Origin of the sequence: Pseudomonas sp. 008, from assembly GCF_016861935.1 — a bacterium.
GTDB lineage: Bacteria > Pseudomonadota > Gammaproteobacteria > Pseudomonadales > Pseudomonadaceae > Aquipseudomonas.
In genome coordinates this window covers 1-115343 of the sequence record NZ_BOMA01000001.1, presented here as the reverse complement: position 1 = coordinate 115343, position 115343 = coordinate 1, and the positions used below count along the sequence as shown (strand labels likewise).

99 protein-coding genes and 3 pseudogenes (1 of these 102 running past the window's edge) are annotated in these 115343 nt (G+C 59.7%); 62 read left to right on the top strand and 40 right to left on the bottom strand.

Going from position 1 to position 115343, the window contains the following annotated elements; genetic code table 11:
- The 4 genes from JUI81_RS00500 to JUI81_RS00485 all read right to left on the bottom strand — a co-directional run.
- A protein-coding gene (locus tag JUI81_RS00500) for a circularly permuted type 2 ATP-grasp protein (protein ID WP_111453329.1) crosses the window boundary here: on the bottom strand, positions 1-1227 show its 5' portion. It extends 183 nt beyond the left edge of the window; only the first 1227 of its 1410 coding nucleotides appear in the window; its start codon is at positions 1225-1227; the stop codon falls past the left edge of the window.
- Between the two features lie 775 nt (positions 1228-2002).
- Complete coding sequence (dctA, locus tag JUI81_RS00495) at positions 2003-3322, bottom strand: C4-dicarboxylate transporter DctA (protein WP_019649710.1); 1320 nt, start codon at positions 3320-3322, stop codon at positions 2003-2005.
- A 483-nt stretch (positions 3323-3805) separates the two neighbouring features.
- Positions 3806-4102 carry a hypothetical protein gene (locus JUI81_RS00490; RefSeq protein WP_204123357.1) on the bottom strand — a complete coding sequence of 99 codons (297 nt, stop codon included), beginning with the start codon at positions 4100-4102 and terminating at the stop codon, positions 3806-3808.
- A 36-nt stretch (positions 4103-4138) separates the two neighbouring features.
- On the bottom strand, positions 4139-5044 hold the full coding sequence (locus JUI81_RS00485) for a LysR family transcriptional regulator (protein ID WP_019649709.1): 906 nt from the start codon (positions 5042-5044) through the stop codon (positions 4139-4141).
- Between the two features lie 116 nt (positions 5045-5160).
- Between JUI81_RS00485 and JUI81_RS00480 the strand changes: the two genes are divergently transcribed.
- Positions 5161-6003, top strand: coding sequence for a type 1 glutamine amidotransferase domain-containing protein (locus JUI81_RS00480; protein ID WP_204123356.1), 843 nt, complete (start codon positions 5161-5163; stop codon positions 6001-6003).
- A 55-nt stretch (positions 6004-6058) separates the two neighbouring features.
- Here JUI81_RS00480 and JUI81_RS00475 read toward each other — a convergent pair whose 3' ends face one another.
- Both JUI81_RS00475 and JUI81_RS00470 read right to left on the bottom strand, forming a co-directional pair.
- A complete protein-coding gene (locus tag JUI81_RS00475; RefSeq protein ID WP_204123355.1) occupies positions 6059-6256 on the bottom strand; it encodes a YbdD/YjiX family protein in 198 nt (65 codons plus the stop codon).
- A gap of 14 nt (positions 6257-6270) precedes the next feature.
- Complete coding sequence (locus JUI81_RS00470; RefSeq protein WP_204123354.1) at positions 6271-8328, bottom strand: carbon starvation CstA family protein; 2058 nt, start codon at positions 8326-8328, stop codon at positions 6271-6273.
- Positions 8329-8570: 242 nt separating this feature from the next.
- On the opposite strand from JUI81_RS00470, the gene JUI81_RS00465 reads away from it, so the two are divergent.
- Both JUI81_RS00465 and JUI81_RS00460 read left to right on the top strand, forming a co-directional pair.
- On the top strand, positions 8571-9932 hold the full coding sequence (locus JUI81_RS00465; RefSeq protein ID WP_018925860.1) for a cache domain-containing protein: 1362 nt from the start codon (positions 8571-8573) through the stop codon (positions 9930-9932).
- A gap of 33 nt (positions 9933-9965) precedes the next feature.
- Entirely contained in the window at positions 9966-10598 is a 633-nt protein-coding gene (locus tag JUI81_RS00460) for a response regulator transcription factor (protein WP_018925859.1), read from the top strand.
- 6 nt (positions 10599-10604) lie between these two features.
- Here the strand turns inward: JUI81_RS00460 and JUI81_RS00455 are convergent, their stop codons facing one another.
- A complete protein-coding gene (locus JUI81_RS00455; protein ID WP_019578884.1) occupies positions 10605-11126 on the bottom strand; it encodes a transporter suffix domain-containing protein in 522 nt (173 codons plus the stop codon).
- A 206-nt stretch (positions 11127-11332) separates the two neighbouring features.
- Between JUI81_RS00455 and JUI81_RS00450 the strand changes: the two genes are divergently transcribed.
- From JUI81_RS00450 to JUI81_RS00440, 3 genes are read left to right on the top strand one after another with little or no spacing between them, the layout of a single operon-like run.
- On the top strand, positions 11333-12871 hold the full coding sequence (locus JUI81_RS00450) for an efflux transporter outer membrane subunit (RefSeq protein ID WP_019578883.1): 1539 nt from the start codon (positions 11333-11335) through the stop codon (positions 12869-12871).
- Positions 12864-14003 (top strand): HlyD family secretion protein, encoded by a 1140-nt coding sequence (locus JUI81_RS00445; RefSeq protein WP_019578882.1) that lies wholly within the window; start codon positions 12864-12866, stop codon positions 14001-14003. Before JUI81_RS00450 ends, JUI81_RS00445 begins: the two co-directional genes overlap by 8 nt.
- Positions 13993-15024, top strand: coding sequence for a DUF2955 domain-containing protein (locus JUI81_RS00440; protein ID WP_204123353.1), 1032 nt, complete (start codon positions 13993-13995; stop codon positions 15022-15024). Before JUI81_RS00445 ends, JUI81_RS00440 begins: the two co-directional genes overlap by 11 nt.
- On the opposite strand, the gene JUI81_RS00435 is transcribed toward JUI81_RS00440, so the two are convergent.
- Both JUI81_RS00435 and JUI81_RS00430 read right to left on the bottom strand, forming a co-directional pair.
- A complete protein-coding gene (locus tag JUI81_RS00435) occupies positions 15009-15461 on the bottom strand; it encodes a YMGG-like glycine zipper-containing protein (RefSeq protein WP_026331641.1) in 453 nt (150 codons plus the stop codon). The genes JUI81_RS00440 and JUI81_RS00435 overlap by 16 nt on opposite strands.
- Positions 15458-16384 carry a helix-turn-helix domain-containing protein gene (locus JUI81_RS00430; protein WP_019578879.1) on the bottom strand — a complete coding sequence of 309 codons (927 nt, stop codon included), beginning with the start codon at positions 16382-16384 and terminating at the stop codon, positions 15458-15460. Before JUI81_RS00430 ends, JUI81_RS00435 begins: the two co-directional genes overlap by 4 nt.
- A gap of 162 nt (positions 16385-16546) precedes the next feature.
- On the opposite strand from JUI81_RS00430, the gene JUI81_RS00425 reads away from it, so the two are divergent.
- The 22 genes from JUI81_RS00425 (at position 16547) to JUI81_RS00320 (ending at position 43352) form a co-directional block, all read left to right on the top strand.
- Complete coding sequence (locus JUI81_RS00425) at positions 16547-17905, top strand: glutamine synthetase family protein (RefSeq protein WP_019649699.1); 1359 nt, start codon at positions 16547-16549, stop codon at positions 17903-17905.
- Between the two features lie 225 nt (positions 17906-18130).
- Positions 18131-19219: a polyamine ABC transporter substrate-binding protein gene (locus JUI81_RS00420; RefSeq protein ID WP_019578877.1), complete on the top strand. Its 1089-nt coding sequence runs from the start codon at positions 18131-18133 to the stop codon at positions 19217-19219.
- Positions 19216-20517 carry an FAD-binding oxidoreductase gene (locus JUI81_RS00415; RefSeq protein WP_204123352.1) on the top strand — a complete coding sequence of 434 codons (1302 nt, stop codon included), beginning with the start codon at positions 19216-19218 and terminating at the stop codon, positions 20515-20517. Before JUI81_RS00420 ends, JUI81_RS00415 begins: the two co-directional genes overlap by 4 nt.
- A gap of 233 nt (positions 20518-20750) precedes the next feature.
- Positions 20751-21347 (top strand): paraquat-inducible protein A, encoded by a 597-nt coding sequence (locus JUI81_RS00410; protein WP_204123351.1) that lies wholly within the window; start codon positions 20751-20753, stop codon positions 21345-21347.
- Complete coding sequence (locus JUI81_RS00405; protein ID WP_026331640.1) at positions 21344-22012, top strand: paraquat-inducible protein A; 669 nt, start codon at positions 21344-21346, stop codon at positions 22010-22012. Before JUI81_RS00410 ends, JUI81_RS00405 begins: the two co-directional genes overlap by 4 nt.
- On the top strand, positions 21993-23648 hold the full coding sequence (locus tag JUI81_RS00400) for an intermembrane transport protein PqiB (RefSeq protein ID WP_019578873.1): 1656 nt from the start codon (positions 21993-21995) through the stop codon (positions 23646-23648). Before JUI81_RS00405 ends, JUI81_RS00400 begins: the two co-directional genes overlap by 20 nt.
- Before the next feature lie 16 nt (positions 23649-23664).
- Complete coding sequence (locus JUI81_RS00395) at positions 23665-24219, top strand: membrane integrity-associated transporter subunit PqiC (RefSeq protein WP_019578872.1); 555 nt, start codon at positions 23665-23667, stop codon at positions 24217-24219.
- Positions 24220-24506: 287 nt separating this feature from the next.
- Complete coding sequence (locus JUI81_RS00390; RefSeq protein WP_028940612.1) at positions 24507-25187, top strand: histidine phosphatase family protein; 681 nt, start codon at positions 24507-24509, stop codon at positions 25185-25187.
- Between the two features lie 187 nt (positions 25188-25374).
- Positions 25375-27096 carry a lipid IV(A) 4-amino-4-deoxy-L-arabinosyltransferase gene (gene arnT / locus JUI81_RS00385; protein ID WP_204123350.1) on the top strand — a complete coding sequence of 574 codons (1722 nt, stop codon included), beginning with the start codon at positions 25375-25377 and terminating at the stop codon, positions 27094-27096.
- Between the two features lie 27 nt (positions 27097-27123).
- On the top strand, positions 27124-28653 hold the full coding sequence (locus tag JUI81_RS00380; protein WP_204123349.1) for a glycosyltransferase family 39 protein: 1530 nt from the start codon (positions 27124-27126) through the stop codon (positions 28651-28653).
- Positions 28654-28854: 201 nt separating this feature from the next.
- Positions 28855-29871, top strand: coding sequence for an iron ABC transporter substrate-binding protein (locus tag JUI81_RS00375; RefSeq protein ID WP_204123348.1), 1017 nt, complete (start codon positions 28855-28857; stop codon positions 29869-29871).
- Entirely contained in the window at positions 29872-31473 is a 1602-nt protein-coding gene (locus JUI81_RS00370; RefSeq protein ID WP_204123347.1) for an iron ABC transporter permease, read from the top strand.
- Positions 31470-32540, top strand: a complete 1071-nt coding sequence (locus JUI81_RS00365) for an ABC transporter ATP-binding protein (protein ID WP_204123346.1) — start codon at positions 31470-31472, stop codon at positions 32538-32540. Before JUI81_RS00370 ends, JUI81_RS00365 begins: the two co-directional genes overlap by 4 nt.
- A 413-nt stretch (positions 32541-32953) precedes the next feature.
- Complete coding sequence (gene arnB, locus JUI81_RS00360; RefSeq protein ID WP_018925835.1) at positions 32954-34102, top strand: UDP-4-amino-4-deoxy-L-arabinose aminotransferase; 1149 nt, start codon at positions 32954-32956, stop codon at positions 34100-34102.
- Positions 34099-35118, top strand: a complete 1020-nt coding sequence (arnC, locus tag JUI81_RS00355) for an undecaprenyl-phosphate 4-deoxy-4-formamido-L-arabinose transferase (protein WP_096480234.1) — start codon at positions 34099-34101, stop codon at positions 35116-35118. Before arnB ends, arnC begins: the two co-directional genes overlap by 4 nt.
- Entirely contained in the window at positions 35115-37109 is a 1995-nt protein-coding gene (arnA, locus tag JUI81_RS00350; RefSeq protein ID WP_204123345.1) for a bifunctional UDP-4-amino-4-deoxy-L-arabinose formyltransferase/UDP-glucuronic acid oxidase ArnA, read from the top strand. The genes arnC and arnA overlap by 4 nt, the downstream gene beginning before the upstream one ends.
- Positions 37109-37993, top strand: a complete 885-nt coding sequence (gene arnD / locus JUI81_RS00345; protein WP_019578863.1) for a 4-deoxy-4-formamido-L-arabinose-phosphoundecaprenol deformylase — start codon at positions 37109-37111, stop codon at positions 37991-37993. The genes arnA and arnD overlap by 1 nt, the downstream gene beginning before the upstream one ends.
- On the top strand, positions 37990-39645 hold the full coding sequence (arnT, locus tag JUI81_RS00340; protein WP_096480236.1) for a lipid IV(A) 4-amino-4-deoxy-L-arabinosyltransferase: 1656 nt from the start codon (positions 37990-37992) through the stop codon (positions 39643-39645). The genes arnD and arnT (JUI81_RS00340) overlap by 4 nt, the downstream gene beginning before the upstream one ends.
- The gene (gene arnE / locus JUI81_RS00335) at positions 39642-39986 is read left to right on the top strand and encodes a 4-amino-4-deoxy-L-arabinose-phosphoundecaprenol flippase subunit ArnE (RefSeq protein WP_018925830.1); all 345 of its coding nucleotides are present in this window, start codon (positions 39642-39644) and stop codon (positions 39984-39986) included. Before arnT (JUI81_RS00340) ends, arnE begins: the two co-directional genes overlap by 4 nt.
- Positions 39983-40396: a 4-amino-4-deoxy-L-arabinose-phosphoundecaprenol flippase subunit ArnF gene (gene arnF / locus JUI81_RS00330; protein ID WP_019578860.1), complete on the top strand. Its 414-nt coding sequence runs from the start codon at positions 39983-39985 to the stop codon at positions 40394-40396. The genes arnE and arnF overlap by 4 nt, the downstream gene beginning before the upstream one ends.
- Positions 40393-41757, top strand: coding sequence for a UDP-glucose/GDP-mannose dehydrogenase family protein (locus JUI81_RS00325; RefSeq protein ID WP_204123344.1), 1365 nt, complete (start codon positions 40393-40395; stop codon positions 41755-41757). Before arnF ends, JUI81_RS00325 begins: the two co-directional genes overlap by 4 nt.
- 56 nt (positions 41758-41813) lie before the next feature.
- The gene (locus JUI81_RS00320) at positions 41814-43352 is read left to right on the top strand and encodes a glycosyltransferase family 39 protein (RefSeq protein ID WP_019578858.1); all 1539 of its coding nucleotides are present in this window, start codon (positions 41814-41816) and stop codon (positions 43350-43352) included.
- A 142-nt stretch (positions 43353-43494) separates the two neighbouring features.
- Here the strand turns inward: JUI81_RS00320 and JUI81_RS00315 are convergent, their stop codons facing one another.
- Positions 43495-44460 (bottom strand): LysR family transcriptional regulator, encoded by a 966-nt coding sequence (locus JUI81_RS00315; RefSeq protein WP_019578857.1) that lies wholly within the window; start codon positions 44458-44460, stop codon positions 43495-43497.
- A gap of 296 nt (positions 44461-44756) precedes the next feature.
- Here JUI81_RS00315 and argH point away from each other — a divergent pair, with 296 nt between their 5' ends.
- The 11 genes from argH to JUI81_RS00260 all read left to right on the top strand — a co-directional run bounded on the left by argH (position 44757) and on the right by JUI81_RS00260 (position 56852).
- Complete coding sequence (argH, locus tag JUI81_RS00310; RefSeq protein ID WP_096480237.1) at positions 44757-46184, top strand: argininosuccinate lyase; 1428 nt, start codon at positions 44757-44759, stop codon at positions 46182-46184.
- Between the two features lie 145 nt (positions 46185-46329).
- A complete protein-coding gene (locus JUI81_RS00305; protein WP_007934200.1) occupies positions 46330-47208 on the top strand; it encodes an amino acid ABC transporter permease in 879 nt (292 codons plus the stop codon).
- A gap of 10 nt (positions 47209-47218) precedes the next feature.
- Positions 47219-47983: an amino acid ABC transporter ATP-binding protein gene (locus tag JUI81_RS00300; RefSeq protein WP_018929141.1), complete on the top strand. Its 765-nt coding sequence runs from the start codon at positions 47219-47221 to the stop codon at positions 47981-47983.
- 39 nt (positions 47984-48022) lie between these two features.
- On the top strand, positions 48023-48847 hold the full coding sequence (locus JUI81_RS00295) for an ABC transporter substrate-binding protein (protein WP_204123343.1): 825 nt from the start codon (positions 48023-48025) through the stop codon (positions 48845-48847).
- Positions 48848-49050: 203 nt separating this feature from the next.
- Entirely contained in the window at positions 49051-49899 is an 849-nt protein-coding gene (locus JUI81_RS00290) for a polysaccharide deacetylase (protein ID WP_028940621.1), read from the top strand.
- On the top strand, positions 49892-50779 hold the full coding sequence (locus JUI81_RS00285) for a polysaccharide deacetylase (protein WP_019578853.1): 888 nt from the start codon (positions 49892-49894) through the stop codon (positions 50777-50779). Before JUI81_RS00290 ends, JUI81_RS00285 begins: the two co-directional genes overlap by 8 nt.
- A gap of 17 nt (positions 50780-50796) precedes the next feature.
- Entirely contained in the window at positions 50797-52155 is a 1359-nt protein-coding gene (locus JUI81_RS00280) for an MmgE/PrpD family protein (RefSeq protein WP_204123342.1), read from the top strand.
- 55 nt (positions 52156-52210) lie between these two features.
- On the top strand, positions 52211-53389 hold the full coding sequence (locus JUI81_RS00275; protein ID WP_018929136.1) for an MFS transporter: 1179 nt from the start codon (positions 52211-52213) through the stop codon (positions 53387-53389).
- A gap of 160 nt (positions 53390-53549) precedes the next feature.
- Positions 53550-54245 (top strand): HPP family protein, encoded by a 696-nt coding sequence (locus JUI81_RS00270; RefSeq protein WP_026331637.1) that lies wholly within the window; start codon positions 53550-53552, stop codon positions 54243-54245.
- A gap of 345 nt (positions 54246-54590) precedes the next feature.
- Positions 54591-55697, top strand: coding sequence for an enoyl-CoA hydratase/isomerase family protein (locus JUI81_RS00265; RefSeq protein WP_204123341.1), 1107 nt, complete (start codon positions 54591-54593; stop codon positions 55695-55697).
- A gap of 3 nt (positions 55698-55700) precedes the next feature.
- A complete protein-coding gene (locus JUI81_RS00260; RefSeq protein ID WP_204123340.1) occupies positions 55701-56852 on the top strand; it encodes an acyl-CoA dehydrogenase family protein in 1152 nt (383 codons plus the stop codon).
- A 106-nt stretch (positions 56853-56958) separates the two neighbouring features.
- Here JUI81_RS00260 and JUI81_RS00255 read toward each other — a convergent pair whose 3' ends face one another.
- The 6 genes from JUI81_RS00255 to JUI81_RS00230 form a co-directional block, all read right to left on the bottom strand.
- Positions 56959-57732, bottom strand: a complete 774-nt coding sequence (locus tag JUI81_RS00255; protein ID WP_204123821.1) for an enoyl-CoA hydratase — start codon at positions 57730-57732, stop codon at positions 56959-56961.
- A gap of 30 nt (positions 57733-57762) precedes the next feature.
- Positions 57763-58890, bottom strand: coding sequence for an acyl-CoA dehydrogenase (locus JUI81_RS00250; RefSeq protein ID WP_204123339.1), 1128 nt, complete (start codon positions 58888-58890; stop codon positions 57763-57765).
- A 172-nt stretch (positions 58891-59062) separates the two neighbouring features.
- Positions 59063-60256, bottom strand: a complete 1194-nt coding sequence (locus JUI81_RS00245) for an acetyl-CoA C-acyltransferase (protein WP_018929130.1) — start codon at positions 60254-60256, stop codon at positions 59063-59065.
- 12 nt (positions 60257-60268) lie between these two features.
- Positions 60269-61030 carry an SDR family NAD(P)-dependent oxidoreductase gene (locus tag JUI81_RS00240; protein WP_019578846.1) on the bottom strand — a complete coding sequence of 254 codons (762 nt, stop codon included), beginning with the start codon at positions 61028-61030 and terminating at the stop codon, positions 60269-60271.
- Positions 61031-61046: 16 nt separating this feature from the next.
- A complete protein-coding gene (locus JUI81_RS00235) occupies positions 61047-62711 on the bottom strand; it encodes an AMP-binding protein (RefSeq protein ID WP_204123338.1) in 1665 nt (554 codons plus the stop codon).
- Between the two features lie 168 nt (positions 62712-62879).
- Positions 62880-63896, bottom strand: a complete 1017-nt coding sequence (locus tag JUI81_RS00230; protein WP_204123337.1) for an AraC family transcriptional regulator — start codon at positions 63894-63896, stop codon at positions 62880-62882.
- Between the two features lie 153 nt (positions 63897-64049).
- Here JUI81_RS00230 and JUI81_RS00225 point away from each other — a divergent pair, with 153 nt between their 5' ends.
- The 7 genes from JUI81_RS00225 to efeO (JUI81_RS00195) all read left to right on the top strand — a co-directional run bounded on the left by JUI81_RS00225 (position 64050) and on the right by efeO (JUI81_RS00195) (position 72802).
- Positions 64050-65753, top strand: coding sequence for a molecular chaperone HscC (locus JUI81_RS00225; RefSeq protein WP_019578843.1), 1704 nt, complete (start codon positions 64050-64052; stop codon positions 65751-65753).
- Entirely contained in the window at positions 65750-67459 is a 1710-nt protein-coding gene (locus JUI81_RS00220) for a J domain-containing protein (RefSeq protein ID WP_204123336.1), read from the top strand. The genes JUI81_RS00225 and JUI81_RS00220 overlap by 4 nt, the downstream gene beginning before the upstream one ends.
- Positions 67456-68463 carry a DUF3829 domain-containing protein gene (locus JUI81_RS00215; protein ID WP_157755471.1) on the top strand — a complete coding sequence of 336 codons (1008 nt, stop codon included), beginning with the start codon at positions 67456-67458 and terminating at the stop codon, positions 68461-68463. The genes JUI81_RS00220 and JUI81_RS00215 overlap by 4 nt, the downstream gene beginning before the upstream one ends.
- A gap of 117 nt (positions 68464-68580) precedes the next feature.
- A complete protein-coding gene (gene efeU / locus JUI81_RS00210; RefSeq protein WP_019578840.1) occupies positions 68581-69426 on the top strand; it encodes an iron uptake transporter permease EfeU in 846 nt (281 codons plus the stop codon).
- 8 nt (positions 69427-69434) lie between these two features.
- The gene (efeO, locus tag JUI81_RS00205; protein WP_204123335.1) at positions 69435-70634 is read left to right on the top strand and encodes an iron uptake system protein EfeO; all 1200 of its coding nucleotides are present in this window, start codon (positions 69435-69437) and stop codon (positions 70632-70634) included.
- Between the two features lie 18 nt (positions 70635-70652).
- Positions 70653-71951 carry an iron uptake transporter deferrochelatase/peroxidase subunit gene (efeB, locus tag JUI81_RS00200; RefSeq protein WP_204123334.1) on the top strand — a complete coding sequence of 433 codons (1299 nt, stop codon included), beginning with the start codon at positions 70653-70655 and terminating at the stop codon, positions 71949-71951.
- Positions 71952-71977: 26 nt separating this feature from the next.
- A complete protein-coding gene (gene efeO / locus JUI81_RS00195; RefSeq protein ID WP_019578837.1) occupies positions 71978-72802 on the top strand; it encodes an iron uptake system protein EfeO in 825 nt (274 codons plus the stop codon).
- A gap of 89 nt (positions 72803-72891) precedes the next feature.
- Here the strand turns inward: efeO (JUI81_RS00195) and pssA are convergent, their stop codons facing one another.
- Positions 72892-74235 (bottom strand): CDP-diacylglycerol--serine O-phosphatidyltransferase, encoded by a 1344-nt coding sequence (pssA, locus tag JUI81_RS00190; RefSeq protein WP_204123333.1) that lies wholly within the window; start codon positions 74233-74235, stop codon positions 72892-72894.
- Between the two features lie 228 nt (positions 74236-74463).
- Between pssA and JUI81_RS00185 the strand changes: the two genes are divergently transcribed.
- From JUI81_RS00185 to JUI81_RS00175, 3 genes are all read left to right on the top strand, one after another.
- Entirely contained in the window at positions 74464-75027 is a 564-nt protein-coding gene (locus tag JUI81_RS00185; RefSeq protein ID WP_019578835.1) for a TetR/AcrR family transcriptional regulator, read from the top strand.
- A 56-nt stretch (positions 75028-75083) separates the two neighbouring features.
- Positions 75084-75560: a nuclear transport factor 2 family protein gene (locus JUI81_RS00180; protein ID WP_018929120.1), complete on the top strand. Its 477-nt coding sequence runs from the start codon at positions 75084-75086 to the stop codon at positions 75558-75560.
- A 133-nt stretch (positions 75561-75693) separates the two neighbouring features.
- A complete protein-coding gene (locus tag JUI81_RS00175) occupies positions 75694-76473 on the top strand; it encodes a TSUP family transporter (RefSeq protein ID WP_019578834.1) in 780 nt (259 codons plus the stop codon).
- Here JUI81_RS00175 and nudC read toward each other — a convergent pair.
- The 3 genes from nudC to JUI81_RS00160 all read right to left on the bottom strand — a co-directional run bounded on the left by nudC (position 76441) and on the right by JUI81_RS00160 (position 79080).
- A complete protein-coding gene (gene nudC, locus JUI81_RS00170; protein ID WP_018929118.1) occupies positions 76441-77271 on the bottom strand; it encodes an NAD(+) diphosphatase in 831 nt (276 codons plus the stop codon). The genes JUI81_RS00175 and nudC overlap by 33 nt on opposite strands.
- A 6-nt stretch (positions 77272-77277) precedes the next feature.
- On the bottom strand, positions 77278-78090 hold the full coding sequence (locus JUI81_RS00165) for a crotonase/enoyl-CoA hydratase family protein (protein ID WP_018929117.1): 813 nt from the start codon (positions 78088-78090) through the stop codon (positions 77278-77280).
- Between the two features lie 216 nt (positions 78091-78306).
- A complete protein-coding gene (locus JUI81_RS00160) occupies positions 78307-79080 on the bottom strand; it encodes a class I SAM-dependent methyltransferase (protein WP_204123332.1) in 774 nt (257 codons plus the stop codon).
- Between the two features lie 298 nt (positions 79081-79378).
- Here JUI81_RS00160 and pncA point away from each other — a divergent pair, with 298 nt between their 5' ends.
- A complete protein-coding gene (gene pncA / locus JUI81_RS00155) occupies positions 79379-80008 on the top strand; it encodes a bifunctional nicotinamidase/pyrazinamidase (RefSeq protein ID WP_204123331.1) in 630 nt (209 codons plus the stop codon).
- Between the two features lie 104 nt (positions 80009-80112).
- Here the strand turns inward: pncA and JUI81_RS00150 are convergent, their stop codons facing one another.
- Both JUI81_RS00150 and JUI81_RS00145 read right to left on the bottom strand, forming a co-directional pair.
- Positions 80113-81414: an ATP-binding protein gene (locus tag JUI81_RS00150; protein ID WP_028940639.1), complete on the bottom strand. Its 1302-nt coding sequence runs from the start codon at positions 81412-81414 to the stop codon at positions 80113-80115.
- Between the two features lie 3 nt (positions 81415-81417).
- The gene (locus tag JUI81_RS00145) at positions 81418-82119 is read right to left on the bottom strand and encodes a response regulator transcription factor (protein ID WP_007939075.1); all 702 of its coding nucleotides are present in this window, start codon (positions 82117-82119) and stop codon (positions 81418-81420) included.
- Between the two features lie 251 nt (positions 82120-82370).
- On the opposite strand from JUI81_RS00145, the gene JUI81_RS00140 reads away from it, so the two are divergent.
- The 6 genes and pseudogenes from JUI81_RS00140 (at position 82371) to JUI81_RS00120 (ending at position 89357) form a co-directional block, all read left to right on the top strand.
- Entirely contained in the window at positions 82371-83528 is a 1158-nt protein-coding gene (locus JUI81_RS00140; RefSeq protein WP_019578831.1) for an efflux RND transporter periplasmic adaptor subunit, read from the top strand.
- Positions 83529-83542: 14 nt separating this feature from the next.
- Positions 83543-86641 (top strand): efflux RND transporter permease subunit, encoded by a 3099-nt coding sequence (locus JUI81_RS00135; RefSeq protein WP_204123330.1) that lies wholly within the window; start codon positions 83543-83545, stop codon positions 86639-86641.
- A 143-nt stretch (positions 86642-86784) separates the two neighbouring features.
- Positions 86785-87702, top strand: coding sequence for a hypothetical protein (locus tag JUI81_RS00130; RefSeq protein ID WP_204123329.1), 918 nt, complete (start codon positions 86785-86787; stop codon positions 87700-87702).
- 95 nt (positions 87703-87797) lie between these two features.
- Positions 87798-88439 carry a DUF1345 domain-containing protein gene (locus JUI81_RS00125; RefSeq protein ID WP_204123328.1) on the top strand — a complete coding sequence of 214 codons (642 nt, stop codon included), beginning with the start codon at positions 87798-87800 and terminating at the stop codon, positions 88437-88439.
- Positions 88440-88515: 76 nt separating this feature from the next.
- Positions 88516-88608: pseudogene (locus JUI81_RS32075) on the top strand (AraC family transcriptional regulator); the annotation flags it as partial.
- Positions 88609-88850: 242 nt separating this feature from the next.
- Positions 88851-89357 carry a hypothetical protein gene (locus JUI81_RS00120; protein ID WP_204123327.1) on the top strand — a complete coding sequence of 169 codons (507 nt, stop codon included), beginning with the start codon at positions 88851-88853 and terminating at the stop codon, positions 89355-89357.
- Between the two features lie 72 nt (positions 89358-89429).
- Here JUI81_RS00120 and JUI81_RS00115 read toward each other — a convergent pair whose 3' ends face one another.
- The 3 genes from JUI81_RS00115 to JUI81_RS00105 form a co-directional block, all read right to left on the bottom strand.
- Positions 89430-91679 (bottom strand): autotransporter outer membrane beta-barrel domain-containing protein, encoded by a 2250-nt coding sequence (locus JUI81_RS00115; protein WP_204123326.1) that lies wholly within the window; start codon positions 91677-91679, stop codon positions 89430-89432.
- A 235-nt stretch (positions 91680-91914) separates the two neighbouring features.
- Positions 91915-93915 carry a hypothetical protein gene (locus JUI81_RS00110; protein ID WP_204123325.1) on the bottom strand — a complete coding sequence of 667 codons (2001 nt, stop codon included), beginning with the start codon at positions 93913-93915 and terminating at the stop codon, positions 91915-91917.
- Between the two features lie 93 nt (positions 93916-94008).
- Positions 94009-94806: a hypothetical protein gene (locus JUI81_RS00105; RefSeq protein WP_204123324.1), complete on the bottom strand. Its 798-nt coding sequence runs from the start codon at positions 94804-94806 to the stop codon at positions 94009-94011.
- 235 nt (positions 94807-95041) lie between these two features.
- Between JUI81_RS00105 and JUI81_RS00100 the strand changes: the two genes are divergently transcribed.
- From JUI81_RS00100 to JUI81_RS00080, 5 genes are all read left to right on the top strand, one after another.
- Complete coding sequence (locus JUI81_RS00100; protein ID WP_275406292.1) at positions 95042-96067, top strand: LacI family DNA-binding transcriptional regulator; 1026 nt, start codon at positions 95042-95044, stop codon at positions 96065-96067.
- A gap of 83 nt (positions 96068-96150) precedes the next feature.
- Complete coding sequence (locus JUI81_RS00095; protein ID WP_204123323.1) at positions 96151-96933, top strand: sugar phosphate isomerase/epimerase; 783 nt, start codon at positions 96151-96153, stop codon at positions 96931-96933.
- Entirely contained in the window at positions 96926-97966 is a 1041-nt protein-coding gene (locus JUI81_RS00090) for a sugar kinase (RefSeq protein WP_204123322.1), read from the top strand. The genes JUI81_RS00095 and JUI81_RS00090 overlap by 8 nt, the downstream gene beginning before the upstream one ends.
- 52 nt (positions 97967-98018) lie before the next feature.
- The gene (locus JUI81_RS00085) at positions 98019-99317 is read left to right on the top strand and encodes an MFS transporter (RefSeq protein WP_204123321.1); all 1299 of its coding nucleotides are present in this window, start codon (positions 98019-98021) and stop codon (positions 99315-99317) included.
- A gap of 12 nt (positions 99318-99329) precedes the next feature.
- Positions 99330-100331 carry a D-glycerate dehydrogenase gene (locus JUI81_RS00080; RefSeq protein WP_204123320.1) on the top strand — a complete coding sequence of 334 codons (1002 nt, stop codon included), beginning with the start codon at positions 99330-99332 and terminating at the stop codon, positions 100329-100331.
- A gap of 31 nt (positions 100332-100362) precedes the next feature.
- On the opposite strand, the pseudogene JUI81_RS31690 reads toward JUI81_RS00080, so the two are convergent.
- The 15 genes and pseudogenes from JUI81_RS31690 to JUI81_RS00010 all read right to left on the bottom strand — a co-directional run.
- Positions 100363-100530 (bottom strand): annotated as a pseudogene (locus tag JUI81_RS31690) (methionine adenosyltransferase); the annotation flags it as partial.
- Positions 100463-100765 carry a methionine adenosyltransferase gene (locus JUI81_RS00075; RefSeq protein WP_019578818.1) on the bottom strand — a complete coding sequence of 101 codons (303 nt, stop codon included), beginning with the start codon at positions 100763-100765 and terminating at the stop codon, positions 100463-100465. The pseudogene JUI81_RS31690 and the gene JUI81_RS00075, both read right to left, overlap by 68 nt.
- Before the next feature lie 108 nt (positions 100766-100873).
- On the bottom strand, positions 100874-101758 hold the full coding sequence (locus JUI81_RS00070; protein ID WP_019578817.1) for a ribose-phosphate pyrophosphokinase: 885 nt from the start codon (positions 101756-101758) through the stop codon (positions 100874-100876).
- The gene (locus JUI81_RS00065) at positions 101755-103272 is read right to left on the bottom strand and encodes a thymidine phosphorylase family protein (RefSeq protein ID WP_204123319.1); all 1518 of its coding nucleotides are present in this window, start codon (positions 103270-103272) and stop codon (positions 101755-101757) included. Before JUI81_RS00065 ends, JUI81_RS00070 begins: the two co-directional genes overlap by 4 nt.
- Positions 103273-103402: 130 nt before the next feature.
- Positions 103403-103732: a DUF2933 domain-containing protein gene (locus JUI81_RS00060; RefSeq protein ID WP_204123318.1), complete on the bottom strand. Its 330-nt coding sequence runs from the start codon at positions 103730-103732 to the stop codon at positions 103403-103405.
- A complete protein-coding gene (locus JUI81_RS00055) occupies positions 103729-103947 on the bottom strand; it encodes a hypothetical protein (RefSeq protein WP_019578814.1) in 219 nt (72 codons plus the stop codon). Before JUI81_RS00055 ends, JUI81_RS00060 begins: the two co-directional genes overlap by 4 nt.
- Positions 103944-106127, bottom strand: a complete 2184-nt coding sequence (locus JUI81_RS00050) for a heavy metal translocating P-type ATPase (protein ID WP_204123317.1) — start codon at positions 106125-106127, stop codon at positions 103944-103946. Before JUI81_RS00050 ends, JUI81_RS00055 begins: the two co-directional genes overlap by 4 nt.
- A gap of 25 nt (positions 106128-106152) precedes the next feature.
- Positions 106153-106422, bottom strand: coding sequence for a DUF5676 family membrane protein (locus JUI81_RS00045; protein WP_204123316.1), 270 nt, complete (start codon positions 106420-106422; stop codon positions 106153-106155).
- A gap of 2 nt (positions 106423-106424) precedes the next feature.
- On the bottom strand, positions 106425-107105 hold the full coding sequence (locus tag JUI81_RS00040; RefSeq protein ID WP_204123315.1) for an isoprenylcysteine carboxylmethyltransferase family protein: 681 nt from the start codon (positions 107103-107105) through the stop codon (positions 106425-106427).
- Positions 107106-107202: 97 nt separating this feature from the next.
- Positions 107203-107601: a hypothetical protein gene (locus JUI81_RS00035; protein WP_096480256.1), complete on the bottom strand. Its 399-nt coding sequence runs from the start codon at positions 107599-107601 to the stop codon at positions 107203-107205.
- Positions 107602-107705: 104 nt separating this feature from the next.
- Positions 107706-108104, bottom strand: coding sequence for a hypothetical protein (locus JUI81_RS00030; RefSeq protein WP_019578809.1), 399 nt, complete (start codon positions 108102-108104; stop codon positions 107706-107708).
- 96 nt (positions 108105-108200) lie between these two features.
- The gene (locus tag JUI81_RS00025; RefSeq protein WP_028940652.1) at positions 108201-109388 is read right to left on the bottom strand and encodes a pyridoxal phosphate-dependent aminotransferase; all 1188 of its coding nucleotides are present in this window, start codon (positions 109386-109388) and stop codon (positions 108201-108203) included.
- A 40-nt stretch (positions 109389-109428) separates the two neighbouring features.
- On the bottom strand, positions 109429-111054 hold the full coding sequence (locus JUI81_RS00020) for a methyl-accepting chemotaxis protein (protein WP_204123314.1): 1626 nt from the start codon (positions 111052-111054) through the stop codon (positions 109429-109431).
- 222 nt (positions 111055-111276) lie between these two features.
- A complete protein-coding gene (locus tag JUI81_RS00015) occupies positions 111277-112425 on the bottom strand; it encodes a glycerate kinase (RefSeq protein WP_204123313.1) in 1149 nt (382 codons plus the stop codon).
- A gap of 267 nt (positions 112426-112692) precedes the next feature.
- Positions 112693-113820 carry a sugar diacid recognition domain-containing protein gene (locus tag JUI81_RS00010; RefSeq protein ID WP_096480259.1) on the bottom strand — a complete coding sequence of 376 codons (1128 nt, stop codon included), beginning with the start codon at positions 113818-113820 and terminating at the stop codon, positions 112693-112695.
- Between the two features lie 169 nt (positions 113821-113989).
- Here JUI81_RS00010 and JUI81_RS00005 point away from each other — a divergent pair.
- Positions 113990-115301: pseudogene (locus JUI81_RS00005) on the top strand (MFS transporter).
- The last annotated feature ends 42 nt before the right edge of the window (positions 115302-115343 follow it).

Sequence of the window (115343 nt, the reverse complement as noted above, 5' to 3'; positions counted from 1 at the left end):
GCACGTTGACAGGCACAGGGTTGGTTGGGCGATATAAGCTTCGGGGCGTGCCTTGAGGCGCGCGCGGAAGTCTTCGATTTCCGCCGCCGTGGCCGCCGGGCCGACCAGCATGCCGTAGCCACCGGAACCCTGGGTTTCCTTGACCACCAGCTCAGGCAGATTCGCCAACACATGGGACAACTCTTCCGGTTTGCGGCATTGCCAGGTAGGCACGTTTTTGAGGATCGGTTCCTCGGCAAGGTAGAAGCGGATCATGTCGCCGACGTAGGGATAGATCGACTTGTCATCGGCCACGCCGGTGCCAACGGCGTTCGCCAGCACCACGTTGCCTGAGCGGTAAGCGGCAATCAGGCCGGGCACGCCAAGCATGGAGTCCGGGTTGAACGACAGAGGATCGAGATACGCATCGTCGAGACGGCGGTAAATGACGTCCACCTGTCTGGGGCCTGCGGTGGTGCGCATATAGACGTGATCGTCGCGGACAAACAGATCGGCGCCTTCAACCAGCTCCACGCCCATTTCACGGGCCAGGAACGCATGCTCGAAGTAAGCGCTGTTGAAGCGGCCCGGGGTCAGCACCACGGTCGTGGGATTGTCCAGCGGACTGGAGCTCCTCAGGGTGTCCAGCAGCAGGTTCGGGTAGTGATCGATGGGCGCCACACGCTGGGCGGCGAAGAGTTCGGGGAACAAACGCATCATCATCTTGCGGTCTTCAAGCATGTAGCTGACGCCGCTGGGAGTGCGCAGATTGTCTTCCAGTACGTAGTAGCTGCCATCGCCGTCGCGGACCAGATCGACCCCGGCGATGTGGGCGTAGATGCCCCGGTGCAGATTCAGGCCCTGCATGGCGACCTGATAACCCTCGTTGGCCAACACCTGTTCGGCCGGAATGATGCCCTCCTTGAGAATACGTTGCCCGTGGTAGATGTCGTCCAGGAACATGTTCAATGCCTGGACCCGCTGAATGCAGCCCTTCTCGACCATTTGCCATTCGCTGGCCTTGATGCTGCGCGGAATGATGTCGAACGGAATCAACCGTTCGGTGCCCTGCTCGTCCCCGTATAAGGTGAAGGTGATGCCGGCTCGGTGGAACAACAGGTCGGCTTCGCGACGACGTTGATCCAGTAACTCCAGAGGTGTGTCCGCCAACCAACGTGCGAACTCCTGGTAATGTGGGCGGCAGCCACCACTCGCATCATACATTTCGTTAAAAAAAGCTCGGGACATACCCTACTCCTTGCCGCGATACAGACGGCATTTTCTTATAACTTCGCTATTTCAATAAAATCAGGCCTTACGTTGTTTTAGTGAGTACTGTTTCTGTTGAGCACCTCAGTGTGCGTCGTTAACTTCCTGTCTCATTTGGAAACAAATTCCGCATGAATTCGGCAATCTCTTGACGCGTCCCGACGCCAGAGATTTGGCCTTTCCGGTTTGATTTCTGGCGCCCCATTTATAACGTTCCCCCATTATTTTTTTCGTTGAAAAACCACACTAGCGGTGGTTTGAAAGTACTTTTGCAAGGGCTGTGCCCAACTATTGTTACGATCGATAAAAACCGGAAAAACCCTCCAGCAAGCCTGAATTGCGACACATCATTTCATTTTTGAGACGAAAATCGATAAGACTACTGAACCGATTTTTCCACTTGTAACTTGCACAACTCTGGATCGGACGAAAATGGTGCATTTGGCAACTGATTTGAGTTTTATGCCCTACAAGCGGGAAATTCCTACTCACTGTTTTTATTCTCCGTGTAATACAAGGCGTCCAGCGCGGCGCGTCGATTAATGCCGATGCACTATTAATTCTCATGGAAATGCACCAAGCGGTGACACCGGCAGCGAAAGTGCCAAGTAGTGATGCAAAAATTTAATGCTGGAGAGGACGGCCTGACAGCGAGCCTTACCATCCGTACTACGCCAAAATCATGTTCCACGCCCACTGAAGGTCATTGAGCAACGACAGCGGCTACGGGCGCGTAGCCGCTTCCATCAGGCACTTATGACACTTCGAATGCCTGCCGATTGTTTAGCACGCGCTGAGCCTGTTCGTGATCCAGATCACCGACCTTGGCCGCGACCACGACAGTGGCAACACAATTACCAATCAGGTTACCCGCCGCGCGTGCCATGCCGATGAACCAGTCGATGGACAGCACCAGCACCAGGCCGATCACCGGAATGCTTGGCACCGCACTCAGGGTCGCAGCCAGAATCACGATGGCCGAGCCGGGTACGCCGTGGGCCCCCTTGGAGGTCACCAGCGACACCCCTAACACCAGCAGCAAGTCACCGATCGACAGCGGCGTGTTGGTAGCTTGTGCGATAAACACGACCGCCAGGGTCAGGTAGATCGAGAAGGCATCGAGGTTGAACGAATAGCCGGTCGGCACCACCAGCCCCACCACTGACTTTTTCACGCCCAGCACTTCCAGCTTGCGCATGATCTGCGGCAGCACCGAATCCGAGGACGCTGTAGCCAACACGATGGTCAGCTCCTCGCGCAGGTAGGCAATGAACTTGAACACGTTGATCCCGGCATAGCGCAACACAGCGCCAAGGATCACGAACACGAAGATCAGGATCGATACGTAGAACAGTGCGACCAAGGAGATCAGTTGCTTCATAGAACCTACACCGTACTTGCCAACGGTGTAGGCCACTGCCCCCAGCACACCCAAGGGTGCCAGGCGCACGATCAGGCCCATGGCCTTGAACAGCACCTTGGAGATGTCATCGATGAACGAGGTCACTCGCTCCGCACTTTTGCCGCCCACCAAGGCCAGGCTGGAGCCGAACAACAAGGCAAAGAACAGCACCTGCAACACATCGTTTCGCGCCAATGCATCAATTGAGGTGGTGGGAATGATGTTCAGGATGAACGAGCCGATACCACTGCCCTGAAGCTTGTGGGCATTCTCCGAATAGCTGCTTATCGCACCGGCATCCAGTGTCGTAGTGTCGATGTTCATGCCGTGCCCCGGCCCAAAGATGAACGCCAGCACAAGTCCGAGCGCCAGGGCGATGGTGGTCATGATCTCAAAGTAGATCAGTGCCACGCCCCCTACCCGCCCTACGCTTTTCAAGTCCCCCGTACCGGCGATGCCATGCACCACGACACAGAAAACGATAGGGCCAACGATCATGGCAATCAGCTTGAGAAAGCCGTCACTCAGCACCTTCAGCTTCACTGCGAAATCCGGCACCAGAACACCGAGCACGATGCCCAGCACCAAGGTACACAGCACCTGTGCAAAGAGAGATTTGTACCAGGCCTTGGCTGGTTTGGCTGCGCTCACGGCAACTGAATCGTGGTTCATGATGCTTCTCCGTCAAGAATCAAACGAGTCCCTGACTGCTCGACAGCAGTGTCGATCAGCGGACTGCCCCTTTCTTCAACGACTTCGATCGGCTGCTACCCAAGCGAATGCCAGGTTGGCCGAACACTGCGCAATCATTGAAGAATGCATCTGGACAGAGCACTCCCCATGCCACTTCCCTTGAAAAATCATGAATTTATTATTTACCGATAGCAAAACAAGGTCTTACAGGTCTGACCAGAAAGAAAGCTGTTCGGAACGTCAGTTTTATGCGGACTCGCAATCGTGCACAGGTGAATGCTCACGCATCAAGACAGCGCAATCTCGTCTCGCCGCCGAGGGAAGGTGCACGAACACTCTGAAAAGGGAGAATGGAAATCATGGCCAGGGCTCTGGCAAAGAAAGATGGCAGATGGGGGAGCTCCCCATCCATCATCGAGACTCAATCAGGATAAAGCTTGCAGCCGAGTGTCCCGGCTGCTGTCAGCAACAGCCCTTGCTGATCGTCGGCCGACGTACCTGACCGTACACAGCCAGACAATGGACCTGGCTGACCCAATGGCTGGGCACAAGTGTCCAGGCTTGAGGGTCGTCACCGGCTACATCCGTTGGCTGAATCACCTCGCCCTCTGTCAGCGAGCGATAATGTGACGATGGTGTTGGCTGCGCGCCTGTCGACGGGCCGTGGGCGACATTCGAAGGTTGTTGCGTAGAGCGTTTCAAATCCATGCCGTTGAACTCCTGAGGGGGGGTGACGTTCAAGCGCAAAGCAAAACGCACGCCAGAGCCTCCCGGAAGCGCGGGAGTGTCAACGCGTCAGGCCAAGGTGTTGTCCAGAATGAACTCAATCAACGCCCTGGATGCCGCTGATAATTGTCGGTGAGGCGGGTAAATAATCGAGAAGGGTCGACTGCGGCCACTCAGCTCCGGAAGTATTTCCACCAGTTGCCCCCGCTGCACTCTGTCCCGGACGATGAAGTCATAAGTCTGGCAGATGCCCAGGCCGCTTTCGGCCAGCGAAACGATGCCGAGGACATCATCCAGAACCTGCACATTGGCTTGCGGTAGCCATTCGATATTTTTCCCGTCAAGGCAGAACAACCACGGCCCGATCTTGCCGCTGCTGGGCATGATGAACGGCAAGCAGACGTGCTCGCCTAACCTCTCAAGCGTCGTAGGAATGCCGGCGCGAGCCAGGTACTGGGGAGACGCGACCATGCATAGTCGAGCATCTTCCAGTTTGCGGCCCACCAGACCACTGTCCGGCAACTGCCCCAGGCGAATCGCCAGATCGTAACCTTCGGCGACCAGGTCGACATTGCGGTTGGTAATGCTCAACTCCACTCGCACAGCCGGGTATTGCCGGGCAAACGCACTGAGCAGCGGCGGCAAACGATGATGCCCGTAAGTCGTCGGCACGCTCATCCGAACGCGCCCGCTCAACTCGCCTTCCTGGCCGCGAATGTTGCGCTCCACCTCTTCAATCTGGGCAAACGCCAAACGAGTCTGTTCCAGGTACAGCTTACCGGCGTCGGTCAGGCTGAGCCTGCGGGTGGTGCGTCGCAACAATTGCACGCCAAGACGCGACTCAAGTCTGGTCAACGCACGGCTGAGCACCGAAGGCGTAGTCGCCAGGGCGACGGCAGCAGCACTGACAGTGCCCTGCTCCACCACACGAATAAAGGCTTCCACATCGCCGAGATGGTCGAATTTACGGGGCATTATTGCCTCTCAGGTCCAAATGAATTCCATTGACGGTAGTTTATCGCCATATCACACATCAATAGAGTACCCAGGCAGGGGCGGCAACCGTTCGCCCGATTATTTCTGGACGCGACATGAAAACACTGACCCGTATTGCATTGGCCACAGCCCTCGCCAGCACCAGCCTGGCGGCCAGCGCTGGCAACGTACTTGTGGTGCTTTCCGATTCGGCGAAACTTGATTTGAAGGACGGCAAAGTCTTTGCGACCGGCTTCTACCTGAACGAGCTTTTGCAACCGGTGAAGATGCTGCTCGACGCTGGCCATCACGTCACCTTTGCGACCCCGAACGGCAACGCGCCGTCGGTGGACAAGACGTCCATCGACAAAATGTACTTCAACAACGATGAGACAGCGCTTCAGACCTATAAGGACTTGCTCGATCAACTGAAACTGACCCTGCCGGAACAATCACCGGTCATCAGCCTTTCCCGGGTAGAACAGATCGGTTACGCGCATTTCGACGCGGTCTACATTCCCGGTGGCCATGCACCGATGCAGGATCTGCTTCATAGCCGTCCGCTGGGTCGCTTGCTGGCGGATTTCCATGGACAAGGCAAGACCACCGCACTCGTCTGCCATGGCCCGATCGCCCTGCTGTCGACCTTGCCTGACGCCGAAAACTTCACCCGCCAACTCCAGACCGCGAAGCCGGTGAAGGGTCGCGCCGACTGGATTTATGCGGGCTACAAGATGACCGTTATCAGCAACAAGGAAGAGGAAGAAGCCAAAGGGCTGCTTAATGGTGGCGCCATGAAGTTCTACCCGCAAACCGCGCTGGAAAAAGCCGGTGGGGTGTACCGCAGCAATGCTTCGAACTGGACGCCTAATGTGGTCATCGATCGCGAGTTGATCACGGGCCAGAACCCAGCCTCGGCCATCGAGGTCGGCAAGGCATTGCTCGCTCGACTGAAATAACACAGGCCCTGTGGGAGTTCGCTCCCACAGGGCCTGGGTCAACCTGGCTGTCAGGTCAGCAACACTTCGGCCCTGCCTTGCCGCCGTAACGAGCTTCCTGACGCTCCCGAAAGAACGCCTCGTAGCTCATCACCGGCTTGTCCGGGTGTTCGGTTTGCATATGCTCGACGTAGTTGTCGTAGTCGGGCATGCCGACCATCAGGCGCGCGGCCTGACCGAGGTATTTGCCCAGGCGACTCAGGTCATTGAACATGCTGCCCTCCTCGATCAAGCATCTGGCAGCGCATGGAATGGCGCTTCTTTATCCGTACGTTCTTTGGTGCCCCAGGCGGCAATGCCGACTTTAAGCGCAAAGAACAGGATGCTGAACACCACGAGCAGGAACAACACTGTCAGCGTCGCGTTGGTGTAGGCGTTGTAGATCACGTGCTGCATCTGCTCGATGCTCTTGGCCGGAGCCAACACCTGACCGTTGGCCAGGGCATCACTGTACTTCTTCGCCAGCGACAGGAAGCCGACCGCCGGGTTGGCGTCGAACAGCTTGATGAAGCCTGCAGTGGTGGTGCAGATCAGCAGCCATACCGCTGGCAGCATGGTCACCCACACATAGCGTTGGCGTTTCATTTTGATCAGCACAACGGTTGCCAGCATCAGCGCGATACCGGCCAGCATCTGGTTGGAGATACCGAACAGTGGCCACAAGGTGTTGATCCCGCCCAACGGGTCGATCACGCCTTGGTACAGCAGGTAACCCCACATCGCCACGCAACCGGCGGTGGCGATCAGGTTGGCGGTCCAGGATTCGGTGCGTTTCAGCGCCGGTACGAAGGAGCCGAGCAAGTCCTGCAGCATGAAACGTCCGGCACGGGTACCGGCATCGACCGCAGTGAGGATGAACAGCGCTTCAAACAGGATCGCGAAGTGGTACCAGAACGCCATGGTGTTTTCACCCGGCAGCACGTGATGCAGGATCTGTGCGATACCGACCGCCAGAGTCGGCGCACCGCCGGCACGGGCCAGGACGGTGGTTTCACCGATGTCCTTGGCCACCGCTTGCAACGCTTCCGGCGTGATGGCAAAGCCCCAGCTGCTGACTGTCTGCGCAACCGAAACAGCATCGGCGCCGACCAGAGCTGCCGGGCTGTTCATGGCGAAGTACACGCCCGGCTCGATCACCGAAGCGGCCACCATCGCCATGATCGCCACGAAGGATTCCATCAGCATGCCGCCGTAACCGATGTAACGGGCATGGCCTTCGCTGGCGAGCAGCTTCGGCGTGGTGCCGGAAGCAATCAGTGCGTGGAAACCCGAGACCGCGCCACAAGCGATGGTGATGAACAGGAACGGGAACAGCCCACCCTTCCACACCGGCCCGGTGCCGTCGATGAACTGGGTCAATGCCGGCATTTTCAGCTCGGGCATGGTGATCAGAATACCGATCGCCAGTGCGACGATGGTGCCGATTTTGAGGAAGGTCGACAGGTAGTCACGTGGCGCCAGAATCAACCACACCGGCAACACCGCCGCCACGAAGCCGTAGCCGATCAGCATCCAGGTAATTTGCAGTCCGGTGAAGGTAAAGGCCTTGGCCCACACCGGGTCAGCGGCAATCTGCCCGCCCAGCCAGATAGAACCCAGCAGCAACGCCACGCCGATCACCGAGATTTCACCGATACGACCCGGGCGGATGTAGCGCATGTAGACGCCCATGAACATCGCGATCGGGATGGTCGCCATCACCGTGAAGATGCCCCACGGGCTTTCGGCCAGGGCCTTGACCACGATCAGCGCCAGCACCGCGAGGATGATGATCATGATCAGGAAGCAGCCGAACAGCGCGATGGTCCCGGGAATGCGGCCCATTTCTTCACGGACCATGTCACCCAGTGAGCGACCGTTGCGGCGGGTGGACATGAACAGGACCATGAAGTCCTGAACCGCACCGGCCAACACCACGCCGGCAATCAGCCACAGCGTACCGGGCAGGTAGCCCATCTGCGCCGCCAACACCGGACCGACCAGCGGCCCCGCGCCGGCAATGGCTGCGAAGTGGTGACCGAAGAGTACGTGTTTATTGGTCGGCACATAGTCCAGACCATCGTTGTTGAGTACGGCGGGAGTGGCTCGATTGGGGTCGAGTTGCATCACCTTGGTGGCGATGAACAGGCTGTAGTAGCGGTATGCGACAAGATAGATAGCGACGGCTGCGACTACGATCCAGAGGGCGTTGATGGCTTCGCCGCGGCGCAGGGCCACGACACTTAGCGCAAACGCTCCCAAGACAGCCACGGCAAACCAGGCGAGGTGTTTAGCCAGACGGGGCATAGCGTGTCTCCTGCCGACAGTCTGTGACTGCGGCGGTAATTATTATAATTGTGTCCGCTTTGCGGAGCGGGCCCAATATCCCCCCATGCTGTCGACAAATAAATCCGCGTTACTACGTACGTGGCGTCTACGTAGTTCTACGTAGACGGTTTGTCATTCTGTCCAGCACCGCTACTGGAGGCGCGTATCTTTGGCATATGATGCCGGGCCTTCGCCCTCCCTCGGTCTGGCCAGGAGTAGAGATGCAGCTCAAACACAAAATCGTCGCGCTCGGGATTCTGCCGCTAGTGTTGGCGATCGCGGTCATCTGCGCGCTGGTGATTTCCCTGAACCGCCAACTGGGCGATCAACAGGCGCAACTGATCGAAGACAGCATTCTGGCCAGCAAGCGCGCAGAGCTGAAAAACTACGTTGAAATGGCGCAAAGCCTGATCGCGCCGCTGTACGACAACGGCCGTGGTGACGAACACGCACAGCAACAAGTGCTGGAAGAACTGCGCAAGCTCAGCTTTGGCATCAACGGCTACTTCTTCGTCTACGACCGCGAGGGCCGCAGCCTGATGCACGCACGCCAGTCAGAGCTGGTGGGCCAATACCTGTGGGACATGAAAGACCCTCACGGCCTGCCGGTAATACAGGCGTTGCTCAAAAGCGCGGCATCCGGCGAAGGTTTTCAACGTTACGCCTGGAACAAACCCTCTTCCGGCCAAGTGACCGACAAACTCGCCTACGTGGTGATGCTCGATCGTTGGGGCTGGATGCTCGGCACCGGCATCTACCTTGAAGACGTTGAACGCGCCACCCAGCAAGCGCGTGCCGAAGTGGCTCAGGGCATCCGCACAACCATGCTGGCGATTGCCGCGGTGGCGCTCGTGGCGGTGCTGTTTGTGTTCGCCAGCGGCATGACGCTGAATGTCAGCGAGCATCGCCTGGCCGACAAAAAACTGCAGCGCCTCACCCAACGCATCGTCAGCTTGCAGGAGGAAGAGCGTTCGCGGGTTTCCCGAGAGCTGCACGACGGCATCAGCCAACTGCTGGTCTCTATCAAGTTTCAATTCGAACTGGCCAGCCATGTGCTGGAGAACGGCCAAGACAAGGGTTTGAGCATTTTAAGAGACGCCACCGAGCGCCTGGGGGAAGCGATCGGCGAGGTTCGCAGCCTCTCCCACGACCTGCGCTCATCATTGCTCGACACCCTCGGCCTGCCGGCGGCAATCGGTCAACTCGCCGCCGAGTTCGAGCAACGCAGCGGTCTTGTTGTAACCTTCAACGATAACGAATTCGACTGTCACCTGGCCGACGGCGCCGCTGCCTCGCTGTTTCGCATTGTGCAAGAAGGCCTGACCAACATCGAACGCCACGCCCAGGCAAAACACGTCATCATTACCCTGCACGGCTGCGAAAAGTCCGTACGGTTGACGGTGATCGATGACGGCATAGGTTTCAATGTCGCCCAGGTCGAACGTCGCCAGGCCGGCATTGGCCTGCGTAATATCCGCGAGCGAGTCGAGCATTTTGGCGGTCGATTCGACCTGACCTCGATGCCGGGAAGAAGTGAGCTGGACGTGCTGCTGCCGATGAAGCCACCCGGTACAGAACGCTGACTCCACCCATAACAATTAGAGTGAATGCCTGCGATGAACCTGCCCTACCCGATCCGCGTCGCCCTGGTCGACGATCACTCCCTGGTCCGCGATGGAATCAAATCGCTGCTGGCGGTCATGGCGCCGCTGGAAGTGGTGGGCGAAGCCGAGAATGGCGCCGATGCCATCGAGATGGTCGGGCGCTGCCAGCCGGATCTGTTGCTGGTCGACATCAGCCTGAAGGACATCAACGGGCTCGAGCTGACTCGGCTGTTGCGCAGCCAGTACCCGTCGCTCAAGGTGCTGGTGCTGAGCATGTACGACAACTACGAATACGTCAGTGAATCGGTTCGCTCGGGGGCCAGCGGCTATGTGCTGAAGAACGCGCCTTCACGGGAAATCATTGCGGCCATCGAAGCCATTGTCAGTGGCGGGACGTTCTACAGTGCCGAAATCGCGCAACGGCTCATCGCCGATAAAAGTACCGACAACGAACTCACACCACGCGAGAGCCAGGTGCTGTACAAAATGGCTCAGGGGTTGAACAACAAGGAAATGGCTCGCGAGCTGGACATTAGCGTCCGCACGGTGGAAACCCATCGCCTGAGCATCCGCCGCAAACTCAACATCGACAAACCCGCCGCCCTCGTAAAATACGCGATCGATCACGGGATCATCTCTCGTTAGAAGCACTCACACCGTACTCACGTTGACCACACGCGCCGTGCGGATAAACAAAGCACGCACCTTGTCCCAGAAATTTCCCCCCAGTACGAAAAAGCTGCCGACCAACATGGCATCGCCCAGCGCCTGGACCTGCCAGAGGTTCGGTCTCAGCCCCGGCCACAGCGTGTCCACGTAAGGTTCGAGAAATGATGAAATCAGTGGCAGGCAAAACATCACCAGGCCAATTCGATGGCGAGCCGGGCCTACTTCCAGTTCAGTCGGTGCGAGCGTGGAAACGTAGCCAAACACGCTGCGCTTGAGTTGCTGAAAACCAGACTTGCCCATGACGGCGATGGCGAGGATCAGCAGAATCTTGTTGCTGATAAACAAAATGCCTGTCAGTGCCGCGATCTTTGGGCCGGGCACATCCGCAGCGGCGGCGAGCGGCACCAACAGCCAGGCGAGCACTGTCAAACTGAGAATCCCGATGCCTGCTTTGAAACGCCAACCGGTGGAGCTGGGGGCAATCTCGTCCTGGGGACTGGTCATGGTCTTCGTACCCTTCTTTTTCACCCGAATGAATAACTTTCAAAAGCGTAGCAGTTGCTCGATGCCCTGTTTGTCAAACATGACTTTGTGTTTGCCTTGGCTGTACTAACCTAATCAAAACCGGTTCAAGCCCGCCCAACAGCCAGGGCATTCAACATTGGGGACGCTCGGATGAGGTTTTCCCGTGACCAACTTACAGTGCTGCGATGCTGACGCGCCCAGGTACGCTGCTTCTACTGGGAGCCCTCGCTCTTGGCGGCTGCGTGCGTCTTGGACCGGATTTCCAGGCCCCGGGCGAGGCCTGGACAAAACTCTGGAGCAGCCCTGCGCTTGAACAGGCCAGCCAACGACGCGCCTATCCCGATGTGCGCCAGTGGTGGCAAGTGTTCGCCGACCCGGTCCTCGACGGGCTGATTGCCGAAGCGGATGCGCACAATTCCAACCTGAAAATTGCCGGCCTTCGCGTCATGGAAGCCCGTGCCCGGTTGGGGATTGCCCAAAGCGGACGCTATCCGCAACTGCAACAAGCCAGTGCCGAGAGCCTGTACTTCAACCGCCGGCAATCCGGCGGCAGCAACCCGCAAGACAGCCATTTCTGGCAACACAGCGTGGGCTTTGATGTCGGTTGGGAGCTGGATTTCTGGGGGCGCTTCAGTCGAGCCATCGAATCATCCGATGCCAGTTACTTCGCGGCTCAAGCCAACTATGAAGACGTACTGGTACTGCTGCGCGCTCAAGTGGCCGACACTTACTTCTCATTGCGCACCACCGAAGCGCGTTTACGCGTCGCCCGGGAAAACGCCGAACAGCAAAAACGCAATTTCGAGATCACCGAGAAACTGTTCAACAGCGGCCAGAGCGCCGAGCTCGATTTGCAACAAGCCAAGACCCAGTACCTCGGCACCTTGAGCAGCATTCCCGAGCTTGAAGGGCAAGTGCTGCGCACACGCAACGCATTGGCCGTGCTGATCGGACAACCGCCCAGCGCCCTGCCCCAACTGCTGGAAAACCAGGGGCTGATTCCGCTGGTAGACCGTGCCGTGCTGCAAGACGTACCCGCCAGCCTGCTGTTGCGTCGACCGGACGTACGCGCCGCCGAACTCAACGTCGCCGCCCAATCGGCACTGATCGGTGTGGCAGAAACCGACTTCTATCCATCGCTGACCTTGCTCGGCAGCATTGTCTGGTCGACCGACACACTGAAGGGCACCTCCAACAGCCTGGACCTGATCGGCGGCCCCAGTTTGCGCTGGAACCTGTTTGATCACGGTCAGATCAGCAACAACGTGCGGGTGCAGGATGCGCGGTTGCAGCAGCTGATCGAGGTTTATCGCGACAAAGTCCGCGAGGCTGCACGCGAAGCCGATGATGCCGCCAGCGGCCTGAGCAAATCACTGGAACGCGAGCGCATCCTGAGCGAAGCGCAGGTCGCCGCCAAGCGCTCGCTGAGCCTGGCCAACAGCCAATACCGCGAAGGCTACTCGGACTTCCAGCGGGTGCTGGATGCCCAACGCGCATTGCTCGAACAACAGGACAATTACCTGGTCAGCCGCAGCAATGCCGTGAGCAACCTGATCGCCCTGTACAAAGCCCTCGGCGGTGGCTGGTACAGCGCCCTGCCAACCGTCGACCCAGGCACTCGCCAACAAATGGAACACCGCACCGACTGGGGCAACCTGCTGAATGAACCGGCCCCTTCGCCAGCCCCCTCTTCCACGTCAGACAAGGTCAAAGCCGATGAGTGAACCCTCACCGCCCGCCACTGAAGCGCCCTCTTCCAAGGCGCCCGAACCGGCTGCCGATCCGGCAAAAAAAGGCATCAAATGGGTGCTGCTGCTGATCGTCCTGAGCCTGGCCTGGTATCTGTTGGCTGACCGTTTCACGCCATATACGCAACAGGCTCGGGTCGGTGCCTTTGTGATTCCGGTGGCGGCTGAAGTGGCCGGTCAGGTTATCCGCGTGAATGTGCGCAACAACCAGGACGTCAAGGCAGGCGATGTGCTGTTCGAGGTCGATCAGCAGCCCTATCAAATAGCCGCCGACCGTGCACGCGCGGATCTTGAGTCTACCCGCCGGCAGATCGGTGCCAGCACTGCCGGCATCGCCTCCGCGCAAGCCTCGTTGCGGGCGGCCCAGGCCAATGAACTCAAGGCCCGGCAGGATAACGAACGCCTTGAAAGCCTGTACCGCCAAGACCGCGGAACCATTTCCGTGCGCCTGCTGGAAGCCTCTCGGGCCAGCCGTGAACAGGCCGTCAGCCAGGTCGCCGCGGCCCGTGCCGAAGTCCAGCGAGCACGGGAACAGGAAGGCGGCAGCGAGGAAGACAACGCGCTGTTACGCAGCGCCGCCACGGCGTTGTCAAAAGCTGAACTCGACATGGCCAACACCCAAGTCCGCGCGCGCTCGGCGGGTTTGATAACTGACCTGCGCACCGACGTCGGGCAATTCGCTGCGGTAGGCACGCCGGTCATGACCTTGATTGCCATTCACGATGTGTGGATCAGTGCGGACATGACCGAGAACAACCTGGGGCGGGTCAAGCCTGGAACTCCGGTGGCGATCGTGCTGGACGCGCTGCCGGGCGAAGTCTTCGAGGGGCGAGTGCGCAGCGTCGGCTACGGCGTCAGCGTGGGGCAGACGCCGGCGCCGGGCACCTTGCCCAGTGTGCAAAACAGTCGCGACTGGTTGCGTCCGGCCCAACGCTTCCCGGTGATCATCGAATTTTCTGACGAGGCGATGCAGGTGCTACGTGACAGTCGCGCCATTCGTGCCGGCGGCCAGGCCGAAGTCATGGCCTTTCCTGCGCAGAATAATCCGCTGAATCCCTTGGGACGCCTGTTTTTCTGGCTGATGAGTTGGTTGTCTTATGCCTACTGATCGCCCGCCCAGATTCCAACGGGCGCCGCGTCTGGCCGTCGGCACGGCGCTGTGCCTGGCCATCAGCTTCGGCCTGGCGCTGCCGATTCCGTTTATTGCGCCGGTGCTTTGCGTGTTGCTGTTGGCCACGCTTAACAAACCCCTGCCATTCAAGGCCGGCGTGATGCTGGCAGTGGTTGCGATGCTGACCACCGGCATCGGGCTGTTACTGATCCCGGTCCTGCGTTATTACCCCCTCAGCGGTGTGCTGCTGATCGGTGTCAGTCTGTTCCTGGCCTTTGGTTTCGGGCTGCGCGGTGGCAACGCCCTGGTCGTGACCTTTCTGATCATTGGCCTGACGATGATTTCCTCGGCCGGCGTTGCCGAGTTCGATCTGGCGATGATGGTCATCGGTGCCCTGGTCAAGGCCTTGCTCCTCGCCGTCATCGTCGTCGCGATCAGTCACTGGCTGTTTCCCGACCCGGCCAATGCGCCCTCCCCACCCGCCGCCAGCACTCTGCCGGCGCAGGAAGTGGCGAGGATTGCGCTGCGTGCCACCCTGATCGTGATGCCGGCGTTCTTGTTGGCGCTGATCGACCCGACCAGTTATCTGCCGATCATTTTGAAAGCGGTCAGTCTGGGCCAGCAGAGTTCAACGGTAACGACGCGCAACGCCAGTCGCGAACTGCTCGGCTCGACCTTGATGGGCGGGCTGTTGGCCATTGTGTTCTGGTGCGCGCTCAGCCTGTTCGTGCACTTGTGGATGTTCTTTCTGTGGATGCTGCTGTTCGGCTTGCTGTTGGCGCGCAAGCTCTATGCCCTGAGTCCGACTCGACAAACCCCGGGGTTCTGGCTCAACAGCCTGGTCACGTTGATCATCCTGCTGGGCCAGTCGGTGCAGGACAGTCTTGCCGGCAAGGACGTCTATACCGCCTTCGCCGTGCGCATGGCGCTGTTTATCGCCCTCACGCTCTATGCCGACCTGATGGTTCACCTGATCGAACAGCGGCAGCGAACGCCTGGTGCTCAGGGCGTTACCTGATAACCGCGCCCTTGCAGGCAGCTGGTATAGGCGGTTGAACTGGTCGCCGCGCTGGTTTTTTGCTGCGCCCGGCGCTCCTGACGCTGGCGCGCGCCACCGACTACCGCGCCCGCCGCTGCGGTTTGCCCGGCGCGGTTCTGGCGATATTCCTGTTTCACATCGTCGTCGACCCGCTCGTAAAACTCGTCATGTTGACGCCCCCGCACCTCAGCGCCCACCGCCCCGGCAGCGGCACCCACCGCAGCACCGCGCAGTCGCCCGCCCGAGGGTGGCGGCGTTGAGGCGCTCTGACTCGCCGCGACATTGCGGCAATCATTGATGTCCAGCTGGATTTGTTGCGAACTCTGCCCTTTCAACGGCACGACCGTTTCGGCCTGAACCTGCGTACAGGCCATCGACACTACGACACACAGACTGAAAGACGATAACCGACTCATGATGACCTCCGACAAGGTCCACTGTGTTGGCGGGCGAGCGTCTGACTGGGAAGTTCCTGGAACAGCGCTCGATAACTGCTGGAAAACCGCCCCAAATGCCAGAACGACCAGTGCATCGCCACTTGCGCGACTGTCGTGTCGCTGGCCGTTCGGCTGAGCAACTCACGGCGCGCACTGTTGAGCCGGCGCAAGCGCAACCAATGCGAGGGCGTCATCCCGGTGTACGCCTTGAACGCGTGCTGCAACTGACGCAACGAAACCCCAGCCACCTGGGACAGTTCCAGCAAGTTGAGGGTTTCTTCCGGGGTATCGGCGGCCCATTCGGCGACGCGCTTCATGATCGTTCGCTCTTCGGCCCGACGCTGCAAGCCTGCGCGATCCAGGCACACACAGGCGTTATCGAGGATGAACAAACAGTCCTCCAGCAACTGCTGGGTCAATGCCTCTTTGCTCGGCGGATCCAGCGTCTGCTCCAGTCGCGTCAAGGTGCCGCTCAACCAGCGGCTGAACAGCGCGTTCTGCCCGCAATTGAGCGGCGACATGAACAAGCCTTCGAGCCGCGCCACGTCCAGTCCATGCCGTTGAACGAATTGCGGCCCGAACACCACGGCGATTTCCTGGTAGTTCTCCGGGGTGATCCAGATGTTGCGGCTCTCGCCGTTCAACATGTACAGCGAGTTGTCGTTGCGATCGAAACAGAACGCCAGTGAGCCTTCGGGGGCGCTGAAATTCTGCTCGACCCGGGTGTTCATCTGCTCTTCGTAAATCTCCACGCCTTGCAAGTCCAGATAGCGCACCCGCCCGGCGAAATGCCCCGGCGACATCTGCTGATAGTGCTGCACCCAACCCGGTGTGGCGCGGATCTGCTCGGCCACGTCGGCGGTGTTGAAGGCTTGAACCTGTAACGGATTGCACGCTGTCATGGGGTGACCTTACGCACTCGTTTGGTGCGTTTTGGTGCTGCTTAAAGTGGATAGATGGAACGCCACGGCTCACCCAAGATAGTCGTCAACGCGCCACAGGGGAAGTGTCCGGTGGATGAAGGCGCCTTCCCCGGCGTAATTCAAACCAACAATGAGGTCTTTATGAATGTCCCTTTCGATCAGCTGTTCACGTGGCTGAAAGATCACAAGATTACCGAGGTCGAGTGTGTGGTCAGCGACTTGACCGGCATTGCTCGCGGCAAGATTGCACCCACCAACAAGTTCCTGCATGAGCGAGGCATGCGCCTGCCGGAAAGTGTGCTGTTGCAAACGGTAACCGGGGACTTTGTCGACGACGACATCTACTACGACCTGCTCGACCCGGCCGACATCGACATGGTCTGCAAACCTGTCGCCGACGCGGTTTACGTGGTGCCGTGGGCCATCGAACCCACCGCCATCGTGATCCACGACACCTTCGACAAGTTCGGCAACCCCATCGAACTGTCGCCGCGCAACGTGCTGAAGAAAGTGCTGCAGCTTTACACCGACAAAGGCTGGCAGCCGATTGTCGCGCCGGAAATGGAGTTCTACCTGACCCAGCGCTGCGAAGACCCGGACTTGCCACTCAAGGCGCCGCTGGGGCGTTCTGGCCGTGCGGAAAGCGGTCGACAGTCGTTTTCCATCGACGCCGCCAACGAGTTCGATCCACTGTTTGAAGACGTCTACGACTGGTGCGAACTGCAGGGCCTGGACCTCGACACGCTGATCCACGAAGACGGCCCGGCACAGATGGAAATCAACTTCCGTCATGGCGATGCGCTGGACCTGGCGGACCAGATCACCGTGTTCAAACGCACCCTGCGCGAGGCGGCACTCAAGCACAACGTGACTGCGACTTTCATGGCCAAACCCATTGGTGACGAACCTGGCAGCGCCATGCACATCCATCAAAGTGTGGTCGACATCGCCAGCGGCCAGCCGATCTTCGCCAATGCCGACGGGCAGATGAGCGAGCTGTTCCGGCACCACATCGGCGGCCTGCAAAAGTACATTCCCAAAGTGCTGCCGATGTTCGCGCCCAACGTCAATTCGTTCCGCCGCTTCCTGCCCGACACCTCGGCACCGGTCAACGTCGAATGGGGCGAAGAAAACCGCACGGTCGGCCTGCGCGTGCCGACCTCGAGCCCCGACGCCATGCGTGTGGAAAACCGTTTGCCGGGTGCCGACGCCAACCCTTACCTGGCGATCGCCGCGAGCCTGTTGTGCGGCTACCTGGGCATGGTCGAAAAGGTCGAGCCGAGCGCCGCGGTGCAAGGCCGTGCCTACGAGCGGCGCAACCTGCGCCTGCCGATCACCATCGAGGACGCACTCACGCGCATGGAAGAGTGCGAAACCATCAAGCGCTACCTGGGTAGCAAATTCGTCCGGGGGTATGTCGCGGTCAAGCGCGCCGAACACGAGAACTTCAAGCGCGTGATCAGCTCCTGGGAGCGCGAGTTCCTGCTGCTCAGCGTCTAAAAAACACACGCCCACATGAGATCACAATCCTCTGTGGGAGCGGGCTTGTGTGGCGAGGGGGCTTGCCCCCGTTGGGGTGCGAAGCACCCCTAACAACGGTCACCACGATCTTGAATTTAGAAAGTGATGACTGGTTTTACGACTGCTTCGCAGTCGAACGGGGGCAAGCCCCCTCGCCACATAAGCCCGATCCCACAAAGACGAATAATTCAAAGAGGTGTCGATATGCGTCTATTGAAATCCGTGGTTCCGGTCGCGCTGGCGGTATTGTTCAGCGCCGGGGCGCAAGCTCAGCCGAGCGTCAGCGTCTACAACTGGACCGATTACATCGGCGAGACCACCCTCGCCGACTTCCAGGCAAAAACCGGGATCAAGGTGATCTACGACGTATTCGATTCCAACGAAACCCTGGAAGGCAAACTGCTCGCCGGCCGCACCGGGTATGACGTGGTGGTGCCGTCCAACCACTTTCTCGCGCGGCAGGTGAAGGCCGGTGCGTTCCTCAAACTGGATCGCTCGCAGCTGCCCAACTTCAAAAACCTCGACCCGAAACTGCTGACGCTGCTGGAGAAAAACGATCCGCAGAACGCGCATTCCGTACCGTATCTGTGGGGCACCAACGGCATCGGCTACAACGTCGACAAGGTCAAGCAAGTGCTGGGCATTGATCACATCGATTCCTGGGCCGTGTTTTTCGAACCCGAGAACCTGAAGAAACTCAGCCAGTGTGGTGTGTCGATGATGGACTCGGCTGATGAAGTATTCCCGGCAGTCCTCAACTACATGGGCATGGACCCACGCAGCGAAAACCCTGAGGACTTTAAAAAAGCCGAAGCCAAACTCTTGAGCATCCGGCCTTACATCACCTACTTCCACTCCTCCAAGTACGTCTCGGACCTGGCCAACGGCGACATCTGCGTGGCCTTCGGTTACTCCGGCGACGTGTTCCAGGCGGCCAATCGCGCCAAGGAAGCGAAGAACGGCGTGAACATCGCCTACTCGATCCCCAAGGAAGGCAGCAACCTGTGGTTCGACCTTCTGGCAATTCCCGCCGACGCCAGCAACCCGAAAGAAGCCCACGCCTTCATCAATAACCTGCTGGACCCGCAAGTGATCGCCAAGGTCAGTGCCTCGGTGGGTTATGCCAATCCGAACCCGGCGGCCAAGGCATACATGGATGCTGAGTTGGTCAATAATCCTGAGGTCTACCCACCCCAGGACGTCCTCGACAAACTCTACATTTCCACCACCCCGCCCCAGGCGATCATGCGTCTGATGACCCGTTCCTGGAGCAAAGTGAAGTCCAACCAATGAATCAGCACGACAACCAACATACCCACTCCTATTACGCGGCGTCGGCCAATGGAATGGCGCCCTACCCCACGCTGGACTCGGATCTTGAGGCCGATGTCTGTGTGATCGGCGGCGGATTCACCGGGGTCAACACCGCGATCGAACTGGCGCAGCGCGGGCTCTCGGTGATTCTGCTGGAGGGCCGGCGAATCGGCTGGGGCGCCAGCGGGCGTAACGGCGGGCAGTTGATCCGTGGCATCGGGCATGACGTCAGCGGTTTTGCCCGTTATGTCGGCGAGGAAGGCGTGCGTTATCTGGAGCTTGCGGGCATCGAGTCCGTGGAACTGGTGGGCAATCGCATCCGTGAACATGGCATCGATTGCGACTTGCGCTGGGGTTTCTGCGAACTGGCCAATACCCCGGCGCAGTTCGCTGCGTTCAAGGCTGAGCTGCAAAGCCTCGCCGAGTTGGGGTACGCCCATGAAACCCGCCTCGTCGGCCCCGAGCATATCCGCCGGGATGTGGTGGGCTCGGACGTTTATGCCGGCGGTCTGATCGACATGGGTTCGGGGCACCTGCATCCACTCAATCTGGTGCTCGGCGAAGCGCGGCTGGCGCAATCCCTCGGGGTACGGATTTTCGAGCAGAGCCCGGTGCTGGAATTGGTCCACGGCAGCACCGTGCAGGTGCGCTGCGCCAGCGGTACGGTACGCGTCGGCAGTCTGGTGCTGGCCTGTAACGCGCATCTGGAAGAAATCGAGCCGCGCCTGAGCGGCAAGGTACTGCCGGCGGGCAGTTACATCGTCGCCACCGAACCATTGGCGCCCGAAGTGGCCGCTCAGCTGATCCCGCAGAACCTGGCGCTGTGCGACCAGAAAGTCGGCCTTGATTACTACCGGCTCTCGGCGGATCGACGTTTGTTATTCGGCGGTGCCTGCCATTATTCCGGGCGCGACCCGGTGGACATCGGCGCCTATATGCGGCCGAAAATGCTCAAGGTCTTTCCGCAACTGGCGGATGTGCGCATCGACTATCAATGGGGCGGCAAGATCGGCATCACCGCCAACCGTTTCCCCCAGGCCGGCCGCCTGAGCCAGTACCCGAACGTGTTTTACGCCCAGGGTTATTCCGGCCATGGCCTGAACGTGACCCACTGGTGCGCCCGGCTGCTGGCCGAAGCGATTCATGCCGGGCACAGCCAGGGGCTGGACGTGTTCAGCGCCGTGCCGCACATGACCTTTCCCGGCGGACGGGCCCTGCGCTCACCGCTGCTGGCGCTTGGCATGTTCTGGTATCGCCTGCGTGAATTACTTGGCTGAACTGTGGCGAGGGGGCTTGCCCCCGTTGGGTCGCGAAGCGACCCCAAAATCTGCCGTCGCATTCTTGCAGGCATACCGGTTGACGACTGCTGCGCAGCCGAACGGGGGCAAGCCCCCTCGCCACAAGCCGCATCCAGGACATCCCTGGAATCGCCTTTAGATTTGCTCAATCGCAAGTCACTTCTATATTGAGGGAGTGCTCTGACTTTTCTGCCTCCCGGCGAGTGCTGCCCATGGCGACGACTGCTTCATTGATCATCTGCGAGCACTGCGACTGCGTGTATGAAAAAGTCACGCTCGCCAAACATCAAAAGGCCCTGTGCACCCGTTGCGGTGGTGTGCTTGCGCGTTACAACGGCTTGTCGGTGCAGCAGCGTCTGGCGCTGAGCTTCACGGCGGCCGTGCTGTGGACTTTCTCGAATTTCTATCCGGTCATGACCATCAGCCTCAAGGGCATGAAGAACAGCGCGACGCTGTGGGATTCGGTGGTGGCGCTGAGCCAGGGGCCGATCACTTTCATTGCGCTGGTGGCAGCGATTTCCATCATCATCGCGCCGATGTTCCAGTTGCTCCTGTTGATCTGGGTATTGAGCTTCGCCCTCACCTCCCGACGTTCACCGGGCTTCAAGCTGTGCATGCGCTGGCTGGAAACCCTCAGGCCCTGGAGCATGCTGGAAGTCTGCTTGCTGGGGGCCATGGTCGCGGTGTTCAAGCTCGCCGGGTTGCTGGATGTGCTGCCGGGTATCGGCATGTTTGCCCTGGCGGTCCTCAGCCTGTTGCTGATCCGCATCGCCGGGCGCGATGTACGTGATCTGTGGGACACCCTATGAACAGGCCACCGCTCGCCAGCGAACTCAACCTGTGCCTGTGCCACAGTTGTGGCATGGCCTGCGACATGACCGAGCAACCTCACGAATGCGAACGCTGCGGCGCGCCGTTGCATGCCCGCAAACCTGACTCTCTGACCCGGACATGGGCCTATCTGCTGGCCTCACTGGTGTTTTATATCCCGGCCAATTTGCTGCCGGTAATGAACACCAGCCTGTTCGGCAACGGCTCCGACAGCACGATCATGAGCGGTGTGCTGGAGTTCTGGGCACACGGTGCGTGGGACATTGCGCTGATCATTTTCATTGCCAGCATCGCGGTGCCGGGCATCAAGTTCGTTGCTCTCTCCCTGCTGCTGATCACGGTGCAACGCGGTAGCTTCTGGGCGCGCAAGGAACGTTCGAGGCTTTACCGTTTCGTCGAGCTGATCGGCTACTGGTCGATGCTCGATGTAATTGTCGTCGCGCTGGTGGCCGCATTGGTGAAATTCCAGGCCCTGGGCGATATCGAACCGCGCCCGGGCATTCTGTTCTTTGGTCTGGTGGTGGTGTTCACCATGCTGTCGGCGATGAGTTTCGACCCGCGGCTGATCTGGGATAAAGAACGGGATCAAGAGCCGGAAAACCCACAAGATGAGGAGCGCATGGATGAAGTCCCAAGCCACTGACGGTCCGCACGCCCCTGGCCAGGCCGCGATCAAGACTCGTCGCTTCAGCATTTCGCTGGTATGGATCGTGCCGATCGTAGCGGTGTTGGTGGGGATTTCCCTGGTGGTGCACAGCTGGCTGCAGGAAGGCCCGACCATCACCATCACGTTCAAGACCGGTAGCGGCCTGGTGGCCAACAAGACCGAGGTCAAATACCGCAATGTGGTCATCGGCCGCGTCTCGGAGGTGAAACTGAGCGGCGACCAGAAACGCGTCGACGCCACGATCCAGCTCGACAAACAGGCTGAAAGCTTTACTCGTGCAGACTCGCAATTCTGGGTTGTGCGGCCGCGCATCGGTGCCGGTGGCGTTTCGGGCATCGATACCTTGCTGTCGGGCGACTACATTGGCGCCGACATCGGCCAGGCCGATGCCCGTTCCAAACACTTCACCGGACTGGAAAACCCTCCGCCCATTACCTATGGCGAGCCGGGCAAACGCTTCATGTTGCACACTCAGGACCTCGGCTCGCTGGACATCGGCTCCCCCGTCTACTACCGCAAGATCCCCGTCGGGCAAGTGGTGGCGTATGCACTGGATGCCGACGGCAAAGGGGTGAACATCGAAATCTTCGTGCATGCGCCCAACGATGCCTATGTCACCGAAAATACGCGGTTCTGGAACGCCAGCGGTATTGATGTAAATGTCGGCGCCAACGGTTTTGCAGTGAAGACCGAGTCCCTGTCGGCCCTGTTGGTGGGCGGCATCGCGTTTCGCGCGCCGGAATACAGCCCCAACGACCAAGTGGCGGCCGAGGATAATGCCTTCGACCTGTTCGAGGATGAGCATACCGCCCTCGCCCCGCCCAACGGCAAGGCGCAATACCTGAGCTTGCGATTCGATCAGGCATTGCGCGGGCTCAAGGTCGATGCACCGGTAGAGTTCCTCGGCATAGAGATCGGCCGGGTGGTGGCGGTCAATCTGGATTTCGACGTGAAGAACCGCAGCTTCCCGGTCAATGTCGGCATCGTGATCTACCCGCAACGCCTCGGTAAGGCTCATCTCAAATTGCTCGAAGCCTTGAAGCATGACCCCAACGACGAAGCCGCCAGCGTGCGCCTGATCGGCTCCTTCATCGAAAACGGCCTGCGAGCCCAGGCCCGTAACGGCAATCTGTTGACTGGCCAGCTGTACATCGCGCTCGACTTCTACCCCAAAGCAGAGAAAGTCGCGTTCGATCCGACTGCCCGTCCCGTCGTTATTCCCACCATTCCCGGGAGCCTTGAGCAGTTGCAGGAAAAACTCGAGAACATGGTCAACAAGATCAACCAGCTGCCCATCGAACGCATAGCCGGCAACCTCGACAGCAACCTCGTCGAACTGCGCAAAGGCCTCGCACAATTCAACGCCAAGACCCTGCCCGGCGTGCAAACCACCCTGTCGGACGTCAGCAAGACCTTGCAATCGGCCAGTTCGACCCTCGCCGAAGATTCGCCGCAACGGGAACAACTGAGCCAGACCCTGGACGAGCTTGGACGCATGTCGCGCTCGTTGCGTGAACTTTCGGACTACATGGGACGGCATCCGGAATCGCTGATTCGCGGCCGCCCCGACAATGCCCCGCCGATGGATCTGCAAGGGCCACCGCGCAACTGACCACAGGAGCTACCCCATGGCATTTTCGCTGAAGATCACGCTGGTCACTGCGTTGTTACTACTCGCCGCTTGCCGCAGTGAGCCGATTCAATTCCACACCCTGACCCCGGCTCAACCGAGCGGTGCAAGCGGCGGCGCGGACATCCAGATCGAAAGCATCACCGTGCCGCCCCAGGTCGACCGTCCGCAGATCGTTATTCGTCAAGGCAACGCCGGCCTGGCAATCCTCGAAACACAATGGTGGGGCGCAAGCCTGTCGGAAGAACTGCGCAGTGCCCTGGTCGACCAACTGGTCAACAGTAACCCGCAGCGCAAAGTGTCGTTGCGCCTGGAAGTTCAGCGTTTTGATTCGATACCCGGCCAGTACGCATTGATCGACGTCAAATGGCGCCTGCGCAAACTCGGCGAAGGCGATGCTGCATTGGTCACCTGCCGCAGCACTTTGCAGACGCCTTCCGGCACGAGTATCGATGAGTTGGTGGTGGCTCATCAGAACAATGTGAAGCGCTTGGCCGCCACCATCAGCCAGGCTACCGCCGGCACATCGAAAAGCTGCCCGGCAACTAAATAACAGTCGTCAGGTGCCTTCCAGCTCAATGGTAAAACAACTGCCGTTGGGCTGAAGGCTGCTGAGTTCCACTCACCAATTCTGATGGGGCACTGTACGTGGTGTTCAAGACAAGCGTCGCAACAACCAACTAAAAAAATACTGAAATTTTTATACGCAAATTTTTCACATCCCTTTCACCACTCCGACACCTGCCTTGAACTAGTGTCTTTCCATGGCCCTTCAAGCGTTGTTACGCAGGGTCGTATTTGAAAGTTGTTCTCTATTGCGTACCGACGGGTAAACAAAACATGGTTGATCATGTATCGCGCAAACAGCCAGCGGCACGAATCGTTACATCGCGGCTCGGCAAACTGGCCGCGGTAACGGCCGCTCTGGTTATCGCGGCTCTCGTCACGGGGTTTGTCTGGTGGCCCAGATCGCCGATCAACCTGGCGACCGCCGGGTCCGAAGCGACCAACAGCCTGGTCGATCGCTGGCAAGCCGGTGAAGTGGCGGTACTGGTTCGCCATGCGGAACGCTGCGACCAGTCCAGCAATCCGTGCCTTGGCCCCGCCGACGGCATTACCCGAGTCGGCAGCGAAGCCGCCACAGCCGTGGGCCAAGGCTTTATGCAGCTGGGCATGACCCAGACCGATGTGCTGAGCAGCCCAGCCACCCGCACTGCGCAAACCTCGCGTTACATGTTCGGCAAAGACGCGATGACCCAGGAATGGCTGGTCAGCTGCGGTAAAACCCTGCGTAACGATGTGGTGGCGCACAAGCAAGCCCATCGAAATCTGGTGCTGGTCACGCACAGCGGTTGCATCAGCGACTTCGAAGCCCAGACCGGCTTCGAGCGCGCGACGACCAGTAAGTATGGCAGTGCCTTGTTCGTGCAAATTGCCGCCGACGGGCAACCTCAGGTACTCGGCATTGTGAATGCCACTGACTGGCAGACGCTGTTGCACGGCAAAGCCTTGAAACAATAATCGCGGCAAAAAAAATCGAAGCCGAGAAAGCATTTTTGCTCGGGCAGACTATAACTAGTCCGTAACCCTTAGATGGCTGACGCAACTTCTGTAGTTCATATCGCTATTGTGTTGCTTTATGTAAGAAGTTCCGCTAGTGCACGCGTGCACCTAGCGGAACAACATCCTTCTGCGCCAAGGTCGAGTCATGACGTCCAATAACTTGTTGCCCCACCCCGACGGCTCTTTATTGCGTGGCACCGCGCGTGCGCTGCCCATCACCGAACGCTGGATCCTGCCCGGCTTGCTGCTGGCCTACGTGGTTTTCTACCTGCTGCCGCTAGTCACCCATGGTCTATGGATTCCCGATGAAACCCGTTATGGCCAGATCAGTCAGGAAATGCTGCTGAGCGGTAACTGGGTGTCCCCGCACTTCATGGGTATCCGCTACTTCGAGAAACCCATCGCCGGTTACTGGATGATCGCCATCGGTCAAGCGGTGTTTGGCGACAACCTGTTTGGTGTGCGTATCGCTTCGGCACTGAGCACCGGGCTGAGCGTCTGGCTGACTTACCTGATTGCTCGCCGATTCTGGAATGACCCGGGCAAGAGTTTTATCTGCGCCTTGCTCTACATGAGCTTCGGTCTGATCGCCGGACAAGCCGGATACGCCAACCTCGATCCGCAATTCACGCTCTGGGTCAACTTGAGCCTGGTCGCGTTGTGGTTTGCCATCGATAGCCATTCCTCCCGCGGCAAACTCGGCGCTTGGGCGCTGTTGGGTTTTGCCTGTGGCATGGGCTTCATGACCAAGGGCTTTCTCGCCTGGTTGTTGCCGGTATTGATCGCTCTGCCCTACATGATTTGGCAGCGACGCCTGGGCGAGCTGTTGCGCTACGGACCACTGGCGGTGGTCGTGGCGGCGGTGGTCTGCCTGCCGTGGGTGCTCGCCATTCACCATCAGGAACCGGATTTCTGGCGGTTCTTCTTCTGGCACGAACACATTCGCCGTTTCGCTGCCGATAACGCGCAACATGCTCGCCCGTGGTGGTTCTATCTGCCGCTACTGGTCGCTTCGAGCCTGCCGTGGGCCGCCTTGTTGCCGACGACGTTGGTTCAGGCCTGGCAGCAAAAGCGCCAGCCCGTGATCGGTTTTCTGTTGCTCTGGATGCTGTTGCCCCTGGCGTTCTTCAGCTCGAGTAGCGGCAAACTGCCGACCTACATCATGCCGTGTCTGTTGCCTCTGGCGTTGCTGATGGGACACGCAGTGATGGAGCTGTTGAATCAAGGACGAGGCCGGATCATTCGCATCAACGGCGTGATCAACGTCGTCATCGCCACCAGCGCCCTGATCGCCCTGCTGTATCTGCAAGCCACCAAGGAAGTCTACGAAAACACCGAGATGTTCACCCTGTCCCTGGCGTTCATCGTGTTGCTCGGCTGGATCATCACCAACGCCTTGCAGGTGCTGCGTCCATTGATGTTCTGGGCCATGCCGGCACTCGGCATCTGGCTGCTGGTAGCGTTGTTGCCGGCAGCGATGCCGGCACAGATCGTCAATAGCCAAATGCCTGACCAGTTCATCGCCGAGCATCTGGATGCCTTGAGTCAGACGACATCGTTGCTCAGCAACGATCTGGGTGCGGCGTCAGCTTTGTCGTGGCGACTGAAGCGGCCACAGGTCGATCTTTACAACACTATCGGCGAGCTGAAATATGGCCTCGATGATCCTGCCATGGCGTCACGTAAAGTCACCATGGACAACGTCGGGCAATGGATGACCGAGGCCCGCAAAAAAGGCGCGGTCGGTGTGGTGATGCGGGTTAACAGTGTCGTGGAAATGCAGGAAGTCGAGATGTTGCCCATCGATGGCAAGCGTTATCAGCGCGGCCAACTGGAAATTCTGATATTCCCGCAGAGCCAACCCTGACGCCGTCCGTTCTACAGGAAACCCGTCATGAAGTTTTGGGCAAGTGACAGGGGCGCGTTGGCGCTCCTGCTGGGTGTGTCTGCGCTGATTTTGTTGTTGGGTCTGGGCACGCGGGAGTTATGGGGGCCGGAAACCCGCTGGGCCAACATCGCGCTGCAAATGCTGCAGAGCGGTGACTATTTCGATCCTTACCTCAAGGGCGAAGCGTATTACGACAAACCGCTGCCCTCCTATTGGCTGATCACGGCCACGGCCTGGCTGACCGGTGGTTTGGGACACTGGTCATTACGCTTGTCTTCGGTGATTGCTGCCTGGTTGAGCATCTGGCTGGTGTACTTGATCGGCGAGCAGCTGATGCGCAAAGGCACCGGGTTGATTGCCGGCTGGATGCTGGCGACCACCTTCTATTTCGCGTTCTGGGCACGGGTCGCCACCGCCGACATCCTCACCGTCTGCGGTGTGCTGGCGGCGGTCTGGTGGTATTGGCGCGGGCCGCAAGACACACGCTTCATCCGTTACCTGGTGTTTTTCCTGCTGCTGTCCCTGACTTCGTTGTTCAAAGGCCTTATCGGCTTCATTCTGCCGGGCTTGCTGCTGTTACCGCATGTGGTGCAGGGCGGTCGCTGGAAAAGCCACCTCAACCTGCGGCTGTGCGCGGCCCTGGTCATCGCCGGGGCGTTTTACATGACGCCGTTCATATTGTCGCATCTCTACGGCGCGCCGACTTATGGCGAAAGTGGCCTGGGCCTGGTGCTACGGGAAAACGTCGTGCGGTTTTTCCAGCCCTTCGACAACATCGGACCGATCTACACCTATCTGATTTACCTCCCGGTCTACACCCTGCCATGGGCGCCTTGCTGGATGCTGGGGTTGTGGTTTGCGCTGCGCCACTGGCGTAGCGTCGAACCCAATACGCGCTGGCTGGTTTGGGGGTTGGGTCTGTTGATGCTGTTTTTCACGGCCAGCGGCAGTCGACGCAGTTACTACGTGTTGCCCCTGGTGCCCTTCGCCCAGTTGCTGGGCGCCTGGTGGATCACCCGGCGAATGGCCGAACGCAACGCCACAGACAGGTTCGGTAGTCGCCGATTGAAAATCGGTTTCGGCCTGACCGCTGTGTTGTTGATGGCGATACTCGGTGTGTTCTATCCCTGGACCAACGGCGGTGGCGGCGTGGTTCGGTTCGGTGAGACGGTCAGGCTTGAGGCGAGCAAACGCGCACCGCTCAATACATGGCGCATGGTGATGATCGAGGTGGACAACAAAGTGCCGATGTACCTGCAAACCGGCGGCGCCCCCTTCTATTACGTGCAGCAAACCCAGGACTTTCCTCGCACCGGCGATACCGCCGCGCTGATGACCTGGCTGGACAACACCAGCGGCCAACACTGGAACCCGCAACGCACCATCGTTATCACCCAGTACCGCAACGGTGATGCGGTACCGCTGGACTACCTGAGTGCCGACCATCAGGTCATCACGACCGCGCCCACTAACGGCGAGCGCCTATTCCACGGCCGTGAAGACCAGAGCGTGGCGTTTATACCCCGGGGCGAATGAATGTCAGTGCACGCTTTTGCCCACCACGGCGTCGGTTCGGGTTTTCCGCCGACAGTGAAATGACATCTATTTACGATTTTTTTGACGTTTTTTTCTCATTTGGCGCTCTACATTCGCGGCGACTCAAACATGCAAATGATTCGCATTGTTCCAATAATGAATCTGCGCGTGTTGACTAAAAAAACAGGAGCCGTCGACAGAATGATTTCCCGTATCCCCTCGTTCCTTAAAAACGCATTGTTGACCACTGCTTTCCTCAGCGCCGGTCACGTGTATGCCGCTGCGCAGACGGAGGGTATCGTGGTCTACAACGCTCAACACGAAAGCCTGACCAAAGCCTGGATCGAAGGCTTCACCAAGGAAACCGGCATCAAAGTGACCGTACGCAATGGCGACGACACCGAGATGGGCAATCAGCTTGTGCAAGAAGGTGCAGCCTCCCCGGCCGACGTGTTCCTGACCGAAAACTCCCCGGCGATGGTGCTGGTCGACAACGCGGGGCTGTTTGCACCGGTTGCGCCGAGCACGCTGGAACAAGTGGGCGCGGCCTATCGTCCGGCGCATGGCAAATGGGTAGGGATTGCCGCACGCTCCACGGTGTTCGTCTACAACCCGAGCAAGCTGGCTGAAGCAGACTTGCCAAAATCGCTGATGGACCTCGCCGCACCGAACTGGAAAGGCCGCTGGGCCGCTTCGCCGGCCGGTGCCGACTTCCAGGCCATCGTCGCTGCCGTACTGGAGCTCAAGGGTGAAGCCGCGACCCTCGACTGGCTGAAAGCCATGAGAACCAACTTCACCGCCTACCGGGGCAACAGCGCCGTGCTCAAGGCTGTCAATGCTGGCCAGATCGACAGCGGCGTGATCTATCACTATTACAGCTTCGTCGATCAGTCCAAGACCGGCGAGAACAGCAAGAACACCTCGCTGAAGTACTTCAAACACAAGGATCCAGGGGCCTTTGTCAGCCTGTCCGGTGGCGGCGTCCTGGCCTCCAGTCAACACAAGGAACAGGCCCAGGCATTCCTGAAATGGATTACCGGCAAAGACGGCCAGGCGATCCTCAAGAACGGCAACTCGTTTGAATACGCCGTGGGCAAGGACGCAGAGTCCAATCCGAAACTGGTGCCGCTACAGCAACTCGACGCTCCGACTGTCGACGTCTCGAAACTCGACAGTAAAAAGGCGGTTGAGCTGATGACCCAGGCCGGGTTGCTCTAATTGCTTCCTGAAACGCTACCGGCAGAGGTCGCTGCGGCGTCCTCTGTACACTTGCGCGCACGCTCTCGCGGCCTCTTCGCAGGCCGCGGCGGCGCCTGGGTGATTAGTCTGTCGGTGCTGATGTCGTTATTGGCGTTACTGCCGATTGCTTTCGTCATCGGCGTATCGGTGCAGACTGGCTGGGCGACGCTTGTGACGCTGGTATGGCGCCCACGCGTCGGCGAGTTGCTGATCAACACCGTGCTGCTGGTGGTGCTCACCATTCCCTTGTGCATCGCACTGGGTCTGGCGCTGGCCTGGTTGACGGAACGCACCAACTTGCCGGGGCGGCGCTGGTGGTCGCTGTTGGCGACGGCGCCGCTGGCGGTGCCGGCATTCGTGCACAGCTATGCGTGGGTCAGTCTGGTGCCACCGATTCATGGGCTGTTTGCCGGCGTTCTGGTGTCGGTCATCGCCTATTTCCCGTTTCTTTACCTGCCGATAGCAGCGACTTTGCGCCGGCTCGATCCGGCCATCGAAGATGTCTCCGAGTCGTTGGGGCTCAAGCCCTGGGCAGTGTTCTTTCGCGTGGTGCTGCCGCAGTTGCGCCTGGCCATCTGCGGCGGTGCCTTGCTGGTGGGGCTGCACCTGCTGGCCGAGTACGGTCTGTACGCGATGATTCGCTTCGACACCTTCACCACGGCCATCTTTGACCAGTTCAAGTCCACCTTCAACGGGCCTGCCGCCAATATGCTGGCCGGCGTCCTCGCGCTCTGCTGCCTGGCCATGCTGACGGCCGAGTCGGCTGCTCGCGGCACGGCGCGCTACGCCCGGGTCGGGTCGGGAAGCGCGCGCGAACAAAGGATCGTGCGCTTGAAGTTGCGCACCACCCTGCTCGCGCTCACGCTGCAAGGCATGACCTGTGTGCTGGCACTCGGTGTGCCGTTGATCACCCTTGGCAAGTGGCTGATCGCCGGTGGCACGCAAGTCTGGAACCTGGGCGAATTGTTGCCGGCGCTGGAGCAGACGCTGATGCTCGGGGCCGCCGGCGCGCTCATTACCACCTGCGCGGCCATCCCGATCGCCTGGCTGTCGATTCGCTCACCCGGCCCGTTGCAACGCGTGCTGGAAAGCTGCAACTACATTACCAGCGCGTTGCCGGGGATTGTCGTTGCGCTGGCATTGGTGACCCTGACGATTCATTTTGCCCGGCCGATTTACCAGACCACCATCACGGTGCTGCTGGCGTATTTACTGATGTTTTTGCCCCGCGCCCTGGTGAGTTTGCGCGCGGGCATCGCCCAGGCGCCGGTGGAACTGGAGAACATGGCGCGCAGCCTCGGCCGGTCGCCCGGTCGGGCATTGTGGCTGATTACTCTGCGTCTGGCCGCACCCGGTGCGGCCGCTGGCGCTGCGCTGGTGTTTCTGGCTGTCACCAATGAGTTGACCGCTACCCTGCTGCTCGCCCCCAATGGCACGCGCACCCTGGCCACCGGTTTCTGGGCAATGACCAGTGAAATCGACTATGCCGCCGCGGCGCCCTATGCCTTGCTCATGATTCTGCTGTCGCTTCCGTTAACCGGACTTCTTTACCACCAATCCAAACGCACGGCTGGCCGATGAACGCTCTTGAACTCCACTCGATCTGCAAGTCCTACGGTTCTCAGCGAGCCCTGGAGAACATCAGCCTGTCGGTGCCGACGGGAAGCCGTACGGTGATCGTCGGCCCGTCCGGTTCGGGCAAGACCACCTTGCTGCGAATGATCGCCGGTTTCGAATTTCCGGACTCTGGCAGCCTTGCGCTCAATGGTCAGATGCTGGTCGACGGCACCCGCGAGGTTCCCGCGCATCAACGCTTGATCGGCTATGTTCCGCAGGATGGTGCACTGTTCCCGCACATGACCGTAGCCGCCAACATCGGTTTCGGGCTTGCGGCCAAAGGCGTGGCCAGGCAGGAACGCATCGCCGAGTTGATGGACAGCGTGGCACTGGATTCAAGCATGGCCAATCGTTGGCCGCATGAACTCTCCGGCGGCCAGCAACAGCGTGTCGCGCTGGCCCGGGCCCTGGCGCAACAACCACGGCTGATGTTGCTGGACGAGCCGTTCTCGGCGCTCGATACCGGTTTGCGCGCTGCTATGCGCAAATTGGTCGCACGGCTTCTGGCTGACGCCGGCGTCACGACCATTCTGGTGACACACGATCAAAGTGAAGCGTTGTCATTCGCCGATCAGTTGGCGGTGATGCGTCAGGGCCGGCTAGTGCAATCCGGACATCCGCTGGACCTTTACCGTTATCCCGCCGATGAACAAACCGCGCTGTTTCTCGGGGATGCCGTGGTCATGCCGGCCAGAATTGAAGCCGGTTGGGCTCATTGCGATCTGGGTCGCATACCGGTCAACAACCACAGAAACAACCGATCAGCGCAAATCATGCTGCGCCCCGAGCAACTTCAGCTGATCAGCGCGCCCAACGGCCTGGCGCAACAGGACGGCTGTCGCGGCGTGGTCACCGAATGCGACTTCGGCGGTAATACCTGCACATTGACCGTGGAATTGCAGACGTTGAGCGCTGATGAGCGTCCGGGGCGTTCATTGCTGGTGCGCAGTTCCGGCATGCACGCGCCACCCGCTGGCAGCGAGGTTCATGTGTCGACCATCGGCCATGCTCATGTACTGAGCGAACCTTAAGCTTTTGAATCGGTAACGGGTGAGAAACGAAATCGCCCTGAATATAACAATTCAAATAAACAACTAAGCAATGCAGCGCAAATCCATCAAGGCGGACACTTCTGTACGCCTTTCCCCACAAAAAGTGCGTGAGCCGGTAGAAGCCTGAACAGTGCCTGTATGGGCTTGAAATAAAACGAATCACCTACCGGTTTTTCATGTTCCTTTCACAAAATCGCGCTTACCCTCAACGGACCGGAGATGGCGTCTTGATGGCGTCCAATCCGCTGGGCATGACAAGCAAAGTCAACCGATGTAATTTGTCACAAATTACTGGCAACTGCTTGATGCGGCTTTTGTTTTAGCGTCTACGCTGATGTTGGATCCAACGTTCAAGCCTGATAGTCTAATTTTTTTTCAGTTCCGAGGTGCCCATGAGTCAGGCGTTTCTCCCCTTCTCTCGCCCGAGTATCGGCGACGAAGAAATTGCTGCGGTAGAGCAAGTACTGCGCTCTGGCTGGATCACTACCGGGCCGAAAAACCAGCAACTGGAAGAACACTTCGCCAACTATGTTGGCTGTCGGCATGCCGTCGCATTGTCCTCGGCCACCGGTGGCATGCACATTACTTTATTGGCCTTGGGTATCGGTCCCGGCGACGAAGTCATCACTCCGTCCCAGACCTGGGTGTCCACCGCCAACATGATCTGCCTGCTCGGTGCGACGCCGGTTTTCGTCGACGTTGACCGCGACACGTTGATGAGCGACCTGGAGAGCATCGAAGCGGCGATCACGCCTCGCACCAAGGCAATCATTCCGGTGCATTACGCCGGCGCGGCATTCGACCTCGATCCGCTCTACGCTCTGGCCGACAAACATGGCATCACCGTCATCGAAGACGCGGCTCACGCGGCGGGCACTTTCTATAAAGGTCGGCATGTCGGCGCCCAAGGCACGGCGATCTTCTCGTTCCACGCGATCAAGAACATGACCTGCGCCGAGGGCGCGATGTTCGTCAGCGACGATGAAGCCTTGGCCAATCGGGTACGCATGCTCAAGTTCCATGGCCTGGGCGTCGACGCCTACGACCGCCTCACCCACGGCCGCAAACCCCAGGCCCAGGTGATCGAACCCGGCTTCAAGTACAACCTGGCCGACATCAATGCCGCCATCGCCCTGGTGCAGCTGGAACGCCTGGACGCGATCAACGCCAAGCGCACAGAGCTGGCCCAGACCTACCTGCAACGCCTTGAAGGCCTGCCGGTGCAACCACTGGCCATTCCGGCCCATGCGCAACAGCACGCCTGGCATCTGTTCATCCTGCGCATTGACGCCGAACGTTGCGGGCTGGATCGCGAGGCGTTCATGAAGGCGTTGCAGGAGCAGAACATCGGCACCGGTATTCACTTCATCGCCACCCACCTGCACACTTACTACCGGCAGCGTTTCCCCAACATCTACCTGCCCAACACCGAATGGAACTCGGCGCGGCTGTGTTCGATCCCGTTGTTCCCCGACATGACCACCGATGATGTCGATCGTGTCGTCGGCGCCATTGAAAAAACACTGGACAGAAGCCTGTGAAACCTTATCCGATCCGTTGCGTATCAATCGTCATCCCGGTCTATAACGAGGAAGACAGTCTGCCCGAGTTGCTCCGGCGCACCGAAGCGGCGTGCCAGCAACTGCATCATGACTACGAAATTGTGTTGGTCGACGACGGCAGCCGCGACAACTCGGCGCAAATCCTCGAGGAGGCGGCCAGTCTCGACGGCAGCCCGGTGGTGGCGGTCATTCTCAACCGCAACTACGGCCAGCATGCGGCGATCATGGCAGGGTTCGAACAATGCAAGGGCGACGTGGTGATCACCCTCGACGCCGACCTGCAAAACCCGCCTGAAGAAATCCCGCGGCTGGTGGCTCAGGCCGAACTTGGCTATGACGTAGTCGCCACGGTGCGCAACAACCGTCAGGACTCGGCCTTGCGTCGCTGGCCGTCGAAGCTGATCAACCTCGCCGTGCAACGCTCCACCGGCGTTGCCATGAGCGACTACGGCTGCATGCTGCGCGCCTACCGCCGGACCATCGTCGACGCCATGCTCGCCTGCCGCGAACGCAGCACCTTCATCCCGATCCTGGCCAACAGTTTCGCCCGGCACACCACGGAAATTCTGGTGACCCACGCCGAGCGCGAACACGGCGAATCCAAATACAGCCCGATGCGCCTGATCAACCTGATGTTCGATCTGGTCACCTGCATGACAACCACACCGCTGCGATTGCTGAGCATCGTCGGCTTCGGCATGGCGGCGCTCGGCGTGCTGTTCGCCATCGCGCTGGTTGTGCTGCGCATGGTTTTCGGCGCCGGCTGGGCGGGCGGCGGTACGTTCGTCCTGTTCGCCGTACTGTTCGTTTTCACCGGTGGGCAATTCATTGGAATGGGCCTGCTGGGCGAGTACCTGGGCCGCATGTACAGCGACGTCCGGGCACGTCCACGGTTCTTTATCGAAAAAGTTTTACGTAGCACCCCTTCTGCTCCTGCCCCCGTTGTCACCGTTGACGGTCTCACTTCCACTTCTTCAGATCAGGTTCTCTCATGAGTGCAAAAGCTGTTGTCTTCGCTTATCACGATATTGGCTGTGCCGGCATCGAATCCCTGCTTGCCAGCGGTTTCGAGATTGCAGCCGTGTTCACCCATCCCGATGACCCGAAGGAAAATGCGTTCTATGGCTCGGTTGCGCAACTGTGCGCCCGTAAAGGCATCCCGGTGCACGCCCCGGAAGACGCCAACCACCCGCTGTGGATCGAGCGCATCAGCAAACTCAACCCCGATTACCTGTTTTCGTTCTACTACCGCAACCTGCTGAGCGAACCACTGCTGGCCACGGCCAGCAAAGGCGCCTTCAACCTGCACGGTTCGTTGCTGCCTCGCTACCGAGGCCGCGCACCGGCCAACTGGGTACTGGTCAACGGTGAAACCGAGACCGGCGTGACCCTGCACCGCATGGTCAAACGTGCCGATGCCGGCGCCATCATTGCCCAGCAACGGGTGGCGATCGAGCGCGCCGATACCGCGCTGACCCTGCACGGCAAATTGCGCCAGGCCGCCAGCGATCTGCTGCGCGACACCTTGCCTGCATTGCTTCAGGGCAAAATCAGCGAAACCCCACAGGACGAATCCAAAGCCACAGTGTTTGGCCGTCGCACCCCGGCGGACGGCAAACTGGTCTGGAGCAAACCGGCCGAAGAACTGTTCAATCTGGTCCGCGCCGTGACCCAACCTTACCCGGGCGCGTTCTGTGCCGTGGGCGAGCACAAGTTGATTGTCTGGAGCGCGGATGTCGTCAAGGGCAACGAAGGCCAGGCACCGGGCCGGGTTATCAGCGTCGATCCGCTGCGAATCGCCTGCGGCGAAGACTCGCTGGTGATCAATGCCGGCCAACGCAACGACAACGGCCTGTACCTCAGCGGCCCACAACTGGCCAATGAACTGGGGCTGGTCGACGGTTCTGTGCTGCGTGGCGCCGAATCGGGCCGTGCACCGCGTCGCACCCGCGTGCTGATCCTTGGCGTCAACGGCTTCATCGGCAATCACCTGTCCGAGCGCCTGCTGCGTGACGACCGCTATGAAGTGTACGGCCTGGACATCGGCTCGGACGCCATCGAGCGCCTGCGCAGCCATCCGAACTTCCACTTCGTCGAAGGCGATATCAGCATCCACTCGGAGTGGATCGAGTACCACATCAAGAAATGCGACGTGGTCCTGCCGCTGGTGGCGATCGCCACGCCGATCGAATACACCCGCAATCCGCTGCGTGTATTCGAACTGGACTTCGAAGAGAACCTGAAACTGGTTCGCTACTGCGTCAAATACAACAAGCGCGTGATCTTCCCGTCGACCTCCGAAGTCTATGGCATGTGCCAGGACGCCAACTTCGACGAAGACAGCTCCAACCTGGTGGTTGGGCCGATCAACAAGCAACGCTGGATCTACTCGATCTCCAAGCAGCTGCTTGACCGAGTGATCTGGGCTTACGGCCAGAAAGGTCTGAACTTCACCCTGTTCCGCCCTTTCAACTGGATGGGCCCACGCCTGGACCGTCTGGACTCGGCGCGTATCGGCAGCTCCCGGGCCATCACCCAGTTGATCCTGAACCTGGTGGAAGGCACGCCAATTCGCCTGTTCGACGGCGGCGAACAAAAACGCTGCTTCACCGACATCGCCGATGGCGTCGAAGCCCTGGCGCGGATCATCGACAACGACAACGATGTCTGCAACGGCCAGATCATCAACATCGGCAACCCGGACAACGAAGCCAGCATTCGTCAGCTGGGCGAAGAACTGCTGCGTCAGTTCGAAGCTCACCCGTTGCGCGACAACTTCCCGCCATTCGCCGGTTTCCGCGATATCGAAAGCAAGGCCTTCTACGGCACTGGCTATCAGGACGTGTCTCACCGCAAACCGAGCATCGCCAACGCCAAGCGTCTGCTTGACTGGGCACCGACCGTGGAGATGAAGGAAACCATCGGCAACACGCTGGACTTCTTCCTGCGCGAGGCCATGCTCGAAATCGCGGACAAAAAACGTTGATGCAGGCAGGCCTTCGAATCGATGTCGACACCTACCGAGGCACCCGTGAAGGGGTGCCGCGGTTACTCGAAATGCTCGATGAAGCACAGGTCAAGGCGACGTTTTTCTTCAGCGTCGGGCCAGACAACATGGGGCGCCACTTGTGGCGCCTTATCCGTCCGCAGTTTCTCTGGAAGATGCTTCGTTCCAACGCTGCCGGCCTGTATGGCTGGGATATTTTGTTGGCCGGCACTGCGTGGCCGGGCAAACCGATCGGTCGCGACCTCGGGCACCTGATGCGTCAGGCCCAGGCGGCCGGGCATGAAGTCGGCCTGCACGCCTGGGATCACCACGGCTGGCAGGCCAATGCCGGACGCTGGAGCCAGGCGCAACTGATCGAGCAAATTCGCCGTGGCGTCGATAGCCTCAGTGACATCCTCGGTCAAAAAGTCGAATGCTCGGCGTCCGCCGGTTGGCGGGCGGACGAGCGTGTGATCGAAGCCAAGCAAGGTTTCGGCTTTCGCTACAACAGCGATTGTCGAGGCCAGCACCTGTTCCAGCCAATCCTGACCAATGGTAGTCTGGGCGCACCGCAGATTCCGGTGGACCTGCCGACCTTCGACGAAGTGGTTGGCCCGACCGTTGCGGCCAAAGACTTCAACACCTTCATTCTTGAGCGGTTCTCCCCGCAAAAACTAAATGTCTACACTGTCCATGCCGAAGTAGAAGGGATTCTGATGGCCAACGATTTTCGCCAATTATTGGCCGATGCTCGCCAACGTGATATTCATTTCCAGCCCTTGGGCCATTTGCTTCCCGACGCCCCCGCCATCTTGCCCAAGGGCCGGGTCGTACGCGGCACTCTTGAGGGTCGCGAAGGATGGCTAGGGGTTCAAGGCGCATGAGCAAACCTTGGGCATTGCCGTTATTACTGGTCGTTCTGCTGCTGGCGTACTTGTTGCCACTGGGCACCCACGGCCTTTGGATTCCCGACGAAACCCGTTACGCCCAGATCAGCCAGGACATGCTCCTGAGCGGTAACTGGGTGTCGCCGCACTTCATGAGCCTGCGTTACTTCGAAAAACCCATCGCGGGCTACTGGATGATTGCCATCGGCCAGGCACTGTTTGGCGACAATCTGTTTGGCGTGCGTATCGCCTCGGTGCTGAGCACCGGGCTGAGCGTATTGCTGTGCTACCTGATCGCTCACCGGCTGTGGAACGAGCCGCGCAAGAGTTTTGCTTGCGCGCTGCTGTACATGAGTTTTGCGATCATCGCCGGGCAAGCCGGCTACGCCAACCTCGATCCGCAATTCACCTTCTGGGTCAACCTGAGCCTGGTGGCATTGTGGTTTGCGTTTGATAGCACCAGCCGTGGCCAGCGTCTGCTCGGCTGGACAATGCTGGGGCTGGCCTGCGGCATGGGTTTCATGACCAAGGGCTTCCTCGCCTGGGCGTTGCCGGTGTTGATCGCCCTGCCCTGGGTGCTCTGGCAGAAACGCTGGCGGGAACTGCTGACTTACGGCCCGGTGGCGATTGTCGTGGCCATCGCGGTGAGCCTGCCGTGGGCCTTGGCGGTGCACGCGCAGGAACCCGATTACTGGCGGTTCTTCTTCTGGCACGAACACATTCGCCGCTTCGCCGGGGATGACGCCCAACACGATGCGCCATGGTGGTTCTACCTGCCGCTGCTGGTGGCGTTCAGCCTGCCATGGGCGGCGTTGCTGCCATCGGCGCTGAAACAGGCCTGGCAGACCCGGCGTCAGGCCAACATCGCTTTCCTGCTGCTGTGGTTGCTGATGCCCTTGCTGTTTTTCAGCTTGAGCAACGGCAAGCTGCCGACCTACATCATGCCCTGCCTGCTGCCTCTGGCGTTGTTGCTGGGCCATGCCCTGGCGGACCGACTGAAGCTGGAACAAGGCCGGGTGCTGGGGATCAATGGCCTGCTGAACATGACGCTGGGCCTGATCGTCCTGATTGCGCTGGTCTATCTGCAACTGAAAAAGCCGCTGTACACCCACGAACTGCACAACCTGGTATTGGTGTTCATCGGGTTGATCGGCTGGATCATGGCCAACCTGCTGCAGGCCTTCCGTCCCTTGCAATGCTGGGCGGCACCGGCTTTTGGCAGTTTGCTGCTGATCGGCGTGTTGCCGGCCGGCATGCCGGATTCGGTGGTGGCGAACAAGATGCCCGACCAGTTCATCCTCCAGCACGCCCCGGAGCTGGCGCAAACCGACAAGCTGTTGAGCAACGACCTGGGCGCTGCTTCGGCCCTGGCCTGGCGCTTGAAACGCCCCGAGGTGGCGTTATACAACACGATAGGCGAATTGAAATACGGCCTCGACTATCCTGATCCAGATGCAATGCAGCAGCGGGTCGATCTCAAGCACGTACAACAGTGGATGCGCGAAGCGCGTCAGAGTGGTTCGGTCGGCGTGGTGATGCGGGTCAAAGGGGATGACGAACTGCAAGAAATCGAACTGCTACCCAAGGATGGCAAGCGTTATGAACAAGGCAACCTGGTGATTCTGATCTTCCCTCGGGATGCGTCATGAGCCTGTTGCTGCTCCTGACCGCCTGCCTGCTGACTTGCCTTGGCCAGATCGCCCAGAAGTACGCCGTGGAAAGCTGGCGTGGCAAGACCTCGGGCTGGGGCGAGAAACTGCGTTCGCCCTGGCTGTGGCTGGCGCTCGCCTCTCTGGGGCTGGGTTTGCTGGTCTGGCTGCTGGTGTTGCAGCGCCTCGAAGTCGGTATCGCCTATCCTATGCTCAGCCTGAATTTCGTGCTGATCACACTGGTCGCCCGTTTCGTCTTTCACGAAGTCATCGACCGCCGTCATTGGTTGGGCGTGGCACTGGTGATTGGTGGCGTGGCGTTGCTGGGGCAACACGCATGAGCCTGCGTCGCGGAATTGCCTTTGCCATGGGCAGCGTAGTGCTGGGCACCGCCGCGCAGTTGGGCATGCGCTGGAGCATGACTCGATTGCCACATCCCGAACAGTGGTTAGCGGCCTTGAGCAGCGGCAGCGTCGATATGCCCGCTGTGATTGTCGTGCTGGCCGCCATCCTCGCCTATGCCGTGTCGATGCTCACCTGGCTCGCCGCCCTGCGGGATGTGCCCCTGGGTCGTGCCTATTCGCTGCTGAGCATCAGCTACGCGCTGGTGTATGTGCTGGCCGCCAGCCTGCCGCTGTTCAACGAATCCTTCAGTCTTTCAAAAACCCTGGGAGTGGCGCTGGTCATCCTCGGTGTTATCACTATTAATTCTCGACCTGCTCGCGCGCCCGAACTTAGGAGTGCATCATGAAAATCAGTGTATTTGGTAGCGGTTACGTTGGTCTGGTGCAAGCCGCCGTCCTGGCCGAAGTCGGCCACGATGTAGTGTGTATGGACATTGACGAGAAAAAAGTTGCGTTGCTGCAACAAGGCCACGTCAGCATCTTCGAGCCGGGGCTGGCCAGCCTGGTGCGTGAAAGCCTGGACGCCAAGCGGCTGCAGTTCACCTCGGACGAAAAATTCGCGGTGCAACATGGCCAGGTGCTGTTCATCGCCGTCGGCACGCCGTCCCGGGAGGATGGTTCGGCGGATCTGCAATACGTGTTGTCCGTGGGCGAAGCAGTGGCGCGCCATCGTGAACAGCCGGTGATTCTGGTGGAAAAATCCACGGTACCGGTGGGCACCGGCGATACGCTGCGCGCTCATATCGACGAGTACCTGCTCAGGGCCGGCCGTCAGTTGCAGTTCGATATCGTTTCCAACCCGGAGTTTTTGAAAGAAGGTTCGGCCGTGGCCGATTGCCGCCGTCCGGACCGCATCATCATCGGCTGTGAAGGCGATGAAGTGCGCGAGGTGATGCGCGACCTCTATGCACCGTTCAACCGCAACCATGACCGCGTCATGTTCATGGACCTGCGCAGCGCCGAGCTGACCAAATACGCCGCCAACTGCATGCTGGCGACCAAAATCAGCTTCATCAACCAGATCGCCGAACTGGCCGAACACCTGGGTGCCGATATCGAATCGGTACGGCTGGGCATCGGTGCCGATTCGCGCATCGGTTACCACTTCATCTACCCCGGCTGCGGTTACGGCGGCTCGTGTTTCCCCAAGGACATGCGCGCACTGATTCACAGTGCCGAAGAAGCCCATTGCAACAGCGACCTGCTGCAAGCGGTAGAAGCCATCAACCAGCGGCAGAAACACAAACTGTTCGAACGCATCAACGCCTTCTACAAAGGTGATTTACGCGACAAAACCTTCGCCGTGTGGGGCCTGGCCTTCAAGCCCAACACCGACGACATGCGCGATGCGCCGAGCCGGGTGCTGCTGGAATCGTTGTGGGCTGCGGGGGCCAATGTACGGGCGTTCGACCCGGAAGCCATGCAGGAAACCCAACAGCTTTATCCTGACGAACCGAAGCTGATGCTCATGGGCACGCCGGAATCAGTCCTTTCGGGTGCCGACGCGTTGATCATCTGCACCGAATGGCAGCAGTTCAAGGCGCCGGACTTCGACCTGATCCAGCAACGCCTGAATGCACCGGTGATTTTCGACGGACGTAACCTGTACGACGCCGAGCGCCTGGCGCGCAGCGGTTTCCTGTACTTCCCGATGGGCCGCGGTGAATCGTGCAAGTTACCGATTCCAGCGGCCTCAGTCATCGCGTGAGTACGGTATCGCCCAGCATTCGTCGGCAGTCCTTAGGGTTCGGGCTGCTGACGTTCATGCTGTTCATCGCGGGGGTCTATCAGCAAACAGCAATCGGTTTCGATTCGCGGTTCGTGCTGTTCGCCCAGGAGATGCTGCGCCACGGGCCGTCGTTTTTCCCGACCACCTATGGCCAGCCCTATGCCGATTACTCGGCGCTGTCTACGGTGTTTGTCTGGCTGTTGTCCCTGCCGTTCGGTCAGGTCAATAGCCTCACCGCGTGGTTGCCGACTGCCATCGGCGCTGCGGTGATCGTCACGTTGATGTACCGGTTGGTCGCGCCCTGCTCCACACGCTGGGCACTGCTGAGCATCGCGTTGATGTTGCTCACCAGTACATTTGTCACTGAAACCCGTGCCGTGTCCCAGGACCTGATGCTGGCGGCCGTGGCCTTTTCGGTGTTCTACCTTGGGTACGCCGCCGATCATTTCGCCATGCCCCGTCGGTGGCCGCTGATTTTTGTGCTGCTGCTGTTGGGCTTCGGGATTCGCGGGCCGATCGGGCTGGTGATCCCCACCGGCATGCTGTGCAGCTACTACCTGCTCAATCGCCAATGGTCACGGTTGTTCGGTTTTGGCCTGTTGGCGGCGGTGTTGTTGGTGGTGTGCGTTGGCGCACTGCTGTGGCTGGCCGAAGCCAGTGGTGGAACGGCCTTCATGCATGACGTGGTGCGCATGCAGTTCATGGGGCGCATGGACGGCAGTGAAGGCGTCAGTGGTTCGCTGTATTACTTCACCGCTTCGTTTGGCAACTATGCGCTCGCTTATCCATTGGCACTGCTGGTATTGGCCGCGGTCTGGCTGACGAATCCACGGCAGGCAGGTCCGGCATTACGCTTGTTGCAATACTGCACGGCGGCCGGGTTGATCGTGATGATTGGCTTATCGATTCCCCAGGCGAAAAAGGCCCGTTACCTGCTGCCGATGCTGCCCATGGCAGCGATCATTGCGGCGTACCCGTTTCAGGTGGCGCAAGGTCGGGTATTCGGTTGGTTGCGGGGTTTGATGCAAGGGCTGTGGTTGGTGATACCGGGGGTGTTGATTGTCGCATTGCTGATCATTCAGCGGCGTCTGCCAGCACAACCTCCTGCCTTTGTGCCGGTATTGATCGTGCTTGCGGCTCTGCAAGTCATCACGCTGGCGGCTTGGTTTCGCGCTCGCTGGCGAGCCGAGGTGCTGGCCTGTTGCGCAGTCCTCGCGCTGTGGTCGGTTTATATCCTGGTATATGAACCGGTCGAACGTCAGCTTTACGATACGCAAGCCTTCAGCCGAGCCGCGTTCGCAGAGATTCAAAAAGCCCCGGCGCCATTGGTGCTGCACGGCATGGGCAAAGACGCCAAGGCGATCAAGTTCATGGTCAATATCGAGCAAGACTTTCAACCGGTGTTCACCGAATCGACACAGGAACTGGAAGCCCTCTCGGGGCCGGCCTGGCTGATGATGGACCGAAACGACTACAACGCCTTGCAAGGCACTCCGCTGGGTGCCCAGCCACCGGTATTGAGCGGACGTTTCGATAAAAACGATTTCGTATTGCTGCACACGCCTCCCTTGTAGGAACTGCCGCAGGTTGCGATCTTTTGATGGTTTCGATGTTGCTGAAGAGCAAGATCAAAGATCGCAGCCTGCAGTAGCTCCTGCGTATCCATGTATTGTCCGTTAGTTACTGTTAACCACACTTGAACGCCTACGTTTGAGGTTAAACCGGCGCCTTCAAATCCACCCCCAGCGCCTGGGCAAACGCCTTCACCAACGGACTGCGCACAGTGTTGTGGCGCAGGATCAGATTGAACGGCGTGACGATGTTGATCAGGTCCGGACGCACCGCCCGAAACTGTCCCTGAGCCACCAGGTTTGCCGCGTAATGCTCGGGCAGAAAACCGACGAAACGGCCCGTCTTGACCAGCAGCGCCACGGCTTCCACTTGAGTCGCCGAAGCGGAAAAGCTGTCGTAGCGGGCAAAATTCAGTTTGTCCCGATGGATCGCGTAGCGGTGGTTGATGCACTCGTAATCCTGCAGCACATTGCCGCCCATGTCCGCCTCCGGCACCGAGAACAGTGGATGACCGACGGCGCAATACACGTACGAGCGTTCTTCATACAGCGGGAAGTAATCGAACTCTTCTCTTTTTTGATAAACCGGCACGATCCCGGCCACTAACCGCCCCTCGACCACGCCTCTTTCCACTTCATCTAACTGCGATGCCTGAAGTTGAAATCTTACTTTCGGCGACTCTTCATTTATTCTTCTAATCGCCGCAACTAACGGAGAATTGGAATCCGTAATTGTATTATCAATGACGCCCACCCCAAGGTCGCCAATAAGTTCATTCTGAGCTGAACTAAGCCGATCACGAAAGTTATCGACCGAGGCAAATAAATCGATCGACGCCTGATACACCAGACGCCCTTCTTCGGTCAGGTGAAACCCTTCCCGCCCCCGGGTACACAGGCGCATGCCAATACGAATCTCAAGGTCGGAAATCTGTTTGCTGATGGCCGCCAAGCCCACGTTCAGCTCATTCTGCGCCGCACTGAAGCCGCCAGCCTCGACCACGGCCTTGAATACTTTGAGCAGTTTGAAGTCCAGGCCGCTGAGGGCCAACGGCGCCCGATGTACCGTTTTTAACGGCGGGTTTCCGGAATTGGAAAGTGGGGTTTCCATAATGCTTATTTACCTCTGGCGCCCTATTCAACAACCTGTGTCCAACAACAAAAACAGTGCTGGCTAATAATAATGAACACAGAAAACAAGGCTTGGCAACCGTTAATAAATCCCGCCGATCAGTGCCAACTCACTGATTTCGAACTATTAAAAGCTGACACTTCGATCAGCTCTCGCCCTTTAGCAACTGCCCTCTTGAACACTGCTTGGCCATGACCACACCCGAATAATTTCCGGGAAGTGTTTCAGGCTCTGCACACCGATATCAGTTCGCGTTACCGACGAGGAAAACAACAATGTCTCAAACCACCGACCGTCTCTGGGGTGCCCGCTTCAAGAGCGGCCCGTCCGAAGCCCTGGCGGCGCTGTCCCGTTGCCCCGAGCGCTACTTTCGCCTCACCCCGTACGACCTCGCCGGTTCCAAGGCGCATGCCCGGGAATTGCAGCGCGCCGGTCTTCTGAGCGAGCAGGAAACCCAGACCATGCTCGACGCCCTGCAGCGCATCGGTGATGACTTCCGTGCCGGCAGCATCGCGCCGACCCCGGACGACGAAGACGTGCACACCTTCATCGAGCGCCTGCTGACCGAACGCCTCGGCGCACTGGGTGGCAAGCTGCGCGCCGGCCGTTCGCGCAACGACCAGACTGCCAACGACCTGCGGCTGTTCCTGCGTGATCACGTCCGTACGTTGGCCGTTGAAGTGCTGGCCTTGCAGCAAGCGCTGGTGGAGCAGGCCGAGCAACACGTCGAGAGCATCTGCCCGGGTTTCACTCACTTGCAACAAGCCCAGCCGATCGTCTTCGCTCATCACTTGCTGGCCCACGCCCAATCGATGCTGCGCGACGTGCAGCGTCTGGTGGACTGGGACGCGCGCACCTCGCTGTCGCCACTGGGTGCAGCGGCCATGGCCGGTTCCGCCATCGCTCGCCTGCCCCAGCAGTCGGCCAAGGAAATGGGCTACAGCGGCGTGTGCGAAAACTCCATCGACGCCGTGGCCAGCCGCGATCACGTCGCCGAGTTCCTGTTTATCGCCAGCATGCTCGGGATCAACATTTCCCGCCTCGCCGAAGAATTCTGCCTGTGGTCGTCGCGGCAATTTCGCTGGGTCGCGCTGGACGATGCCTACGCCACCGGCAGTTCTATCATGCCGCAGAAGAAAAACCCGGACATCGCCGAACTGGCCCGGGGCAAGGCTGGCCGCTTGATCGGCAACCTGACCGGTCTGCTGTCGACGCTCAAATCCCTGCCGCTGTCCTACAACCGTGACTTGAGCGAAGACAAGAACGGCGTGCTCGACAGCGTCGACACCCTGCTGCTGGTGCTGCCGGCCATGGCCGGGATGGTCGCGACCATGAAGGTCAACGTCGAAGAACTGCGCCGTCAGGCACCGCTGGGTTTCACCCTTGCCACCGAAGTCGCCGACTGGTTAGCAGTGCGCGGCGTGCCGTTCAAGGAAGCGCATGAAATCACCGGCGCATTGGTCCAGGCCTGCGAGAAACATGACATCGAACTGTGGGAAGCCTCGCCGGCGCTGCTGGCCGAGATCGATCCGCGCCTGACACCTGAGGTGCGCGACAGCCTGACCCTCGAAGCCGCCATCGCCGCCCGCAGTGGCTGGGGCGGTACCGCGCCGCAACAGGTGCGCGAGCAGATCGGCCGACTGAAAACCGCCCTTGTCGCGCAGCAGGAGTGGACCGAGAACTATCAGGGCTTCCGCCTCTGATAGACAACGCAAAACCTTGTAGGAGCCGGCTTGCTGGCGATGGTGTGTCAGCTGAATTGATGTCGACTGACACTCCATCGCCAGCAAGCCGGCTCCTACAAGGGGATTGTGCTTGATCTGAAAGAACAGTGTACGGAGTACCAACATGAGCCAGACACAGGCAGAACGACTCCAGGCGGAGCGCAAACTGGCGGAAAACCAGTTCGATATCACCCAGTACCAACACGTGCCACGGCGTTACTACGGGCGGATTTTCTTCGCCAGCGTCATCGTCATTGCGATTATCGGCCTGGTACGAGCCTTCGCCGAAGGCAAGATTGAATGGTCGTACATCGGCCAGTTCCTCACTTCGCAAGCGATCATGTGGGGCTTGCTCAACACCATCGTCATGGCGGTGCTGGCGATGGCGCTGGGCATTGTCTTCGGGGTGATCACGGCGATCATGCGCATGTCGGCCAACCCGATCCTGCGCTATGTAGCGCTGATCTACACCTGGCTGTTCCGTGGCACGCCGCTGATCCTGCAGCTGTTGCTGTGGTTCAACCTGGCGCTGATCTTTCCCACCATCGGCATCCCCGGCCTGTTCGAAATGGACACCGTGAGCCTGATGACGCCCTTCGTCGCCGCCCTCCTCGGTTTGAGCATCAATCAGGGCGCCTACACCGCCGAAGTGGTGCGTGCCGGCCTGTTGTCAGTGGACACCGGCCAGTACGAGGCCGCCAAGTCGATCGGCATGCCGCGCTTGCAAGCGCTGCGCCGGATCATCCTGCCCCAGGCCATGCGGATCATCATTCCGCCGGTCGGTAACGAATTCATCGGCATGGTGAAAATGACCTCCCTGGCGAGCGTCATCCAGTACTCGGAGCTGCTCTACAACGCGCAGAACATCTACTACGCCAACGCACGCGTGATGGAGCTGCTGATCGTCGCCGGTATCTGGTACCTGGCCACCGTCACCGTCCTGTCCTTCGGTCAAAGCCGTCTGGAGCGTCGTTTCGCTCGCGGCGCCGGCAAGCGTTCTTGAGGAGCCCAACATGAGAAGCATCGTCAAGGCCGTGAGCCTGAACAAGTATTACGACCATTTCCACGCGCTCAAGGACATCAACATCGAAGTCGAGCAGGGCGAAGTGCTGTGCATCATCGGCCCGTCCGGCTCCGGCAAAAGCACCCTGCTGCGCTGCGTCAATCAGCTGGAAAAAATCGACAAGGGCGGCCTGTGGGTCGACGGCGAACTGGTGGGTTACCGGATCGTCGGCAACAAACTGCACGAGCTCAACGAGTCGCAGATCGCCCGTCAACGCCTGGCCACCGGCATGGTGTTCCAGCGTTTCAACCTGTTCCCGCACATGACTGTGCTGCAAAACATCATCGAAGGGCCGTGCCAGGTACTCAAGCGTTCGCCCAAAGAAGCGCACGAAGAAGCCGTGGAACTGCTCGCTCGCGTCGGCCTGGCCGACAAGCGCAACAGCTACCCGATCGAATTGTCGGGTGGTCAGCAACAACGTGTCGCCATTGCCCGTGCATTGGCCATGCGCCCCAAGCTGATGCTGTTCGATGAACCCACTTCGGCACTCGACCCGGAACTGGTCGGAGAGGTGCTGTCGGTGATGCGCGATCTGGCGCAAACCGGCATGACCATGATCGTCGTCACCCATGAACTGGGCTTCGCTCGCGAGGTTTCCAACCGCATGGTGTTCATGGACGGCGGGCAGATCGTGGAGGCTGGAAGCCCCGAAGAAATACTAATAAGTCCGCAAAACCCACGCACCCAAAGCTTCATTTCTGCCGTTCGAACCTAAGCGTCCTTTGGCGCTCACAACACTCATAAGAGAACGACCATGAAGAACCTAGTCATCCCAGCAGTACTTGCCAGCGCCCTGGCATCCGGTTTCGCCTTCGCTGCCGAGTTGCCGGCCAGCATCAAGGACAAGGGCGAGATCGTGGTAGCGATCATGCCGAACTACCCGCCGATGGATTTCAAGGACCCGGCCACCAACACCCTCACCGGCCTTGACTATGACCTGGGCAACGCCTTGGCCGAACGTCTGGGCGTGAAGATCAAATGGCAGGAAACCGGTTTCGAGCAAATGATCAACGCGCTCACGACCGACCGCGTGGACATGGTGCTGTCGGGCATGACCGACACCGCCGAGCGTCAGGCCAGCGTGACTTTTGTCGACTACTTCACCAGCGGTCCGCAGTTCTACACCTTGCAGAAAAACAAGGACACCAACGAGATCGTCGACTTGTGCGGCAAGAAAGTCGGCACCAGCCGCCGTACCACCTTCCCGGCGGAAATCGCCGCGTGGAGCAAGGAAAGCTGCGAAGCCGCCGGCAAACCCGCGATCAACGTGATCGGCACCGAGGGCTCGGCCGACGCCCGTGCGCAATTGCGTCAGAGCCGTATCGACGCGGCCATGCAAGGCAGCGAAACCCTGCCGTACCTCAAGACCCAGGAAAAGGACATGTACAAAACCGTGGGCCTGCCGATCTCCAAGCAGTTCTCGGGCATGGGTGTGAGCAAGAAAAAACCTGAGCTGAGCGAAGCGGTGAAAGTCGCGTTGCAAAGCATGATCGATGACGGCAGCTACCAGGCGATCCTGAAGAAATGGGACCTGGAACTGGGCGCGATCAAGACCGTGACCATTAACGCCGGGAAATAACACGGTTCGTAGCAGCTGCCGAGCTTGCGAGGCTGCGTTCGGCGGCGCAGCCGTCGTAAACCCTGCACGCGAGGTCTTCCTGAAACACCGCGTAGTTTGAATTCACGACGGCTGCGTCCGAATGCGGCCCACACCGAACGCAGCCTCGCGGGCTCGGCAGCTTGCTACGGGTGTTTCAACTATTAATTCTGGAGCGCCATACGATGTCCTCCTCGCTGCAACCCACCTGGCCCGACCAGCACCAGGCCTGCCTCGCCCTGGCCTTCGACCTCGATGGCCCCACTGGCGATGCCATGCTCAACGGCTCGATCTGGCGCAAGCCCGAGTATTTCGGTTTCGGCGGTTACGGCCCTTATCGGGCGCTGCCGCGGATTCTCGATCTGCTGGATGAGTTCCGCATCCCGACCACGTTTTTCGTCCCGGCCTGGGTCGTGGAGAACTGGCCGAAACAGTGCCAGGCGATTGTCGAGCGCGGGCATGAGGTGGCCTATCACGGCTACAAACACGAATCTTTTTACGCCCTGACGCTGGAACAGCAGAAGGATGTGATGCACAAATCCCGCGAGGTGTTCTGGAAGTACCTGAACATCCGCGCTGAAGGTTTCCGCACGCCATCGGGCGACTGGCGGGCCGAAACGCCGGCCATGCTGGTGGAAGCCGGCGTGACCTATTCCAGCAGCATGCGCGGCGATGATCGGCCCTACCTGGTCAAGGTGCCGGGCTTCGATACACCACTGGTGGAAATCCCCGGCCGCTGGGAAATGGACGACTACGCCTCCCTCGCCTACACCCGTGCGCCGGACTTCCCTTCCGGGTTGGACCGTACCGCCAGCTACGAACTGACCCTCGATAACTGGTGCCGCGAGTTCGATGGCGCCATGGCTGAAGGCCTGTGCCTGACCACCCTGTTCCATCCCAAGATCACCGGCAAACCGGGACGCATCCTGTTGCTGGAACAACTCTTCGAACACATGCGCCAGCGCGACGACGTGTGGTTCGCTACCTGCCGCGATGTCGCCCACTGGTGGCTGAAGGAGCATCACCATGGCTGATTCCATTGTCTGGCCCAACGGCTACCGCTGCGCCGTGGTGCTGACCGTCGATTACAACGACATCCACGGCATCCTCACCCAGGCGCCGGAAGTCGCCGGGCGCGACAAGACCTTGTCGGTGTGGCGCTACGGCACCCAGCGCGGGGTCGAGCGTTTGCTTGGGTTGTTCGAAGAGCTGGGGGTTTCCAGCAGCTGGTTCGTGCCCGGCATCGTCGCCGAGGAAAACCCGCAACACCTCCGGGCGATCCAGGCCGGCGGGCACGAGATTGCCTGCGCCGGTTATCGCCATCAGCACTACGACAACCTGACCCTGGCCGAGCAAAGCGCCGAAATCGCCAAGGGCTGCGCGGCCTTGAGCGCGCTGACCGGTCAGCGTCCGACAGGCTTTCGCATTCCGGCCGGCAATGGCGCACCGGGCTTCATCGAGGCGTTGCGCGAGCACGGCATCCGCTGGTCCTCGTCATGGCGCGGCGATGATTTACCCTTCGCCCACCCGACGGCTCCCGAGGTGATCGAGTTGCCGTTGCACTACGAACTGGAGGACGAGCCCTACTTCGCCTTCAACCTCAGCCCGGCGGTGCCGCCGGCGCAATCGCGCATCGCCTCTTACAGCCACACGCTGGGGAACCTGCAAATGGACTTCGCCGGGTTCCACCGGTTCGGGCTGTGTTATGTGCTGCGGCTGCACCCGGAAATCATCGCCACGCCAGGGCGGATCGGCGTGTTGCGTGAATTGCTGCAAAGCATTCAGCAGCACGATGACGTGTGGATCGCCACCGGTGCCGAAGTGGCTCAGTGGTGGGCCGAGTCGGCAGCACCGGTGACCGAGGATCACCCGGCCGCTGTGTACGAGCGTCATTATCGGGATTACGGCGTATGAGAGATCAGGATGGGGTTATGCGAATGGCGCGGCTGGCGCAGTTCTGCGTCGATACCCGTTTCGAAGATTTACCGGCTGAGTTGGTGGAGCAAGCCAAGCGGCACATTCTCGACACCTTCGGTGCAGCCCTGGCCGGAGCCGGCAGCGATGTCGCCAGACAGGCGCGTCAGGTGTTCAAGGGGGAAGTCGGCAGCACGTTGGTCTGGGGCACCGATCAGCGAGTCGGCGCGGCGCAAGCCGCCATGCTCAACGGTATCGCCGCGCATGCCCTGGAGCTGGACGACACCGGCGGCTGCGACCATTCCGGCGCGGTGGTGCTGCCGGCGGTGATGGCGGCGCTATCGATGTCGACGCTATCGGTTTCTGAAGCGTCCGTGGACGGCCGCGAACTGATCACTGCCGTGGTGATCGGCTACGAAATCGGCCGTCGGGTGCTCGAAGCCTGCGGCAGTTACTCGGCCCATAACGGCGCCGGTTGGCACTCCACGGCGACGTGCGGAGTGTTTGGCGCGGCGGCGGCCAGTGCACGGATTCTGGGGCTGGATGCGCAACAAACCTTGTCGGCACTGGGCATCGCCGGCAGCTTCAGCGGTGGTCTGTGGGCGTTTATCCATGACGGTTCGCAAAGCAAAAGACTCCACAGCGGACGCGCCGCCGAAGGTGGATTGCTGGCCGCGCGGTTTGCTCAACAAGGCATCACCGGCCCGACAAAACTGTTCGATGATGTCTGGGGCGGCTTCCTCAAGACCCTCGCGGCGGACACCGCCGTGCCCGAGGCGTTGGACGCTGAACTGGGCCGGGTCTGGAAACTCGCCCGCTGCTCGATCAAGCCTTATGCGGCATGCCGTGGGACCCATTCGGCGATCGATGCATTGGGCCTGTTGCTCGGTCAATTGCAGATCAGCGTCGATCAGATCGAGGACGTTCAGGTGTCGCTGTGCGGATTCCTTCAGGACATGTGCGGTGGCCAGGACGTCAGCACGTTGCCGGCGGCGCAGATGAGCCTGCGTTATGCCCTGGCGGCCCGGCTGGTCCATGGGCATTGCCGGTTGGAAGCCTACGACGATGAACAACGCCGCCACCCGCGGATTGCGCACTGGATGTCGCGTATTCGCCTTGAAGTCGACCCGCAACTATCCGAGGATGGCGAGCCTGTCGTCAGCGTGCGGACCGTGGACGGTCGGCAAGCAAGCCTGTGCGTTGAGGTGCCCTTGGGTGCTCCGGGCAATCCGCTGAGTGATGCGGCGCTGGAGGAGAAATTCTTCAGCCTGGCCGGGCGGGTGATACCGCTACAGCAGGCAAAAGAGCTGCTGGAGCAGTTGTGGCGGCTGGAAGAACTGGAGTCGGTTCGGGCGCTTGATCGGTGGCTGAGTTGAGCCTGGCGTTGCGCGTCGAACACCACAGAATCTGAATAAGGACATTTGCCCCACCGTGGCCACTTACTCCCTCGTTATCCGCCGGCTGATGATCTGCTCGCTGACCATCGTCGTCAGTCGCGCCATCACCAGCCCGTTGCTCACGCTGTTCCTGAGCACCAAGCTCGGCCTCAACCAACAGGACGTCGGCCTGCTGCTCGGGATTGCGGTGTTCATCGCCACCCTGCTCGCGCTCTATGGTGGTTACATCATCGACCGCCTCGAAAAGCGCCGGCTGCTGATCCTGGCCATGCTCTCCAGCGCCATCGGATTCGTGCTGCTGACCTTTGCCGAAAACCTCTACCTGACCACCGCCACCCTGGTGATCACTGAAACCGCCTCGGCGCTGTTTCTGATCGGGTCCAAGGCGATTCTCAGCGACAACCTGCCCATGGGCCAACGCGCCAAGGCTTTTTCGCTGCGCTACACCCTGACCAATATCGGTTACGCCACCGGCCCGATGCTCGGCGTGGTGATCGCCGGCGTGTACCCGATTGCCCCGTTCCTGATCGCCGGCGGCATCGCGTTCTTCAGCATTTTCCTGATGAGCGGGATTCCCAAAGACCCGGCCCAGGTACCCGCCATCGGTCAGCCGCAAAACTTTCTCAAGACCCTGGTCACCCTGAAAAACGACCGCACGCTGATCATGTTCACCTGCGGCTGCCTGCTCAGCACCGTGGTCCACGGGCGTTTTACCTTGTACCTGTCGCAATACCTGCTGGTGACCCATGATTCCAAACGTGCGCTGGAAACCATGGCTGCCCTGCTCGCCTGCAACGCCATCAGCGTGATCCTGCTGCAATACCAGATCGGCCGGTTTCTCAAGCGCGAACAACTGCGTTACTGGATTGTCGGCGGCAGCAGCCTGTTCATCCTCGGCTTGATCGGTTTCAGTCTGGCCGACAGCCTGGTGAGCTGGTGCATCGCAATGTTCATTTTCACCCTCGGCGAAATGATCATTTACCCGGCCGAATTCCTCTTCGTCGACACCCTGGCCCCGGAAGAACTGCGCGGCAGCTACTACGGCGCGCAGAACCTTGCGGCCCTCGGCGGCGCACTGAGCCCGGTGATCTGCGGCTTCCTGCTGATGCACACGCCCGCGCCCACCATGTTCTACGCCCTGAGCGCGTTGACGGCGATGGGCGGTTTTCTCTGTTTCATGAGCGGTCGACGCGTCGCGATACTGCAAAAATAATGCATTGAAGCTGCATTAATATGAATTTGTCAGTATCGGTAATGACCGGCACACTGTTCGCCGTTCCTCCCCCAATAGTTGGAACCACTTCAAGGGCTTTCCGGGTATCCGGACAAGCCTTTTTTTTGCCCTGGTTTTTGTCAAAGGATCGATGTTCGTCATGCTCGCTCACTGGTTGCCCGCCGCCATCAACACCCGCCCCTCCGAATGGAGCCGTGCCGCCATCGGCATGGCCATGGGGACGATGTTCAGTGTCTGGTTGTGCGGCCAGGTGTTCGGCATCGATGTGGCGCTGCACCTGATCGGTCCGTTGGGCGCGTCGGCGGTATTGCTGTTCGCCGTGTCCTCGGGCGCGCTGGCCCAGCCGTGGTCGATTCTTGGCGGTTACCTCTGCGCGGGGGTGATCTCGCTGCTGGTCGCTCACGTACTCAGCCGCACCCTCGGCAGCGCCTGCCTCGCGGCGGGCATGGCGCTGATTCTGATGTGCTGGCTGCGTTGCCTGCACCCACCCGCCGGGGCGCTGGCGCTGCTGATGGTGCTGGCAGACCCGGCGACCATCGCCATGGACTGGAAAGCCCTCGGCCCGGTGATGCTCAGCGGCTCGACGATGCTGCTCAGCGCGTTGGCGTACAACAACTTCACGCGCATTCGTTACCCCAAGCGTCCCGCCGAACCGGCCCCGCTAATGCCCGCGGCCGACAGCCAGGCGATCACCGCCGAAGATCTGCGACGGGCACTCGCCGACATGGAGGCCTTCTACGACGTCACCCCTGAAGACCTCGAGCAGTTGATTCATGCCAGTGAATTGCATGCCAAGCGCCGCAGTATCGGTGAAGTGCTGAGCAGCAGAACCTAAAGGCATCTTTGTGGCGAGGGGGCGTGCCCCCGTTGGGTCGCGAAGCGGCCCCAAAACCTGCTAACGAGTTTTTCCAGGCATACCTCATTGCCCTTATCTGCGACTGCTGCGCAGTCGAACGGGACGGTGCGGCGATCCGACAAGCCCCCTCGCCACAAATTCAAGGTTGATTCAAAACGGTGTCAGGCTGCCGAAGGCTGCGATCTGTTGATTTTGCACTAAGGTAAAAATGCAGAAAGAACCTGCACGTATCTCGGTTGTACAGGGCAAATTTGCACTGTTACGATCCTGCATCGCTCGCGCGCGAGCTTCTCTATAAAGAACAATAAAAGCAGGGAGTTAGTGATGACTGCTCAGGTTTCATCCCCGGGGACACCGTCCATGGATGCCACGCAAAACGAAGTGTTGGCCGAGGTTCGCAATCACATCGGTCACCTGACCCTCAACCGCCCCGCCGGCCTCAACGCCATTACCCTGGACATGGTCCGCAGCCTGCAACAGCAACTCGATGCCTGGGCACAGGATCCGCAGGTGCATGCGGTGGTGTTGCGCGGTGCTGGCGAGAAAGCCTTCTGTGCCGGCGGCGATATCCGCTCGCTGTACGACAGCTTCAAAAGCGGCGACACGCTGCACGAAGATTTCTTCGTCGAGGAATACGCCCTCGACCTCACGATCCATCACTACCGCAAACCGATCCTGGCCTTGATGGACGGCTTTGTCCTGGGCGGCGGCATGGGCCTGGTGCAAGGCGCCGACTTGCGAGTGGTCACCGAGCGTAGTCGCCTGGCGATGCCGGAAGTGGCCATCGGTTATTTCCCGGACGTCGGCGGCAGTTACTTCCTGCCGCGTATTCCCGGTGAGCTGGGCATCTATCTCGGCGTCAGCGGCGTACAGATCCGCGCCGCCGATGCGCTTTATTGCGGCCTGGCCGACTGGTATCTGGAGAGCGCCAGCCTGGGCGAGCTGGACGAGCGACTCGACCATCTGGAATGGCACGACACCCCGCTCAAGGACCTGCAAGGCGCGCTGGCGAAACTCGCCGTGCAGCAACTGCCGGTAGCGCCGCTGGCGGCGCTGCGGCCGGTCATCGACCACTTCTTCGCCCTGCCCGATGTGCCGAGTATGGTGGAACAGCTGCGTGCAGTGACCGTCGCCGACAGCCATGAGTGGGCCATGACCACCGCCGACTTGCTGGAAAGCCGTTCACCACTGGCCATGGGCGTGACCCTGGAAATGCTGCGGCGCGGTCGGCACCTGAGCCTGGAACAGTGCTTCGCCCTCGAACTGCACCTGGATCGCCAGTGGTTCGAACGCGGCGACCTGATCGAAGGCGTGCGCGCCTTGCTGATCGACAAAGACAAGAACCCGCGCTGGAATCCGCCAACCTTGCAGGCGCTGGACGCCGAGCACGTCGCGAGTTTTTTCACCGGGTTTGACCAGAGCGGGAGCTGAGCCATGCACGATATCGAATTGAGCGAAGAACAAGTGATGATCCGCGACATGGCCCGGGATTTTGCCCGCGGCGAAATCGCGCCCCACGCACAAGCCTGGGAAAAGGCCGGCTGGATCGATGACGGTCTGGTGGCGAAGATGGGGGAACTGGGTCTTCTGGGCATGGTGGTGCCCGAGGAATGGGGCGGCACCTATGTCGACTACGTGGCCTACGCGCTGGCGGTGGAAGAGATTTCCGCCGGTGATGGCGCTACCGGCGCGCTAATGAGCATCCACAACTCTGTCGGCTGCGGGCCGGTGCTCAATTACGGCACCGAAGAGCAAAAACAGGAATGGCTGCCGAATCTCGCCAGCGGCCAGGCCATCGGTTGCTTCTGCCTGACCGAACCGCAAGCCGGTTCCGAAGCCCATAACCTGCGCACCCGCGCCGAACTGCGCGACGGCCAGTGGGTGATCAACGGCGCCAAGCAATTCGTCAGCAACGGCAAACGGGCGAAGCTGGCAATCGTTTTCGCCGTGACTGATCCGGAGTTGGGCAAGCGTGGCATCTCGGCATTCCTGGTGCCGACCGAAACAGCGGGGTTCATCGTCGACCGCAGTGAACACAAGATGGGCATCCGCGCTTCCGACACCTGCGCCGTCACCCTGAACAACTGCACCGTCCCTGAAGCCAATTTGCTGGGCGAACGCGGCAAAGGCCTGGCCATCGCCCTCTCCAACCTCGAAGGCGGCCGCATCGGCATTGCCGCGCAAGCGCTGGGCATCGCCCGTGCGGCGTTCGAAGCGGCGCTGGCTTACGCGCGGGATCGGGTGCAGTTCGACAAGCCGATCATCGAACACCAGAGCATCGCCAATATGCTGGCCGACATGCAGACCCGACTGAACGCCGCGCGCCTGTTGATCCTGCACGCCGCGCGCTTGCGCAGTGCCGGCAAGCCGTGCCTGTCGGAGGCTTCACAGGCCAAATTGTTTGCTTCGGAGATCGCGGAAAAGGTCTGCTCGTCGGCGATCCAGATTCATGGCGGGTATGGGTATCTGGAGGATTACCCGGTGGAGCGTTACTACCGGGATGCGCGGATCACGCAAATTTATGAAGGGTCGAGCGAGATACAGCGAATGGTGATTGCCCGGGAACTGAAGAACTACCTGGTCTAAAAGCAAAAGATCGCAGCCTTCGGCAGCTCCTACAGGGTTTTGTGTACGCCTGTAGGAGCTGCCGAAGGCTCGGGCCGCGTTCGGACGATCTTTTTAGGTCAATGGATTACTTACCCTGGAATTCGGCCTCACGCTTGGCAATAAACGCCGCCATCCCTTCTTTCTGATCCTGGGTGGCAAACGCCGCATGGAATACCCGGCGTTCAAAACGCACGCCTTCCGACAGGCTGACTTCAAAGGCGCGGTTGACGCTTTCCTTGATCATCATCGCAATCGGCAGTGATTTCTTCGCAATCAGCGCCGCGACTTTCAGCGCTTCGTCCACCAGATCATCCGCCGGCACGATGCGCGCCACGATCCCGCAACGCTCGGCTTCCACCGCATCGATCAAGCGCCCGCTCAGGCACATTTCCATGGCCTTGGCCTTGCCCACGGCGCGGGTCAGGCGCTGGGTGCCGCCCATGCCCGGCAATACGCCGAGGTTGATTTCCGGTTGGCCGAATCTGGCATTGTCGCCGGCCAGGATGAAGTCGCACATCAGCGCCAGTTCACAGCCACCGCCCAAGGCGAAACCGTTGACCGCGGCAATGATCGGCTTGCGGCGATTGGCCACGCGATCGCTGTCGCTGAACAGATCATCGAGGTAGATCTGAGGGTAGGTCAGCTCGGCCATTTCCTTGATGTCGGCACCGGCGGCGAAGGCTTTTTTCGAGCCGGTCAGCACGATGCAACCGATGTTCGAATCGGCTTCCAGGCCATCGAGGGCGTGGTTCAGTTCACTGACGATTTGGGCATTCAACGCGTTCAAGGCTTGCGGACGGTTGAGGGTGATCAGACCGACACGGCCGTGGGTTTCCAGCAAAATCGTTTCGTAGTTCAGCTCTTTATTGCTCACAGACGGGACTCCTTCTCAAAGATTGCGCGAAATGACCATGCGCTGAATGTCGCTGGTGCCTTCATAGATCTGGCACACCCGCACGTCGCGGTAGATCCGCTCCAGCGGGAAGTCGTTCAGGTAACCGTAACCGCCAAGGGTTTGCAACGCCGAGGAACAAACCTTTTCGGCCATTTCCGAGGCGAACAGCTTGGCCATCGACGCTTCGACCAGCGCCGGTTTGCCGCTGTCGCGCAATGCCGCCGCGTAATGCACCATCTGCCGGGCCACGGCGATCTGGGTGGCCATGTCGGCCAGGCGGAACGCTACCGCCTGGTGCTCGATGATCGGCTTGCCGAAGCTCTCGCGTTCACGGGCGTAGTCGCGGGCCGCTTCGAACGCCGCACGGGCCATGCCCACCGATTGCGAGGCGATACCGACACGGCCGCCTTCGAGGTTGGCCAGGGCGATCTTGTAGCCTTCGCCCTCCTCACCCAGTCGATTGGCCACCGGCACTTTCACATCCTCGAAGAGGATCTGGCAGGTATCGGAGGCATGTTGACCAAGCTTGTCTTCGACCCGCGCGACTTTATAGCCCGGCGAATCGGTGGGCACGATCAGCGCGGTGATCCCGCGTTTGCCGGCACTCGGGTCAGTCACCGCAAACACAATCACCACCCCGGCGTTTTGCCCGGAAGTGATGAACTGCTTGCAGCCGTTGAGCACGTAGTGATCGCCTTCCAGCCGGGCACGGGTTTTCAGGCTGCTGGCATCGGAGCCGGCTTGCGGTTCGGTCAGCGCAAACGCACCGAGCATCGCGCCGCCGGCCAGCGGTTTGAGGAAACGTTCTTTCTGGTCGTCGTTACCGAACTTGAGGATCGGCACGCAACCCACCGAGTTGTGCACGCTCATGATGGTCGAGCAGGCGCCGTCGCCGGCAGCGATTTCTTCCAGGGCCATGGCGTAAGCCAGGTAACCGGTGTCACAACCGCCCCACTGCTCCGGCACCAGCATGCCGAAGAAGCCCAGGTTGGCCATCTCGCCGATAGCTTCCTTGGGGAAGCGATGTTCGCGGTCCCATTCGGCGGCGAACGGTTTCAGCCGTTCCTGGGCAAACTGCCGGGCCGCGTCGCTGATCTGAAGTTGTTCGTCGTTGGGGATCATGCCAATTCCTTAAAATTCAAGTTGAAACGCAAGACCTGTGGGAGCCTTGTGGCGAGGGGGCTTGCCCCCGTTGGGCCGCGCAGCGGACCCAAGAATCTGCGAGCGCTGCGCACTCGAACGGGGGCAAGCCCCCTCGCCACAAGGCCCGCTCCCACAGGGATTGGCGTCAGCCTCAGTACAGGCATTCCACGGCCATGGCCGTTGCTTCGCCGCCGCCGATGCAGATCGCCGCTACGCCGCGTTTCAGGCCTTTCTGGCGCAGGGCCGAGAGCAAGGTGACGAGGATCCGCGCGCCGGACGCACCAATCGGATGGCCCAAGGCACAGGCACCGCCGTGGACGTTGATCTTCTCGTGGGAGATTTCCAGCTTGGTCATGGTCACCAGGCTCACCACGGCGAAGGCTTCATTGACTTCGAACAACTCGACTTCATCCAGTGACCAGCCGGTTTTCTTCATCAGCTTCTTGATCGCGCCCACCGGTGCCACCGGGAACAGCCCCGGGGTGTCGGCAAACGCCGCGTGACCGTGAATCACTGCCAGCGGCTTAAGGCCTTGTTTCTCGGCTTCGGAACGGCGCATCAGCACCAGTGCCGCCGCGCCGTCGGAAATCGAACTGGAGTTCGCCGCCGTCACGGTGCCGCCCTCACGGAACGCCGGTTTCAGCGAGGCGATCTTGTCCAGTTTGGCTTTCGGCGGTTGTTCGTCGTGGCTGATCAGCACTTGCTGCTTGCCGACCGTCACGGTGAGCGGCACGATCTCGGCGTTAAAACTACCTTCCTCGATCGCCTGTTGGGCGCGGGTGGTCGACGCGATGGCAAACGCGTCCTGATCTTCACGGCTGAAGCCATTGGTCTCGGCACAATCCTCGGCAAAGGTGCCCATCAGGCGGCCCTTGTCGTAGGCGTCTTCGAGGCCGTCGAGGAACATGTGATCGAGCACCTGGCCATGGCCCATGCGGTAACCGCTGCGGGCGCGGTCCAGCAGGTACGGCGCGTTGGACATGCTTTCCATGCCGCCAGCGACCACTACGTCGGCGCTGCCGGCGATCAGCATGTCGTGGGCCAGGATCGTCGCTTCCATGCCCGAGCCGCACATTTTGTTCAGCGTCGTGCAGCGGGTCGATTTATCCAACCCGGCGCCCAGTGCCGCTTGTCGCGCCGGGGCCTGGCCGAGGCCGGCGGAGAGCACACAGCCGAACAGCACTTCTTCGACGGATTCAGGGGCGATACCGGCGCGTTCGACCGCGGCACGAATCGCAGCAGCGCCCAGTTGCGGCGCGGTCAGGCTTTTCAGTTCGCCCTGGAAACCGCCCATCGGGGTGCGGACGGCGCTGACAATAACAATCGGATCGTTGGACAGTGTCATGACAAATACTCCTTATTTGGCGGCCATGCGCAAGGCACCGTCGAGACGGATCACCTCGCCGTTGAGCATGCTGTTTTCTATGATATGCCTGGCCAGCGCGGCGTACTCGCTCGGCTTGCCCAGGCGTGGCGGAAACGGCACCCCAGCAGCCAGTGAATCACGTACTTCCGGGGTCATGCCGGCCATCATCGGCGTTTCGAAAATGCCCGGTGCGATGGTCATCACGCGGATGCCGAAGCGCGCCAGTTCACGGGCGGCAGGCAAGGTCAGGCTGGCAATCGCGCCTTTGGACGCCGAATACGCGGCCTGGCCGATCTGGCCGTCGAAGGCCGCCACCGATGCGGTGTTGATGATCACCCCGCGCTCGCCGTCTGCATCGGCTTCGGTCTCGGCAATCGCCGCAGCAGCCAGGCGCAGCATGTTGAAACTGCCGATCAGGTTGACGTTGATCACCTGGCTGAAACTGGACAAGGCATGGGGGCCGGTCTTGCCAAGGATCTTCTCGCCACGGACGATACCGGCGCAATTGACCAGGCCATTGAGCCCGCCAAACGCTTTGACCGTCGCCTGCACCGCTGCTTCTGCCGCCGCTTCATTGCTGATGTCGGCTACCACGCTTTGCGCGCCGAGACGTGCAGCCTGGGCCGCGACGGCTTCGGCGTTCATGTCCACCAGCATCACCTTGGCACCGGCGGCCACCAGCATTTCAGCGGTGGCGGCACCGAGGCCGGAAGCACCGCCGGTGACGAGAAAAACCTTGTTTTCGATCTGCATCATTGTTTCCTTGGATTCAAGCTGAAACGTTCTTCGCGGCGGCCTCTTGAGCCTTGGCGATTTCCTGGTTGCGCAAGATAAAGCGCTGCAATTTGCCGCTTGGGGTTTTCGGCAATTCACTGACAAATTCGATTTCACGGGGGTACGAGTGCGCCGCCAGACGCTTGCGCACGTGTTGCCGCAGCTCTTCGGCCAACGCAGGTTCGCCACGGTATTGCGGGCTGAGCACGACGAAGGCTTTCACCAGCTCGGTGCGCTCCGGGTCGGGTTTGCCGATCACCGCCGCCTCGACCACCGCCGGGTGTTCGATCAGCGCGCTTTCCACGTCGAACGGGCCAACTCGGTAGCCCGAGGTGGTAATCACGTCGTCGCTGCGGCCGACGAAGCTGATGCTGCCGTCCGGGTTCCACTCGACGGTGTCGCCGCTCAGGTAATAATTGCCGACGAACGCTTTGGTCGGTACGCCTTCGTAACCGCCAAACCAGCACATCGGCGACTGGGTGCGGTCGATGGCCAGGATTCCTGGCTGGCCGACGCCGAGTTCTTTGTATTCGTCATCCAGCACCACGATACGGTGGCCCGGCGAGGCAAAACCGGCGGCGCCCATGTGGATCGGATGTTCCAGGCCGTGGTGATTGCACAGGACCATGCCCAGTTCGGTCTGGCCGTAATGGTCGTGAATCACCACGCCGAGGTTGTCGGCGAACCAGCGGATCACTTCCGGATTCAGCGGCTCGCCGGCGCTGCTGACGATGCGCAGCTTGCCCTTGATCGAACGGGCGAACTCATCGCCACCGGCAATCAGCAAGCGGTAGGCGGTCGGTGAGCCAGTGAGGTTGGTAATCCCGTATTTGTTGATCACCCGGCAGGTGCTTTCGAGGGTGAACGGGCCATCGTAAAAGGTGATCGGATGCCCCATCGCCATCGGCCCGGTGACACCGAAATAAATGCCGTAGGCCCAACCCGGATCGGCAACGTTCCAGAAGGCGTCTTCGGGGCGCAGGTCCACTGCGTCACGGGTGTAGCTCTGGAAGGCGACAATGGCTTTGAGCGGCACCGACAGCGCTTTCGACGGGCCGGTGGTGCCCGAGGTGAACATCAGCAGGAACGGGTCTTCGCCGGTCAGCAACACCGGTTCGCAGACGCTGGAGTAGTTGGCCAGTTCCGCCCAGAAACTGAAGTCGCCGCGCACGATGCCCTGCCCCTTGGTGCCACCGACGGTGACGATGGTCGGGCAGTCGGCCACTTCAGCCAGTTTCGGGCGATTGACCGCATCGGTGACCACCACTTTGGCGCCGGAACTGTTCAGACGGTGTTCGATGGCTTTGGGGCCGAAGGCGGTGAACAGCGGCTGATAAACCGCACCGATGCGCCAGGCGGCGAACACCGTGATCAGCAATTCGAAGTTGCGGGGCAGCAGGCCTGCGACCTTGTCGCCCTTCTTCACGCCCTGGGCCACCAGAAAATTGGCGAAGCGCGCGGCCTTGTCCTGCAAGTCGCTGAAAGTATAGGTCGCGCTGCTACCGTCGCGGCCTTCCCAGAACAGCGCAATGCGCCCCGGCAAGGCATGCCGGTCGCAACACTCGACGCAGGCGTTGAGCGCGGTCAACGACCCTGTGAGCGCGGCATCGACGGTGTGCTGATAATTGAACTGTGACGTAGCAGACAAGTAATCGCGCATTGCCAGAATCCCTCTGTATTTTTATTAGGTTGGGGGAACCGTAATCAACAGGGAAATACTCGCTCTGCGCGGGGAGCGGGACAATGGTCAAAGCTATCAAGTTGCGTGACTGGTTTGGCCAAGGTTCGAGGGCGTGCCCGCGATGGCGTCAGCCCCCCAGGATCCGGATCAGTCAGCCTCGTTAAGAATCAAACTCCGATAATGCCCAGGATTGGACCCCGACCACTTGCGAAACGCCTTGTAAAACGAGCTGGCATCGGCAAACCCCAAACGAGTGGCGATTTCAGCGAAGCTGATGGCCGGCTCGGCCAGCCAGACGATGGCCAGTTCCTTGCGCACACTGTCCTTGAGCCCCTGATACGTCTGCCCTTCTTCGGCCAAGCGGCGACGCAACGTTGAGGCCGACATGCACAGTTGCTGCGCCAGTGCTTCGGTTTCCGGCCAGCGCTCGGCGGGCAGTTGCCGCAGATCGTGCTTGATCCGGCTGGACAGGCTCTCAGGGTCGCGGTACTTGACCAGAATGTTCGCCGGCGCATGGGCCAGAAAGCGCTTGAGCTCTTCAGCGCTGCGCTTGATCGGCAAATCGAGGCAATCGGCAGAGAAAATCATCCGCGTGCGTGGCCGGTCGAATCGCAGGTTCTCGGAAAACATCACTCGATAGTCATCGCAAAAATCCGGCTCCGGGCAGCGCAATTCAATGGCCAGGATCGGAATCCGCCGGCCCGCCAGCCAGCAGGCAACGCCGTGCACGATCATCCAATAAGTGAAATAGGTGAAGGCGCGGCGCGGTTCTTCGTCGTCCTCCAGCAGGACGATTTCCGCCAGGCTTTGCTGGCGAACCAGTTGTGCGGGCAGGCGTTCGAGCATCAACGACAGAAAGCTCAGGCCCGAGGTCAGCCCGGCGGCCAGGCTTGGCTGAACCATGGAGCAGCGACAGAGAAACTCCAGGCTGCCGGACTTGAGCTTGCGCGGGTCCATGCCAAAAAACTCATCGTCCCCACGCCGGGCCAGCAAACGCCACAGGCGCGCATAGGCGGTGGCCGGGACACGGGCGTCGGTGCTGTCCAGCAGCGCCGGATCGATGTCGACCTTGTTCAACACCTCTACGGTGGCGGCGCCCGGGGCGCAACTTTGCAGCAGCGCTTCACGCACCAGTTGAATGGAGATGGTGTCCTTTTCCGACATAAACGTCACTCGGGTGTACTGGTTAATCTGTTGGCCATCTTAGGCAGCACAGAGTAAAAAGCCAGTCTTGCGCGAAACCGGCTCAATTACCCGGTTTTGTGGCCGATAGGCTGTTGCCGGGAATTCCCGAATGGACATGGAGTTGTAAACGTTATGATCGTCGGCATTGATTTGGGCACCACCAATAGCCTGGTTGCCGTTTGGCGCAACGGCGCGCCCGAACTGGTTCCAAACGCCCTGGAGAGTCTGCTGACCCCAAGCGTGGTGGGCCTTGACGACGAGAACCGGGTGCTGGTCGGTCAGGCTGCCAAGGAACGTTTGCAGACTCATCCACACCTGACGGCGGCACTGTTCAAGCGACACATGGGCAGTGCTCATGAACTTCGTCTCGGCACCCGTTCGTTCCGCCCGGAAGAGCTGTCGGCACTGGTGTTGCGCAGTCTGAAGGAAGACGTCGAACGCCGTTATGGCGAAACGGTCACTGAAGCGGTGATCAGCGTACCCGCCTATTTCAACGACGCTCAACGCAAAGCCACGAAAATCGCTGGCGAGTTGGCTGGCCTCAAGGTCGAACGGCTGATCAACGAACCGACGGCCGCGGCCCTCGCTTACGGACTGCATCAGCGCGACAGCGCCAGCTCGTTTCTGGTGTTCGACCTCGGTGGCGGCACCTTCGATGTGTCGATCCTCGAACTGTTCGACGGCGTCATGGAAGTGCGCGCCAGCGCGGGCGACAATTTTCTCGGTGGGGAAGACTTCGACACCGTGCTGGTTCAGGCCTTTGTCACAGCACACGCCAACCATCGCGACATGCCTTCACTGACGGAACCGAATATCGCCCATCGCCTGCGTCGCGAAGCCGAGCGCGTGCGTCATGCCCTTGGCCAGGCCGACAGCGCGACCTTCGTCCTGCGCCATGGCGCCGGTCAATGGGAGCAGACGTTCACCCAGACGCAGTTGGCCGAACTCTACGCGCCGCTGCTCGTGCGCCTGCGCACGCCGATCGAAACCGCACTGCGCGATGCACGCATTCGGCCATCGGAGCTGGACGAAGTCCTGCTGGTGGGCGGCACGACCCGCATGCCGATGATCCGGCGGATGGTCGCCGGATTGTTCGGCCGGTTTCCTTCGATTGCGCTTAACCCTGACGAATCGATTGCGCTGGGTGCGGCGGTGCAAGCAGCCCTCAAGGCTCGGGATGCTGCACTCGAAGAGGTGGTATTGACCGACGTTTGCCCATACACCCTTGGCATCGAAACCGCGATCAGCGTGGGCGAAGGCGTGGAATCGGGTCATTACCTGCCCATCATCGAGCGAAACTGTGTGGTCCCCGTGAGCCGGGTCAAAACGGTCTGCACTCTTCGTGATAGTCAACGTATCGTGCTGCTGAAGATCTTTCAGGGCGAAAGTCGTTGGGTAAAAGAAAACATCCACCTGGGTGAAATGGAAATTGAAGTGCCAGTGGCGCGAGCTGGCGAGATCAGCATCGACGTACGCTTTACTTACGATAACAACGGCCTGCTCGAAGCCGAGGCACTGATACAACGCACCGGCGAGCGCCGGACGCTGGTGATCGAAAATAATCCCGGCGTACTCGCCCCCAAAGAGATCCAGCAACGCCTGGCCGCACTGGCCAACCTCAAGGTTCATCCGCGTGAACAACAGGTCAACAGCCTGCTGACTGCGCGCCTTGAGCGGCTGTATCAGGAAAGCCTCGGCGATTTGCGCCAACGGCTCGATCACATGGCCAACCGCTTCAAGCAAATACTCGACACTCAGGACGAACGAACGATACGCGATCTGCGCCTGCAACTGACGCAACAGCTCGATGAACTGGAACAAGGCCTGTGGCGATGAATTGCTGGGCCATTCTGGGGCTGGAAGCCGATGCCGATTCACGCAGCATCAAACGCCAATACGCAACGCTGCTCAAAGTACACCGTCCGGATGAAGACCCGAGCGGTTTTCAGCGTCTGCGCGAAGCTTACGAGCAGGCGATGGAATGGAGCCGCCGCGAACCGGCGATACCGTCGTTCAGTCAGCGCGAACCCACGGTTGAACTTCAGCCACCTGCACCGTCGTTTGACGCAGGGCCCAGTTTCGAGCTGGAACATATACAGTTCGAGCAGCACGCCGGAGCGCAACGGGCGGAGCAGTTACTGGAAGACGTTACTGTAGACCGACTCGATGAACGTCTGGCGCAGGCACGCGTGTCTCACTGCAGCCGGGAGTTCGAAGATCAGTTGCTGATGATGTGCCTGTCACCGCGCGACGACAGAATGTTGCTGGCAGCCTGGGGACTGGAGCAGTTCAACTGGTTCAGCGCCTGGCAACGCCAGGATCTATCACCGCAAGCGCTTGAGTTGCTGCTTCACGCTTACTGCAATCATGTGGAAAAGTGCTTGCGCGAGTTGCTTGACGCTGGCCAGGCCGACGCATTCATCGAGCGTTTTCTGGCGCTCAAACAAGCCGACTGGTTGCAGCCATTCGAACGCCACGACTGGTTTAATGAAACCTTGGCTCGCTTACTGGTGGATTCGAGCTTTTGGTCTACGCACGTGTTCGAAACGCTGTGTACACATCAGCACTGGGACGCCGCCGCGAACGAAGCCGAAACCGAAGGGCGTTGCCCGCCACCTTATTGGACGGCACTGTTACAGCGCCGAGATAGTCAGGTTTTTATTGAAACCCTGGAACGCCTGGCCGTCCTGAATGATCGTGAGCCCCAGAGCCGCGCAGCACGTTTGTTACTGACGCCGATGACCGACGCCGAGCGAAGCGCCTTCGCACGGCGTTTTTTTGAAGCGGACTGGAATGCCTGCCGCATGCTTAGTGCGAAGCTCCAGCGCCTGGCCCCGGCGCGATGCCGCGAAATGCCAAACGGCGATCCGTATTTCTGGAAGCCCCTCGTTCAGCCCCTCCAGGCCTGGCCCATGTTTGCCGGGTTGTTTGGCGCATCGCTCACTTGGGCAGCCGTCGAATACCTCAGTGATCGATCCGGTATCGGTGCAAGCTTTGCCGCGATGTTGTTCTGGCTGTGCGTGCTGGCTACGCCCGGCGCGGCATTGCTGTGGATCTGGCGCCCGATGGCGGACCGACTCTGGTCATTGGACGTGCGTTTGAGTCGCGCTGTTTCACCTCGATTCAGTTTCAGACGCCCTGCACCGCTGGTGCTGCGCGAGTTGCTGCCCTGCTGGCTGATGGGGGCCTGGGCATGGGCCTGTTGTGGCGCGCCGGCATTTGTCAGCTACATCGTGGTGCTACTGACGCTAGGTGCTTTGAGCCGTGTCGTCTGGCCAGAAACGCTGCACATCAAGCCCCCCAAGGTTCGGCGACCCGCCTTGGGACCCGCACCGTCGATTGCTCTGATGATTGGGGTCATTGGTCTGACGCTCCTGTTTTACATCGTTGCCAGCAGTCAGTTGATGGGGCCGGATCAAGGATTGCAACCTTTTCCCAAACGCAGTTGCAGTGGCCCCCTCGACAGTCGTCAGGAATGCCGGATCGCCCCCACCCGGGAGCAATGGTATGGGCAATCAGGCGCGCAGGAGGGGCAACGATGAACAAACGCGTTAAGGCAATCGCAATTACCGCCGTGCTGACAATCACCTTTCTCGGAATGTTGAGAGAGCATCAAAGCACTCTTCTGACCCCGATTCAGCGCTGGATCCATCAACCCGACCTCGCCGAGCGAGAAAAGTCCATCGCCCTTCGCCCGTTGATTTCCTGCCTCAATTCAGTCGACGGTCGCTGGCGTCATGCATACACCAACTACCTGAAGCGGGACCGCCCAGTCGATCCAACCTTGAAAAAGCGCTTTCCCGAAGACTTCGACCAGATGGTCAGCGTTCGCGAGCAGCTCAACTACCCAAGCGTCCACGATGCTTATGGTTGTCGGTTGAACACGCTGCAAAAGGACAATCTTCAAAAATCGGCACCTGAGTTGCTAGCCTTGCAAAATCGCTTTGAAACGACTCTGACGGCCGCCAACGAAGCTGCCAGGAGCTTCGACTTTTTCAACTCCAAGCCCCTCTATTCAGTCAGCCCTGCGGATAAGGCCGAGCGCGACAATCTGTTTATTCCTCTCGTCAATGACTACCTGAACGCTTCTGACCAACTGCGCCGTGAGCTTGATGCCGAGGACCTGGGGTTGCGCAAGGTTCAGCTTGAGCAACTCAAGACCCGGGATCAACTCAAGTACGCGCACATCCTCACCTACATGCTGGAAGCGCGAACCCTCATGCTCAAGCTCGACAACGGTGTTCGCGATCGCACCTTTACCGCCAGTGATCTAAGCGACGCAACACTCCCCCTGCAACAGGCCTGGGACGACGGCAGCCGTTACATGCAAGCCAACTCCGCAACCAGCAACGCCGATTACCCGGAAAACATCTGGAACTATGTGCGCTCGCCCGGTAAGCACTATCTGGATGCCGTTAACAAGCTGCACGACGACTGGGCGGCCAAGGCCTCGCCGCAACAGTTGAGTGATGACTTCGAACGAATCGGCCGTCGCTACGATCAGTTGATCGAGGTCTACAACGATCGGGTGAACTCACTGCTTTAGATGACGCTTTAACAATGCGTTCAGCTTAGGTTCAGGCAAATGTCAATTATTGGCATATGAGAATGAGTTTCATCATGTTACAAATTAGCACCCTATCTAATGACTCCCCGGTGCTGAATGCTCGTTCCTTTTCTGATCATGCTGCGCGAAGGCATCGAAGCCGCGTTGATCGTTGGCATTATCGCCAGTTACCTCAAGCAGACCGGTCGTGGCCAATGGATGCCGGCAGTGTGGGTCGGCGTATTCCTCGCCGCCGCGCTGGCCCTGCTGGTCGGCGGTGGCCTGGAACTGGTCAGTGCTGAATTCCCGCAAAAGCAGCAAGAGCTGTTTGAAGGTGTGGTCGGTTTACTGGCCGTCGGCATTCTCAGCTCCATGGTGTTCTGGATGCGTAAGGTGGCGCGTTCGATCAAGCATTCGCTGCACGTTTCCCTCGATCAGGCGCTGACCGGCTCCAGGCATCAAGTGACCGCGCTGATCGCCATGGTGTTTTTCGCCGTCGCCCGGGAAGGCCTGGAAACGGTGTTCTTCCTGCTCGCCGTGTTCCAGCAAAGCGAAGGCCCGGCCGCACCGCTCGGCGCCCTGCTCGGCCTGGCCCTGGCGATCATCGTCGGCTTCCTGATCTACACCGGCAGCCTGCGCCTGAATCTCTCGGCGTTCTTGCGCTGGACCGGTTTGTTCATCCTGGTGGTGGCCGCCGGGATTCTCGCCAACTCGGTGCAAGCCCTGCATGAAGCCGGCGTGTGGAATCACCTGCAAACCGTGCTCTTCGATTTCAGCGCCACGCTGCCGATGGACGGCCCGCTGGGCTCGGTGCTGGCCGGGATGTTCGGTTACCAGGACGCACCGACGGTCAGCACCCTCGGGGCATATCTGACTTATCTGTTGGTGGCACTGGTGATGTTTTTTCTCCCGGCTCCCGTAGCCACGTCTGCGCAAACACCCTCCTCCGTTTCCAGCCAGTAAGGGCCTTCATGTCAACGCCAGTTCCTCCAGTGGCTTCCCCTCCCCGCGCCTTGCGCTGGGCGGTAGCCGGTTCGGTGATCGTGATGATCGCCGCCGGTGGCCTGTTCTACTACGCCTCGAAAATGGCCGCCGCCAAGCGCCAGAGCAACCACGACCAAGTGCTGGTCACCCTTCACCCGCACAGCTGCGAACCGAATGCGCTGACGGTTCCGGCCGGTCGCACCAGTTTCCGTATCGTCAATCGCTCGGACCGTGCCGTCGAATGGGAAATTCTTGACGGTGTGCTGGTGGTCGAAGAGCGCGAGAACATCGCCCCCGGCCTGAGCCAGGTGATCAACGCCAACCTGTTACCCGGCGACTACGCCATCACCTGTGGCCTGCTGAGCAATCCGCGCGGCAGCTTGCATGTCACCCCGACCGCCGCGTCCGATGCGGCGGCCAAGGCGCGTCCATCGATGGTGGCGTTCATTGGCCCGCTGTCGGAATTCCGCGTGTACCTGAACAGCCAGAGCACCGCATTGATCAAAGCCGTCGCCGCGCTTGAGCAAGCGATCGAGGCCGGCGACCTGAGCCAGGCGCAAGCCTTGTATGTGCCGGCTCGCGCAGCCTATCAACGGTTGGCTCCAGCAGCCCAGCGCCTGGCGGAGCTGGACAACGCGATCAACGCCCGCGCCGATTACTTCGATAAGCGCGAGCAGGATCCGGGCTTCGTCGGCTTCCACCGCCTCGAATACGCGCTGTTCCAACAACGCAACCTCGACGGTCTGACGCCTGTTGCACAACGCCTGAGCATCGATGTCGCCAATCTCAAACAGCAACTGCTGGCCCAGTCGCTGCCACCGGAACAACTGGTGAGCATGCTGGTGCGCAACCTCAACAGCCTCGCCGAGGTACGCGCCAGCAGCGGCGAAGAAGAACGCTACAGCCACTCCGACCTGAACGGTTTCGCCGCCAACCTCGACGCGACCCGCAAAGTCGTCGACCTGTTGCGGCCATTGCTGAGCAAATCTGCCGCTGAACTACTGGCGAAGATCGACAGCGTGGTCACGGCCTTCGACGCCGAACTCAACGGTTTCAAGGTCAAGGATGGCTACGCCAGCTACGACACTGTCAGCGCTGAACAGCGCAAACGTATCGCCGACAAGGCCAAGGTTCTGGCCGATGCACTCGATGGAATCGATCCCGCCCTTGGCCTTTCCGGCCTGTAAGCAGAAGACCTCAGACAAATGAACGACTCAGAACAGTTTTCAGCACAACGCCGTCGCGTATTGATGGGCATGGGAGCCGCCGGTGTGGCGTTAGCCGGTTCGGCCCTGAGTTGCCCAGCCATGGCTGCCAGCCCCGCGCAAGTCACCGAAGCACCGAGCAGCGACAAGACCGAGGACCGCCACGCCTTTCACGGCCCGCACCAGACCGGCATCGTCACCCCGCGCCCAACATCCGGCATGCTGGTGTCGTTCGACGTATTGGCCAACGACCGCGCAGATCTGGAGCGGCTGTTTCGCACGCTCAACGAGCGTATCGCGTTCCTGATGCAAGGCGGTCCGGTGGCGCAGGTCGACCCCAAACTGCCACCGCTGGATTCGGGGATTCTTGGGCCGGTGGTCACACCGGACAACCTGACCATCACCGTATCGGTGGGCGAGTCGCTGTTCGACGAGCGCTTCGGTCTGGCCGGCGTCAAGCCCGAGCGGCTGATCCGCATGGTCGGTTTTCCCAACGATGCGCTGGAAGCCGATTGCTGCCACGGCGACCTGAGTGTGCAGTTCTGCTCCAACACCGCCGACACCAATATCCACGCCCTGCGCGACATTGTGAAAAACCTGCCGGACCTGTTGCTGGTGCGCTGGAAACAGGAAGGCAGCGTGCCTCCGCAAGCTCCGACGAAACCCGGTGTGCCGGCGCAAAGCGCACGCAACTTTCTGGGTTTTCGTGACGGCTCCGCCAACCCCGATTCCAACGACGCCAAGGCCATGGACAGCATCGTCTGGGTCCAGCCCGGCAGTGACGAACCAGCCTGGGCGGTCAATGGCAGCTATCAGGCGGTGCGGATCATCCGCAACTTCGTCGAACGCTGGGACCGCACGCCGCTGCAAGAACAGCAAAGCATTATCGGCCGGGTCAAGAGCACCGGTGCACCGATGGATGGAGCGCATGAAACCCAAGTCCCGGATTACGCCAAAGACCCGGAAGGCAAGCTGACCAAACTCGACGCCCATATCCGCCTGGCCAACCCGCGCACCGCCGCAACCCAGGCCAACCTGATCCTGCGCCGACCGTTCAACTACTCCAACGGCGTGAACAAAAACGGTCAGCTGGACATGGGTTTGCTGTTCATCTGTTACCAGGCGGATTTGCAAAAAGGCTTCATCACCGTGCAGACCCGACTCAATGGCGAGCCGTTGGAGGAATACCTGAAACCGGTTGGCGGCGGGTACTTCTTCACCCTGCCGGGTGTGACCGGCGACAAGGACTTCATCGGCCGCTCGCTGCTCAACGCCACACAACCCAAAGCCTCAGTCTGACCCTTACAACTCCACGGAACCGTCCCATGAAAAAGTCGCCCCTCGCGTTACTGCTGACCCTTGGTTTGCTCAACACCCCGTTTTCGGCTTTCGCGGCGACGGCGCCGCTGGAGTTGGTGGGGCCGATCTCTGATTACAAGATCTACGTCACCGAACAACTGGACGAACTGGCCAACCACACTCAGCAGTTCACCGACGCAGTGAAAAAAGGCGACCTGGCCACCGCGAAAAAGCTCTACGCACCGACCCGCGTCTATTACGAGTCGATCGAACCGATTGCCGAGTTGTTCAGTGACCTCGATGCGTCCATCGACTCGCGGGTCGACGACCACGAAAAAGGCGTGAAGGCCGAAGACTTCACCGGTTTCCATCGCATCGAATATTCATTGTTTTCAGAGAACAGCACCCAGGGTCTGGACAAGCTGGCTGACGGCTTGAACAAAGACGTGAAAGATCTGCAAACCCGCGTCGCCGGCCTGACCTTCCCACCGGAAAAAGTCGTCGGCGGCGCCGCTGCGCTGCTTGAAGAAGTGGCCGCCACCAAGATATCCGGCGAGGAAGATCGCTACAGCCACACCGACCTCTATGATTTCCAGGGCAACATCGACGGCGCGAAGAAAATCGTCGACCTGTTCCGTCCGCAGATCGAGAAGCAAGACGCGGCATTCATGGCCAAAGTCGACAAGAACTTCGCTACGGTGAACAAGACGTTAGCCAAGTACAAAACTACGGGGGGTGGTTTTGAAACGTATGACAAGGTGAAGGACAGCGACCGCAAAGCGCTGGTCGGGCCGGTGAATACGTTGGCTGAGGATTTGTCGATGTTGCGGGGGAAGTTGGGGTTGAACTGAATATCGGCGTTGTCTGTGAAAAGATCGCAGCCTGCGGCGGCGCCCACAGGCGCGGAGCTGCCGAAGGCTGCAATCTTTGCTTTTGAACCCTACAAAATCCGATACAACAACCGCTCAATCCTGACGCGACTCACACGCTTGAGAAACTTGGCCACCCCCGCCGGGTAATCCGGCAGCGTTTGCAGATCCAGGTAACGCTCAATACGGCGGGTGTGCTGGAAAATCTCCGCCAGTTCCTTGCCACGCGGCTCCAGCAACTCGCCTTTCGGATCATCAATCAGCAACGCGTTTTCCAGGTCGAGACGGAACGCCCGTGGATTGAGGTTGTTGCCGGTCAGCAAGGTGTAGCGCTGATCGATCCACATGCCCTTGAGGTGATAGGTGTTGTCACCATCCTTCCACAGATGCAGGTTCAGCTTGCCGCTGTCGATGTTGCGCTGATGACGCTTGGCGAAACGTCGCAGGCTGATTTCGTAGAGGTATGGCAGCGCCGCGATCACCTTGAACGGCTCGCTGGGCGGGATGTAGAAATCGTTGGCGGTCTTGTCGCCGACGATGATGTCGATCTTCACGCCGCGAGCCAGGGCCCGATTGATTTCCCGGGTCACCGCCAGCGGCAGGTTGAAGTACGGCGTGCAGATGGTCAGCTGATGCTGCGCACTGGCGATCAGCTCGCAGATGACTCGACTCAACGGGTTGTTCTTGCCCACACCGAGCAACGGACTGACCGATAAACCGCCCTTTGCCGTGCTGCCCGCCGAGGTGTCGTACGCCGCGTGCTTGAGACGGCTGCGCAGATCGCCGATGTCGTGGCGCAGACTGCGGGTGGTCGGCAAGTTCGGCAGGTCGAGGCGATGCACCGCTTTGGAGGTGATCAAACCGTGCTGGATCAGGTGATGCATCGAATCGGCCAGCGCCTGATTCTGCAGCAGGTGATAACGGTCGAAGCGGTACTTGTCGAATTTGTGCAGGTAAACGTTGTTCAGGCTCGCGCCGCTGTAGATCACGCAATCGTCGATCACGAAGCCTTTCAAATGCAGTACGCCGAACAGTTCGCGGGTCTGCACCGGCACGCCGTACACCGGCACTTCGCTTTCGTGGGTACGGGTGGTTTCCTGATACCAGGCCGAGTTGCCCGGTTGCTTGCCGGCACCGATCAAGCCGCGCTGGGCGCGCAGCCAGTCCACGACCACCACCACGTCCAGTTCCGGACGTGCCAGTTTGGCCGCGTGCAGCGCATCGAGGATTTCCTGGCCGGCCTCATCCTGTTGCAGGTACAGCGCAACGATATAGATGCGCCGGGTCGCCTGAGCGATTTTTTCCAGCAGGCAACGACGGAACTCGGCAGCGCCAGAGAGGATGGTGACGGCATCGGCGGTCAGCGGAAAACTGCGCAATTTAGGCAGCAGAGAACGTTTGAAAAGCAACGGCATAGGGCTCGCAAAGGGTCGAATCCGAAGAGCCTGAGAGCTTACACCATGGATGGGTTTGGGTCTTGTTACTGTCTGTAAAGACCTCTTCGCGGGCAAGCCTCGCTCCTACGGTTTTTCGTCGTTTGGAACACAAATCCTGTAGGAGCGAGGCTTGCCCGCGAAGGCAATTTCATAGGCGCTACAAATAACTACTTGACCATGAAGAACGATCATTCTACTGTTAGCCCCATGAACGAAATCACTAGCAATGACACACGCGACATCATTCTGGATGTCACCGAAAAGTTGATCTACAAAAGTGGCATCGCTGCCACCGGCATGGATCTTCTGGTGAAAACCGCCGGCGTCTCCAGAAAAAGTATTTACCGCTACTTCGCCAACAAGGAGGAGCTTGTCGTCGCGGCCCTGCAACGCCGCGATGAGCGCTGGATGCACTGGTACCGGAGCGAAGTCGGCAAGGCCCAAACCCCGGCCGAGCGGCTGCTCAACCTGTTTACCGTGCTCAAGGCCTGGTTCGCCTCCGAAGGCTTCCGTGGCTGCGCGTTCATCAACACCAGCGGCGAAACCGGCGACCCGCAAGACCCGGTTCGCCTGGTCGCCAAAGACCACAAACAGAAACTGCTCGACTACGTGCGCGAGCTCTGTACCGAATATGGCGCAACAGACCCGGAGACGCTGGCCAGACAGCTGCTGATCCTGATCGACGGTGCCATTACCGTAGCGCTTGTGATGGGTGATCACAGTGCCGCCGATAATGCGCAATGCATGGCGCGAAAGTTATTGGACCTGTAACACTTTAAACAAGCCCGACAACTTGTTTGAACGTTAATTTGATAGGGAGACTTAATATGTCTACTGCCGAAGTTCGTCCGCCATTGCCGCCGTTTACCCGTGAATCGGCCATCGAGAAAGTTCGCCTGGCCGAAGATGGCTGGAACTCCCGTGACCCGGAACGGGTGTCTCTTGCCTACACCCTGGACACCCAGTGGCGTAACCGCGCCGAGTTCGCCCACAACCGCGAAGAAGCCAAAGCTTTCCTGACCCGCAAATGGGCCAAGGAACTGGACTACCGACTGATCAAGGAACTCTGGGCCCATGGCGACAACCGCATCGCCGTGCGTTACGCCTACGAATGGCACGACGATTCGGGCAACTGGTTCCGTTCCTACGGCAACGAGAACTGGGAGTTCGACGAGAACGGCCTGATGTTCAACCGCTACGCCTGCATCAACGACCTGCCGATCAAGGAAAGCGAGCGCAAATTCCACTGGCCACTGGGTCGCCGGCCGGATGATCACCCGGGTCTCTCCGATCTAGGCCTGTAAACACAATCCCCCTGACCGATCGTTCCCGCGCTCCCGCTTGGGAACGATCGGCTGTACCCGGATAACTTTATGGGTAAGATACCGGCCTTTCCCCGCAGCCCTCTTCTGCGCCCTGCCGAATAAGCCCCATTCCATGCCTTTCGAACTCAGCGTTGACCTCACTACCCTGGCCGTTCTGGCTCTCGTCGCTTTCATTGCCGGTTTCATTGACGCCATCGCTGGCGGTGGCGGTCTGTTAACCACCCCGGCGCTGCTGACCGCCGGCCTGCCGCCGCATCTGGTACTGGGCACCAACAAACTCAGTTCCACCTTCGGCTCGGCCACCGCCAGCTTCACCTTCTACCGGCGCAAGCTGTTTCATCCACGGCAGTGGATGCACGCCATCGTCGGCACGTTGGTTGGTGCGCTCAGCGGCGCCATCGTCGCTCATTATTTGCCGGCGGAATGGCTGAACAAGATGCTGCCGGTAATTGTGTTCGCCTGCGGCCTGTACCTGTTGTTCGGCGGCACACCCAAAGCGCCGCTGGACAGCGATGCACCGATCAAGAAAAAGTGGCAATCGAGTCAAGGCTTCAGCCTCGGTTTCTATGACGGCGTGGCCGGCCCGGGAACGGGGGCGTTCTGGACCGTCAGCAGCCTGCTGCTCTACCCCATCGACCTGGTCAAGGCCAGCGGCGTGGCGCGCAGCATGAACTTCGTCAGCAACATTGCGGCGCTGTCGGTGTTCATCTTTTCCGGGCAAGTGGACTGGATCATCGGCCTGAGCATGGGCCTGTCGGTGATGGTCGGCGCCTTCTTCGGCGCGCGCACCGCCATCAGCGGCGGTGCGAAATTCATTCGTCCGGTGTTCATTACGGTGGTGCTCGGCCTGACCGTGCGCCTAGCCTGGCAGCACTGGTTCAGCGTGGCCTAAGCGCCGCGCCACGTAGACGTCGATCAGGTAGCGGGCAATCGAGCGTGACGCCGGCAACGGCGGCAGCTCGTGCACGTTGAACCACTGGGCGTCTTCGATCTCGTCTTCCTGACAGACAATCTCGCCACCGGCGTACTCGGCATGAAAACCGAGCATCATCGAATGCGGGAACGGCCAGCACTGACTGCCCATGTACTGGATGTTCTTGACCTCGATCTGCACCTCTTCGCGAACCTCGCGAATCAGGCAATCTTCGGCCGACTCACCCGGCTCGGCAAACCCCGCCAACGTGCTGTAGACCCCGGTGACAAAACGCGGCGAACGGGCCAGCAGAACCTCGTCGCCACGGGTCACCAGCACAATCATGCTCGGCGAAATACGCGGGTAGCTGCGTAAATCGCACGGTTCGCAATACATCGCCCGCTCACGCGGCACCTGGATCATCGCCTGCCCGCAGTTGCCGCAAAAACGGTGCTCACGGGCCCAGGTACCGATTTGCGCGGCATAGCCCAGAACCTTATAGACGGTGTGATCGCCCTCGAGCATGAACGCCCGCAGGCCTTTCCAGTTACAGCCCGGCACATCGCTGTGACTGCGCAGTTCCAGCAGGTACACCGGTTCGCCATCCAGGTGACCGATGCCGTGCTCGGCAAGAACCGACAAGTCCTGACGCTTGAGCCATTCCCGTGGAAACAGGGCGCCATTGTCATCGAACAAAAAGCCTTCGGGGCTGCGCGCCACGGCCCAGCCGCCGGGTTGATCGGTGTCCAGTACTGCAGTGGTCCAGCGTGAAGTCATGGTTAATCAATCCAGAAATTCGGGTTTCTGTTTGCTCATATGGGCGGCCATGGCCACGCGCAGATCGGTGGACTGCAGCATGGCGGCGTTCCACGTGGCGACGTATTCAAGGCCGTCGTCGATGCGATGGTCGCGCATGTAGCTGATCATCTCTTTGGTACCGGTGATGGCAATCGGCGACTTGCCGGCGATTTCGCGGGCAATCCCCATCACGCCTTCAAGCAGGCTGGCGGTGTCGCTGTAGACGCGATTGACCAGGCCAATGTTACGCGCTTCTTCGGCGCCAAAGGTGCGACCAGTGTAAGCCAGTTCACGCAGCATGCCGTCACCGATGATCCGCGGCAAGCGTTGCAAAGTGCCAACATCGGCCGCCATGCCGATATCGATTTCCTTGATGGAAAATTGCGCGTCCTCAGCCGCGTAACGCATGTCGCAGGCCGAAATCAGATCGATGGCGCCGCCCAGGCAATAACCCTGCACCGCCGCCAGCACCGGTTTGCGGCAGTTGTCGACGGCGTTGAACGACGCTTGCAGCGCCAGGATCTTGCGCCGCAGCAGGCGCGCATTGCGGCCGACGTCCTTGCCAAGCTCATTGGCCACACCGGCGAGCATCATCAGGTCGATGCCGGAAGAGAAATGCTTGCCGGCGCCACTGAGCACCACCACCCGGACTTCATCGGTATCGTCGATCCACTGGAAAATCTCGATGATCTCGCTCCAGAACGCGGCGTTCATCGAGTTGATCTTGTCCGGACGGTTGATCTGCACATGGGCGATGTTATCGGCCAGTTCGACGCTGAAGGCGGTGTATTGAGACATGGCAGTGATCCTTTACCGGACAGAAAATGAAGCCCGAACTATAACAAGGCATCTGTGTCGGCAGTAAGGCAGCGGTTCGGCCAAATGCGGGACTGGCTTCAGGTTTTTTTAGCGTCTGGACCGGCCCTTTCGCGAGCAAGCCTGCTCCCACAGGGGGTCTTTGGCGCTCACAAATTCCCTGTGTGTGGGCTTACTCGCGAAGGCCGCACCGCCGATCTAACGGCCCTTCACCGCCACAAACGCTACGGTTTCATAAGGCACGGTCACCACATCCCGCCCCCTCAGCGCCGGTTCCCCGGCAATCAATGCCCGCAGTTGTGCATCAACCTTCGCCCGCTCCGCCACCGGCAACGCAGCGATATAACTGATGGAGCGCACCCGATTGAAAATTACATCCTCCAGCGACCCCGTATGACCATGACTGAAATACTGCACCTGCAACGGCCCGAATGCCTGATGTGGAAAGGCTTCGCGCCACGCGCCGGTGTAATAACGCGGTGTGTCGCCTTCCAGCGCGTTGACAATCGCATCCAGTTTTGGCATCCAGCTGACCTTGGCGTCGCGCAGGTTCCACACCAGCCCCAGCTTGCCGCCGGGCTTGAGCACCCGGGCAATCTCGGTCAACGCCTCGGTGCTGGCAAACCAGTGAAAGGCCTGAGCACAGACCACCACGTCCACCGACGCATCCGGCAGCGGGAGGTCGGTGGCGGTGCTGCTCGCTGCCAGTACCTCAGGAAAGGCTTCGCACAGTTTCTCCAGCATCTGCGGCACAGGTTCCACCGCAATCACCTGCGCCCCGGTCGCCACCAACGGCCCGGTGAACTTGCCGGTGCCGGCGCCTAGGTCGAGCGCGGTTCTATCGGCGTTCAACTCAAGGGTAACCGTAAGCCAGTCAGCCACTTGGGGTGGATAATCCGGACGACCACGGACATAGGTGTCGGCACCGGTTTTATACCCTGCGGCCGCAGAGGGATGGACCTGATCTTTCATGGCAGTTCTCCAAATGGACAACGAACGCTGTCGAGGATAGCGCCTCGATTTGCGCTTTCCTTGCAATGATTGTCAGAAAAAAATGAATAATTGTTCACACTGCGGTGTTCACCGTCCATCGCCCATGAGGTCCATGACCGTTGTCTATTGGGCGAGCATGGAACACGCCTTGATGCTGATCGGGCATAACCCGGCGGCAGCACTGGAGGGCCCGGCGAAGTTATTGAGAAGCCGGCTTAGCACTCCAGCGAACTTGTCACTATGCTTGCACCCGACTTTCCAAGGAGGAACCTACCCCATGCCAATTTCTTCACGCGCTGCCTTACTGGTCATCGACGTACAAAACGACTTCATTCCCGGCGGTCAATTGCCGGTGCCGGAGGGCGACCTGATTGTGCCCCTGATTAATCGTCTGGGCCGCCAGTTCAAACAGGTCGTCATTGCCCAGGACTGGCACCCGCCCGGCCACGCCTCGTTCGCTTCCAGCCACCCTGGGCGCAAGCCTTACGACGTGATTCAGTTGCCTTACGGTGAGCAGACGCTGTGGCCGGAGCATTGTGTTCGCGCCACGCCCGGCGCCGAGTTCCACCCGGAGCTGGACCTGCCCCACGCCCAATTGATCATCCGCAAGGGCTGCAACCCGGACATCGACAGTTATTCGGCATTTCTGGAGGCGGATCGAACCACAACCACCGGTTTGGCCGGGTACCTGAAAGAACGCGGCATCGACACGGTTTACATGGTCGGGCTGGCACTGGATTTCTGCGTGATGTTTTCTGCGCTGGATGCGCGGGCGGCGGGGTTCAATGCGTTTGTGGTGATGGATGCTTGCCGCGCGATTGATCTGGAAGGGTCGCTGGCGGCGGCGATTGAGCGGATGCAGGTGGCGGGGGTTGGGTTGATTGAGTCAGCCGAACTGCTCGACTGAACTGTTGAACGTTTCCCCGCCTGGTTCGTAGCAGCTGCCGAGCTTGCGAGGCTGCGTTCGAGGACGCAGTCCTCGCAAGCCCGGCGGATGCTACAAAGAATGCGTCAGGCTGAGGTGGGCAGCCACAAACGGAACCGTGCGCCGCCCAATGGTGATGCCTGCGCGGTCAGCGTGCCGCCCTGCGCTTCAAGCGCTCGGCGGCTGATTGCCAGCCCCAGGCCAAACCCGCCCGTGGCGCGATCCCGACTGCGATCCAGCCGATAAAACGGCTCGAAAATCCGCTCCCGCTCTTCATCGGGAATGCCAATACCATCGTCGTCCACCCAGATCTCACAGCCTTTGGCGCACACCTGCACACCAATCTGAATCCGCTTCTCGCAATAACGCATGGCGTTGCGCAGCAGGTTCTGGATCGCCCGGGCGGTCAATCGCGGGTCCAGCGAGAAGCGTTCGAGCTGACCGTGCAGCAGCACATCAATGACGATTTCCGGTGACTCAAGCTCTTCATCGACGCTGCCCAAAATACTGTCGATGAATTCATCCAGCGACACCTCGACCTGTTCCGGTAGCCGAGCCGGGTTTTGCAATCGGCTGTAGGACAGCAATTCCAGCACCAGCTCATCCAGTTCGCGAATGTGCGCGACCAGGCCTTGCAGGCGTTCTCGGCTGGTGGCCGGCAAGTCGTCGGACAGCGCCAGGGCCAGGCCGAAATCCAGCCGCGTCAACGGCGTGCGCAATTCGTGGGACACGGCGTTGAGCAAGTCGCGCTGCTGGTTAAGCAGGTTTTCGATGTCGCCGGCCATGGTGTCGAACACGTTGGCCAGGCTGCCGATGTTGGAGCTGGGGGAAATCTGCGTACGCTCGCTCAGGTGGCCCTTGCCGAAGCGTTCGGCGGTGCTTTTGAGACGTTCCAGGTCGCGCCAGTGCGGGCGCAGCCACAACAACAGGCAGGCCAGCATCGTCGCACCGATCAGCACGTTGATGCTCCAGTACAACCAACTGACATCCGTGGGGTCCGGTGGCACGACCATCTCCACCACCATCTGCTCGTTCAACGGTGTCACCGCCAGGGTGCGCCAGCCCCAGTCGCCGATGCGTACCACGTTCTCCCCGCGCTGCAAGCGTTCGCGCTCATCCAGGGTAAATTCGGCATCGTCGTTGCGGGCCAAAATGATGTGCAGCGGCTGGAACTCCTTGTCCATCTCCGCCGCCAGCGCCGGCCACTGCTCGACAGGCACCGTACGAAACTGTTTGACGATCAGCGTTTGCAAACCTCGGGAGTAATCGAGGTTGTAGGTCACAAAACGCTCATGGAAGACCTTGATCACCAGGTCCGGCACCAGGTAGATCGCCGCGCTGAACGAAACGATGGTCACCAGATACAGACGAAACAGGATTCTGAACATGATTCAGCATTCCCACTCGGAGCGGCTGAACAGGTAGCCCTTGCCCCACACGGTCTTGATCTTGCGCGCCTCGCCGGCGTGGTCGTCGAACTTGCGTCGCAGTTTGGAGATGGCCACATCCACCGAGCGGTCGGTGCCGTTGAATTCGATACCGCGCAGGCGTTGCAGAATCTGGTCGCGGCTCAGCACTTCGCCGGCATGCCGGGCCAGCACCACCAGCAGGTTGTATTCGCCGCTGGACAACTCGACCAGTTGCTCGCGCCAGGTCACGGTACGCTCGGACAGGTCGATGCACAGATTGCCCATGAGAATGCGGTCATTAGCGGTCTGCGGTTCGCTGAGGCTGCTGCGACGCAACAGCGTGCGTACGCGGGCCAGCAACACACGGGGCTCGCAGGGTTTGGTGACGTAGTCATCGGCGCCCATTTCCAGGCCCAGCACCTGATCGTGACTGTCGTCACGGGCGGTGAGCATCAGGATCGGCAACGTCGCCGAATCGGCCCGCAGCAAGCGGCAGACCTGCAAGCCGTCGAGCCCCGGCAGCATCAGATCGAGAATCACCAGGTCCGGCGGACTGACCCGCGCGCGTTCGCGTACATGATCGCCGCGGCTGATCACGCTGACGGAATAACCGTTGCGTTCCAGGTAGCTGGCAATCAGTTCCGAGAGTGCGGTGTCGTCTTCGACCAGGAGGATGTTGGGCATGGGTGTTTCCAGAAAGTGCTGTGGCGACCTTCAGGGCCTCTTCGCGGGCAAGCCTCGCTCCTACTGTAGGAGCGAGGCTTGCCCGCGAAGGCGGCCTGACAGGCGCAATAAAATTCAAGGCCTGAAGGATATACGCCCTCACGCACACGCGAGCAAAACCCTTACACAATTTCACACAGCACCAACAAAGCTTCACCGCTACCCTCATCGACTCCCCGTAGGATGCGGGTAGTCATTATTGGGGTATTTCCATGTCAAAGAACCTGCTTGCCACGCTCAGCCTGATTGCCCTGGCGTTGACGCTGAGCGCTTGTGACCAGTCTTCGACCGCCGAAGAATCGGCACCACTGGCCACGGTGCGCATCGAAACCATCGAAGCTCGCCCTCTGTCAATCAGCAACGAACTGAGCGGGCGGATTGCCGCGCCACGGATCGCCGAAGTGCGTGCCCGGGTTGCCGGCGTGGTGTTGCAGCGGGTCTTCCGCGAAGGCAGCGACGTGAAAAAAGGCGACGTTCTGTTCCGTATCGACCCGGCCCCCTTCAAGGCCGACCTGGACAGCGCCGAAGCCGCGCTGCGCAAGGCCGAAGCCAACGCGTTCCAGGCCAGATTGCAGGAGCAGCGTTACGCCCAGTTGATCGAAGGCAACGCCATCAGCGCTCAGGACTACGACAATGCCCGCGCCAACGCCCGGCAGACCGCCGCCGATGTCGCCGCCAACAAAGCCGCGGTGGAGAGGGCGAAACTGAACCTCGGTTATGCCACCGTCACCGCACCGATTTCCGGGCGCATCGGCCGCGCGCTGGTGACTGAAGGCGCGCTGGTAGGCCAGAACGAAACCACGCCGCTGGCACTGATTCAGCAGTTGAACCCGATCCACGCCGACCTGACGCAATCGACCCGCGAACTCAACGACCTGCGTCGGGCCTTCCGCTCTGGCCAGTTAAAGGAAGTGGGCCAAGGTCAGGCCAAAGCCACGCTGATCCAGGACGACGGCAGCCTTTATCCGTTGCCCGGCAAGTTGTTGTTCACCGACATCACCGTCGACCCGGGCACCGGTCAGATCATTCTGCGCAGCGAATTCCCTAACCCCGACCTCGACTTGTTGCCGGGCAGTTTCGTTCGCGTGCGTCTGGAACAGGCATTCAATCAGCAAGGCATCAGCGTGCCGCAACGGGCCATCCAGCGTGACAGCGCCGGTGTCGCCCAAGTGCTATTGCTCGACGCCGAGCAGCGGGTCGGCCAGCAACCGGTAGAGCTGGGCGCGGTGCAGAGCGATCGCTGGATCGTCACCCGCGGCCTCAAGCCCGGCGACCGCATCGTCACTGAAGGCCTGCAACACGCGCGCCCCGGTGAAAAAGTCCAGATCGACAACACCCCTCTTCCACTTGCCCAGGTCTCTGGTCAGTAAGCAGGACGCTTTTTATGCCGCAGTTCTTTATCGACCGCCCGGTGTTCGCCTGGGTGGTTGCCTTGTTCATCCTGCTGGCCGGTGCGTTGGCCATTGGGCAGTTACCCGTGGCGCAATACCCGAACGTTGCGCCGCCGAAAGTCGAAATCTACGCCACCTACCCCGGCGCTTCGGCGCAGACCGTGGACGAAAGCGTGGTCAGCCTGATCGAGGAAGAACTCAACGGCGCCGACCATCTGCTGTACTTCGAATCCCAAAGCAGCCTCGGCAGCGCCACCATCACCGCGACCTTCCAGCCGGGAACCAACCCGGAGATGGCGCAAGTGGACGTGCAAAACCGCCTCAAGGTGGTGGAGTCGCGCCTACCTCAAGCGGTCACCCAGCAGGGTTTGCAGGTGGAGAAAGTTTCCGCCGGTTTCCTGCTTCTGATCACCCTCACCTCCAGCGACGGCAAGCTCGACGACGTGGCGCTGAGTGATTACCTGGCGCGCAACGTGATGAACGAGATCAAGCGTCTGGATGGCGTCGGCAAGGCCCAGTTGTACGGCGCCGAACGGGCGATGCGGATCTGGATCGACCCACAGAAGCTGATCGGTTTCAACCTGACCCCGGCTGACGTCAATGCCGCCATCGTTGCGCAGAACGCTCAGGTTTCCGCGGGCAGTATCGGCGACTTACCGACCCGCACCACCCAGGAAATCACCGCAACCATTCTGGTCAAAGGCCAGTTGTCGACGCCTGAAGAATTCGCCGACATCGTGCTCAAGGCTAATCCTGACGGCTCCACCGTACGCATCCGTGATGTGGCGCGGGTCGAGATCGGCAGCCAGGAGTATCAGTTCTCCACACGCCTGAACGGCAAACCGTCCACCGCCGTCAGTGTGCAACTGTCGCCGGGCGCCAATGCCCTGAGCACCGCAACGCTGGTGCGGGCGAAAATGGACGAACTGGCGCGCTATTTCCCGGCCGGTGTCGAATACAAGATCCCGTACGACACTTCGCCCTTCGTCAAAGTCTCGATCACCAAAGTGGTGTACACCCTTGGCGAGGCAATGGTGCTGGTGTTTGCGGTGATGTTCCTGTTCCTGCAGAACATCCGCTACACGCTGATCCCGACGCTGGTGGTACCTGTGGCGTTGATGGGCACGTTTGCGACCATGCTCGCGCTGGGCTTCTCGATCAACGTGCTGACCATGTTCGGCATGGTGCTGGCCATCGGCATCCTGGTGGACGACGCGATTGTGGTGGTGGAGAACGTCGAACGAATCATGGCCACCGAAGGCCTGTCGCCCAAGGAAGCGACGCGCAAGGCGATGAAGCAGATCACCGGCGCGATCATCGGCATCACCCTGGTGCTGGTGGCGGTATTTATTCCGATGGCGTTCATGCAGGGCTCTGTCGGGGTGATTTACCAACAGTTCTCGCTGTCCATGGCCACGTCGATCCTGTTCTCGGCGTTCCTCGCCCTGACATTGACCCCAGCCTTGTGTGCGACGCTGCTCAAGCCGATTGCCAAGGGCGAACATCACGCCAAGGGCGGTTTCTTTGGCTGGTTCAACCGTGGATTCGAGCGTTTGACCGAGCGTTATCAAGGTTGGGTCGCTTATGCGCTGAAACGTACAGGCCGTTATCTGCTGATCTACGGCGTATTGCTGATCGGTCTGGGGCTGTGTTTCAGTCGCCTGCCCTCCTCGTTCCTGCCGGTGGAAGACCAGGGCTACACCATCACCGACATCCAATTGCCACCGGGCGCGAGCAAGAATCGCACAATAAATGTGGTGGAGCAGATCGAAGCACACAACGCCACCGAACCGGGCGTCGGCGACAGCACAGTGATTCTCGGCTTCAGCTTTTCCGGTAGCGGGCAGAACGCCGCGCTGGCGTTCACCACGCTCAAGGACTGGTCGGATCGGGGCAGCGACGACTCGGCGAGTTCCATCGCCGATCGCGCCAACATCGCGCTGAGCCAGATCAAGGATGCCATGGCTTTCTCGGTGCTGCCGCCGCCTGTTGACGGTCTCGGCACCTCCAGCGGTTTCGAGTTCCGCTTGCAGGACCGTGGCGGCCTCGGCCATGCCACGCTGATGAAAGCGCGCAGCGAATTGCTCGCCGCCGCCGAGAAGAGCCCGATCCTGATGAATGTGCGCGAAAGCGCCCTGGCCGAAGCGCCGCAGGTGCAACTGATCGTGGACCGCAAGCAAGCCAATGCCTTGGGCATCTCCTTTGCCGACATCGGCAACGTACTGTCCACCGCCGTGGGTTCGGCCTACATCAACGACTTCCCCAACCAGGGACGGATGCAACGGGTGGTGGTCCAGGCCGAAGGCGATCAACGCAGCCAGGTCGCCGATCTGCTGAAGATTCACGTGCGCAACAACGCTGGAAAAATGGTGCCGTTGTCGGCCTTCGTTCGGGCCAACTGGACTCAGGGCCCGGCGCAATTGACCCGATACAACGGCTACCCGGCCATCAGCATTTCCGGCGAGCCTTCGCCCGGTCACAGCACCGGCGAAGCCATGGCGGAAATCGAACGGCTGGTGGCGCAAGGCCCGGCGGGGTTGGGTCAGGAATGGACCGGGTTGTCGTTGCAGGAACGTTTGTCCGGCAGTCAGGCACCGATTCTGCTCGGGCTGTCGCTGCTGATCGTGTTCCTGTGCCTGGCGGCGCTGTACGAGAGCTGGTCGATTCCAACGTCGGTGTTGCTGGTAGTGCCGCTGGGCGTTCTCGGTGCGGTACTGGCCGTGACGCTACGCGGAATGCCCAACGACGTGTTCTTCAAGGTCGGGTTGATCACCATCATCGGCCTGTCGGCGAAGAACGCGATCCTGATCATCGAGTTCGCCAAAAGCCTTTATGACGAAGGTCATGACTTGATCGATGCCACGCTGCAAGCGGCGCGCCTGCGGTTGCGGCCGATTGTCATGACGTCACTGGCGTTCATCCTCGGCGTGGTGCCGTTGGCGATTGCTACAGGGGCCAGTTCGGCAAGCCAGCAAGCGATCGGCACCGGGGTAATCGGCGGAATGATCACGGCGACGTTGGCGGTGGTGTTTGTGCCGGTGTTTTTTGTGGTGGTCATGAAGTGGGTTGTTTGTTTAAAGAAAACTAACTGAACCATTCACTATTGATAACGGTATTGTTATGCCAAAAAACCCTCGTGAACTATCAGAACTGATAGTTCACGAGGGTTGGACTCCTCTTTACGCTGGGTTCAACAATCAACGACGTTGTTGCCCCTCAACTAAGGAGTCTCCAAATGGATGATTTAGCCAGAAAGTCACTCGGGATCACTACCGGAACATTCACCGCAAAGATAAAAGAGCTTCCTGAGCCCTATGTGGGCTCACCTACCAAAATGAAGCTGTATCTGGATCCCCAGGAAAATCGTTACATTGCAATGGCAACCCAAGATCTGGAGCAAACGCCCTACCTTTATCGAAGTATCGTTTTGCGCATTCCTGATCAAGGAGATGTAGTGAATCGCACCTACAAAATTGATAATGTGTACGAAAACCTAGACACCGCAAAGGCCACCTTTTGGATGCACAACGAAAGTTTGTTCACCCCCTACATTGCCACCTCGGGTGAAGTTGTCGTAACCCTCAATGTAGCGGCTCAAGAAGCCACCTGCACTTTTCAGTTCAATGCGTTCTCTCCGTCAAAAGAGGAGCTGACAGTCACCGATGGCGCAGTTGAACTTAAGGGCTTCGATCCAAGCCGCTCCGTGTTGGGCGATGACACAGCGATCGGTTCATTCACGGCTGACATTTCAGGGCACATCACACATCAGTACGAGGCCAACAATTTTACTTTTGCCGAACGACCTGCCAACGAGGTGATATTTCCAAAGGAGCACTACCGTGCGTGGTCCGGTTACTTTGATAACGTAGGCATTCCAAATCGTTGGCGGCACAGCGTGACTATCTACATTGCCAAAGATCTTGGCCCCGGCACGTATGAACTGAATAATGACAGGAACAAGATTTATGTTCTTTATATGGACAGTGTCAGCGTAGTCGGCTACGACGCGATTAGCGGTTCCTTTACGATAACCTCAATTACAGGGGACTCATTGGAAGGCACCCTCGATAATGTCACGGCCGAATCTTCGGCCGGAACTATCGCGATCAAAAACGGGAAATTTAGTTTCGAGCGCGTAAAGCGTCAGGCCTGACTAACAGGGCTGCGATGACCTTCAAAGCCCCCGCACTTGCCGCACCACTCACACCAGGGCTAAGGTGCTGAAAAGCCCCCTGACCGTGAGCCCTCATGCCCTTCCTCGCCCGCACCCACCCTCGCCTGTCCGCCGCCGCCACCCTTGGCGTCGCGGCAGGCATTCTGGCTCCGGCCGATTCGATCATCAGTAAAATCCTCATCGGCTGGAATGCAGGGGTCTGGACGTACCTGATCCTGATGGTTTGGCTCACCACACGCGCCAAAGCCCCGGACGTGAAGCGCATTGCCGAGATCGAAGATGAAAACGCCGGATTGGTGCTGTTCGTGGTGTGCATTGCGGCGATTGCCAGCCTCGCGACCATCACCTTCGAACTGGCCGGCAGCAAGGACCTGGAAACCAGTCGCAAGCTGCTGCATTACGGCTTCACCGCGCTGACGGTCATCGGTTCGTGGCTACTGATCGGCGTGATTTTCAGCGTGCACTACGCCCGCCTGTTCTATACCTGGGACGGCAAAGACCTGGCGCTGCGCTTCGCTGAAGGCCTGGAAACCCCTAACTATTGGGACTTCCTGTATTTCTCCTTCACCATCGGCGTGGCAGTGCAGACCTCGGATGTCGGCGTGGCGACACGGGGCATTCGCAAAATCGTGCTGGCGCAATCGCTGATTAGTTTTCTGTTCAACACAGCGATTCTTGGCTTCTCAATTAATATTGCGGCGGGACTGTTCAACTGATGCGTGCACAAGCGTTCCAGTCCTCGACCTCGATACCGGCGTTAAATCATCCGGCAATGCGTCTCACAGGTGCAGCATGTCCCCGCACAACTGGATCGACCAGGCCCAAGGCGCCGACACCGGTATCGAGACGTTGCATGCGCATTTCGAAGGCCACACCTGCAAACCACTTTAATCAGGTATTGGCACTGCGATTACTGCTTTCAACATGGCCGGGAATATGGTGATAACCGCTACGTTTTTCAGGGCGCCCTTAACAAATAAAACTCGAAAACAATCACAACAAAGCCAGATTGTAAACTGTCAGGTTTGACAGTTTACAAATTTGTCGCCATCGCATCTTATAGCGCAATCCCGCCTGCTGTTTCCAATGGCGAGATATCACTTGTCATGACAGTGGAGACTGTATCAATGAACGCATTTGCGAAAGTGGCCACATCATCTGTTGTGTTGGGAAAATGCACAGGAACAATCAATGCAACAGAAACATTTGACGCCAGCCTGGTAGAACTTTCAGACGCGATTTACCCTCCTCCTCACGGCGAAGCGCATGTCATGCTTGCCACGCAGCGCGCGCCCGCTCCGGATTACACGACGAAAGAGTTGAAGATTTCATTCTCGAAGGGCGTTAAGGATGGTGCCTATGGCCTGTATCCGGATGCCTACACCGTTCGAGTGCTCTTCATTGACCGCTCGACTCCAGCCAAACCTGTTGTCTATACGCAATACCAGGGTATTGCCCGGGTTCAATACGACTCCTCAACGGCAACCTTCTCTGGCGAGATCAGCGCGGTTCTCGAAAATCTGGATGAAGACGATCGCAAGGCTGTCAATCTGAAAGTCGAGTTCGAAGCGTTCCAACACGTACCGGCAAGGAGAATCCCTCGTCGTCCTTCACCACGTGCAGGGTATTGCTAAGCGATTGATAAAAACACCGCTCATTAAAAAGGAGGCCGAAGCCTCCTTTTTAATTAACTCATTTTCGTTGCATTAAAACGCGTATCGCAAACCTAAGGTCAGCCCGCCGGGCTGTTTGAAGTTCTTACCCTCGCTGAACTCATAATCTGCATGCATTTGCAGGCTTTCTGTCATTGATGCCGCGATGCCCGCGCCCACGTTACCTCGTGCACCGGAAAGATTGTTTTTGAATACGTTATCGTTGACCTGCACTTTGTTGTTCTTCTCGAACTCGTATGCACCGGCAACGCGCAAGTAAGGCTGCAGTTCTATATCGTTTTCCATTTTGAAGTTTCGGCCAGCGGTCACACCGACCTCACCCAACAGCGACCGCGCACGGTCACCATCGGCCTGCAGGTCGTTATCCAGAGAAAAATTCTTACCTTGTATGACTACGGCGGACCATTTAGTGAAGGGCTCAACAAAATATCTATCGTGGAGTTTGATATGACGACCGAACTCGACAGATCCGCCCAAACCGGTCGTGTCATAGTTACCTTTGGCCCGGGCTCCATCGCTCAGCCTGACTTTGGCTTCATTGCGAAACCGGTTCACTTTCAGTACAGCATCAGCGTAGTAACCACTGGTCGCATCAAGCCAGGTAGCATACGTGCCAAAGTAGTAACTATCGACGTTACCCGAGGTGCCGGCACTCAGATCGAGATCAGATGTACTGTGTCCACCCATCACTCCCACCAGCCATTGACCATCACCCACGCGCAAGGTGGCATCAGCACCCAAGGTGAACCCCCGCTGGGTCTGCTGATAACCCACACCAGAAGCATCGGCAATTTCGTATTGATTGCCATAGGTACGCCCCCACGCGCCGCCCTTACCACCGTTGAAACGCAACTCACCCATCCGGGTGCGCAACGACGTCAATTCGCCATACCAGGTGGGTAATGGTGTGTTGAACAACGCAAGCACCGAGCGTGCCCCCGGACTGACGATGTGTGCCCTCGGATCGAGAATCCAGTCGTTGCCGCTTTTGACGAGTGCATAGGAATAGGCCCCCTGATCGACCACGTTGCCGAGCAGGGAGAACTGGGCATTGCCACCGTTGGTTTTGACGACTGTGATTCGTTGGCCGGCAGGCGGTTCGGTTCCGCTGCTGGCAATGAGCAGCTCATGTGATCCGCTGGCCGTTCCAGTGACATTCAAAACGTCGGTCTGGCCCCTAGCCAGATCAGTGCCCATGATGAACCGACCGCTGCCCGACAGATCGGTGACGTTCAATTGATAAAAGGCGTTGTCCGCCCCGAACTTCACCGCCCCCCCATTGAGCACGAGTTTTTCAACCTGACTGTTGTCCACCAACACCCATTGCGAAGTGTCGTTGATGGTGGCGCGGGCAACATTTTCCAGGCGCCCGGTGAGTACCGAGTTGTTTTGCAATGTCAGCCCGGTTGTACTTCCAGTTTCGGTCACAATGTTGCCGTTCAATTGGCTGCCATTGACGGTCATCGATACGTCTGCGCCGCCCTTGACCTCAAGCAGCGTGTCGTTACCCGCCAGCAATCTGGAGTTTGTCAACGTCAGCGTGGCGGTGGAACGTGCAACGTTATCGAAATCCACCAAAATGGCGGAGCCGCTTTTGCCCTGCACTATGGTGTTCTCCACATTCAGGGTGGCCGGTGCCACGCCGGTTGGATCAAGCTCAATGAATACGCCGTTCTGCCCGCCGACAATCGTGCTGTTTGTGGCCACCGAACCGGCACTCTGCAGCCACAGGCCATAACCCGTGGCAGCCGTGCCTTCAATGGTGGAGTCGGTGACATTGATGAGGCTGTGAGAAGAGGCAAACGCCCCGGCATCCACACCCGTGATGGTGCTGTTACCTGTGACGTTGGCCGTGGAGCCGGCCTGAGTCGTCGAGAACCGCACAGCCGATAGCCCGAAAGAATCTCCACTGACCGTGCTGTTGTTGACATTGCCCTGGCTGGAAACCAGTTCAAGCCCCGACTGTCCGCCCGCCCCCGTCACCGTGGCACCATTCAGATTGACAGTCGAATTATTCCTTACGGCTATTCCTTGGGTACTGCTGCCCGCATTGACATTGACTGTCGAGCTGTCGGCATCAATCCCAAGTGTCTGTGCGTTGTTGACGTTCAGTGTTGCGTTTTGACTCAAAAACCAGCTGTCAACCGCATCACCGTTGTTGACCGTGGCGGTCCCCCCGACGACCGGGGCAGCTGTAGCGAGGGTAGAAAGCGCCAAGAACGGTACACACAGCGTACCCGTCATGAAGAAGGACGCATGGAGCCGTTTGGAGTGGAAGTGCATACTGGACACCTACTTCGAAAGTATTTGATCGAGCTCTGCGGCAAGTCGTGAAAATGCACGACCAGCCTTTGAAGGTCAGCAAGGCTATCGAGCAATTACGCATTGTTATGTAGGACTTTTCTGCATATTGTGAACGACAAGTCCTGCAGAAATGACGACCAAAGCATGTCGAAAATTCAAATGCGGCGAGCGTGGAAACATTTATTTCACGCTCGCCGCCCGGCTTGAATTTTGATTAACGGTTTGGCGGATTGGCCACTTCGCAGAAGTCGCCATTATTATCCACCAGAAATACAAAGTGGATGGCCGAGTCCGACTCCGGCACCACACCTGTGACGGTATAGGTCAGTTTCCCGTAGGCATTCGATACCGGCTTAAGATGAGTCATATATTCGCCGATATCCGTTTCAATACCCTCCGGAGGAACAGTGCCGGAAATAGGAATGTCTCTTGTAACGTCGGTATCGGGGATGGGAATGGTCGCACCCTCATCTTCGAATCCTTCCCACTTCAATGTCACCGTGCGTCCATCAGTAAGTGAAGTACTGTATGGAATAATGACTTTTAAGTTACGGCGATTTGTTCCGTCACCTGGATGATCTGGATCATCCGTTGGCAAGAAGTTCAATGTCGGACAGGAAATATTATCAAATACAAGCCCTTGAACCACCGGTTTCGGTAAATCGATTTTAGTGACGTCAACAACAACGGGTTGCTCATCAGAATAGACCGGGTTATTGCCCGAAACGGCTGACAGCTCCCATTTTAACTGTACCGTCGCATTCAGCTTTTTCTCGATGATTGCCCAGGAAACTGTTGCCGCTTTGATCTCCGTGCCCTCTTCTCCTGCTTGCAACAGGTAGGGAGTCAGCCTCACGTCATCATAACTAACCGTTATGCTTTGCGCCGACTCCGTGGGAGGGGCATCGTAAAGCTGTATGAAAATATCCGCATCTTTACCGAAGTCGTTATCGTCGAGTGTATTGTCCACACCTTGAGAGGAAACCAGGCGAGGCAATTCCAGCGCCGGATTGACCGGATCCGGTTCATCAGGATTTATCGGGCCAGGATGGGAAATATCAACGCCAATACCCGTGCTTTCCGTTGCGATCGGTTTACCAGATCCCCGGAACATGTCATAGCTGACCGTTGTCTGGACGACACCATCGGTCGCACCATAGGCGACCTTGATAACAGTGGTGTAATCCACTTGGAACACAAGGGTCTTGTCCGTGCTCACGCGTTGTTCAGGAAGTGGAATGCCCTGCCAATAGGTAATGATCGTGTCAGAAGGGGCATTGGGCAGCGGAACTTCAACCTCTATGGTCACCCCCCGTTTGCAGTCCGCCACATCGATCAAGGTATCACCGTCCGTGCCATCCGCCAGTGGCACCACGGGCGGTTTGGCCACAGGGGGGGCCAGACGCCGGACATTGCGTTGATCAGGTTTGGAGCGGCGGCTGAGGTTACCTGCCAGATCCCTGACCTCAAAAGTCAGCGTGTTCTGACCTTCCTTGGAGTTCTCAAAAATCGAGATAGGTAGTTTGATCTTACCGTTCGCGGGCACAAGTTCGTTTTCCAATACTGGCGTGGCATAGGCAGGATCCGCTGGGTCGCCCCAATAAACATTACAAACGTCCGTCACCTCGGCATTGTTGACAGCCAGTGTCAGCGTGATCTCGATACCGGTGGGGTTCGCGCCCAGGTAGGCGTCATCGATGTCTTTTGACGGCGGCAAATTCAAAGGGAATGCAGCCGCCGGCGGGGAGTAGTCCGTTGCGGGTGCTTTGGTTTGATAGGGCCGCGTCCTGTCAATATGGTATTCGGTAACGGCCTCGGGGTTCGGGTTCGAACCATTGGCGATAAGCACATACACCAGTTGATATTGGGTAGGGGCTTCGGAAAGCGCCAGCTCCTTGAGTTCGCTATGCGGGATTTTGAATGGCATCGGCCATACCCGATCAGCAATCGCACCCAGCGGGTGCCCTGTCATGAGCGGTATGCGCGTCAGTTCGCCTTTTACCCGTAAAAAAACTGTCAGCAAATCTCTTGGGAACTCAGTGGGCGGTTGGGGGATCGTGTAATCCAGATCAGCACCGAGTGCTGCGATCGGAATGCGTAAATCGCCTCCGGGAAGATTTTGTGCAGGGATATCGGCTCCATCGAGCAAAATGACACCGCCATTTTGCAGCGAAACCTGTGTATTCAAACCGACGTATCCAACTTTAGCGTTCATTAAAATTAGCTCCATTTTTATACACGACGGCACCTCGCCCATAACGCGACGTAATACGGCACACATTGATTACGCATTACTTCACAACAATCTTCACGGCCCGCAAGGCAACTCTTTCCCGGGGATGACTCGGTCGATCTTCACTATTTCCTTGAACGAAGCGCCAATTTTTCTGGTGCCACGATAGAGTGTGTAGTTCGCAACAGCCGACGCCCTGTCTTGCATCGGCTCTATATGCGGCCTATAGGGCTCTATTGTTACCGAGAAACCATTTTGAATTTCCTGGTCACTCAATAACCGCTTGTCGATTCTTTTATAAGTTCCGGCTATAGGAGAACCGCTGCCATTCAGACTCAGGTACCCGAACCACTCCAAGGTACAAATATCACCTACCCTGCAAAAATCGGGGAGCGGGGGAATCTTTACTTCCACACCCTCCCAAATAGGGGGAACGGTATCGCAATTCAGATAGCCATACAGATTGACATCGGGAAATCCGACTTCAGTAAGATTCTCAGGTATCGGAGTGTGGTCGATTGTCAGTTTTCGAGGTAACGAGGGATGTGGGTTACTGAGCCAATTCCTTGTCATATATGAAACCTCAACGACGCCGTCGTTGAGCAAATACTCTGGCCCTATGGTAATGATGAACTCCGACTCACTGATCGGGGTGGTGTATAAGGTCGTGGAAGTGAACTCGACAGCACCATTGCGCTTCAACTCAACAATCAGTGTGTCTTGTTCACCGTCGGGAGATTGTTCACGCCATATCGGCACTCTGACGTCAATGCCTTTGAGCAACAGATCAGGCGGGATGTAACCTTCCGGATCGTTTTCATCCACCCCAAGTACTGTCGGCGCGTCGTAGACCAGAACTTCAACAGGCGGCATTATTATTCTCCCTCGACATTTCTTTTCGAGTTCACAGTTGAAGCAAATTAAACGCCCGATTTCTTCATTGGACTACTGTCATATCTGACAGGTAAAGCTACCGCCTGTCGGTTTCCTACACCTTTCCCCTGCATCCTGGGCTTGACGTAACCCATTGCCTGGCGTTTTATGAAACCGGTTTCAGAGCCTGCGACGACACGACGCATCCAATATTCCAATAACAAGGTTTCAGACCGTGAACGACTTCTCCGCCGCCCAACGCAGCCGCGTCACCATGCTCGACGTCGCCGAACACGCCGGGGTCTCTAAGGCCAGTGTCTCGCGCTTCATCGGCGACGACCGCGCCCTGCTCTCCGATGCCACGGCCCTGCGCATCGAGCAGGCGATTGCCGAGCTGGGCTATCGCCCGAACCAGATGGCCCGCGGACTTAAACGTGGACGCACCCGGCTGATCGGCATGCTGGTGGCCGATATCCGGAACCCTTATTCGATTGCCGTAATGCATGGCGTGGAAACCGCCTGCCGTCGGCACGGCTACAGCCTGGTGGTGTGCAACACCGATCGCGATGACGAGCAGGAGCGTCAGCACCTGGCGTTACTGCGCTCGTACAACATCGAAGGCTTGATCGTGAACACCCTCGGCCACCACGTGGATGAGTTGCGCGAATTGCAGCGGGAAATGCCCATGGTGCTGGTGGATCGCAAGGTCGAGCAGTTCGATAGCGATCTGGTGGGGCTGGATAACCCGGCGGCTGTCGAGATTGCCATGGCCCACCTGGAAGAGCGCGGTTATCGCGATGTGCTGATGGTGACGGAGCCGTTTGACGGCACCAGTTCACGGATCGAGCGGGTCAGCAGTTTCAAGGCGCAGATACAGCAGCGCCCTGCTTTAACCGGCGCGGTAGCTGAGACCGGCAGCGAACTGACCTCGCGGCTGAAAACCTTCCTGAACACTCCCGGTGCTGGGCCGAAAGCGCTGTTTTGCGCCAACGGCATCGCCGCGCTGGCCGGCACCCACGCGTTGCGTGAATTGCAGTGCAACCTGTTCGAGGATGTCGGGCTGATCGCCTTGGATGATCTGGATTGGTATCCATTGGTGGGCAGTGGGATTACCGCCCTCGCCCAGCCGACCGAGGACATTGGCGCGAGTGCGTTTGAATGCTTGCTTAAGCGTTTGCGTGGGGATGACGGGCCGGTGCGGACCCTGGATTTTCCGGCGCGGTTGATCGTGCGTGGGTCGACTCTTGGGCATTTTCGGTGACTGAAAGAACGGCACATCGACCACTGATATTTCCTTGAACATTTTTTTGAACAAAAATGAAACCGGTTTCAGAGATGATAACAATGAACAAACCACCCGTTTCCATCAGCCTGTCCAGCTACGGCGCCGAGCTTGTGCGCCAACGTGGCCAGGGCAGTTTTGTCGAGGTTCTGGCCGCTGCCGACGCCACGCACATCGAATGGCGCGAAGAGCTGCTGACCCTCGAAGACCCCGCGCAATTGGCCGACGCCACGCAATCCCGGGGCCTGGAAAGCGTGTATTCCTCGCCGCTGGAGTTGTGGCTGGCCGGGCAATCGGCGCCCAACCCGGAACTGCTCTCGACCCTGCAACGCGCCGAGGCATTCGGCTCACAATGGCTGAAAGTCTCCCTGGGCTATTTCACCGACAACAACGACCTGCAAACACTGGCGCATGTGTTGCAACAGAGCCCGGTGCAGCTTTTGGTGGAAAACGACCAGACCTTGCACGGCGGCCGCATCGAACCGTTCCAGCGCTTCTTCGCCGACGTCGAGCAGCACAAGTTGCCGATCAAAATGACCTTCGATATCGGCAACTGGCAATGGCAGGATCAGTCCGCCGCCAGCGCCGCGCGAATGCTCGGTCGACATGTCGGCTACGTGCACTGCAAAGCAGTGGCGCGTCGGGTCGACGGCAAACTGGTGGCGGTACCACCGGCGGCCAGTGACTTGCACCTGTGGCAACAATTGCTGCGGCACATGCCCCAGAACGTGATGCGCGCAGCGGAATATCCGCTGCAAGGCGATGACTTGGTGCAGTTGACCACCGAACACGTCGCTACCCTTGCCCGCCTCGGCCAATCCCGCCTGGAGCCTGCGCATGTCTGAGATCGAGATTCTGTCGTTCGGCGAAACCATGGCGATGTTCGTTGCCGAGCAGAACGGTGAACTGGCCGACGTCGGCCACTTCCACAAGCGCATTGCCGGGGCCGACAGCAACGTCGCCATTGGCCTGTCGCGATTGGGCTTTAACGTCGCCTGGCTGAGCCGGGTGGGCGCCGATTCTCTCGGTCGGTTCGTCATCGATACGCTGAAGAAAGAAGGCCTGGATTGCCGCCATGTCGACATCGACCCGGCACACCCCACCGGGCTTCAGCTCAAGTCCCGCACCGATGATGGCAGCGATCCGGTGGTCGAGTATTTCCGTCGTGGCTCGGCGGCCAGTCATTTGTCGGTGCAGTCGATTTCCCCGTCGCTGCTCAACGCCCGGCACTTGCATGCCACCGGCATTCCTCCAGCGCTATCCGCGTCGGCCCGGGCAATGTCCTTCGAACTGATGACCCGCATGCGCGAAGCCGGGCGCAGCGTGTCGTTCGACCCCAACCTGCGGCCGAGCCTGTGGGCCAGCGAACAGCAGATGATCAGCGAGATCAACCGCCTCGCCGCCCTCGCCCATTGGGTGCTGCCGGGGTTGAGCGAAGGACGGTTGCTCACCGGATTTGAAGACCCTGCCGACATCGCGGGGTTTTACCTCGACCGGGGCGCCGAAGCCGTGGCGATCAAGCTTGGCCCGCAAGGCGCCTATTACCGAACCCATCAGGATGAAGGTTTCGTTGCAGGCGTACCTGTGACAACCGTGGTCGATACGGTCGGTGCCGGCGACGGGTTCGCCGTTGGCCTGATCAGCGCCCTGCTGGAAAACCACAGCGTTGCCCAAGCCGTGCAACGTGCCAACTGGATCGGTAGCCGCGCAGTGCAGAGCCGTGGGGATATGGAAGGCTTGCCCACCCGGGCCGAAATGGATGCTGAATTTGAGGACGCCGTTCGCGGGCAAGCCTCGCTCCTACAGGGTTCGGGGTGTACGCCCGTAGGAGCGAGGCTTGCCCGCGAAGGGGCCCTCACTATTACCGTAAAAATTTGAATCAGACTCCGTTACCTGCTGCGACAAAAACAACAAGCTCAGGAGCATCACTATGAAAACCGCAACACTGGCCACCCGCCGCTGGTGGTACATCATGCCCATCGTGTTCATCACCTACAGCCTGGCGTATCTGGACCGCGCCAACTACGGGTTCGCCGCCGCCTCCGGGATGGCCAAGGACCTGATGATCACCCCGGGATTGTCTTCCCTGCTCGGCGCACTGTTCTTCCTCGGCTATTTCTTCTTCCAGATTCCAGGTGCGATCTACGCCCAGAAGCACAGCGTGAAAAAGCTGATTTTCGTCAGCCTGATTCTCTGGGGTGCCCTGGCGACCTTGACCGGGATCGTCTCCAACGCCTACTGGCTGATCGTCATTCGTTTCATGCTCGGCGTGGTCGAAGCGGCGGTGATGCCGGCGATGCTGGTGTACCTGTGCCACTGGTTCACCCGTGCCGAACGCTCGCGCGCCAACACCTTCCTGATCCTCGGCAACCCGGTGACGATGCTGTGGATGTCGGTGGTCTCTGGCTACCTGATCCAGCATTTCAACTGGCGCTGGATGTTCATCATCGAAGGCTTGCCGGCAGTGTTGTGGGCGTTTATCTGGTGGCGCCTGGCTGATGACCGTCCGGCCCAGGCCAAGTGGCTGAACGACCAGGAAAAGCAGGACCTGGAAAGTGCCCTGGCCGCCGAACAGGTCGGCATCAAGGCAGTGAAAAACTACGCCGAAGCCTTCCGTTCGCCAAAAGTCATCATCCTCGCCTTGCAGTTCTTCTGCTGGAGCATCGGCGTCTACGGTTTCGTGCTGTGGCTGCCATCGATCCTCAAGGCCGGCGCGCAAATGGACATGATCGAAGCGGGCTGGCTGTCGGCGTTGCCGTACCTGGCGGCAGTGATCGGCATGCTGCTGGTGTCCTGGGGCTCGGACAAACTGCAGAAGCGCAAACGCTTCGTCTGGCCTCCGCTGCTGATCGCCTCAATTGCGTTCTACGGCTCCTACGCGCTGGGCGCGGAGCATTTCTGGTGGTCCTACACCCTGCTGGTGATTGCCGGTGCCTGCATGTACGCCCCGTACGGGCCGTTCTTCGCCATCGTTCCAGAAATCCTCCCGGCCAACGTGGCCGGTGGAGCCATGGCGTTGATCAACAGCATGGGCGCGCTCGGTTCGTTTGGCGGCTCTTATCTGGTCGGTTACCTGAACAGCTCCACCGGATCGCCCGGTGCGTCTTATCTGCTGATGAGCGGCGCGTTGCTGGTGTCGGTGGTGCTGACGATTTTCCTCAAGCCCGGCGCCAGTGACCGGGTCGTGGCCAAAGCCGCCGCACCCCGGCCGGTGGCGGCTCATTCCTGAATGGATGTTGATATGAAAAAGCAGGTTGTGCTGTACAAGAAACTCTCGCCGCTGCTGATGGCTCGCTTGCATGAGCAGACCGAGGTGACGCTGATCGACAGCCTCGACGCCGAAGGCCTGGCCAAGCTGCGCCAGGCCCTGCCCCGCGCCCAAGGGTTGCTTGGCGCCAGTCTGAAACTCGATGCCGGGTTGCTTGACCTGGCACCGAACCTGGAAGCGATTGCCAGTGTGTCCGTCGGCGTCGACAACTACGACATCGACTACCTGACCGAACGGCGGATACTGCTCAGCAACACCCCCGATGTGTTGACCGAGACCACCGCCGACACCGGTTTCGCGCTGATCCTGGCCACCGCCCGACGCGTGGTGGAACTGGCGAACATGGTTCGCGCCGGCCAGTGGAACCGCAACATTGGCCCGGCGCATTTCGGCAGCGATGTGCATGGCAAGACGCTGGGCATCATCGGCATGGGGCGGATTGGCGAGGCGTTGGCGCAGCGTGGGCATTTCGGTTTTGGCATGCCGGTTGTGTATCACAGCCATTCGCCGAAACCGGCGGTGGAGCAGCGCTTCAATGCGCAATACCGTAGCCTGACCGAGTTGTTGCAGCAGGCCGACTTCATTTGCCTGACCTTGCCACTGACCGCTGAAACCGAAAAGCTGATCGGCGCCAGGGAGTTCGCCTTGATGCGCCCGCAGAGCATCTTCATCAATATTTCACGGGGCAAGGTGGTGGACGAAGCGGCGTTGATCGAGGCGTTGCAGCAGAACCGGATTCGCGCTGCCGGGCTGGATGTGTTCGAGCGCGAACCGCTGCGCCATGACTCGCCGTTGTTGCAGTTGAACAATGTGGTGGCGACGCCGCATATCGGTTCGGCGACCCATGAGACGCGGGAGGCGATGGCGACTTGTGCGGTCGAAAATTTGTTGGCGGCGTTGGCGGGTGAGCGGCCGGTGAATCTGGTGAATGGGCAGGCGTGGAGAGGTCAAGCGGCATGCTACGGCAAGGTGTGATCAGGCCGTTCATGCGGTTACCGCGTCCGACTTGGCCGTCGTCCCCCTGCTCTGCGCTCAACCCGGTGACGGTCAGGTAAATCCCGTCTACGCCGATCGCGATCGTATCATCGAGTGTATTGACGGCTAGATCACAGGGGCTCGCCAGGATCGCGCGTAAATGCTCCGTGATTGACTGTTTGACCGCGAAATAGTCCACCACCAAAGTGCGGCTGGCTCTGGCCGCCGATCAACAAGGCCTTGTCGACGTTGTAATGCTGAATGCGCCCATAGGCTTGCAGGTACGCGCGGTTGAGCGCCAACGACACGGCTTGCGCGACACCATCGCACAGGCTGTCCGGATGACCGATCCCCTTGTGTTCACACATTTCGACTTCGCTCATCCGGTGCAAGCGTTCGCAGGCAGTAATGACGAACCGGGTCCTGTCGCTCATGTTCCTCTCCGCGTTATCTTCCGATCGATCGCGTCTACTCAGTACCTCGTGCACGGCGGCGCTGTTTGCGATCAGTCCGTGAGTGCCCGTGATGAGTGAGTACGGAAGTCATGGGGCAAGCTCCTTGATGGCTTGTGCAAGCAGTGTCGACAGATCGATGGCGTTGCTGGCGTGCCGGATGCTATTGCTGGTGAAGACCTGAATGCCGGCCGCTTGCAGGTCGCGTTGGGCGTGTTCTGCATACACTCCGTGCACCGCCAAGGCCACCGGTGGGCGCATGCCTGCTCGTTGCAGGTGCCCGGCGGTTTCGAGCAGGGTATGCCCCGTCGAAATGATGTCGTCGATCAACACCGGGGTGTGTTCTCGCCAACGCTGGATATCGGGCACGGAGACCGCGACCTCCCGATCGCCGAGTCGCATTTTCTGCAACACGATGAATGGTGCTTTCGCCAGCCGGGCGACCTCCGATACCCATTGCTCGCTTTCGCTGTCCGGACCGATCAACAAAGGTCGGGCGATCTTGCCGGGGATCCAGGCTGCCAGGGCCGGCGCGGCATGTACGACTCGATGCGGTACCGGGTATAGGGTGCCTAGATCATGGATACGATGCAGGTGCGGATCCACCGTCACCAACCAGTCGATGTGCGGAGCCAACAGTGCAGCAAACAGACGCGCGCTGACAGCCTCACCCGGATGAAAACGCTGGTCCTGGCGCATATAGGCCAAGTAGGGAGCAACCAGGCCCACAGAGCGAGTGCCCATCTCGCGCAGGGTTTCCATAAGGAAGCACAGCGGTATGAACCGTTTGTCCGGACCGTGCAGGCTGCACAGAATCACCGCGTCACGGCCCTGCACGTCGCTCAACACACGCACGTAGCTTTCCTCGTCGGGAAACTGCCTCAATTGGCAGACGGCAGGTTGCAACCTCGCAGCCGCCGCCAGCCCGGTCTGTAAAGCCAGATTGCCGTCGAGACAAAACAGCAGGGGATTCATGGCGCATCCTCCTCGATGAAGAAGAGTTCCGGGTGCTGCTGTGCATACTCCAGCGCATAGGCCAGTTCGCCCGGGCTTTCGGCATGCACGGTATAGAGCGGCTGATCGGCCTCGACCCGTTCTCCGAGCGCCGTACCGAGTACCAGCCCGGCCGCCGGGGCCGCTGGTGCCCCGGCCAATTTCCCGATGCGCGACAGTACGCGGTTGTCGATGCGGCACACACGACCTTCACGGCCGGCCAGGACCGGGTGCCTATAGCGCGCCTGCGGCGGCTCTCGCAGTCCGCCCTGGGCGTTCGCGATGGCCTGGAATTTTCGCCAGGCACTACCGCTCGCCAAGGTTGTGGCGGCGAGCGCATAGCCACTATCGGCCGGCGCCTTGCCGGCCATTTCCAGTAACAGACCGGCGAGGTCGAGGGTACGCTTACGCAAGTCCGGCGGCGCCTGCGCATCGCCGCGCAGCACCGCCAGCACATCACGCGCTTCCAATGCCGGACCGATACCCCGCCCAACAGGGCCATCACCGTTCGAGACATGCACCTTGACGTTGAGGCCAAGCCGACCGCCGACCTCGACCAACAGCGTTTGCAGTTTTATCGCCGCCGGCAGATCGCGTACTTTCGCGGTGGCGCCGACCGGGATATCGATCAACACATGACTGGCACCGGCCGCCAGTTTCTTCGACAACACCGAGGCCACCAACTGGCCTTGGCTGTCCAAGTCCAGGGCTCGTTCGACCCGGATCATGACATCATCGGTCGGGCTCAGTTGCACGGCCGCGCCCCACACGACACAACCGTTTTCTTGCTCCACGACCTTGCGCATCGCCGGCAAATCGAGAGCGACCGGGGCCAGGGTCTCCATGGTATCGGCTGTACCCGCTGGCGAGGTAATGGCGCGGGAGGAAGTCTTGGGTATGCAAAGGCCGTTGGCCGCGACGATGGCCACCACGATGGGCGTGGTCCGATTCCCCGGCAGCCCACCGACGCAGTGCTTGTCCAGCACCGGTGACCGGTCCCAGTGCAGACGCTCGCCGGTTTCAACCATGGCTTCGGTCAGATAGCGGATCTCGGTGAGCGACAGTTGGTTGCCGGTACAGCCGGTTAGAAAGGCCGCCAGCTCCACATCGCTGAATCGGCCGGCATCGATGTCATTCACGATCGCGGTCAGCGCCTCCCGCGACAGCGCACTTCCATAGATCTTCCCGCGCACGGCGCTCATCGACTCTACCGGCGCCGGGTGACGCACGGCAACGCTTTCACCCTCCTGAGCACCGAGCAGCCGCCAGGCCGATTCCGATAGCCCAACCTCACCGCCGGCTATCCACCGTCCATCCACCACCATCAGCGTCGCGATGACGCGACGCGTGCCTTTGACCAGTTCGATACGTGACAAGGCGGAAAAACCTTCCGAGCGGCAGACGTGACAATCCCGTGGCATGAACGCCACCGGCTGCTGGTGGGTATCAATGCCGAGCCGGCGGACGCGTAACTCAAGCACACTGCGTATCGGCATGAGCACACTCCTTTCGGCGCCTTGGCGCAGTAAGTCGATTCGCTGAAGAAGCCACTATCCAGGACTTGTTCACCATACTACTGCCCTCACTGCACGCAGCCAGGGTCTCATGCGATATACGGCACGGCACTCATAGGTCTGGGCGTTGCGTCGCGCCGTCCGACTGACTACCGGATTCGGGCGCATGGCCTGCGTGATCGTCGCGGTACTGATGGCCGCAGCAGCCACCGTGCGCGTCATGCTCACCGCGATTGGCCTGTTCGTGACCGCCATGCCCACCGTGTCCACGATGCATGAACAGATGCATGAGCGGACAGGCCAGCAACAGCAGGAATGGCAAGTAGGGAATGACGTGGGCCCGGTGCTCGGTCAACAGGAAGTACCCGGCGATGGCAAGAAAGCCGAGGAAGAACCCGTTGACACGGCCGGCGCTGCGATGGGGAACATAATGGCGTCTCATAACTGATTCCTCCTGTGGGGTTTACGACGGGCCTCGGCCATGTCCTTATCGAATTGGCGGACGCCGCGAAAAAGTTGCACCCCGACCAAGACCGGGCATAGCAGGAATATCGCTGCTATGGCCAACGATTTGCCCGTCAGCCCCAGCAGGTAAATCGCCGTTGCAATACCCGCGACACTGGTCAGAAGGCAGATAATCAAAACTTCGCGTTTCATGATGTGGCCTCCTGGCTTAAACCAACACGGGCACGTTTAAGCATTGCGGAGTTGGCAACCACCGACAGGGAGCTGAGTGCCATGGCGGCGGCAGCGATGATGGGGTTAAGCACACCAAAGGCCGCGATTGGAATGCCGATACTGTTGTAGATGAATGCCCAGAACAGGTTTTGTTTAATCTTGACCATGGTTGCGCGCGACAGCTTGATCGCGGTCACCACGTCACGCACATCGTTCTTGAGCAGGATGATGCCGCCGGTTTCCTTGGCTACATCGGAACCCGAGCCGATGGCGATGCCGATGTCTGCGGTGGCCAGGGCAGGCGCATCGTTGACACCATCGCCAACCATGGCCACGACCTGCCCTTCGCTTTGCAATTGACGGATCACTGCGACCTTGTCGCTCGGTAAAACCTCGGCAATCACTCGCTCGATGCCCACCTGGCGTGCGACTGCTTCGGCAGTACGGTGGTTGTCACCGCTCAGCAGCACGACCTTGATGCCGCTGGCCAGCAACGCCGCAACAGCCTCGGCCGCTTCAGGTTTAATGGTATCGGCCACAGCAATCACACCGAGCAAACGGTCATCGACTCCGACCAGCATGGCGGTCTTGCCATCGGCTTCCAGACGGATGAGGTGCTCCTCGGCAGCCTCGGTCGAAATGCCTTGGCGGGCGAATAAACGCCGGTTGCCCAGCCAGAGGGTGCGATTGTCGATCTTGCCTTCGATGCCGTGACCGGCGATCCCTTTGATGTCGCTCGCTTTCGGCAGGCTGATATCGCGATGCCGGGCGGCGCGCACAATCGCGGCACCAAGCGGATGTTCCGAACCGGACTCCACAGCAGCGGCGAGCATCAAAACCTCGTGTTCCGACGCTGCGCCTAGCGAAATCACATCGGTTACGTTGGGTTCGCCTCGGGTAATGGTGCCGGTTTTGTCGAACACCACCGTACTCAGTTTTTCTGCCCGCTCCAGCACTTCGCCGCCGCGAATCAGGATGCCGTTATCAGCCCCCTTGCCAACACCGACCATTAACGCGGCGGGCGTCGCCACGCCCAGGGCGCAGGGGCAGGAAATGATCAGCACCGCGATAAAGGCCAACAGCCCTTGCGGAAAACTCCCCGCAACAGACCAGCCGATCAGGGCCAGTATCGCGACTGTCACCACTGCCGGCACAAAGTAGCCCGTGACCTGATCGGCCAACCGCTGGATCTGTGCCGTGCTGGTCTGTGCTTCCTCAACCATCCTGATGATCTGCGCCAGTGCGGTATCGGCACCGATCCTGCTCGCCTTGAAAGTGAGCACCCCACTGCCATTGAGCGTGCCCCCGATCACCGGGCTGCCCGGGTGTTTGTCGACCGGCATCGACTCGCCGGTCAGCATGGACTCATCCACCGTTGACTGACCTTCACTGACATCGCCATCGGTGGGGATTTTCTCGCCAGGCTTGACCACCAGAAACTCCCCGGCCATGACGTTTTCAGCAGGCAAGTCGACCTCTTGCCCGTCACGAATCACATGCGCAATCGCAGGCTTGAGATCAAGTAAGCGCCGTACCGCCGCCGAGGATTTTTTCTTGATGATCTCCTCCATGTACCTGCCAAGCAGTACGAAGGCGATGATGACCGCCGACACCTCGAAATAGACGTCGCGCTCGGCTACCTTGACCGGCAGGACATCCGGGAAGAACAACACCGCGACACTGTAGAAATAGGCGACCGATGTGCCGAGGGCGATCAGAAAATCCATGTTGATGCTACGGGTGCGAATGGCATTCCACGCCCCCTTATAGAAACTCCAGCCGCCGATGAACTGCACCGGTGTTACCAGCAGGAATAGCCAGATACCCCACGTGAACCAAGGGAGTGCCGGGATCGGCACCCAAGTCAGCAAGGTGGCACCCGCGGCCAGCGCGATGAAGGCGCCCGCACGCAGCAGCGCCAAGGCCAATACACCGGTCAGGGCGATAGTCACGCGGGTTTTCATCGCCTTCAGTTCATTTTCTGGCGACTCGAAGATGCGCACGCAACTATCGCTGCAAAAGTAATAGGTGCGCCCGCCACGTTCTCGTGACAACGCCATGGTCATATCAACCATCATCCCGCAGATCGGGTCTTTCGCCATTTTCCCTGATGCAAGCGCCTGCTGGTGTTGGCTGTGCTGCATGTGTGATTCGCTCATCACGGCCTCCTACTCGAAGCAGCTATCAAGGCCTGCCATGAAGCTTGGCGGACAGCCACGCAAACAAGGTACCGACCAACGCGCCCCATACACTCAAGACCAGCAGTGGTCCGACGAAAGTCGCCACACTGTAGTCTTGCGGAGCTTGAAGACGACTGAAGTCGAGTCCATGGAACAAGGCACTGAGGAAAGCAATACCCTGCACCGGCCATAGCGCATAGAGCAACGCACAGATGGTGTAGGAAATGGCCATGGTCAGGGCCAGAGAAATGCCGGTTTTCCAGGGAGCGTTCATGGTTATTTTCCTGAGCCTGGAGGGCTACCAGTAGGAGTGTTGGGGCTGTGGGGGGCTGACCAGGGCAGGAATGCCGGAGTCTGTTCACAGTAAGTTCGGTAGGCATCACCGAAGTGCGCAAGCATCTCCTGCTCTTCTCGCTTCGCCAGCCTGGCGTAGACCAACAGGAGAATTGGAAACATTGCCAGGGTGATCAATGTCGGCCATTGCAACAAAAAGCCAAACATGATCAGCACAAAGCCAGCGTACTGCGGGTGACGGATCCGTGAATACGGTCCGTCGAGCGCCAGTTGGCCAGTGCTTTGGGCCTTGTAGAGCACACGCCAGGCGGCCGCCAATAACCAGAAGCCTCCAGCGATCAGCAGGTTGCTGACAATGTGGAATGGACCCCAGTGTGGATTGACCTTCCACCCCATCATTACTTCGAGCAAATGCCCAGCGTCGTGCGAAAGGAAGTCGATGCCAGGGAAGTGACGAGTGAGCCAGGGCATCAACAGGTAGATCGTCAGCGGGAAACCGTACATCTCGGTAAACAGAGCCACCAGGAACGCCGAGAACATACCGAATGAGCGCCAATCGCGGCTCGTCCTGGGCCGGGTGAAACTGAAGGCAAACAGGATAAACACCAATGAGTTGATGATAACCAGCGACCAAAGACCGTAGGCCGATTCTGTATGGTTCATGGTGGGTGCTCCTCAACAACAAACATCAGAGGGGTGCTGGCTGCATTCACCCCTCCAGCGCCAGAGCCATGTCATTTGCAGCAGCTCTACCGCACATTCACTTTTTCATCGGCATTTCCATCATGGACGACTGCTGCTCCATCATCTGCATCATCATGTCCATCATCCCTTTGCCTTCACTGTCCTTAGCTCCCATACAACCCATCGCACCCTGCTCCTTACTCATCATGGCCATGCTGTCCTGCATCGCTTTCATGCCTTCTTGCAAGGCGGACTGGCGCTCAGCCGGCGTTTCAGCCGCTACTGCTTTGTCATGTGCAGCCTGCATTTTCTGCATTTGCTCGGTCATGGCTTTGGTCATGGTCGTCGATGCCGGGGCGGTGCTCACGGTTGCGTCGGCTGGCGCGTCGGCCGGGTGATGCGCATCCTCGGCAGAGACCATGAATGCACGGCTGGCCAAGACGGCAGCCAAAACCCATTTCGAATGCACTTGCATGATGAACTCCTGAGATTGTGACGGGATAAGCAGGAATAACCGAGTCGCGAAACTGCGACGCAGCAGGACAGAGCAACCCGTGCTCTGCCACTCTGAGGCAGGGGTTAATCGTTGAAACGGACGAAAGTAAGACGTACAGGGCTTTCGGGTGGCGCGGGACGTTTCAGTACAAGAGCGGCGAAGGAGGATTTTTGCTCAGGATCAAACACCATAATCAGGACTGCCGCCGTTAGCAGTAACAGGGCAGCCCAGTGGACAGGATCCGCTGCTGGCATCTGCAATGCAGGTTTTATCGCCGTGGCAGTGTCCTCACAGTTTTGAAGGCAACCATTGGCGTGGAGCGCATGCCCCTCCACCCGATGCTGTTCGACATTGTGTGGCGCGGCCAAATTGTGAATCGGCTGTACCAGACACCCCTGGATTGCCATCACGGTCACAGCAACCACCCATACGGCGAGGATCAGGCGCAGTAGGCGTTGGCGGTGCCGACGAAACCAGGACATGAAGTACAACCTCGACTTGTTACGTCGTATTGATTTTCAGTCTAGCCAGCAAAGCAATGCAGAAGTTGATCAATATCAAATTAGTCGATGGCGCGATCAGGCCCGTCGCATCTGCAGCAAATCCGCCGCACAGGACGCAATCCGCCGACACGCCTCCGCCAGCTTCACCTGGTCCACCACCAGCCCGATGCGTATGTGCCCCGCCGCACTCGGCCCGAAGGCTTCGCCGGCCAGCACCGACACGCCATAACCTTCCAGCAGCCGCTCGGCAAAGTCCTGGGCGCCGAGCCCGGTCTGGCGCACATCGAGCATCACAAACATCCCGCCATCGGGCTTGATCGGCCGGATACCGGGGCAACCGCTCAACCTCGCGCACACCAGATCGCGTCGCTGGCGATACTCCTCACGCATCAGCGCCACTTCCGGCAAATCCTTATCGAGTGCTGCTTGCGCAGCTTTCTGAACGAAATCCGGAATGCCGAACAGCATGCACAACGACAGATGCATCACATGATCGGCCAGAGGTTTCGGGCCGATCATCCAGCCTACCCGCCAGCCAGTCATGGCATGGGATTTGGACAAACTGTTGAGGGTCGCGGTGCGCTCGGCCATACCCGGCAGGCTGGCCGGGCTGATGTGCTCGCCCTCATACAACAGGTCGCTATAGACCTCATCGCTGATCAGCCAGAGGTCATGTTGCACACACAGCGCCGCCAGTTCCTGCCAGCTTTTCAAGGAAAGGCTGGCACCGGAGGGATTGTTCGGACTGTTGAGCAGAATGACCCGGGTTTTAGCGGTGATCAGCGCCGCGACATCCGCCGGCTCGACCCGAAAGCCGTTCTCCGGACGCACCGCCACAGGCACCACGCTCGCCCCGCAGGCACCGAACACGCCTTCATAAGTGACGTACATCGGTTCAGCGATGATCACTTCGTCACCCGGGTCGAGCAGGCACTGGGCAACCGAATACACCGCGCATTGAGCGCCGGGCAACACGATCACATGATCGGCGTCCACCTCCTGGCCGCAGCGCTGCTGATGACGGCTGGCGATGCTGCTGCGCAATGTACGGGTGCCGCGCACATCCGAGTAATGGGTGTCGCCGGCCAACAGGCTGTCGATGGCCGCGTGGACGATCGGCAGCGGCGTATCGAAATCCGGATCGCCGACCGACAGCAGCAGCACGTCGACGCCCTGCTCGCGCAATTCCAGCGCTCGATCGTGAATCTTCCAGGCTGCCGCTCCGTCACCGTCGATTCGTTGGGTCAAGGCTGAATAGCGCATGTACTTCTCCTAACGCGCGAGTTCCAGTTTCAACCCTATCTCAAATCACGAAACGCGCCACCATTGCGTTCAAATCTACCGCCAGTCGTGACAGTTCATGGGTGGCGGCGCTGGTCTGGTTGGCACCGGCGGCCGACTGGGTGGCCAGGTCGCGGATGTTCACCAGGTTGCGGTCGACTTCACGGGACACCTGGGCCTGTTCTTCCGAGGCGCTGGCGATCACCAGGTTGCGTTCATTGATCAGCTGAATCGATGAAGTGATCTGTTCCAGGGCGACACCCGCCGCACGGGCCATTTCCAGGGTGCTTTGGGTGCGCTGATTGCTTTGTTGCATCGACGAAACCGCTTCACCAGTACCGTTCTGAATGCCGGCCACCATTTTCTCGATTTCCTGGGTCGATTGCGCAGTGCGATGGGCCAGCGCCCGGACCTCGTCCGCCACCACCGCAAAGCCACGCCCGGCTTCCCCGGCACGGGCCGCTTCGATGGCGGCGTTGAGGGCCAGCAGGTTGGTCTGCTCGGCAATGGCGCGGATCACGTCCAGCACTTTGCCGATGTCGCGGCCCTGAGTGGCCAGGCCTTCGATCATCAGTGCAGTGTTTTGCACGTCGTGGGTCATGGTCTGGATCGCGTCGACGGTTTCCACCACCCGGTCACGACCTTCACGGGCGGCCGCGGTCGACTGGTTCGAGGCTTCGGACGTCGATACTGCATTGCGTGCTACTTCTTCCACGGCGGCGGTCATTTCGTTGACGGCGGTGGCGGCCTGTTCAATTTCGTTGTTCTGCTGTTGCAGGCCACGGGACGCTTCCTGCGTCACGGTGCTGAGTTCTTCGGCGGCGGCGCCCAGTTGCGTCGCGGAGCCGGCGATCTGTTCGATGGTCTTGCGCAAGTTCGTCTGCATGGCGGCCAAGGCACCGAGCAAACGCGCCGGTTCATCGTTGCCGTCAACTTCGATGACCTTGCTCAGATTACCGCCGGCGATGGTTTCAGCCGCCAGTACCGCACGGTTCAACGGTGTGAGGATACTGCGGGTCAGCAGCCAGGCCAGTAGCACGGTCATCAGGGCAGCTATCACCGCCACCGTCACGATGCCGATAAAGGCTTCGCTGTAGTGCTCGCCCGCTTTCGCCGACGCGGCTTTGGCATCGGCGGCGTTGATCGCTATCAGTTTGTTCAGTTGCTCGCCCATCTGATCAGTACCTTCCTTGATCCGCGTGTTGATCAGGGTGCGCATCTCATCGAGCTTGTCCTGCCGCGACAGCTCCAGCATCTGGCTCTGGGCCTGCATGTAGTTGTCGAGGGTTGCCGAGAAGGTTTTGTACAGCGCGGCTTCTTCAGGGCCAGCGGGCAAGGCGGCATAACTGGCTTGGGCGCTGCGCACCTTATCGACGAGCGCGCCGACGCGGGTCTGGGCTTCCTGCAATGCCGCCGGGTCACGGTTGACCAGGACGCGGAACGAGAGAATTCGCAGCCGCAGGACGTTTTCCGTCACGTTGCCCAAAAAACCGATGCTGGGTAGCTGCGTCATCTCCATATCGACAGAGGCTTGGCGAATAGTCGACATGCGGTTCACGGCAAACACACCCAGCACAATGACCAGCAGGGCAATGAAGGCGAAACCGAGGAAAGCTCGAGGCGCGATTTTCAGATTACGCAGGGACATAGGATGATCTCGGTAATTGAGGCGGCGAGCATCCTTGCGGTGATCACTGGCGGGCGGGCGATGGCGCGCACCTTTCAGTTTGGCGCCACTGTTGTAATAGGTTTGTGTACGCCTATTGGCTGTATCGGCCGGGGATTAGGTTTTTTGCAGGGGTCTGGAGAAATATTTTTCAAACGTGTAGCAGCTGCCGAGCCTGCGAGGCAGCTGCTACTGGGAATGGTGTCAGTTCTGGATTTTGCGGGCGGCCACTCGCCAAACCCGCGCGATGTCACTGGCGCGCTCACGCAGCAATCGCGGCGCCTCGGCGCAGGCCTGCTCCAGGGTCATCGGCCCGCTCGCCAATGCAAAAGCCGCATCGATGCCATGCTCGTACAGCGCCTGATACCCCTCGCCCAAGGTGCCGGCAATGACGATGACTGGCACGCCATGCAGCCGTGCAATGCGCGCCACGCCAAACGGGGTTTTGCCGCGCAATGTCTGGGCATCGAAACGGCCTTCGCCGGTGATCACCAGGTCGGCGCCTTTGACCGCTTCGGCCAGCCCCACCAGCTCGGCGACCACTTCCACACCGGCCTGGAATTGCGCGCCGAGAAACGCCTTCGCGGCAAACCCCAGACCGCCCGCCGCGCCACTGCCCGGTTCATCGCGCACGTCCTTGTCCAGTGCTTGCGCGCAGAGCTCGGCAAAATGCCCGAGAGCGAGGTCCAGCTGCTGGACTTGCTCGGGCGACGCGCCTTTCTGCGGGCCGAAAATCGCTGACGCACCGTGAGGGCCGCACAGTGGATTATTGACGTCAGCGGCGATGTCGAAACGCACCTCGGCCAGGCGCGGGTCGACATCACTCAGGTCAAGACGAGCCAGTTGCGCCAGCGCCAGACCACCCGGCGCCAGGGTTTGGCCCTGGGCATCCAGCAGTTTCACCCCCAAGGCCTGCATCGCCCCGGCGCCGCCGTCATTCGTGGCACTGCCACCAATCGCCAGAATCACTCGTTGCGCCCCGGCATCGAGCGCAGCGCGGATCAATTCGCCGGTGCCGAAGGTGCTGCTGGTGCAGGCATCGCGCAGGTTCGTCGGTACCAGTTGCAGGCCACTGGCCTCGGCCATTTCGATGATCGCGGTGTGGCTCTGCGGCAACCAGCCCCAGGCGGCATCGACCGTGGCGCCCAACGGCCCGCGAACACGGGTGCGGCGCAGTTCCCCATCGCATGCGGCCAGAATCGACTCGACCGTGCCTTCGCCACCATCAGCCATCGGGCACTTGAGCAATTGCGCGTCTGGCCAGACCTGCGCCAATCCCAACGCGATGGCGTCGGCCACACCTTGGGCACTCAGGCTGTCCTTGAACGAATCGGGGGCAATGACGATTTTCATGCGAATTCTCCAGTTCCAATGCGTCCATGCTGCCAGCAGGCCTGAACAATAACGCCGGTCCGCTGCACAAGCGGTCGTGAGGATTATTGTTCAATTTCACAAAACCCTGGCCCGCACTGTTCGTCGGTAGCAGCTGCCGAGCCTGCGAGGCTGCGTTCGGCGACGCAGCCGTCGTGAAATCATGCGGCGCGGTGTGTCAGGTAAGCCGTATTTATAGAATTTACGACGACTGCGTCGCCGAACGCAGCCTCGCAGGCTCGGCAGCTGCTACATGGTGGTCGGCAGTTCGGTTTGGGGCAGGAGCTGGACGCCAAGGTACAGCGCGAGCATTCCGTCCAGCTTCAGCGGATCGACGCCGCTGAGTTCGGCGATTCGCTCCATGCGGTAGCGCAAACTGTTGCGGTGGATGCCCAAGGCATCGGCGCAGGCCTGGCTCTGGCCGTCGTGTTCGCACCAACTGCGCAGGGTCGCCAGCAGTTGCCCGTTACCGTCCTTGGCGATGACTTTACGCAGCGGCCGCAGCAGTTCATCCAGCGCATCGTCGTCGCGGTGCCGCCAGAGCATCACCGGCAGCCGATAACGGTTCAGGATCAACAAGCGCGAATGCGGCAACACATCGCGCCCGTAGGCCAGCAAATCGCCGACCCGTCGATAGCAGCGACGCAACCCCGACAAGCCGTCGGCCTGCCCGCCCACGGCAATGCGCAAAATGTTCCAGCCCAGGCCATCGAGCTTTTCCAGCAATCGTTCGTTCTCGACCGCAGGCGTCGCCGGGCGGCACCAGAGCAACGAAGATTTGGCCGAGCTCACGCACCAACTGTCCGGGTAGCGCGACATCAGCCAGGCGCTGAGCGCTTCGACGGTCTGGCTCGGGCCGTGTTCGATGCCCAACTCGAACAGATACGGCACTCGTGTCAGCTGCGGCTTGAGCCCCAGTTGCTGCGCTTCATCCAGCAACCGTGGCGAATCCCCTGCTTCGCTCAACAGCAATGCCAGCAGATCGTCGCACCGTTGGCGCCGCCATTGCTGCTCGGCCTGCTGATTGCGCTGGGCCACCAGCATCTCGGCGGTCATGCGCACCAGTTCGGCGTAGGTGCGCAATTGCTCCGGTTCACCGGTGATGCCCAGCACACCAATCAAGCGCTGATCGAGCAACAGCGGCAGATTAATGCCCGGCTGCACGCCTTTGAGATGGATCGCTGTTTGCGCGTCGATCTCCACCACGCGCCCGTTGGCCAGCACCAGTTGCGCGCCTTCGTGACGGGTGTTGATGCGCTCCGGCTCGCCGCTGCCAAGAATCAGCCCCTGACTGTCCATGACATTGACGTTATAGGGCAGGATGGCCATCGCCCGGTCGACGATGTCCTGGGCCAGGTCGTGATCGAGTTCGAACATAGCGGGGATCCTTGAAAGCGTGATGGGACGGGTTGTTCACCCGCACAGGCCAGGGTTGCAAACCCTGTGCTCAGGCACAAAGACAACCACCCAAGGGGTGGCCGAGACTCACCGGGCGATCAACGTTACCCTTGCGTCGCAAAAAATCATAATAAAGAGAGAGCCCGCCATGTCACAGAGCGCCACCGCTACCCTGGCCAACGCTGACGACAAGAACGCCGTCTACAAACGCATTACCTTGCGTTTGATCCCCTTCATCTTCATCTGCTACCTGTTCAACTACCTCGACCGGGTGAACGTCGGGTTTGCCAAACTGCAGATGCTCGACGCGCTGAAATTCAGCGAAACCGTGTACGGCCTCGGTGCCGGAATCTTCTTTATCGGCTACGTGCTGTGCGGCGTACCGAGCAACCTGGCGCTGAGCAAAATTCGGCCCGCGACGCTGGATCGCGTTGATGATGATGACGTGGGGAGCGCTCTCGACTTGCCTGCTGTTCGTCACCACACCTACCGAGTTCTACACCCTGCGCCTGTTCACCGGTGCCGCCGAAGCCGGGTTCTTCCCAGGCGTGGTGCTTTACCTTTCGCAGTGGTTCCCGACCTTCCGCCGTGGCCGCATCATGGCGCTGTTCATGTCGGCGATCCCGGTGTCGGGCCTGCTGGGCAGCCCGTTTTCCGGCTGGATCCTCAACCACTTCGGCGCAGGCCAGGCCGGTTTGGCCGGCTGGCAGTGGATGTTCCTGCTGCAAGGCATCCCGACCGTGATCCTCGGCGCCCTCGCCTATTTCCTGCTCAGCGACAGTTACGCCAATGCCAAGTGGCTGACCCCGTACGAGCGTTCCGTGCTTGAAGCCGACCACGCAGAAGACCTGGCCAGTAAACCGAAAACGACCACCGACTCCTTGCGGGCAGTGTTCAAGAACCCGGCGATCTGGGCCTTTGGTTTGATCTACTTCTGCATCCAGAGCGGTGTTTACGCGATCAACTTCTGGCTGCCGTCGATCATCAAGAACCTCGGTTTCAGCGATAACCTGGTGATCGGCTGGCTCAGCGCGATTCCGTACTTGCTGGCGGCGGTGTTCATGTTGATGGTGGGCCGCTCGGCGGACCTGCGCAAAGAACGTCGCTGGCATTTGGTGGTGCCGATGCTGATGGGCGCGGTCGGTCTGTTGATCGCCGTGAACTTCGCGACCACGCCGGCCATCGCAATTCTCGGCCTGACCATCGCCACCATGGGCGCCCTCACCGGCCTGCCGATGTTCTGGCCGGTGCCGACGGCGCTGCTGAGCGCGGGTGCGGCGGCCGGTGGTCTGGCGTTGATCAACTCCATGGGGCAGATGGCTGGGTTCCTGAGCCCGTATCTGGTGGGTTGGGTCAAGGACAGCACTGGTTCGACCGATGCGGCGTTGTATCTGCTGGCCGGGGTGATTGTGTGCGGCAGCTTGCTGGCGTTGCGCATGACCCGGACGCTGCGGGTGTAATGATCGTTCCCACGCTCCGCGTGGAACGATCAATCGCCAACA

Bases quoted from the DNA above. Each gene is read 5' to 3' on its own strand.
- JUI81_RS00180 (WP_018929120.1), top strand. From the start codon at position 75,084: ATGTCTACTGCCGAAGTTCGTCCGCCATTGCCGCCGTTTACCCGTGAA.
- JUI81_RS00140 (WP_019578831.1), top strand. From the start codon at position 82,371: ATGTCAAAGAACCTGCTTGCCACGCTCAGCCTGATTGCCCTGGCGTTG.
- JUI81_RS00075 (WP_019578818.1), bottom strand. From the start codon at position 100,765: ATGAGCGACAGGACCCGGTTCGTCATTACTGCCTGCGAACGCTTGCAC.
- JUI81_RS00090 (WP_204123322.1), top strand. From the start codon at position 96,926: ATGTCTGAGATCGAGATTCTGTCGTTCGGCGAAACCATGGCGATGTTC.
- JUI81_RS00280 (WP_204123342.1), top strand. From the start codon at position 50,797: ATGCGAATGGCGCGGCTGGCGCAGTTCTGCGTCGATACCCGTTTCGAA.
- JUI81_RS00220 (WP_204123336.1), top strand. From the start codon at position 65,750: ATGAATTGCTGGGCCATTCTGGGGCTGGAAGCCGATGCCGATTCACGC.
- JUI81_RS00250 (WP_204123339.1), bottom strand. From the start codon at position 58,890: ATGATCCCCAACGACGAACAACTTCAGATCAGCGACGCGGCCCGGCAG.
- JUI81_RS00445 (WP_019578882.1), top strand. From the start codon at position 12,864: ATGAGTGAACCCTCACCGCCCGCCACTGAAGCGCCCTCTTCCAAGGCG.
- JUI81_RS00460 (WP_018925859.1), top strand. From the start codon at position 9,966: ATGAACCTGCCCTACCCGATCCGCGTCGCCCTGGTCGACGATCACTCC.
- dctA (WP_019649710.1), bottom strand. From the start codon at position 3,322: ATGAACCACGATTCAGTTGCCGTGAGCGCAGCCAAACCAGCCAAGGCC.
- pssA (WP_204123333.1), bottom strand. From the start codon at position 74,235: ATGCCGTTGCTTTTCAAACGTTCTCTGCTGCCTAAATTGCGCAGTTTT.
- JUI81_RS00050 (WP_204123317.1), bottom strand. From the start codon at position 106,127: ATGAGCGAATCACACATGCAGCACAGCCAACACCAGCAGGCGCTTGCA.
- JUI81_RS00270 (WP_026331637.1), top strand. From the start codon at position 53,550: ATGCTCGCTCACTGGTTGCCCGCCGCCATCAACACCCGCCCCTCCGAA.
- JUI81_RS00285 (WP_019578853.1), top strand. From the start codon at position 49,892: ATGGCTGATTCCATTGTCTGGCCCAACGGCTACCGCTGCGCCGTGGTG.
- pncA (WP_204123331.1), top strand. From the start codon at position 79,379: ATGCCAATTTCTTCACGCGCTGCCTTACTGGTCATCGACGTACAAAAC.
- JUI81_RS00375 (WP_204123348.1), top strand. From the start codon at position 28,855: ATGATTTCCCGTATCCCCTCGTTCCTTAAAAACGCATTGTTGACCACT.
- JUI81_RS00295 (WP_204123343.1), top strand. From the start codon at position 48,023: ATGAAGAACCTAGTCATCCCAGCAGTACTTGCCAGCGCCCTGGCATCC.
- JUI81_RS00440 (WP_204123353.1), top strand. From the start codon at position 13,993: ATGCCTACTGATCGCCCGCCCAGATTCCAACGGGCGCCGCGTCTGGCC.
- JUI81_RS00300 (WP_018929141.1), top strand. From the start codon at position 47,219: ATGAGAAGCATCGTCAAGGCCGTGAGCCTGAACAAGTATTACGACCAT.
- JUI81_RS00105 (WP_204123324.1), bottom strand. From the start codon at position 94,806: ATGCCGCCTGTTGAAGTTCTGGTCTACGACGCGCCGACAGTACTTGGG.
- JUI81_RS00125 (WP_204123328.1), top strand. From the start codon at position 87,798: ATGCCCTTCCTCGCCCGCACCCACCCTCGCCTGTCCGCCGCCGCCACC.
- JUI81_RS00025 (WP_028940652.1), bottom strand. From the start codon at position 109,388: ATGCGCTATTCAGCCTTGACCCAACGAATCGACGGTGACGGAGCGGCA.
- efeB (WP_204123334.1), top strand. From the start codon at position 70,653: ATGAACGACTCAGAACAGTTTTCAGCACAACGCCGTCGCGTATTGATG.
- arnT (WP_096480236.1), top strand. From the start codon at position 37,990: ATGAGCAAACCTTGGGCATTGCCGTTATTACTGGTCGTTCTGCTGCTG.
- JUI81_RS00165 (WP_018929117.1), bottom strand. From the start codon at position 78,090: ATGTCTCAATACACCGCCTTCAGCGTCGAACTGGCCGATAACATCGCC.
- arnF (WP_019578860.1), top strand. From the start codon at position 39,983: ATGAGCCTGCGTCGCGGAATTGCCTTTGCCATGGGCAGCGTAGTGCTG.
- JUI81_RS00380 (WP_204123349.1), top strand. From the start codon at position 27,124: ATGAAGTTTTGGGCAAGTGACAGGGGCGCGTTGGCGCTCCTGCTGGGT.
- JUI81_RS00095 (WP_204123323.1), top strand. From the start codon at position 96,151: ATGAACAAACCACCCGTTTCCATCAGCCTGTCCAGCTACGGCGCCGAG.
- JUI81_RS00235 (WP_204123338.1), bottom strand. From the start codon at position 62,711: ATGCGCGATTACTTGTCTGCTACGTCACAGTTCAATTATCAGCACACC.
- JUI81_RS00035 (WP_096480256.1), bottom strand. From the start codon at position 107,601: ATGCAAGTGCATTCGAAATGGGTTTTGGCTGCCGTCTTGGCCAGCCGT.
- JUI81_RS00465 (WP_018925860.1), top strand. From the start codon at position 8,571: ATGCAGCTCAAACACAAAATCGTCGCGCTCGGGATTCTGCCGCTAGTG.
- JUI81_RS00290 (WP_028940621.1), top strand. From the start codon at position 49,051: ATGTCCTCCTCGCTGCAACCCACCTGGCCCGACCAGCACCAGGCCTGC.
- JUI81_RS00435 (WP_026331641.1), bottom strand. From the start codon at position 15,461: ATGAGTCGGTTATCGTCTTTCAGTCTGTGTGTCGTAGTGTCGATGGCC.
- arnB (WP_018925835.1), top strand. From the start codon at position 32,954: ATGAGTCAGGCGTTTCTCCCCTTCTCTCGCCCGAGTATCGGCGACGAA.
- JUI81_RS00245 (WP_018929130.1), bottom strand. From the start codon at position 60,256: ATGACACTGTCCAACGATCCGATTGTTATTGTCAGCGCCGTCCGCACC.
- JUI81_RS00120 (WP_204123327.1), top strand. From the start codon at position 88,851: ATGAACGCATTTGCGAAAGTGGCCACATCATCTGTTGTGTTGGGAAAA.
- JUI81_RS00450 (WP_019578883.1), top strand. From the start codon at position 11,333: ATGCTGACGCGCCCAGGTACGCTGCTTCTACTGGGAGCCCTCGCTCTT.
- JUI81_RS00425 (WP_019649699.1), top strand. From the start codon at position 16,547: ATGAATGTCCCTTTCGATCAGCTGTTCACGTGGCTGAAAGATCACAAG.
- efeO (WP_204123335.1), top strand. From the start codon at position 69,435: ATGTCAACGCCAGTTCCTCCAGTGGCTTCCCCTCCCCGCGCCTTGCGC.
- JUI81_RS00325 (WP_204123344.1), top strand. From the start codon at position 40,393: ATGAAAATCAGTGTATTTGGTAGCGGTTACGTTGGTCTGGTGCAAGCC.
- JUI81_RS00060 (WP_204123318.1), bottom strand. From the start codon at position 103,732: ATGAGACGCCATTATGTTCCCCATCGCAGCGCCGGCCGTGTCAACGGG.
- JUI81_RS00320 (WP_019578858.1), top strand. From the start codon at position 41,814: ATGCTGTTCATCGCGGGGGTCTATCAGCAAACAGCAATCGGTTTCGAT.
- JUI81_RS00315 (WP_019578857.1), bottom strand. From the start codon at position 44,460: ATGGAAACCCCACTTTCCAATTCCGGAAACCCGCCGTTAAAAACGGTA.
- JUI81_RS00365 (WP_204123346.1), top strand. From the start codon at position 31,470: ATGAACGCTCTTGAACTCCACTCGATCTGCAAGTCCTACGGTTCTCAG.
- JUI81_RS00430 (WP_019578879.1), bottom strand. From the start codon at position 16,384: ATGACAGCGTGCAATCCGTTACAGGTTCAAGCCTTCAACACCGCCGAC.
- JUI81_RS00135 (WP_204123330.1), top strand. From the start codon at position 83,543: ATGCCGCAGTTCTTTATCGACCGCCCGGTGTTCGCCTGGGTGGTTGCC.
- JUI81_RS00215 (WP_157755471.1), top strand. From the start codon at position 67,456: ATGAACAAACGCGTTAAGGCAATCGCAATTACCGCCGTGCTGACAATC.
- JUI81_RS00070 (WP_019578817.1), bottom strand. From the start codon at position 101,758: ATGAATCCCCTGCTGTTTTGTCTCGACGGCAATCTGGCTTTACAGACC.
- JUI81_RS00030 (WP_019578809.1), bottom strand. From the start codon at position 108,104: ATGTCCTGGTTTCGTCGGCACCGCCAACGCCTACTGCGCCTGATCCTC.
- JUI81_RS00395 (WP_019578872.1), top strand. From the start codon at position 23,665: ATGGCATTTTCGCTGAAGATCACGCTGGTCACTGCGTTGTTACTACTC.
- JUI81_RS00175 (WP_019578834.1), top strand. From the start codon at position 75,694: ATGCCTTTCGAACTCAGCGTTGACCTCACTACCCTGGCCGTTCTGGCT.
- JUI81_RS00480 (WP_204123356.1), top strand. From the start codon at position 5,161: ATGAAAACACTGACCCGTATTGCATTGGCCACAGCCCTCGCCAGCACC.
- JUI81_RS00415 (WP_204123352.1), top strand. From the start codon at position 19,216: ATGAATCAGCACGACAACCAACATACCCACTCCTATTACGCGGCGTCG.
- JUI81_RS00485 (WP_019649709.1), bottom strand. From the start codon at position 5,044: ATGCCCCGTAAATTCGACCATCTCGGCGATGTGGAAGCCTTTATTCGT.
- JUI81_RS00015 (WP_204123313.1), bottom strand. From the start codon at position 112,425: ATGAAAATCGTCATTGCCCCCGATTCGTTCAAGGACAGCCTGAGTGCC.
- JUI81_RS00085 (WP_204123321.1), top strand. From the start codon at position 98,019: ATGAAAACCGCAACACTGGCCACCCGCCGCTGGTGGTACATCATGCCC.
- JUI81_RS00010 (WP_096480259.1), bottom strand. From the start codon at position 113,820: ATGTTCGAACTCGATCACGACCTGGCCCAGGACATCGTCGACCGGGCG.
- arnD (WP_019578863.1), top strand. From the start codon at position 37,109: ATGCAGGCAGGCCTTCGAATCGATGTCGACACCTACCGAGGCACCCGT.
- arnA (WP_204123345.1), top strand. From the start codon at position 35,115: ATGAGTGCAAAAGCTGTTGTCTTCGCTTATCACGATATTGGCTGTGCC.
- JUI81_RS00225 (WP_019578843.1), top strand. From the start codon at position 64,050: ATGATCGTCGGCATTGATTTGGGCACCACCAATAGCCTGGTTGCCGTT.
- JUI81_RS00130 (WP_204123329.1), top strand. From the start codon at position 86,785: ATGGATGATTTAGCCAGAAAGTCACTCGGGATCACTACCGGAACATTC.
- JUI81_RS00230 (WP_204123337.1), bottom strand. From the start codon at position 63,896: ATGTCGGAAAAGGACACCATCTCCATTCAACTGGTGCGTGAAGCGCTG.
- JUI81_RS00305 (WP_007934200.1), top strand. From the start codon at position 46,330: ATGAGCCAGACACAGGCAGAACGACTCCAGGCGGAGCGCAAACTGGCG.
- argH (WP_096480237.1), top strand. From the start codon at position 44,757: ATGTCTCAAACCACCGACCGTCTCTGGGGTGCCCGCTTCAAGAGCGGC.
- JUI81_RS00110 (WP_204123325.1), bottom strand. From the start codon at position 93,915: ATGAACGCTAAAGTTGGATACGTCGGTTTGAATACACAGGTTTCGCTG.
- arnT (WP_204123350.1), top strand. From the start codon at position 25,375: ATGACGTCCAATAACTTGTTGCCCCACCCCGACGGCTCTTTATTGCGT.
- efeU (WP_019578840.1), top strand. From the start codon at position 68,581: ATGCTCGTTCCTTTTCTGATCATGCTGCGCGAAGGCATCGAAGCCGCG.
- JUI81_RS00020 (WP_204123314.1), bottom strand. From the start codon at position 111,054: ATGTCCCTGCGTAATCTGAAAATCGCGCCTCGAGCTTTCCTCGGTTTC.
- JUI81_RS00080 (WP_204123320.1), top strand. From the start codon at position 99,330: ATGAAAAAGCAGGTTGTGCTGTACAAGAAACTCTCGCCGCTGCTGATG.
- JUI81_RS00400 (WP_019578873.1), top strand. From the start codon at position 21,993: ATGAAGTCCCAAGCCACTGACGGTCCGCACGCCCCTGGCCAGGCCGCG.
- JUI81_RS00410 (WP_204123351.1), top strand. From the start codon at position 20,751: ATGGCGACGACTGCTTCATTGATCATCTGCGAGCACTGCGACTGCGTG.
- JUI81_RS00160 (WP_204123332.1), bottom strand. From the start codon at position 79,080: ATGAAAGATCAGGTCCATCCCTCTGCGGCCGCAGGGTATAAAACCGGT.
- JUI81_RS00475 (WP_204123355.1), bottom strand. From the start codon at position 6,256: ATGTTCAATGACCTGAGTCGCCTGGGCAAATACCTCGGTCAGGCCGCG.
- JUI81_RS00150 (WP_028940639.1), bottom strand. From the start codon at position 81,414: ATGTTCAGAATCCTGTTTCGTCTGTATCTGGTGACCATCGTTTCGTTC.
- JUI81_RS00455 (WP_019578884.1), bottom strand. From the start codon at position 11,126: ATGACCAGTCCCCAGGACGAGATTGCCCCCAGCTCCACCGGTTGGCGT.
- JUI81_RS00420 (WP_019578877.1), top strand. From the start codon at position 18,131: ATGCGTCTATTGAAATCCGTGGTTCCGGTCGCGCTGGCGGTATTGTTC.
- JUI81_RS00115 (WP_204123326.1), bottom strand. From the start codon at position 91,679: ATGCACTTCCACTCCAAACGGCTCCATGCGTCCTTCTTCATGACGGGT.
- JUI81_RS00045 (WP_204123316.1), bottom strand. From the start codon at position 106,422: ATGAACGCTCCCTGGAAAACCGGCATTTCTCTGGCCCTGACCATGGCC.
- JUI81_RS00040 (WP_204123315.1), bottom strand. From the start codon at position 107,105: ATGAACCATACAGAATCGGCCTACGGTCTTTGGTCGCTGGTTATCATC.
- JUI81_RS00055 (WP_019578814.1), bottom strand. From the start codon at position 103,947: ATGAAACGCGAAGTTTTGATTATCTGCCTTCTGACCAGTGTCGCGGGT.
- JUI81_RS00265 (WP_204123341.1), top strand. From the start codon at position 54,591: ATGACTGCTCAGGTTTCATCCCCGGGGACACCGTCCATGGATGCCACG.
- JUI81_RS00405 (WP_026331640.1), top strand. From the start codon at position 21,344: ATGAACAGGCCACCGCTCGCCAGCGAACTCAACCTGTGCCTGTGCCAC.
- JUI81_RS00470 (WP_204123354.1), bottom strand. From the start codon at position 8,328: ATGCCCCGTCTGGCTAAACACCTCGCCTGGTTTGCCGTGGCTGTCTTG.
- JUI81_RS00065 (WP_204123319.1), bottom strand. From the start codon at position 103,272: ATGCCGATACGCAGTGTGCTTGAGTTACGCGTCCGCCGGCTCGGCATT.
- arnE (WP_018925830.1), top strand. From the start codon at position 39,642: ATGAGCCTGTTGCTGCTCCTGACCGCCTGCCTGCTGACTTGCCTTGGC.
- JUI81_RS00145 (WP_007939075.1), bottom strand. From the start codon at position 82,119: ATGCCCAACATCCTCCTGGTCGAAGACGACACCGCACTCTCGGAACTG.
- JUI81_RS00185 (WP_019578835.1), top strand. From the start codon at position 74,464: ATGAACGAAATCACTAGCAATGACACACGCGACATCATTCTGGATGTC.
- JUI81_RS00390 (WP_028940612.1), top strand. From the start codon at position 24,507: ATGGTTGATCATGTATCGCGCAAACAGCCAGCGGCACGAATCGTTACA.
- JUI81_RS00240 (WP_019578846.1), bottom strand. From the start codon at position 61,030: ATGCAGATCGAAAACAAGGTTTTTCTCGTCACCGGCGGTGCTTCCGGC.
- nudC (WP_018929118.1), bottom strand. From the start codon at position 77,271: ATGACTTCACGCTGGACCACTGCAGTACTGGACACCGATCAACCCGGC.
- efeO (WP_019578837.1), top strand. From the start codon at position 71,978: ATGAAAAAGTCGCCCCTCGCGTTACTGCTGACCCTTGGTTTGCTCAAC.
- JUI81_RS00260 (WP_204123340.1), top strand. From the start codon at position 55,701: ATGCACGATATCGAATTGAGCGAAGAACAAGTGATGATCCGCGACATG.